Origin of the sequence: Streptomyces avidinii, from assembly GCF_045161815.1 — a bacterium.
Taxonomy (GTDB): Bacteria; Actinomycetota; Actinomycetes; order Streptomycetales; family Streptomycetaceae; genus Streptomyces; species Streptomyces avidinii.
This window is the reverse complement of the sequence record NZ_CP108863.1, coordinates 6,770,889-6,882,324: the sequence shown is the minus strand read 5'-3', so window position 1 is coordinate 6,882,324 and position 111,436 is coordinate 6,770,889. Positions and strand designations below refer to the sequence as shown.

The following is a 111,436-nucleotide window of genomic DNA, read 5'->3' as shown; positions in this document are numbered from 1 at the left end:
GGTGACGACGGCGAGGTACTCGTCGCGCTTGGGCGCGCGCTCGGCGACCAGGCGCACGATCTCGTCGTACATCTTCGGGTAGAGGATCGCGAAGGAGAGGTCCTCGAGCTCCCACTTGATCGTGTTCATGCCCAGCCGGTGAGCCAGCGGGGCATAGATCTCAAGGGTCTCGCGGGCCTTCTTCTCCTGCTTCTCCCGCTTGAGGTAGCGCATGGTGCGCATGTTGTGCAGCCGGTCGGCGAGCTTGATCACCAGGACGCGCGGGTCCTTGGCCATCGCCACGACCATCTTGCGGACCGTCTCGGCCTGGGCCGCCTCGCCGAACTTGACCCGGTCGAGCTTGGTGACGCCGTCGACGAGCAGGGTCACGGCGTCGCCGAAGTCGCGGCGCAGGTCCTCCAGGCCGTACTCGGTGTCCTCGACCGTGTCGTGGAGCAGACCGGCCATGAGAGTGGCCGGATCCATACCGAGCTCGGCGAGGATGGTCGTCACCGCGAGCGGGTGGGTGATGTACGGGTCGCCGCTCTTGCGCTTCTGGCCGCGGTGCCAGCGCTCGGCCACCTGGTAGGCCTGTTCCAGCTGGCGCAGCGTCGACGTCTCGATCTTCGGGTCGTTGCTGCGGACTATGCGGAGCAGGGGCTCCAGAACCGGGTTGTACGGGTTCGAGCGCTGCACGCCGAGCCGGGCGAGGCGGGCGCGCACCCGGTTGGAGGACCCGGCGGACTTCGCCGGCGCGGGCTTGACCGGCGGCACGGGCGGAGCCGGCGGGGGCGTGGCGGGAACCGCCGTGGCCGGCTCGGCCTTCGGGTCGGGCTGCGCGGCGGAGATTGGCTGGACCTCGTCTGGCAAGAGCGCTCCTCAGCGGATCCGGTGCCCGTGTCCGGTCCGGACAACCCATGGTAGCGAGGGTTCCGCGCCCCCGTTCCCCGAGCCTCCGCCACGAACGCCGGGGCAGCCGAGATACAGCCCCGCCGGCGTTTGAGGCGCGGGGGTTCGGGGGCGGCGCCCCCGGCAACGGCGCCGCAGCCGGAAACGACAGCGGCGGGCACCCGGAAGAACCGGATACCCGCCACTCGGCAAAGCAGAGGTCAGACCACGATCAGCGCGTCCAGCGGAGCCCCCGCAAGGGAAGGAGCCAGCTTGGCCCGGCCCGGGAGGAACGACAGCTCCATCAGGACCGCCACGCCGGCGACCTCGGCCCCGGCCCGCCGGATCAGCGAGAGCGAGGCCTCCGCCGTACCGCCGGTGGCCAGCACGTCGTCGATGACCATGACCCGGTCACCGGCCGCCAGGTCCTCGGCGTGGACCTCGATCTCCGCCGTGCCGTACTCCAGCTCGTACGACTGCGCGAGCGTCGCGCCCGGCAGCTTCCCGGCCTTGCGCACCGGCACGAAGCCGATGCCGGCCTGCACGGCGACCGGGGCCGCCAGGATGAACCCGCGCGCCTCCAGACCGACGATCTTCGTCGCGCCGTACTGCCCGGCCAGTTCCACCAGCGTGTCCGTCAGCGCGGCGAACGCCTTCGGGTCCGCCAGCAGCGGGGTGATGTCCTTGAACATCACGCCCGGCTTCGGGTAGTCCGGCACGTCCTTGATCCGGCTGAGCAGCAGCGCCCGGCCGTCCTCGGACAGCGGCCCGGTCAACGCCGCCGCCCCGGCCGGCCCTGCGCCACGACCTGCGGCTCGTCCTCGGTCTCGTAGCCCTCGTCCGGGGACTCGCCCTTGGCGGCCGCGGCCGCCCGCTTGGCGAGCACCCGCTTCTTGAGCGCCTTCATCGCCGGCTCGCGCTCCTTGAGGTCGACGACCAGCGGGGTCGCGATGAAGATCGAGGAGTACGCACCGGCCGCGAGGCCGACGAACAGCGACAGCGAGATGTCGTTGAGCATGCCCGCGCCCAGGAAACCGCCACCGATGAACAGCAGGGCACCGACCGGGAGCAGCGCCACGACCGTGGTGTTGATCGAGCGGACCAGGGTGCCGTTGATGCTGCGGTTGGCGACCTCGCTGTACGTGAAGCGGGTCTGCTTCGTGATGTCCTTAGAGCCCTCCTTGAGACCGTCGAAGACGACGACGGTGTCGTAGAGGGAGTAACCGAGGATCGTCAGCAGACCGATGACCGTACCCGGGGTGACCTCGAAGCCGACGAGCGCGTAGATGCCGACGGTGATCGTGAGGTCGTGGATCAGGGCGATCAGCGCCGCGACCGCCATCCGCCACTCGAAGGCGATGGCCAGGTAGATCACCACGAGGACCATGAAGATGCCGAGGCCGGTCCACGCCTTGTTGGCGATCTGCTCGCCCCAGCTGGGACCGACCAGGTCGGCGTTGATACCGGCCTGGTCGACCTTGAGGTCGGTGGCGAGCTGCTTCTTCACGTCGGTGGCGGCGTCGGTGTCCACACCCGAGATCTGGATGCGCAGGCCACCGGTGCCGAGCTCCTGGACGATCGCGTCGTGGCCGGAGGCCTTCTCCGCGAACTCACGGGCCTTGGGCTCCGAGACGGCCGTCTTCGGGGTGGTGAAGACCGCACCGCCCTTGAACTCGATGCCCATGTTGAGGCCCTGGACGGCCAGGGCGACGATCGCCGTGATGGTGATCAGGATGGAAACGCCGTACCAGAGAAAGCGCTTGCCGACGAAGTCGTAGCCGACCTCACCGCGGTACAGCTTGGCGCCGAGATCTCCAAGCTTCGACATCTCTCACGCCTCCTTTGCGTCGACGGGGGCGGGGGCGGAACCGGTACGGCGGGACCGGCGCAGCGGAGGCTTCGCGCCCAGCCGCTTCGGGTCCAGCCCGGACCACGGGTGACCGCTGGCGAAGAACTTCGTGCGCGCCAGCAGCGTCATGATCGGCTTGGTGAAGAGGAACACCACGACCACGTCGAGCAGGGTCGTCAGACCCAGTGTGAAGGCAAAGCCCTGGACCTTGCCGACGGTGACGATGAACAGCACCGCGGCGGCCAGGAACGACACGAAGTCGGAGACCAGGATCGTGCGGCGGGCGCGCGGCCAGGCACGCTCGACGGCCGGACGCAGGGTGCGGCCCTCGCGGATCTCGTCCCGGATGCGCTCGAAGTACACGATGAACGAGTCCGCCGTGATACCGATCGCCACGATCGCACCGCAGACGGCGGGCAGGTTCAGCGCGAAGCCGATGCCCTTTCCGAGCAGCGCCATGATCGTGTAGGTCAGGATCGCGGAGACCAGGAGGCTGATGATGGCGACGAACGCCAGGCCCCGGTAGTACACCAGCAGGTAGATGACCACGAGGAGCAGGCCGATGGCACCGGCGATCAGGCCGGCCTTCAGCTGCTCGCCGCCGAGCGCGGCGGTGACGGTCGTGACGCTGTCCTCCTGGAAGGACAGCGGCAGGGCGCCGTACGAGAGCATGTTGCCCAGGTCCTGCGCGGACTGCTGGGTGAAGCCGCCGGAGATCTCGGCATTGCCACCGGTCAGCGCCTGGCTCACGGACGGGTCGGAGATGACCTGCCCGTCGAGCACGATCGCGAACTGGTTCTGCGGCATCTGCTTGGTGGCCAGCTCACCGGTGATCTTGGCGAACTTGTCGGCGCCCTTGTCGGTGAACTGCATGGTGACGATCCACTGGCCGCGCTGGGGGTCGATCTGACCCTTGGCGTCCTTCACGTCCTGGCCGTTGACCTGGGCCGGGCCGAGGACCCACTTGCCCCAGGCGGTACCGCGCTGGCCGCAGGCGACCATCGGCTCCTCGGGCTTGGCGCCCGCGCCGGCGGCGGCGCGCTGCGCCTCGACGTTGCAGTCCAGCGCCGCGAACTTGGCCTGGAGGGCCGCGGCCGCGGCCTCGTCGCCGGTGGGCGGCGCGGAGGCGGAGGCGGAGGGCGACGGAGCCTTGTCGTCTGCCTTCTTCGACTCGCTCGCCGAGGGCGAGGGAGTGGGCGCGGCCGGGGCCTTGAGGGCCTCACTGAGCGCGCGGCCCTGGGAAGTGGCGCTGGACGACGGGGTGGCCGAGGGGCTGCTCTTGCCGTCCCCTGCCTTGGGAGCTCCGGAGCCGCTCGCGGAGGGGCTCGGGCTCGGAGTGCCCTCGGGAGCGGCCGGGGAGCCGTCCGCGAAGGCGATGACCGGGCGGAAGTACAGCTGGGCGGTGGTACCGACCTGCTCGCGCGCCTGCTGCTCGTTCGTCCCCTTGGGGATGTTCACGATGATGTGGTCGCGGCCCTGCGTCTGGACCTCGGCCTCCGACACGCCGAGCCCGTTCACACGGCGCTCGATGATGCCGACCGCCGTGTTCATGTTCGTCTCGTTGATCGCGTCCGGCTTCCCGGGCTCGCTCTTGGCCTTGAGCGTGATGCTCGTGCCGCCGGCGAGGTCGATGCCCAGCCTGGGAGTCGTCTGCTTCGTGAGGAACATCCCCGCGGTGAGCGCCACCATCGCGATCAGGATGATCGCCAGGGCACGCCCCGGCCTCCCCTGAGCCCCCGTGGGCCGCCGGCCCTTCTTCGGTGCTGCCACCTTGTCGTTTCTCCCTGTCCAACCGTCCCGCGCCGGGTCAGCGCGTGGACGGCCACGAAATGTGTGGTGGGGACCCCTGCCCCCCGCAGAAGTGTCACAGACGGGGACCGTGCCGGTCGCCGGTCAGGCGCCTCCACGGTCCCCGGCCGCGCGTTACTTCGCGCCGGCCTCGCCGTCGGACTTGCCGTCCTTGGGCTCGTCGTCGCCCTTGGGCGCGTCCTCGTCCTTCTTGCCCAGGTCGAGCTTGGGAGCCTCGTCCTCGTCCTTGGTGAGGTCCGTCTTCGGAGCCTCGGTCAGCGAGGAGGCGTCGTCCGGTACGACCGGCGCGTCGGCCGTCGCGTCGTCGCTGACACCGTGGACGATGCGGTTGTACTCCGCGTCCTCGAGGACGGCGCCGATGGAGTTCTTCGCGAAGATCGCGTGGACGCCGGGAGCCACCTCGAGGGTGACGGTGTCGTCACCGATGCCCTTCACCGTGGCGTACATGCCGCCGATGGTGCGGACCCCGGTGCCGGGCGTCATCTGGTCGCGCATCTGCGCGGCTGCCTGCTGCTTCTTCTTCGCGGAGCGGGTCATCAGGAACATCGCCCCGATGAGCACGATGAACGGGAGGAGTGTCACGAGATTCACGGGACGGAGATCCTTCGCACGACCGCACGCGGACGGCGGCCTTTTCTACGGGGGTGGGCACACCGACCCGAAGGGTCGGCATCGGCGGAGTCTAGGCGAGTCCGTACCGATGGAACAACGCCCAGCATGGCACCGCAGTTCCTGAGGGGTCGAACCTCCGCGCCGTCAGGCCCCGAACAAGCCCTGTTGTCCGCTTGATCCACTCCCGCCCTGCTGAGGCGGTACAAGCCCCAGGTGAGCCCATGCGGCGGGCGTCGCAACCCGTCCCCGGGGGGTGCGCGCGAGCAGCCCCTCGCGGACCAGGAAGGGCTCGGCGACCTCCTCCACGGTCTCCCGCTCCTCACCGACCGCCACGGCGAGGGTCGACAGACCCACCGGGCCGCCGCCGAACAGCTTGAGGAGGGCTTCGAGAACGGCCCGATCCAGTCGGTCGAGCCCGCGCCCGTCCACCTCGTACACCTGGAGGGCCGTACCGGCCACCTCGCGGTTGATCACACCGTCGGCCCGGACCTGGGCGTAATCGCGGACGCGGCGCAGCAGCCGGTTGGCGATGCGCGGGGTGCCGCGGGAGCGGCCGGCGATCTCGGCGGCGCCGGCGGTGTCGATCTCCACGTCGAGGAGGCGGGCGGAGCGGTGGATGACGCGTTCCAGCTCCTCGGGGGCGTAGAACTCCATGTGCCCGGTGAAGCCGAAGCGGTCCCGCAGCGGCGGGGGCAGCAGTCCGGCCCGGGTGGTGGCGCCGACCAGCGTGAAGGGCGGCAGCTCCAGCGGGATCGCGGTGGCTCCGGGGCCCTTGCCGACGATCACGTCGACGCGGAAGTCCTCCATGGCCATGTAGAGCATCTCCTCGGCGGGCCGGGACATGCGGTGGATCTCGTCGAGGAAGAGGACCTCGCCCTCCTGGAGGGAGGACAGGATCGCGGCGAGGTCGCCGGCGTGCTGGATGGCGGGGCCGGAGGTGATGCGGATCGGCGCGCCCATCTCGGCCGCGATGATCATGGAGAGGGTGGTCTTGCCGAGGCCGGGCGCGCCGGAGAGCAGGACGTGATCGGCGGTGGCTCCGCGCTGCCGGGCCGCCTTGAGGACGAGGTCCAGCTGCTGGCGGACCTTCTCCTGGCCGACGAACTCGCCGAGGTCCTTGGGGCGCAGGGCCGCCTCGACGGCGGTGTCCTCACCGTCGGCGGCGGCGGCCACGATCCGGTCGTCGCTCTCGTCTTCCCAGTTCACGCTGTCAGTCTGCCTTCTCGGTTCGTACGGTGGTCGGTCGCCTGCCGCGCCGCTCCGAATCCAGCCCCTCCGGCGTTCGAGGAGCGGGGTCCGGGGCGGAGCCCCGGTATTTAGGCCTCGCCGGGGTTCGAGGCGCGGGTCCGGGCAGAGCCCGGCGGGCAGCGGCGCGCGGCTAGCGGGCCCGGTTCAGGGACTGCAGGGCGGCTCGCAGCAGCTGCGGAACCGGGGCCGAACCGCCGGCGGCAATGGCGGCCTCGGCCTGCGGGGTGACCGCCGCGACCGCGTCCTCCGCATCGCGCGAGGCGTAGCCGAGGCCGATCAGCGCGGCGGAGAGCTGCTCTGTCCAGGGCGCGGGCCCGGAGGCCGCGGCGCGCTGGGCGCCCACGAGGCCGCTGCTGCCCAGCGGAGCCCCGAGCTTGCCCTTCAGTTCGAGGAGGAGCTTCTGGGCACCCTTCTTGCCGATGCCCGGTACCGCCACCAGCGCCTTCTCGTCCCCGGTGGAGACGGCCAGCCGCAGCGCGTCCGGGCTGTGCACGCCGAGCATGGCCTGTGCGAGCCGGGGCCCGACCCCACTGGCGGTCTGCAGGACCTCGAAGGCCTGGCGCTCGTCGTCGTCGGCGAAGCCGTACAGGGTCAGCGAGTCCTCCCGTACGACGAGGGAGGTGGACAACCGGGCCGCTTCCCCGATCCGCAGTCCGGCGATCGTGTTCGGCGTGCAGTGCACGGCCATGCCCACTCCCCCGACCTCGATCACGGCAAGGGTGGGGGCGAGTGCGGCGACGGGGCCGCTGACGAAGGCGATCATCGGGTACGGCCTTTCGAGGCGTGCAGGGCGACCGCCTGCTGGAGGCGGTTCTGGGCGGGGGCCCGCCAGATGTGACAGATGGCCAGGGCGAGGGCGTCGGCGGCGTCCGCCGGCTTGGGCGGCGCGTCCAGCCTGAGCAGCCGGGTGACCATCGCGCCGACCTGGGCCTTGTCGGCCCGGCCGCTGCCGGTGACGGCGGCCTTGACCTCGCTGGGGGTGTGCAGGGCGACCGGTATCCCGCGGCGGGCGGCGCACAGCATCGCGACGGCGCTCGCCTGGGCGGTGCCCATCACGGTGCTGACGTTGTGCTGGCTGAACACCCGCTCCACGGCGACGACTTCGGGCCGGTGCGTGTCGAGCCACTCCTCGATGCCCTGCTCGATGGCGACGAGCCGGTGGCCCAACTCCGCGTCCGCGGGCGTCCGTACGACGCCCACGCCGAGCATGGTCAGGGGCCGGCCCGCGACACCCTCGACGACGCCGACGCCGCACCGCGTCAGCCCCGGGTCCACACCGAGTACGCGCACCCCGCCCCCCCTTCTTCTCGCTGCTCGATCGATTGATCGATGGTTCAGGTCGCCAGACTAACCACTGCCTCTGACAGCACGACGGGCCGACAGGGTGTGTCCCTGTCGGCCCGTGGAAATCGTGCTCGGCTCAGGCGTCGACCTTGGCCATGACCTCGTCCGAGACGTCGAAGTTGGCGAAGACGTTCTGCACGTCGTCGCTGTCCTCCAGCGCGTCGATCAGCTTGAAGATCTTGCGCGCGCCCTCTTCGTCCAGCTCGACCTGCATGGTCGGCAGGAAGTTGGAGTCGGCCGAGTCGTAGTCGATGCCCGCCTGCTGGAGCGCGGTACGGACCGCGACCATGTCGGTGGCCTCGCTGATGATCTCGAAGCTGTCGCCGAGGTCGTTGACCTCTTCGGCACCCGCCTCGAGCACCGTCTCCAGGACGTCGTCCTCGGAGAGCTCGCCCTTGGGCAGCAGGACGACACCCTTGCGGTTGAACAGGTACGAGACCGAGCCCGGGTCGGCCATCGAACCGCCGTTGCGGGTCATGGCGACGCGCACGTCGGACGCGGCACGGTTGCGGTTGTCGGTGAGGCACTCGATGAGCACCGCGACACCGTTGGGACCGTAGCCCTCGTACATGATCGTCTCGTAGTCGGCGCCGCCGGCCTCAAGTCCACCGCCGCGCTTGACCGCGGAGTCGATGTTCTTGTTCGGGACCGAGCTCTTCTTGGCCTTCTGAATGGCGTCGAAGAGCGTCGGGTTGCCATCGATGTCGGCGCCGCCCATACGGGCCGCGACCTCGATGTTCTTGATCAGCTTCGCGAAGAGCTTGCCGCGCTTGGCGTCAACCACGGCCTTCTTGTGCTTCGTCGTAGCCCATTTAGAGTGGCCGGACATCTGCCTGTCTCCTTCGCGTCACCAACAATGTTCGCCTCAGATCCTACCGGGACGCCGTTACAGCCCGGCGCGCACCATGTCGACGAAGTAGGCGTGGACGCGGTCGTCTCCGGTCAGCTCGGGGTGGAACGAGGTCGCGAGGACGTTGCCCTGGCGCACGGCGACCGTGTGGCCGTCGTACGTGGCGAGCACCTCGGCGGCGGCGCCGACCGACTCGACCCAGGGCGCGCGGATGAAGACGCCCTCGACCGGGCCGCCCGCTATGCCCGCGAAATCGATCTTCGCTTCGAAGGACTCGTTCTGGCGGCCGAACGCGTTGCGGCGGACGATCATGTCGATGCCGCCCAGGGTCTCCTGGTCCTCACGGCCGTCCAGGAGCTTGTCCGCCAGCATGATCATGCCTGCGCAGGTGCCGTACACGGGCATGCTGGCGGCCACGCGCTCACGCAGCGGCTCCAGCATGCCGAACAGCACGGCGAGCTTCGACATGGTGGTGGACTCGCCGCCGGGGATCACCAGGGCGTCGACCTCGGCGAGCTCCTCGGGGCGCCGGATCGGCCTGGCCACGGCGTCCGCCGCGGCCAGGGCGATCAGGTGCTCCCGTACGTCGCCCTGGAGAGCCAGGACACCGATCACGGGGGTGTTCGTCATGACCGATTACCAGCCGCGGTTGGCGTAGCGCTCGGACTCGGGGAGGGTGTCGCAGTTGATGCCGACCATGGCCTCGCCCAGGTTGCGGGAGGCGTCCGCGATGATCTTCGGGTCGTCGTAGAAGGTGGTGGCCTTCACGATGGCGGCGGCGCGCTTGGCCGGGTCGCCCGACTTGAAGATGCCGGAGCCGACGAAGACGCCCTCGGCACCGAGCTGGCGCATCAGCGCGGCGTCGGCCGGGGTGGCGACGCCACCGGCGGAGAACAGCACGACCGGGAGCTTGCCGAGCTCGGCAACTTCCTTGACGAGCTCGTACGGCGCGCGCAGCTCCTTGGCGGCGGCGAACAGCTCGTTGTTGTCGTAGCCGCGCAGGCGGGCGATCTCGTTCTTGATCTGGCGCAGGTGGCGAACGGCCTCGACGACGTTGCCGGTGCCGGCCTCGCCCTTCGAGCGGATCATGGCCGCGCCCTCGGCGATGCGGCGCAGGGCCTCGCCCAGGTTGGTGGCGCCACAGACGAAGGGGGTGGTGAACGCCCACTTGTCGGAGTGGTTGACCTCGTCGGCCGGGGTCAGGACCTCGGACTCGTCGATGTAGTCGACGCCGAGGGACTGCAGGACCTGGGCCTCGACGAAGTGGCCGATGCGGGACTTGGCCATGACCGGGATCGAGACGGCCTCGATGATCTCTTCGATCATGTTGGGGTCCGACATGCGCGCGACGCCGCCGTCCTTGCGGATGTCGGCCGGGACCCGCTCCAGGGCCATGACGGCCACGGCGCCGGCGTCCTCGGCGATCTTCGCCTGCTCGGCGTTGACCACGTCCATGATCACGCCGCCCTTCAGCTGCTCGGCCATGCCGCGCTTGACGCGCGAGGTGCCGATCGCCGACTCGGCGGACTGGGGGGAGGTGGGAAGCGTGCTCACGGATTGACCTCACTCGAAAGGAAGACGGGGTACTGCTCGTACTACTCGGCTGAGGAAACCCCAGGGGATCAGTCCACTACAAGGGCCAATGTGGAGCCTGTGGCTCCTTGATTTGTCCCTCACGGCCCTTGGAAGCCCTAGATCGGCCGTTCTGCAAGATCCACCGGCGGCTCGTCGTCCATTTCGAAGGCGAGCGGGAAGGGCGCGTGTCCCGCCAGTCTGAACCAGCGGACCTTGCGATGCCTGCGCAGCGCGCGGGCGGCCCGTACCGAGTCGTTGAGGAAGCGCCGCGCCATCGGCACCCGGCGGACGGCCGCCGCCAGATCCTCCGTGGCCTCCGCCCCGCCGGGGGCCGCCTTGAGCACGTCGACCTGGTCGGAGTCGGCGAAGACCGCCCGCAGCGCCTGGCTGAGCTCGCTCTCGGCGACCTCGCGGTGGTCCTCCTCGGCCTGCCGGGCGGCGTGCGCGGCCTCGTACAGCACCAGGGAGGAGGCGGGGTCGAGCACCCCGGACGTGGCCACCTCCAGCACGACGGAGGCACGCCGCACGAGCTGCGCGTCGAGCGCGGCCCGCGCGGCGTCCATCCGCGAGTGCAGCCGGTCGAGCCGGCCGGCGGTCCAGCTGAGGTAGACCCCGATGACTCCGAGAGCCAGGGCGATCCAGACAAGGGTTTCGATCACGCTGCGCGACCCTACCCGTTTGGATGCGCCCGCTCCGAGTCGGACCCGCTCACGTGCGGGGCAGGCAGCGGCCCACCGCCGCCTCGATCTCACCGGGTGCAGTCACCGTCGGTGCGTCGGCTTTCCAGTGCGGTCGGGCGGCGGCGAGTTTGGCGGCCAGTTCCTGACACAGCCTGCGCCGCTCGTCCGCGTCGTCCGTCCCGGCGATGAGCCGGCCCCAGCGCACCGTGTCGACCACCGCGGATTTCATCGCCTCGTAGCCGAGGTAGAAGTCGAGGTCGTCCCGCCAGCCCTCGCAGCACTCGTCGGGCGCCGACCGTTGCCACGCCTCTGTCAGTGTCCGACGGTCGGCTGGTGTGCAGGACATCTTGTGGAGGTGGTCCGCGAGGTCGTACACGGGATCCCCCCACAGGGCGAGCTCCCAGTCGAGGAAGGCGACGTGACCGCTCTCGGCCAAAATCATGTTCTTGCGGTGGATGTCCGCGTGCAGCAGGCGGAAGGGGCGCCGGGCCAGTCGGTGCGCCCGCCCCATGAGCACGTGACACGGGTCGTCCGGGACCCCGAGCGCCTCGTAAAGGTCGCACACCGCCGAGTCACCCCGGTGGCGGATAGCGCGTACGAGCTCCAGGAGCAGACCGGCGAAGCCGGGTGTGTCGCCGTCCTGTGGCCAGCCGGCCGGCGTCGGGGGCAGCGCGGTGGCCGGGACCCGAAGGAGGGTCCCGAAGAACCCCTCTACGGCCTTCAGCACGGCGTCGGGCAGCGGCTTGCCGTCCGGGGCAAGCTCGTCGACGCGCCGTCCGGGAACATACTCGTGGATCTGAAAATCGGGGTTCCGGGCGGCGTGCAGGAGCCGCGGAGCAGCGGGTACGTAAGCGTCGATCGCTGCCAGGAGTTCGTCCTCGGACCAGCAGGTGAGGTCCATGGGCTCCGATTCGGCGGACCGGATCCGGACGAGCACCGGGCCCGCTTCGGTCTCCACCTTGACGTTCCGGTTGTAGAAGCCGGCGAGGGTCGTGCGCCGGGTGGCAGCCCGCTCGTACAGCTCGAACGCGTCCACAGCTACGCCTCCCGCCAGGGGGCGAGGATGTCAGCGACCCGCTCCACGGTCAGATCCGGGGGAGAGCCCCACAGCCGGCGGGCAGCGTTCACCTTCTTCGCGAGACGTCCGATGAGGAAGTCCCGCTGGGAGCGTGTGGCGGCGGCCAGCTGCTTCGAGTAGCGGACCGTGTCGACGATCGCCGATTTGATCCGCTCGTGTGCCACGTAGAGGTTCAGGTCGTCGACCGGACCGGCCGTGTACTGAGCCGGCAGCAGCTCGCGCCACCGCTCGAACACAGCGGCCCGTTGGTCCTCCGGGTAGTCCATCTTGTGGAAGTGGATCCCGATCTCGTACATCGGGTCGCCCCAGAGCGCCAGCTCCCAGTCGAGGAACCAGGTCGCGCCATCGGCCACGATCATGTTCTTGCGGTGGAGATCGGCGTGGAGCACGGCGAAGGGCCGGGAGGTCAGGGTGTCCCACCTGGACTCCACCACGGCCAGCGGGTCGGCCGGGATGCCGAGCTCCGCGAACGCCTCCCGGTACTCCTCCCCGTATGTCGAGTGGACGTCTCGGGTGAGACCCGCCAGCAGGCGTCCGAAGCCGCTGCTGTCGCCCGCTGTCGGCCAGTGGTCCGGCACCTCCGGGGCCTTCTCCTGCGGGATCCTCACCAGCTGGTCCATGAGCGTCACCACATCGGCCAGCACGTTGTCGGGTACGGAGGTACCGCGGGGCGAGAAGCTGTCGAGTACCCGGCCCTCGATGAAGTGGTGGACCTGGAATCGGGGCTCTTGGGATACGTGGCGCAGCTCGGGCACCCTGCCGACGTAGGGCCGGATGCGGGCGAGGACTTCCTCCTCGCGCCACAAGCGCACATCCATCACGTCGGCGGCCGCCAGCGGGATCCGTACATTGACCTTGCCGTCCCGCGTCGGCACGCCAACGTTCCGGTTGTAGTAGCCGGCAGCGGCTTCGTCCGCCGCGAGGGCCCGGTCGTACAGTTCCATCCACGTCACGAAGCCACCTCGATGAACATCGACAAGACGCTTTCCGTCCGCTGGTGGAGCGCGTCCGCCTCGCCCGGGAGCCGGAGTGAGGGACGGGCCCGTTCGGCCAGCGCAATGATCTCCTCATCGGCCAGGCCGGTCCGCTCCGCCGCTCGGTGTATGGCCAGGATCAGCGAAGGATAGACCTGGCAGATCTCGAATTCGCGGGCGGCGTGCAGCAGCAGGCACCGTGTCGCTTCCACGTCTCCCCGCCTCAGCAGCAGGAACGCCCGGAACATGTCGGCCCGTGCGCGGCCCGAGCGGTATCCGGCCCGGTCGAGGGCGGCGTTGGCGTTCTCGAAGGACTGTTCCGCCCGGTCCAGCTGGCCCAGCCGGATCTGCGCGATGCCCATGGCGGTGTAGACCTTGCCGATCTCGTGCTGTGCACCGAGCTCGCGCTGGACCACAAGTGCCTCCCCCGCCTCGGTGACGGCCGCCTCGGGATCGGTGAAAGCGAGCAGCTCGGCCCGGTTGGTGCGGATGTTGGCGAGGCCGATGACGCTGGCGGCCGTGCGGTACTCCTCCTCCGCCTGGACCATCAGCTCCTCGGCCCGGCCGAAGTCCATAAGGAACCGGTGGCCGAGGTGCATCAGCCGCTTGAGGTCGCCCCGGACCACACGCTCCTCGGGGGCACTCAGCCCGTGGACCTCCTCGGCCAGGGCGAAGGCTCCGGCGAAGTCGCCCTGCCACATCCTGATGTCGGCCACGCACAGGCCGGCGGAAGTCCGGGCTTCCCCCTGGTGCTCCTCCCACACCTTCTCGAAGATCCGGGCGGCCAGGCTGCTCTCCCCCGCGATCCTCCGGGCATTGGCCCCCGCCAGGGCCAGCCGGGCGGCGACCACAGACCGTACCGGCGCCTCACCCGCCGAGGTGAGCACCACGGCTCCGTTGGCATCACCCAACTCGAGCTTCGACTCGGCGTCGAGGCAGTCCGCCGCGTCCCGGATGCCGGAGAGGTCGGCAGCCTCCCGTTCCTCGGCCGCGGAGGATCCCAGATAGTCCCTGAGGTCCTTGACCATGCCGTCGACCGCCTGTCGGCTGCTCATGCCGATGGCCCGGTCAGCGTGCCTGAGGATCTGCTCGGGTGACAGGTTCCCCGCGTACAGACCGTGGTAGATCGCTTCGCGGAGCGGCGAGGAACGAGCCACACCCGCACTGTCCGTCCCGCCCTCCAACCGCTCCGCCAGACCCTCCCAGTGCCCGCGGAGCACGGAGTGGACGTGCTGCCGTACCGCCGACGGGAGGTGCGTCTGCAGCGCTGCGATCATCAGCTGGTGGAGCCGGAACCAGCCCTGGGGCAGGGGGTACGCGAACGAGTAGGCGGTCAGGGACTCCCAGGTCAGCAGGTTCGTCGGGAGGTCGAAGCTCCGGCCGACGGCCCGGAACACGTCAAGGTCGAATGTGCGGGCGATGCTGAGCAGCTCCAGGATCCGCACCTCGTCGGGCGCCACGTGCTGCAGGAACCGCTGGACGATCTCTTCGGACGTCCCGGGGTCCTCGGTCCGGGCCGGATTCTGCAAGTGGGTGTCCACCGCGAGGTGCAGGTAGAAAGGCACCCCCGCGCTCGCTTCGGCGATGGACCGCTGCCTCGGGATCTCTGTGATCCCTCCCTGCGCGAGCAGGTCGAGGCGGGCAGCCATCGGCAGGCCGCCTACCCGGGCCTTGCGGATCACAGCCCCCCAATCGCTGTCGTACGCCTCCCAGGGCAGTGCCTCCCGGCTGGCCAGCACGGTCAGTCCACCCTCCAGCTGGCCGAGCAGATCACGCAACCAGGCGTCGCTGGCGAAGCTCCGTCCACCCGGCAACGGCGTGGGGACCATGGCTTCGTAGGCGTCCACGTACACCGTGTAGGGCCGCTCCGCCGCAGACTGGCGCATCTCCTCGGCGAACAGGTACGTCACCGCGTGGCCGAGTTCGGCGTTCGAGAGGCCGTCGAGTTCCTGGAGCGTCGGGTCGGCCTCGATCTGCTGGCGGCGCTGCCTGTTCTTCATCGCCCGTCCGGTGAGCCGCACGAGACCAGCCGCAGTTCCGAAGACCGGTAGCCCCATGGCGTCGTCAAGGATCTTGGAGAGCACCTCGCTCTCCTCGGCGAACGGCGTGTTCCGGCGGTCCATCTGCAGCTGGGGGTGCACGCGCTGCCACAACACGGCGTACGCGATGTCGAAGCGGTCGAACTTCACGCCCTGCGCACCGAACTCCGTACGCAGAACGGCCAGCGCGTCCTCCTGCTGCCGGAGCGTCGGCAGCTGCAGGTCCAGCCGAGCCGTTCGGAAGGACTCGGGTGTCCGTTGCCGTAACTCCTGGAGGAGGCGCGACTTCCCGATCCCCCCGATGCCGATGACGTTGAGAATCCTGGGGCGAGTCGCGATCGCCTGCAGTTCTTCGTCATACACGGCGAGGAGCGCCTCGCGGTTGAAGAACTGTCGCTGCAATGCCGAGACGCGCCGATAGCGCGGCCTGATGGACATGCCGGATCCCCCCGATTGCTCTACGGCCCGAGGCGAGACTACCCCTTTCCCGCAGGCCCGCACCTGGCGGATTCCCTGCCGAACTGGCAAGTGGCGCAACCCAGTTCGACAAAGGGAACCGCACTCGTCCGGCAACGGACGGACCGGCCCGAGCCGACCCGTCAGGAGGGCGAGGTGTCCTTCGAGAAGCCGAGGCGGGTGCGGAGGGGGATGCGTTCGTCCGTGGCCACCGCCGCCGCGCCGTCCGTCACCGTTTCGTAGACGGCCAGGATGTCCGCCCCGACCGTGGACCAGTCGAAGCGGCGGACGTGTGCCGAGCCGCGGGCGCTGAGCTCGGCCCGGCGGTCCGGGTCGCGCAGCAGGGTGATCGCCGCCGTCGCCAGGGCGTCGGCGTTCTCGTTGGCGAAGAGGTCGCCCGCCCCGCCCTGGTCCAGGACCTGAGCGAAGGCGTCCAGGTCGGAGGCGAGCACGGCCGCGCCCGCCGAGAGGGCCTCGACCAGGATGATGCCGAAGCTCTCGCCGCCGGTGTTCGGGGCGACGTACACGTCCACGCTGCGCAGCAGCCGCGCCTTGTCCTCGTCCGAGACCATGCCGAGGAATTCGACCCGCGCGCGGAGCTCCGCGGGCAGCGAGGCCACCGCTTCCTCCTCGTCACCGCGGCCCGCGACGAGCAGCCGTACGTCCGGGCAGGCCTCCACGATCTTCGGGAAGGCCGCCATCAGCACCGGCAGGCCCTTGCGCGGCTCGTCGATCCGGCCGATGAAGCCCAGGGTCTGCCCGGCCCAGTCGGGGTTGGGCTCGGCCTTGGCGAAGAAGTCCACGTCGACGCCGTTGGGGATGACGACCGCGTCGCCGCCGAGGTGCTCGACGAGCGTGCGCCGCGCGTACTCGCTCACCGCGATCCGCGCGTTGATCTTCTCCAGGGCCGGCTGCAGGATCGGGTACGCCGCGATCATCGCGCGGGACCGCGGGTTCGAGGTGTGGAAGGTCGCCACGATCGGGCCCTGCGCCGCCCAGCACGACAGCAGCCCCAGCGAGGGCGAGGCCGGCTCGTGGATGTGGATCACGTCGAAGGTGCCGTCGTGGAGCCAGCGCCGCACCCGGGCCGCCGACAGGAAGCCGAAGTTCAGCCGGGCCACCGAACCGTTGTACGGAACCGGCACCGCCCGGCCCGCCGAGACCACGTACGGCGGCAGCGGGGTGTCGTCGTCCGCGGGAGCGAGCACCGACACCTCGTGGCCGAGGCGGATCAGGTGCTCCGCCAGGTCCCGGATGTGGAACTGGACGCCACCCGGCACGTCCCACGAGTACGGGCACACGATGCCGATCTTCACAGCGCGCGCTCCTCCAGATCGTCGAGCCACAGCCGCTGCAGCATGTGCCAGTCCTCCGGGTGCCGGGCGATGCCCCACGCGAAGGCGTCCGCCAGCGCCTGCGTCATGACGGTGGTCTTCTCGGTCCGGGTCCCGGTCTCGGGCACCTCCACCTCGGGGTGGATCCGGCCGTACATCGTCGGCGTGTCGCCGTAGTGCAGGGTGGCCGGGAGCAGCACCGCCCCGGTCTGCTGGGCCAGCAGCGCCGGCCCGGCCGGCATGCGCGCCGTGGAGCCGAAGAAGTCCACCTCGACCCCGGAGGCCGACAGGTCCCGGTCCGCGACCAGGCAGACCATGCCGCCGGAGCGCAGCCGGCGGGCGAGGGTGCCGAAGGCGGCGCCGCCGCTGTGCGGCAGGACCTCCATGCCCAGGCTCTCGCGGTAGGCCACGAAGCGGTCGTAGAGACTCTCGGGCTTCAGCCGCTCGGCGACCGTGGTGAAGGGCACCCCGATGTGGCCGATGGCCCAGGCCCCGGCGAGGTCCCAGTTGGCGAGGTGCGGCAGGGCCACGACGACCCCGCGCCCGGAGGCGATGGCCTCGCGCAACAGGTGCTCGTCCTGGAACCGGACCTCGGTACTGAAGCGCTTCGGATCCATCGTCGGCAGCCGGAAGGACTCCATCCAGTAACGCATGTACGAGCGCATGCCCGCCTGCGACAGCTCGCGCAGCTGCTCCGGACCGGCGTCGGGCACCACGCGGGCCAGATTCGACTCCAGCCGCAGCACGCTCTTGCCGCGCCGCTTCCAGGCGAAGTCGGCGATCCGCCGGCCCAGCGCCACGGCGGCCGGCTCGGGCAGCTTCTTGACCCCGGCCCAGCCGAGCCCGTACAGCCCGTCGATCAGTTTGTCCTGCAGGGCTCCCATCAGGCCGCGCCACCCTCGGCGGCGGCCGCGGCGGCATCGGCCTCGGCCGACTCGCGGCGCACGGTGACCACCCGCTGGATCAGGGTGACGAGCGAGCCCACCGCCACGATCCACAGCGCGATCGGCAGCAGCGCCCCGATCCAGGACGGCACCCCGAAGGTCTGCAGCCCGGACAGGCCGGCCGCGACCAGCGAGATCACCAGGCGCTCGGCCCGCTCGATGAGCCCGTTGACGGCCACCGGCAGTCCGATCGACTCGCCGCGCGCCTTGGTGTACGAGACCACCTGGCCGCTGGCGAGGCAGAAGATCGCCACCGCGCAGAGCGCGTTGTCGTTGCCGGTGCCCGCGTACCAGAGCGCGAGACCGCCGAAGATCGCCGCGTCGGCGACCCGGTCGAGGGTGGAGTCGAGGAAGGCTCCCCACCGGCTGGAGATTCCGGCCTGGCGGGCCATGTTCCCGTCCACCAGGTCGGAGAAGACGAAGAGGGTGATCGTGATGGTGCCCCAGAAGAACTCGCCGCGGGGGAAGAACCACAGCGCTCCGGCCACCACTCCGGCCGTGCCGATCAGGGTGACCGCGTCCGGGCTCACCCCCCGCCGGAGCAGAAATGCGGCGAATGGCGTGAGAACACGCGTGAAGAATGCACGCGCGTACTTGTTCAGCATGGCCTTCCCGGAGGGTCGCTGGGCCGCACGGCCACCACGGCCACCGGCTGGCCCATCGTAGCCAGCACGCCACCGCGCGGACGCCGCGCACCCACCGGTTCGTGCCACGTAAGACGTACTTCACGCCGCCGACCGCCTCCGGTGGGCCCCGGGTACGTCCCCGGTACGACGTATGGACGGGATGTGACACCAGTGCAAAGCTCGAAGAATCCCGCATTCCTCCTCCGGGGAAGGGCCGGGAACACCGATCCGGACATCGATCCACCCACACCCAACCCTCCTCACCGTCACCACCGGGAGGCATGAGCATCATGGGAGCCACATCACACCAAGCCGGAGCCGCCGGCAGGGCACTGACGGCCGACCGCCCCTCTTCCATCCGGAATGTCGTGCTGGTCGGCCACAGCGGATCCGGCAAGACCACTCTGGTCGAAGCCCTCGCCCTGACCGCGGGAGCGGTCAACCGGGCCGGCCGCGTCGAGGACGGTGCCACCGTCTCCGACTACGACGAGATCGAGCACCGCCGACAGCGTTCCGTCCAGCTGTCCCTCGTCCCCGTCGAATGGGGCGGAATCAAGATCAATATCCTGGACACCCCCGGATACGCCGACTTCGTCGGGGAACTCAGGGCCGGTCTGCGCGCCGCGGACGCGGCCCTTTTCGTCGTCTCCGCCTCGGACGGGATCGACGGCGCCACCCGCATGGTCTGGGACGAGTGCGAGGCCGTCGGCATGCCCCGCGCCATCGTCGTGACCCACCTGGAGGCCGCCCGCTCCGACTACACGCAGATGACCACCGTCTGCGGCGAGATCTTCGGCGCCGACGACCCCGACGCGGTCATCCCCCTCTACCTGCCCCTGCACGGCCCGGCCGGCCCCGACGGGCACGCCCCCGTCACCGGCCTGCTCGGCCTGCTCTCGCAGCGCGTCTACGAGTACTCCTCGGGCGAGCGCGTCGAGCGCGACCCGGACCCCGCCGAGCTGGCCCTCATCACCGACGCCCGCGCCCGGCTGATCGAGGGGATCATCGCCGAGAGCGAGGACGAGAGCCTCATGGACCGCTACCTCGGCGGCGAGGAGATCGACCTCAAGACCCTCGTCGACGACCTGGAGCGGGCGGTGGCCCGCGGCACCTTCCACCCGGTCCTGATGGCCGCCCCCGCCGCCGACGGCGCCCGCCAGGGTCTGGGGACCGTGGAGCTCCTCGAACTGGTCACCGGCGGCTTCCCCACCCCCCTGGAGCGCGCCGCCGTCCCCGTCACCCGCCCCGACGGCTCCGCCCGGCCCGCCGTCACCTGCGATCCCGACGGCTCCCTCGTCGCCGAGGTCGTCAAGACCTCCTCCGACCCCTACGTCGGCCGCGTCTCCCTCGTCCGCGTCTTCTCCGGCACCCTGAAGGCCGAGGAGACCGTCCACGTCAGCGGGCACGGCCTCGCCGACCGCGGACACGAGGACCACGACGTCGACGAGCGGGTCGGCTCCCTCTCCTCCCCCTTCGGCAAACAGCAGCGCGTCCTCACCCGGTGCATCGCCGGTGACCTCGCCTGCGTGGCCAAACTGACCCGTGCGGAGACCGGCGACACCCTCTCCGCCAAGGGCGACCCGCTCCTCATGGAGCCCTGGACCATGCCCGACCCCCTGCTGCCCCTCGCCATCGAGGCGCACAGCAAGGCCGACGAGGACAAGCTCTCCCAGGGCCTGGCCCGGCTCGTCGCCGAGGACCCCACGATGCGGCTGGAGCAGAACCCGCACACCCACCAGGTCGTCCTGTGGTGCCTGGGCGAGGCCCACCAGGACGTCGCCCTGGAGCGGCTGCGCACCCGCTACGGCGTCCAGGTCGATCCCGTCCCGCACAAGGTGAGCCTGCGCGAGACCTTCGGCGCCAAGGCGGCCGGGCGCGGCCGGCACGTGAAACAGTCCGGTGGGCACGGCCAGTTCGCGATCTGCGAGATCGAGGTGGAACCGCTCCCGCCCGGCAGCGGCATCGAGTTCGTCGACAAGGTGGTCGGCGGTTCCGTGCCCCGCCAGTTCATCCCGTCGGTGGAGAAGGGCGTACGCACGCAGGCCGCCCGCGGGGTCGCCGCCGGCTACCCGCTCGTCGACGTGCGCGTCACCCTCCTCGACGGCAAGGCGCACTCGGTGGACTCCTCCGACGCCGCCTTCCAGACCGCCGGGGCCCTCGCGCTGCGCGAGGCCGCCGCCGAGGCCCGGATCGAACTGCTCGAACCGGTCGCCGAGCTCGCCGTCCTCGTCCCCGACGAGTACGTCGGCCCGGTCATGAGCGACCTGGCGGGCCGCCGGGGCCGCGTCGTCGGCACCGACCAGGCCGGTCCCGGGCGCACCCGGGTCCGCGCCGAGATCCCCGAGATCGAGATCGGCCGCTACGCCGTCGAGCTGCGCTCCGTCTCGCACGGCACCGGCCGCTTCGCCCGGGCGTACGCACGCCACGAACCGATGCCGCCGCAGATCGCGGAAAAGGTGCGCGGACAGGCCGAGAAGGGAAGTTGACAGGAGTGACACCGGGTCGGCCGCCCACCCAACCCGCTTGCGGTGGGCGGCATTTCCCTGTCCCATGACCATGGGGCGAGATCCGCCGATAGGCTCGTCGGCGCACCAAAAGAGCACGAACGCACAGCGATGGGGGCAGCGGTGGCGGACGACGGTTTCGACTTCAGGCCCGGAGCGCAGGTCCCGCTGCAGGGTGGCGGTGGGCAGACGGCGGCGACCAACGCCCTCGCCTCGGCCGCGTACCGGGACGGCGGCAAGGACTCCAAACTCGCAGACATACTCGGCGCCAACAGCGAGAACCACCCGGCCACGGTCAAGCCCCCGAAGATCTCCCTCTTCGAGCCCAGCCTCGGCGAGGCCTTCTGCCGGGCCGTGGAGGCCCGCGCCCTCGGTCCGGGCCGCAAGCCGCTGATCCAGTCCTTCGGCGGCGATCCGCAGACGGTGGTGGAGCACTGCCTGGCCGCCTCGCACATCCGCAAGGAGCGCGACCGCAGGCTCCGGCTGATCATGCTGGTCTGCGGAGTGCTGTTCCTGCCCGGGCTGCTGCTGTGGCTGGGGCTGTTCCAGCTCCGCAAGTCCCTGGCCTCCCGGGAGGGCCGGGGCAGCTCCTGGATCGGCACCGTGCTCCTGGTCGGCGTCGGCGTCGTGGTGGCCGTGCTGATGTTCCGGCTGCCGCTGACCGGCTTCCTCGGCCTCTACGCCCGCGGCATGATCATCGCCCCGGCCCTGGGCTGGCTGCTCGCCCGCCGCACCTGCGAGGCCACCGCCAGGGACCTGCGCGCCCGCTGGGACGGGCTGCTGTCGGGCGGCGGGGTCGGCGCCAAGATCCCGGAGGCCGTACCCGGCAACCCCGACGAGAAGGCGCGCGAGGAACTGCGCCACCAGCTCGCCAAGCTGACCGCGGAAAACCGCAGCAACCAGGTCTTCTACGCGGGCCCCAAGGGCATTCTCGGCATGGGCACCCGCTGGGGCAGCTGGCAGATGGCCGAGGAGCTGGCCCCGAAGAGCGAGGGGATGGAGATCCACCCCTTCCGCAGCTGGGACGTCATACGCGGGATCGACGCCCAGCTCCGCAAGCTGGAGCGGGGCCCCCTGCACACCGGCGGCTTCCCGCCCGCCGCGATCCAGCACTGGATCGTCACCCCGATCGGCGAGGGCGCGGGCGAGGTCGCCCGCCCCACCGGCGAGAACGTCGACGCCTTCCTCATCAAGCCGCACGAGATCACCCGGATCTGCAACGAGCAGCAGTTCAGCGCCGGCAACCGGCACTACCTGGGCATCCAGTACCCGCTCTGGGACGGCCAGCTGGTCATCAACATGCTGGTCACCGTCACCGTGCTCTACAAGACGCTGCGCGTGGACGTCACCGCGCACGCCCTGGGCCCCGTACACGGCCTGTTCACCAGCAAGTCCAAGGCCCCGACCGTGGAAGTGCCCAAGAGCATCCGGTTCTGGGAGACCGTGGAGCGCCCGCTGCCGCTGGTGGACGTGCAGGAGGTGGTACGCCTCGCCGTGCGGGCCCCGCTGACCTGGTACCCGCCGATCCTGGAGTTCCTCGGCGGCAAGCTGGTCCTGCCCGAGCCCTTCGGCCTGCGCCACGTCTGGGCGAGCTCGATGTGGCGGCACCGGTTCATGGCGGACGACGCCCTGCGCACGGTGGCCCCGGTGCTGCGGTCGATCCACGCGGCGACCTTCAAGGTGCTGGAGGAGAACGGCGTCGACACCGACCGCTTCACCAACCGCTCCTCGATCATGAGCGGGCTCGTCCAGGAGCCCTCCCCGCGCAAGGCCGACGTCTACGACGCGTAGGGGCGCGTGGGTAGGCTGGAAGGGCGGCCGGAGGAGGGACCATGACCGAGCGCAAACCACCGGGTGTCAGCGTCGAGTCCTGGGTGGACCGGCAGATCCGGGAGGCGACCGAGCGGGGCGAGTTCGAGAACCTGCCGGGCTGGGGGAAGCCGCTGGCCTCGCTGGACGCGCCCTACGACGAGCTGTGGTGGATCCGGGGCAAGCTGCACCGCGAGGGCTTCGCGGTCCTGCCTCCGGCGCTCGCGCTGCGCAAGGAGGCCGAGGACGCCGTGGAGAAGGTCCGGGCGGCCCGCTCCGAGCGTCAGGTACGGGCCGTCCTCACGGAGATCAACGAGAAGATCGGCGCGGCCCTGCGGATGCCCCCGCCGGGTCCGCCCCTGGGGCTGACCGAGTTCGACGTCGAGGCCGAGGTGGACACCTGGCGCCGAACGCACCCGGACCGGACCGGCGGCACGGCCTAGTCGACGGGCCAGGCGTCGGCGAGCATCTGGCGGGTTTCCGCGAGGAGTTGCGGCAGGACCTTGGTGTGGCCCACGACCGGCATGAAGTTCGTGTCCCCGCCCCAGCGGGGCACGATGTGCTGGTGCAGGTGCGCGGCGATGCCGGCGCCGGCGGCCGCGCCCTGGTTCATGCCGATGTTGAACCCGTGCGCACCCGAGGCCTTGCGCAGCGCGACCATCGCCCGCTTGGTGAGGTCGGCGAGCTCGGCCGTCTCCGGCCCGTCCAGTTCCGTGTAGTCGGCGACGTGCCGGTACGGGACGACCATCAGGTGGCCGCCGTTGTACGGGTAGAGGTTCAGCACGGCGTACACGTGCCGGCCCCGGGCCACGACCAGGCCGTCCTGGTCCGACATCTCCGGAATCCCGCAGAAGGGACAGCCGTCCCCGGCCTCCGGGCCGGTCGGCTTGTTCTCCCCCTGGATGTAGGCCATCCGGTGGGGCGTCCACAGACGCTGGAACGCGTCCTGAGTGCCCACACCGATCTGCTGCTCCGGCTGAGTCGTCATGGCGGCAAGCATATGACCTTGGCTTCGCGTACGAGGAGGGCCCCCGGGAAGTGATCATTCCCGGGGGCCCTCCTGGACGGATCAGACCTGGACGCGGTCCGCGACGACCTTTGCCAGCTTGGCCAGCGCCTCGTCCTTGGCGATGCCGTTCTCCTGCGAACCGTCGCGGTAGCGGAAGGAGACGGTGCCGGCGGCCATGTCCTCGTCACCGACGATGATCATGAACGGCACCTTGAGCTTCTGGTGGTTGCGGATCTTCTTCTGCATGCGGTCGGAGGAGGCGTCCACCTCGACCCGCAGACCCTGCTTCTTCGCCGCGGCGGCGAACTCCTGCAGGTACTCGACGTGCCCGTCACCGATCGGGATGCCGACCGCCTGGACGGGGGCCAGCCACGGCGGCATGGCGCCCGCGTAGTGCTCCAGCAGCACGGCGAAGAACCGCTCGATCGAGCCGAACAGCGCGCGGTGGATCATGACCGGACGCTGGCGGGAGCCGTCGGGCGCGGTGTACTCCAGGTTGAAGCGCTCCGGCAGGTTGAAGTCGAGCTGCACGGTCGACATCTGCCAGGTGCGGCCGATGGCGTCCTTGCACTGCACCGAGATCTTCGGACCGTAGAAGGCGGCGCCGCCCGGGTCCGGGACCAGCGGGAGGCCCTGCTTCTCGGCGACCTGTGCGAGGACCGCGGTCGCCTCCTCCCAGGCCTCGTCCGAGCCGACGAACTTCTCCGGGTCCTTGGTGGACAGCTCCAGGTAGAAGTCGGTCAGGCCGTAGTCGCGCAGCAGGTTGAGCACGAAGGTGAGGGTCGTGTCGAGCTCCTCCGCCATCTGCTCGCGGGTGCAGTAGATGTGCGCGTCGTCCTGGGTGAAGCCGCGGGCGCGGGTCAGGCCGTGGACGACACCCGACTTCTCGTACCGGTACACGGTGCCGAACTCGAACAGGCGCAGCGGCAGTTCACGGTAGGAGCGGCCGCGCGCGTCGAAGATCAGGTTGTGCATCGGGCAGTTCATGGGCTTGAGGTAGTAGTCGGTACCACCGTCGAGCTGCATGGGGGGGTACATGCCCTCCGCGTACCAGTCCAGGTGACCGCTCTTCTCGAAGAGGGCGCCCTTGGTTGCGTGCGGGGAGTAGACGAACTCGTAGCCCTCCTCCTCGTGCCGCTTGCGCGAGTAGTCCTCCATCACCCGGCGGATGATGCCGCCGCGGGGGTGGAAGACGGCGAGGCCGGAGCCGATCTCGTCCGGGATGGAGAAGAGGTCGAGCTCGTTGCCGAGCTTGCGGTGGTCGCGCTTCTCGGCCTCGGCGAGGAAGTCGAGGTGGGCCTTCAGCTCCTCCTTCGACGGCCAGGCGGTGCCGTAGATGCGCTGGAGCATCGGGTTCTTCTCGCTGCCGCGCCAGTAGGCGGCCGCGTTGCGCATGAGCTTGAACGCCGGGATGTTCCGGGTGGTCGGCAGGTGGGGACCGCGGCAGAGGTCCTTCCAGCACAGGTCGCCGGTCTTCGCGTCCAGGTTGTCGTAGATGGTCAGCTCGCCGCCGCCCACCTCGACGTTCGCGCCGTCGTCGGTCGACGCGGAACCCTTGATGCCGATGAGCTCCAGCTTGTACGGCTCGTCGGCGAGCTCCTCGCGGGCCGCCTCGTCGGTGACCACGCGGCGGGAGAACCGCTGCCCGCGCTTCTGGATCTCCTGCATCTTCTTCTCGATGGCCTTCAGGTCCTCCGGGGTGAAGGGCCGGGCCACGTCGAAGTCGTAGTAGAAGCCGTTCTGGACCGGCGGGCCGATGCCGAGCTTGGCCTCGGGGAACAGCTCCTGCACGGCCTGCGCCATGACGTGCGCGGTCGAGTGGCGCAGGATGTTCAGGCCGTCCTCGGAGGAGATCTCCACCGGCTCGACGGTCTCGCCGTCCTTCACCTCGTACGCGAGGTCCTTGAGCTCGCCCGCGATGCGCGCGGCGACGATGGTGCGCTCGCCGGCGAAGAGCTCCGCCGCCGTAGTGCCCGTGGCCACCACGCGCTCGTCCCGCTCGGAATCGCGTTGGATGATCACACGGACGTCTGACACCGGTCTCTCCTGACTCAGGGGATGCGCGGGCGAACGCCGCGCGCCTGAATCGTACCGAGCGGAGTGGCTGCGCCGCTAAACGGTTACGGGTGGCCCGCCCGCCGGGCCCTCCCGCCCCCCGGCCCGAGCCCCGGCCGGGCGGCCTGCGCCGGCCAGGGCTGGGCCGGCCCGGCCCGGCCTGGGCTGGGCCGGGCCGGCCTGGGCTGGGCCGGGCCGGCCTGGGCTGGGCCGGGCCGGGCGGCGGGCCGTGGGGCGGGGACGCTCCGGGATGTCCCCGCAGGTCGAGCGAACCCACCGCCGGTCGGCAGGCCGGTCCGGCGCGGGGTTCGCGAGCCGAGGAGACATCCCGGAGCGTCCCCGCCCCACCGGGAGGCCTCGGCTCCGGCCCGGGCAGCCGCAGGCGGGCCCGCGGGGTGGGGTCCCCCCGGGCGTCTCCTCACCCGAAACTCCGGGGCTGTCGGCACGAGCCACGGGTAGCGTGGCCCGGATCGCCCGACTCCCCCGGAGGGACCCGCATGCCCGGCCCAGAAATACGTCCGCTGGACCTGACCGACGACGCCACCGCGGCCGGCGTGCACCGGATCGGACGGGCCGCGTACGCGGTGGAGGCGGAGCTCATCCGCTTCGACGGCATCCCGGCGCTGGGCGAGAGCCTCGCCGAGATGAGGGCCCGCCCGCTGAACTGGCTCGGAGCGTTTTCGGGGGACGGCTCCCTCGACGGCTTCCTCGCCTGGGAAGAGGAGGGCGAGGGGATCTGCATCGATCGGCTGTGTGTGGATCCGGGACGGTTCCGCCGCGGTGTCGGCTCCTTCCTGCTGCGTCACGCCCTGACGGAGGCGTTCGCGGGGCGGACCGTCGTGGTCACGACCGGCGCCGCGAACGCCCCCGCCGTGACGCTCTACGAGCGCCTCGGCTTCAGCCGCGGCCCGGACTTCTCGCCCGTACCGGGGCTGACCATGGCCTCCTTCGCCCGGGCCGCCGGAGACGCCCCGTGGGATGGTGGAAGGGGATCTTCCGACCTGGCATGAGGTGACACCCATGAGAGTTACCGGGAAGGCGGCTGCCCTGGGCGCCGCGACGGCCGTGCTGGCGGGCGGACTGCTCGTCGGCGCTCCCGCGGTGGCGGCGCCGGTCGCCGCGTGCACCGGGGAGCAGCTCTCGGCCACCGGCGCGGAGCGGACGGACTCCGACCGGGTGCGGTTCACGGTGGTCAACGACGGCCCGGCGTGCGTGCTGCGGGGCTTCCCGACGGTGGCTCTCTCGGGCCAGGGCTCCCCGGACCGGAACGCGCCGCTGCGCGTGGTCCCGCGGGGCCAGGCCCGGCCGGTGCTGCTGTCCGAGGGCGGGAGCGCCTCGACGGTCCTGACCTTCACCCCGGTCCTCGGCGAGGCGGACGGCTACTGCGCCTCCGGCGCCGATCCGACCGTCGCCCCCTCGCTGGTGGTGGGCGTCGCGGGCATGGGCTTCCAGGTCGCGCCGTCCGACGGCGGCCAGTTCGCCCTCTGCGGCAACACCGTCCGCGCCACCGCTTTCCGCTGAGTCCTGAGCCGTCTCTTTCGGATCCTGTCGGCCGAGTCCGCGGCGTCCGGTGCCGTGCCCGGCAGGATCCGGGAGAGACGGCCTAGTGCTGTGACCGGAAAGGTTTGCCGGGTCGCGGCGTCCGGTGCGGTGTATCGCAAGGCGGAGGGCCGCGGGCCGTACTGGACGTACTTCCGTGGTCCGACAACGCGGCGAGGTGCCGTGCCGGGCGTCGCGACCCGGTGGACCTTTCCGGTCACAGCACTAGTCGTCGGACGGCAGGACGTCCTCCGGGTCGAAGGCCGCGTCCAGGGACTTCATCAGGCGGTCCCGCTCGACCTCGTCCATCGGGACGGGCGTCACGTCCGCCGCGTCGGACAGTCGCCGGAAGCCGCCCCGTCGTTGCAGTCGGCCCGTGACCCGGACCGGGAGGCCCACCAGGTGGGCGTGGCCCGCGATGCGGTACGACTCCTCGTCGAGCGCCACACGGACGTACGGGACCTCCGCGCCGGCCAGCACCCGTAGCCGGACCGTGCCCCCTCCCCCGGCGGCCTTGCGCCGCATGCGTACGACGGCCCCCGCGAGGCGGACCGGTACGGCCGGTTCCGCGCGGGTGTAGCGGGCCGCCGCCTCACGCAGTACGGGCAGGTCGCCCGGGGAGAACTCCACCGGCTCGGGCCGGGCCGCGCAGCCTGCCGGGACGCCTGCCGCGGGGGCCCAGGCCAGCGCGATGCGGGCTCCCTCCGAGCCGCGGACCAGGGCGATGAGCGCCTCGGCGAGTTCCCGGCTGACTCCGGCGGCCACCGCCGCGTCGAAGGCCTCCATACCGCCCGTGGCCCGCTGGTAGTCCACGGCCTCGCGGGCCGCGTGCAGGGCGTGGTGCAGCCGGGTCACGGGCCCCCGGCCCCCGTCCACGGGGACGTACGCGCTCAGTCGGCGCCCTCCCGGGGACGGTCCCACCAGCACCCGGTCCAGGGTGTGTTCGGCCTGCGCCTGGTGCCGGGCCCCGTAGTAGCCGGCCCGGGCCCGGTCGGCGAGGGCCGCGGCGAGCAGGAGCCGGCGGGCGGCCGAGCGGAGCTGTTCCTGCACGGGCCAGGCGGCCTCGCCCCGGAAGCCGTGGGGCCCCTCCGGGATCTCGCGTTCCCAGTGGATCTCGTCGCTGGGCACGCTCAGCCCGAGGAGCACCTCGCGCGCCGAGGGCAGTCCGCCGTGCGCGAGGGAGGTGAGCGCCTCCTCCAGCAGGTCCGCGCAGTCGGGGAAGGTGCGGCTCTCGGGGACGAGAAGGCTGGTGCCCGAGCGCCCCGGCGGGGTCCAGCGCCCGTACCGGCCGGCCGCGCCGCCGCGCCGCAGCCAGCCGTGCCGCTGCAGCAGGGCCCCCAGTACCTGCGGGTCGACCTGTGCGGGATCGGGACCGCCGGGGGTGTACTGCGGGGACGGGAGCGGTTCGAGGTGCGGTGAGTGCAGGTTCATCAGGGTGTCCCTCCCGACCCGACCCGGGTCATGATCTCGCACAGCGCACGGTCGTCGAAGATCCGCGTGGTGGGGATCCGTACGGTGGTGCGGCGCCGGCCGGTCACGGGGTGTCCGGCGAGGTTGGTCCAGTAGCAGCAGTGCCTCAGGTCGAGCCGGTCGTGACCGGCGGCGAGCCACTGGTCGCGCTCCCTCGGTACGAGCATCACGACGAGGATCTTGTGGACGGCGACGGGCGTCCGGGCCAGTTTCACCAGGTGTTCGTTGTCGAGGGTGAAGCCGAAGCTGGCCCCGGCCGGCCGCGGCGGTATCTGGTAGGTCGCCTTGAGCTGCACCTTGATGGTGACCTCGTCGTCGACGACGTGTTCGGGCGCTCCGTGGGAGACGTGCCAGTCGATGCCGTTGTCGGGGAAGGGCTGGGAGAGCGAGCAGCCGGCGGCGGCCGCGACGGCGTGCAGGTATCCCACCTGGAGGGTCTCCATGCAGGCGGTGGTGGCGAGCGTGCCGCGCAGGGCTCCGGTCCGCGGACCTGTCCCCTCGTGCAGCACCCCGCTCTGTTCGGGCTGTGTGAGCGCCATGGCCGGCTCCCCATGCCTTGCGGGCTCTGCCGCGAGCGGTGCTGGGTGACGACCGGTCATGTGTGCGGTCCCCCAAGGATGTTGTCTCCGCACCCGACTGCCCGCAAACGGCGTACGGGGCAAACAGCCCGGGTATCACCGATGCGGCGGGGCTGGAGTGTTCAGGAAGCTCCATCCGCCGCTCGGGGACGAGGAGTTCGCCATGACACGCTGGTACGAGGGCCCGCTGGCCGCATTCGACACGGAGACCACCGGGGTGGACGTCGAGCAGGATCGGATCGTGTCCGCCGCGCTCATCGTCCAGGAGTGTGCGGGCGGCCGGGTCCGCACCACGCGCTGGTTGGTCAATCCCGGGGTTCCGGTGCCCGCGGGCGCCACGGAAGTGCACGGGCTGACCGACGAGCACCTGCAGCGTCACGGGCGCTGGCCGGCGCCGGTGGTGGAGGAGATAGCCCGGTCGCTCGGGGAGCAGCAGGTGGCGGGCCGCCCGGTGGTGGTGATGAACGCGCCGTTCGATCTGACGCTGCTGGACCGGGAGTTGCGCCGGCACCGGGCGTCCTCGTTGTCGCGCTATCTGGACAACCGGCCGCTGACGGTGCTGGATCCGCGGGTGCTGGACAAGCACCTGGACCGGTACCGCAAGGGCCGCCGGACGCTGACGGACCTGTGCGCGCACTACGGGATCGAGCTGGAGGGCGCGCACGACGCGGCGGCGGACGCGATGGCCTCGCTGGAGCTGGTGCGGGCGGTGGGGCGGCGGTTCGCGGCCCGGCTGGAGCGACTGACGCCGGCCGAGCTGCACACGCTGCAGGCCGTGTGGCACGCGGCGCAGGCGCGCGGCCTGCAGGCGTGGTTCGCCCGTCAGGGGACTCCGGAGGCGGTGGATCCGCACTGGCCGCTGCGGCCGGATCTGTCGACCGCCGCGTAGGACGCCAAGTGTCCGAAATATACGGAAGGCCGGTCCGTCTGTGACGGACCGGCCTGTCCCGGTGGGCGATACTGGGATCGAACCAGTGACCCCTTCGGTGTGAACGAAGTGCTCTCCCGCTGAGCTAATCGCCCGGGAACGCACTGAACAATACAGAAGGCTCGGGGCTGGTTCAAACCGCTTCCCCCGACCCGGCCCGGCGGACGCGCCTCACGTACCTACTCAGGGCACATCTGAGTACGCACACCCATGTCCTGACTGCGTGACCACCGCCACACTCCGGATATGAACACCGCCCTGCCGCCCGCCGAAGAGCTGGCGCTCATCGACCGCGAGCTGGCTCAACTCGATGCCCGTCGGCTGTATTTGCTGGCCCGCCGGGACTGGCTGCTGCGGCTCCTGCAGCAGCCCGGCGGTGCGCCCGCCCCGGTCCATCAGTGGCCTGCCGTGCCCACCGGGCCCGCGAAGGAGGCCTCGGCCCCGAGCGCGCAGAACGTGCTGTTGACCCTGGGCGCGGTGCTGCTGGCCGTCGCCGCGCTCGCGTTCACGCTGGTCAGCTGGGGGTCCATGGGGATCGCCGGCCGCTCGGCGGTGCTGGCCGCGGTGACGGCGGCGGCGCTGGGCACACCCGTACTGCTGCTGCGCCGCGGGTTGCGGTCGACGGCGGAGTCGGTCGCCGCGGTGGGGCTGCTGCTGACGGTGCTCGACGCGTACGCGCTGTACGCGGTCGGCATGCCGGACCTCGACGGCACGGGGTACGCGGCGGGAGCGGCCGCGGTGCTGGCGGCGGTGTGGGCCGGGTACGGCTCAGGCCTGCGGAAGCTGCGGATCCCGCTGCCTGCGGCGGTGCTGGCGGCGCAGTTCCCGCTGCCGCTGGCGGCGCTGGCCGTGCAGCCGGACCCGATGCCGCTCGGCTGGGCGCTGCTGGCGACGGCCGCGCTGGACGCGGCGCTCGCCCTGCGGGTCAGGGCGGCGGCGGTCCCGGCCGCCGTGACGGCTTCCGGGGCGCTGCTGATCGGGGTGGCCCAGTCGTGGTCGGCGGGGTCCGAGGCGGCCGCCGTGGCCCCGGCGGCGCTGCTTCTGGCGGGCGCAGGCCTCGGCGTGGCCGCCGCCTGGCGGGAGCCGCGCGCCTCGGTGGCGGCGCTGGTGGGCGCCCTGGCCGCGGTGGCGGGCCTGGGCGGGGTGGCCCGGCCGGGTCTGGACCCGGCCTGGGCGGTGCTGGTGCACCTGCTCCTGGCACTGCCGCTGCTGGCGGCGGTACGGGGCTCCGCGCTCCCGGAGGCGGTCCGCCACGGGCTGGCCCGGGCCGGCGCGGCGGTCGTGGCCCTGGTGGCGGTGCTGGCGGGTGCCGCGGTGGTTCCGACGCTGGTGGCGCGGTTGCGGGTGCTGGGCGAGGTGTGGGCGGCGACGACTCCGGGCCCGGACCCGTACGGGCCGGGGGCGGCAGTGCCGCTCGCCCTGCTGATCTCGGCGGGGGCGGCCTGGTGGCTGTCGCGGGCGCTGTCGCGGCCGGAGCCTGTGGTGGTGGCGGTGGTCCTGGGCTGGGCGGGGCTGTTCGCGGCCCCGGCACTGCCCGGCCTGCCGGTGGCGGCGGTGCTCGCCGCGCAGCTCGCGGTGACGGGCGCGGCGGGTGTGCTCGCCCTGCGCTCCCCGGCGCGCGGGATCCGGATCGCGGCCGCCGTGTGCGCGCTGGTCGGCGCCGCGAACGTGTCCCTGGGCGCGCTGGACGGCCGCACGGCGACCTTCGCGGTGTGGGGGCTGCTGGGCGCCGCTTGCGCGGCTGGAGCGGCGTACGGGCCCGCTCCGCGGCCGGTGCGGGCCGCGGCGGCCGTGGGTGCCGTCGGGTACGCCACGGGCGTCCTGGTGGCGGTGGGCGCCGTGGCGGAGCTGGCGGTGGTCTGGTGGGCGCTGCCGGTGCTGGCTGTCCCGGCGCTGGCGGCGGCGCTCGGGCCGCGGCTCGGCGAGGTCCGGCTGCCCGTCGAGATCGCGGCGGCCGTGGCGGGGGTCGTGGCGCTGGGCCTGTCGGCCGGGCGGGCCGGAACGCTGGCTCTGGTCCTGGCACTGGCCGGGGTGGTCTGCGCGGGCGCCGCGGTGCGGCCGGACCGGCGGATGCTGGGCTGGGCGGCGGGCGCGCTGTTCGCGGCGGCGACCTGGGTCCGGCTGGCCGAGGCGGGGGTGACCGCGCCGGAGGCCTACACGCTGCCGGTGACGGTGCCCGCCCTGGTGGTGGGCCTGCTGCGGCGGCGCCGGGACCCGCAGGCCTCGTCCTGGACGGCGTACGGCCCGGGCCTGGCGGCGACGCTGCTGCCGAGCCTGGTCGCGGCCTGGGGCGACCCGGGCTGGCTGCGCCCGCTGCTGCTGGGGGTGGCCGCGCTGGCGGTGACCCTGGCGGGCGCGCAGCGGCGGCTGCAGGCTCCGCTGCTGCTGGGCGGCGCGGTGCTGGCGGCGGTGGCGCTGCACGAGCTGGCCCCGTACGTGGTGCAGGTGGCGGGCGCCCTGCCGCGCTGGGTGCCGCCGGCCCTGGCGGGCCTGCTGCTGCTGGCGGTGGGGGCGACGTACGAGCGGCGCCTGCGCGACGCGCGCCGGCTGCGGGCCGCGATCGGCCGCCTGCGGTAGGTGACGGGCGGGAGGCCGAAGGGCCTGAAACGCCAGAGGCCCGGAGACGGTGAAGTCTCCGGGCCTCTGGTCCGGGTGGGCGATACTGGGTTCGAACCAGTGACCCCTTCGGTGTGAACGAAGTGCTCTCCCACTGAGCTAATCGCCCGGACGCACCGCAAACATTACCGCATGTCAGCGGTGCTCCCCGACCATCACTGGTCCTTGAGGTTCCAGGGCAGGACGAGCCCGTACTTCCACAGGTAGAAGCCGATCAGCGCGCCCGCGATGACGAGGCCCACGCTGGTCAGGATGATGTTGCGGCGGCGGACCTTCGGGTCGAGCGCCTTCTGTGCGGCTTCGGTGACTTTCCGCTTCGTCCAGCGCAGCACGAGGTGGGCCCAGGCGAACTCGGTGGCCCAGATCGCCAGGCCCGCGAAGATCGCGACCCAGCCGGGGCCGGGCAGCACGAGCATGGCGACACCGGCGGCGATCACGGCGAGGCCGACGATGAAAACGCCGACCTGCCAGCTCAGGTGCAGGCTCTTGTTGGACTTGATGAAGGCCGGGGCCTTCGATACGTGCGGCGTCTGCGCGGTGCCCTCCGCAGCGGCCTCCGCCGAAGCGGCCGTGGTGGATTCCGGCGTGGATTCGTCAGCGGCGGACCCTTGGGCGCCGCGGTCACTCCCCGTATTCATGAAGTCGAATCTACCCGAGCTCGATACACACGCGAATGCAGGTTTGGATCCGCCGTCCGAGGGACCCAGAGGTCCGCAAAACGGTCAGAGGGGTTTACAACGGCACCGTAGGTGGCATGTCGATTTCGCCGACGTGCGAATCCCCGAGCGCACACTGAGCGAAAGGCCCTGGCGCTTATGAACACCACGGTCAGCTGCGAGCTGCACCTGCGCCTCGTTGTGTCGAGCGAGTCCTCACTGCCTGTTCCCGCGGGCCTGCGGTATGACACGGCCGACCCCTACGCCGTGCACGCCACCTTCCACACCGGCGCCGAGGAGACGGTCGAATGGGTATTCGCCCGCGACCTCCTCGCGGAGGGCCTCCACCGGCCCACCGGTACCGGCGACGTCCGCGTCTGGCCGTCCCGCAGCCACGGTCAGGGCGTCGTCTGCATCGCCCTGAGCTCACCGGAGGGAGAAGCACTGCTCGAAGCACCAGCCCGAGCACTCGAGTCGTTCCTCAAGCGGACGGACGCCGCGGTCCCGCCCGGGACCGAGCACCGGCACTTCGACCTCGACAAGGAGCTCTCCCACATCCTGGCCGAAAGCTGAGCCAGGCCTACAGCCGCTCGACACCGTCCGACTCGGGGCGACGGTGCGGGTCGGCCGACAACCACATACGGCAGTGCCGGCGCTGTCCCCGCGGAAGCCACCCGCGAGGACGGCGCCGGTCTGCTTCGGCGGGACCCGCTATTGTCGGGCGGCAGCGGCGGCGCCTCCCGTCGCCGCAGGCCCGGCCCCTGAGGGAGACCCCGTGCAGATCCCCCACGACACCCGTCGCGCGCTCGACGTCGTCGTCGCGCTGGTGAACACCGCGGCCGAGACCGACCAGCCCGACGGGCTCTCGGACATCGGCGCGCTGCGCGGATTCGTCCAGGAATACTCGATCAGCGACGTCGGCGAGCTCAGCGCCCGCGATCTGGCCGGGGTCCGGACCGTGCGCCAGAAGTTCGCCCAGGTCTTCGCCTCCCCGAACCCGCGTGCGGCTTCCGTCCTGATCAACGAGCTCGTGGCCACGGCCGGCACCACCCCGCAGCTGACCGACCACGACGGCTACGACTGGCACGTGCACTACTTCGCGCCGGGCGCGTCGGTGGGTGACCACCTGGCGGCCGACGGCGGCATGGCCCTGGCCTTCATCGTGGTCTCCGGCGAACAGGAACGGCTGCGCCGCTGCGAGGCGCCGGACTGCCGACGGGCCTTCGTGGACCTGTCCCGCAACCGCTCCCGGCGCTACTGCGACAGCCGGACCTGCGGGAACCGGCTGCACGTGGCGGCGTACCGGGCCCGGCGCAAGGAGGCCGACGCGGAGGCGTCAGAGCACGAAGAGATCGTGCACGGCGGCGAGCAGCAGCAGGATGCCGATCACGGCTAGGAAGATCATCAGGGGCGGTTGGGAAAGCGCGAAGAGACAGCCTCGCGGCTCCTCCACAACGGGGGCGGGTACCGGCGGCTCACCGTGCGATGTCTCGAACATGTCGGGCCGATGATGGCGCAGGGCACCACGGTCCGCCCCTCAACACGCCAACATCCGCGCGGGAGTTCGCTCGATCTTGTGGACGAGAGGCGTTCTGCGGGTCTCGCCGGGCCGATCCCGGGTCGGATCGGGGGTCAGATCCCGTGCTTCTTGAGGATGGCCTCGATGTCGGAGAAGTCGTCGGCGGGAGCGGCGGACTGCGGCCGTGAACCGGTTCCGGCGGCGCCCAGGGACGGCGCGGAAGCGGCCGGGGCGACGGCCTCGGTGACCGGGCTCCCCGTGACCTTCTTCGGGGACTTCCCGGACTTCGCGGGCGTCCCGGAGCGCTCGGAGGCGGCCGGGCCGCGGCGCTCGACGGCCCGGGTGGTCATGAAGAGCAGCCAGGACAGCCCCAGCAGCCCGAAGCCGATCCAGACGGTCGGATCGAAGACCATCCCGGAGACCCACTCCACGAAGCCCGTCATCACCAGGGCGACCGGCACCAGGGCGTACGCGGCGATCCGCGTCGCGGCGAGGAAGCGCTTGCGGTAGGCGGTCACCGCGGCGAGGCCCAGGCCCGCCGCTGACACCGCGGAGCAAATGGTCTCGGCAAGCATGCGGTCCTCCGGACTCTCGGCGGGTCGGCGATCTGTCCCTATCCATCCTGCACCGACCGCCGCCGCAGCGGCCAGGTCCGCAGCCGCCCCCGGACGGATCTCCGGGACATCTCCGGGTCGCGCCTCCTCCCTGGGTCCCGGTCGGTGGGGCGGTCGGGGGCTGGGAGACTGTCCGTATGACCGATTCCGTGATCCTCGACGTCTGGTGCGAACTGCAGTGCCCGGACTGCCACCACGCCCTGGACGACGTACGCGCCCTGCGGGCCCGCTACGGCGACCGGCTGGACATCCGGCTGCGCCACTTCCCGCTGGAGAAGCACAAGCACGCCTTCGCCGCGGCCCAGGCCGCCGAGGAGGCCGTGGAGCAGGGCCGGGGCTGGCCCTACGCGGAGGCCGTACTGGCGCGCACCGCCGAGCTGGCCGAGCGCGGCGAGCCGGTCCTGCTGGACGTGGCGCGTGAACTGGGTCTCGACGTCGAGGAGTTCGACACCGCGCTGATCGACGGGCGGCACATCCTGATCGTCGACGCCGACCAGGCCGAGGGCAAGGCCATCGGTGTGACCGGCACCCCGACGTACGTGATCGACGGGCAGCGGCTCGACGGCGGCAAGAGCCAGGACGGTCTGCGCGCCCGCATCGAGGAGATCGCCGACCGCCTGCTCGCGGACACCCCGTAGCCCGACCTGGATCCCGACCTAGATCAGGTCCTTGGCGAAGTTGAAGTTCGTGGGGCGGTAGTCGAGGGACTGGTACAGCCGCAGGGCCGGGGTGTTGTCGGTGAAGACGTGGAGCGCCAGGCGGCGGTACCCCTCGGCGAGGGCCGCGCGCTCGGCGAGCAGCATCAGGTCGCGGCCGTGCCCGCGGCCCCGGTGCTCGGCCCGCACCTCGATGTCGTAGATGTACGAGCCCTCCCCGTGCGGCGCGAGCCACACATTGCCGACGGGCACGTCGGCCGCCTCCAGGACGACGAAGGTGACGTCCGGGGTCGCCAGGCCCCGGGGCAGTCGGCTCTCGTGGTCGGCCACCGACTTGGCGCGGGCGGCCTCGGCGGACATGCCGCGGCTGCGCCAGCTCTCGGCGTAGCCGTCGACGGCCGCCGCGTGCCAGACCTCGTACTCGGCGTCCGTCATGGGCCGGCCGAGGACCCCCTCGGTGAGCGCGGGCGGCTCGGCCGGCAGGTCCTTGGCCATGTGGCGGCTGTACTCGGTGTAGCCGAGGGCCTCGGCCATGCACAGGCCCCCCTCCGATTCCGCCGGCACCGACACGCGGACCCGGCGGCAGCCCCAGCCGCGCAGTACCTCCTCGGCGGCGAGCGCGGCCACGGTGGCCCTTCCCCGCCGCCGGTCCCCGTCCTCGACGGCCAGGTCGCGGATCTCCCCGACCGTGGGCCCGAAAGGGGTGTCGGACGCGATCAGCAGGGCGCCGACCCGCCTGCTGTTGACCCGGATCTCGTACGGGCGCGACCGCGCCCCGTCCGCCGTGTGCTGGAGCGGCCCGGACGGCCGCAGGGTGGTGGTCATCCCCTGAGTTCTACCCCTCCCGCGGCCGCCGCGACAGTCCTCCTGCCGGCCGGACGCCCGCTACGGGTCGATGTCCGCCGCCGCCTTGACCTCGAAGATCCGCATCACCTCGGCGGTCACCGGTCCGGGGGCGGTCCCCAGCTCACGGTCGTCGATCCGCAGCACCGCCTGGGCGTCGCGCAGCGAGGAGGTCACGAAGATCTCCTCGGCCCGCTCCAGCACCTCGAAGGGCAGGTCGGTCTCCTTGGCGCCGGCCCAGTCGATGATCAGGGCGCGGGTGATGCCGGCCAGGCAGCCGGAGACCAGCGGCGGGGTGTGCAGTTCGCCGTCGAGGACGACGAAGACGTTCGAGCCGGTGCCCTCGCAGAGTCGGCCGAGGGTGTTGGCGAGGAGCGCCTCGGAGGCCCCGGCCCGGTGGGCGGCGGCGAGGGCGACCACGTTCTCGGCGTACGAGGTGGTCTTCAGCCCGGCCACGGCCGAGCGCTCGTTGCGGACCCAGGGCACGGTGACGACGGCGGTGGTGTCGGGGCGGCGGGCGGACTCCGCGACGGCGGCGATCAGGGTGGTCCCGGCGTCCCCGCGGTCGGAGCCGAGCGGGGAGACCCCGCCGGTGTAGGTGAGGCGCAGCCGCCCGTGCTCGACCGGGTCGGCCTCCAGTACGGCGGCGCAGGCGCGGCGGACCTCGTCGAGGTCGGGGTCCGGCAGGCCCAGGCCCCGGGCCGAACGGGTGAGCCGTTCCAGGTGGCGGGTGAGCGCGAAGGCGCGGCCGCGCTCCGCCTTCAGCGTCTCGAAGACGCCGTCGCCCACGGTCAGGCCGTGGTCGAGGACGGACACCTTCGCGCGGTCCGCCTCGGTCAGCTCTCCGTCGAGCCAGATTCTCATGGTGCGGTCCTTCCGGTCGTGCCGTTCGCCCCCTGGGTACCGCTGACCTCGTGGCCGGTGGCCACCCGCAGCAGGCGGGCTGCTTTGAGCTCGGTCTCCGCCCACTCGCGGTCGGGATCGGAGCCCCAGGTGATGCCCGCGCCGGTGCCGAAGAGCAGACGGGGGCCACCGGGGGTCTCGCGGTCGATCCAGAAGGTCCGGATGCCGACGGCGAGCTCGGCGGTGCCCCGGTCGGCGTCGACCCAGCCGATGCCTCCGCAGTAGGGGCCGCGCGGCGCGGTCTCCAGTGCCTCGATGATCCGCAGGGCGGAGGACTTGGGCGCGCCGGTGACGGATCCGGGCGGGAAGGTGGCGGCGAGCAGCTCGGGCCAGCCGGCGCCGTCGGCGAGCTCGCCGCTGACGACGGAGACGAGGTGCACCAGCCCCGGGTGCTCCTCGACGGCGCACAGCTCGGGGACGGCGACGGAACCCGTCGCGCAGACCCGGCCGAGGTCGTTGCGCACGAGGTCCACGATCATCACGTTCTCGGCGTGGTCCTTGGGGAGCAGGTCCTCGACGGTGCGGCCGGTGCCCTTGATCGGGCCGGACTCGATGTGACGGCCGGACCGGCGCAGGTACAGCTCGGGGGAGGCGGTGGCGATCTCGACGCCGTACGCGGCCAGGCGAATCGTTCCTGCGAAGGGTGCGGGGTTACCGCGCGCGAGCAGTGCGGTGAGCGCGTCGACGTCGGCGCGGTCCGGGTGGGGCAGCGGTGCGGACATCACCCGGCAGAGGTTGGCCTGGTAGACCTCGCCGGCTGCGATGTGCTCGCGGACCCGTCGTACGCCGGCCACGTATGCGGCGCGGTCCAGCGAGGAGGTCCACCGGTCGGGGTCGGGTCCGCGCCAGGCCCCGGGGACGGGCGCGGGCACGGGCTCGCGGCGCACGTCGCCGAAGCGCGCGCAGACGAGCCGCCCTTCGAAGTCGGCGGACACCGCCCAGAAGCCGGTGGAGTCGAGAGCGGCGGGATCGCTGGTGACGTCGCGGAGATCGGTCGCGAGGAGGCCGCCGAAGCGGGCCATGGGGGGCAGGTCGTGCACGGCTGCGAGTCTATGACCGGTGAGGACGCGGCGCCGGTGCGGTGACGGGCGGGTGACCTGTGGTGATCGAGCGGCAGCACGCTGCGGAAACGCGTTTTTGAGCTGGCCCGGGAATCCGCTAGAGTTCAACACGTCGCCAGGGAGCGAAGGGGCAAAACCCCGGAGCGAACACGGTGACCTGCGGACGTAGCTCAGTTGGTAGAGCACCACCTTGCCAAGGTGGATGTCGCGAGTTCGAGTCTCGTCGTCCGCTCGAAGTGGGGGATCTTCCCGAGAACCCCTGCAGCTCCATGGTGGAGTGGCCGAGAGGCGAGGCAACGGCCTGCAAAGCCGTCTACACGGGTTCAAATCCCGTCTCCACCTCCAAGGACGATTAGCTCAGCGGGAGAGCGCTTCCCTGACACGGAAGAGGTCACTGGTTCAATCCCAGTATCGTCCACTGATCCGCAAGGATCCCCGCGCGATTAGCTCAGCGGGAGAGCGCTTCCCTGACACGGAAGAGGTCACTGGTTCAATCCCAGTATCGCGCACGCAGCACCTGTACGACCTGCGGCTTTCGAGCCGTGGACCCCGCGCGATTAGCTCAGCGGGAGAGCGCTTCCCTGACACGGAAGAGGTCACTGGTTCAATCCCAGTATCGCGCACCGCCCGAAAGCCCCGGCCGTTCTCACGGCCGGGGCTTTCGCGTTACCCCGCACGGGTGGGCGGGGCATGGAAGAGCGCATGAAAAAGGGTGCTGCCCGTCCGACTCCCCAGTCGTGCGGGCAGCACCCTTCACCTGCCGTCCGTCCGCCTCTCCCCCGTCCCCACGGGGTTCGACAGGCCGATGTCCCGGTCCGGGCCGCTCTCCCGGACCTGGGGCGCCGCTCAGCGCCCCAGCATCAGACCTACGGACGACGCCTGTGCCGCCAGCTGATCGAAGCCTCCGAAGAGGAAGAGCAGCAGGGCGGCCAGGGGGAGCACCATGGCCGCGGCCACCAGTGGGTGGCGGGTGCCGGACTCGTGGCCGTTGAACGCGAATGCCTTGCGTCCCTGCCGTGCGATGTCCGCCATGGTCCTCTCCCTGTCGTCCGGCAGCGGCGGGCTCGTGACCTCGGGGGACGAGTGCGCCACCCGCCGCTTGTCTTCAACACTAGGCGGGCGGGCGGCCCCTGGCCTCATGCCCTCGTACCCATTGCCGGGCCTCCAGGAGGATGACGGGGTCCGCCCCGTGTACTCCCCTGGGTGGAGACCGCTCCCCCGCTGTGAGGGTCTTCCCGGAGGGGATGACCGGAGGGTAGTGACTTCGCTCACTTCCGTCACTCCCTGTTGCCGCGTGTCCGGCCATCGGCCGCCGACAAGATCCACTCGGCTGTGGGCCCCGTACGAGCACGCCACCACGCGCCCGGACCGCCCCTGGGGCGCCAATCCCCTTGGGACAAAGGACGCTTGGGGGTACGGAGCATCCCGGACACGCCCCCGGGCGGCGGTGCCGACGCTCCCTCAAGTGTGCTGTGCCGCACTGACAATCGAATCCCCCGGCGAGGGCGCGGCCTCTGAGCACGCATGCCGGATGGTCCGTAAGCTGTGCCACGTCAACAGGATGACCGGTCAGCGGGGTGGACATGGCGATGATGCGGCTCCGGCGCGAGGACCCGCGTGTCGTCGGCTCGTTCAGACTGCACCGGCGGCTCGGCGCCGGCGGCATGGGCGTGGTCTACCTGGGATCGGACCGGCGCGGACAGCGCGTCGCCCTCAAGGTCATCCGGCCGGATCTGGCCGAGGACCAGGAGTTCCGCTCGCGGTTCGCCCGCGAGGTGTCCGCCGCCCGGCGGATCCGGGGCGGCTGCACCGCCCGCCTGGTGGCCGCGGACCTGGAGGCCGAGCGGCCCTGGTTCGCGACCCAGTACGTACCCGGTCCCTCGCTGCACGACAAGGTGGCCGAGGAAGGCCCCCTGACGGCCGCACAGATCGCCGCCGTGGGCGCCGCGCTCTCGGAGGGCCTGGTAGCCGTCCACGAGGCCGGGGTCGTCCACCGGGACCTCAAGCCCTCGAACATCCTCCTGTCGCCCAAGGGCCCACGGATCATCGACTTCGGCATCGCCTGGGCCACCGGGGCGAGCACCCTCACCCATGTGGGTACGGCCGTCGGCTCCCCCGGCTTCCTCGCGCCCGAGCAGGTACGCGGCGCCGCCGTCACCCCGGCCACCGACGTCTTCGCGCTCGGCGCCACCCTGGCCTACGCGGCCACCGCCGACTCGCCCTTCGGGCACGGCAGTTCCGAGGTCATGCTGTACCGCGTGGTGCACGAGGAGCCGCACCTTCAGGGCGTCCCGGACGCACTGGCGCCCCTGGTGCGGGCCTGCCTGGCCAAGGACCCCGAGGAGCGGCCCAGCACGCTCCAGCTGTCGATGCGGCTCAAGGAGATCGCGGCCCGCGAGGCGCAGGGGCTCTCCGACGGGCGCCCGCCCGCCCAGCGGGCCCGGGTCGAGCGGCCGACGGGACGGCTCCCCGAGGCCGAGCGGATCGGCGGGGCCGAGGACCACCCCGGGCGGCGTACGGAACGTCGTACGGGCGGCTCCACCACGCCCCGGCCCCAGGGCGGGTCCCCGAGCGGTCCGCACTCGCGGCCCTCGTCCTCCCGCAACCCGCAGCACCCCGGCGGCCCGACCTCACGGCCGACCTCGGGCCGCACGGGCGGCCGCCCGGCCCCCAGGACGACGGGGACGGGCCGGCGGCCCTCACGGCCGGACCCGAGGCTGATGCGGCAGCGGCTGATCGTGTTCGTCGTGGTGACGCTGATCGTCGCGCTGGGCATCGCGGCGGCCCAGAAGCTGTAGCGCTCCTACGACGCGGTGCGGCCCTGGGCCACCGCGTAGAAGGCGACCGCGGCCGCGGCACCCACGTTCAGCGAGTCCACCCCGTGCGCCATCGGGATCCGCACCCACTCGTCGGCGGCGACCAGCGCCTGCGTGGACAGGCCGTCGCCCTCGGCGCCGAGCATCAGCGCGACCCGTTCCAGGGACTGCGGCGCCGCCACGTCGATCGGGGTCGCCTTCTCGTGCGGGGTGAGGGCGAGCAGCTTGAAGCCCGCCTCGCGCACCGAGTCCAGGCTCTTGGGCCAGGCCTCCAGGCGGGCGTAGGGGACGGAGAACACCGCGCCCATGGAGACCTTCACCGAGCGGCGGTAGAGCGGGTCCGCGCAGTCCGGTGACAGCAGCACCGCGTCCATGCCGAGGGCAGCCGCGCTGCGGAAGATCGCCCCGATGTTGGTGTGGTCGTTGACCGCTTCCATGACCACCACCCGGCGGGTCGTGGAGAGCAGTTCCTCGGCCGTGGGGAGCGGCTTGCGCTGCATGGAGGCCAGGGCGCCGCGGTGCACGTGGTAGCCGGTGACGCGCTCGGCGAGCTCGGGGCTCACCGCGTAGACCGGTGCCGGGAGTTCGTCGATGACGTCGCGCATGACGTCGACCCACTTGGCGGAGAGCAGCATCGAGCGCATCTCGTACCCGGCGTCCTTGGCGCGTCTGATGACCTTCTCGCCCTCGGCGATGAAAAGGCCTTCCGCGGGCTCGCGCCTGCGCCGGAGTTCGACGTCGGTCAGGCCCGTGTAGTCGCGCAGGCGCGGGTCGTCGGGGTCGTTGATGGTGATGAGATCAGCCACAGGGTGATACTGCCTTGTCCTGGGTACGGTGCCAACGGCCTGTCAGGCGCTGGTGGTGGGAACGTCGGGGGTTCCGACGCGGACGACCTCACCGATGACGATGACGGCGGGCGGGCGGATCGCCTCGGCGCGCACGGTCTCCCCGACCGTGGCCAGGGTGGCGTCCACCCGGCGCTGGGTGGCGGTGGTGCCCTCCTGGATCACCGCGACGGGGGTCTGCCCGGGGCGGCCGTGGCGCACCAGCGCCTCGGCGATGAGGCCGATCTTGTCGACGCCCATGAGGATCACCAGGGTGCCGGTGAGCTTGGCGAGGGAGGCCCAGTCCACGAGCGAGCGCGGGTCGTCGGGGCCGACGTGCCCGCTGACCACGGTGAACTCGTGCGCCACACCGCGGTGGGTGACCGGGATGCCGGCGGCGCCGGGCACCGAGATGGAGCTGGAGATGCCGGGGACGACGGTGCAGGCGATGCCGGCCTCGGCGAGGGCCTGGAGCTCCTCCATACCGCGGCCGAAGACGTACGGGTCCCCGCCCTTGAGCCGGACCACGGCCTTGCCGGCCCTGGCGTGCTCGATCAGGGCGTTGTTGATGGCCTCCTGGGCCATGAACCGGCCGTACGGGATCTTCGCGGCGTCGATGACCTCGACGTGCGGGGGGAGCTCGTCGAGCAGGTCCCGGGGGCCGAGCCGGTCGGCGATGACCACGTCGGCCTCGGCGAGGAGCCGACGGCCGCGCACCGTGATCAGGTCCGGGTCGCCCGGGCCGCCTCCGACGAGGGCGACGCCGGGGGTGGCCTTGTGCCGGTGCGCGGGAGCGGTGAGGGTGCCGTCGCGAAGGCCCTCGATCACGGCGTCGCGGACGGCGGCGGAGCGGCGCGGGTCGTTGCCGGTCAGCACGGCGACGGTGACGCCCTCGATGCGGCCGGTCGCGGGGGTCCACGCGGTGGCGGCGGAGGCGTCGTCGGCGCGGACACACCAGACGCGCTCGCGCTCGGCCTCGGCGGAAGCCTGCTCGTTGACGTCGCGGTGCTGCGTGGCGATCAGGGCGTACCAGGCGTCGGCGAGGTCGCCGTCCTGGTAGCGGCGGCGCTCCCAGCGGATCTCGCCGGTCTCGGCCATGGCGTCCACGGAGGGGGTGGCGGAGGGCGAGACGAGCAGGACGTCGGCGCCGGCCGCGACGAGCGCGGGGAGGCGGCGCTGGGCGACCTGGCCACCGCCGATGACGACGACGCGGCGGCCGGCGAGGCGGAGACCTACGGGGTAGGCAGGGGTGTCGGCCATGGCGGTGCGGCTCCTGAGGGCGGCGGTGTCTTGCGTGCCGCTGCGACGCTGGAGCGGCGGTGTACTGACGTGCGGTTATGTAGTGCGGGTCCACCATACGACTCGGGTCGTCCCGAGGCGCGGACGGGGGCTGCGGCGCCCTGGGCGGGTGCGGGTCGGGGTTCGGGGCGCCGCCCCGAACCCCGCGCCTCAGACGCCGGCGGGGCTGGGGGTGGCTTCGCGGTGGGGCGGTGCACCTCCGGGATGTCTCCCCGGCTCGCGAACCCCGCGCCGGACCGGCCTGCCGACCGGCGGTGGGTTCGCTCGACCTGCGGGGACATCCCGGAGCGTCCCCGCCCCCACGGTCGGCGCCGGAGGCTACTTCTCCGTCACGCCCGCCGCGTCGAAGGTGGCGACCTCGTGCATCGCGCGGGCCGCGCTCTGGACCAGGGGGAGGGCCAGGAGGGCGCCCGTGCCCTCGCCGAGGCGGAGGTCCAGGTCGACCAGCGGGCGCAGGCCCAGCTTGTTCAGGGCCGCGACGTGCCCCGGCTCCGCGCTGCGGTGGCCCGCGATGCACGCCGACAGCGACTCGGGGGCGATGGCGCGGGCCACCAGGGCGGCCGCTCCGGCGCTGACGCCGTCCAGGATCACCGGGGTGCGCAGGGAGGCTCCGCCGAGGAGCAGGCCGACGATGGCCGCGTGCTCCAGGCCGCCGATGGCGGCCAGGACGCCGATCGGGTCGGCCGGGTCGGGCTGGTGGAGCTCCAGGGCGCGGCGGACGACCTCGACCTTGCGGGCGTGCGTCTCGTCGTTGATGCCCGTGCCGCGGCCGGTGACCTCCGCCGCGTCCACCCCGGTGAAGACCGAGATCAGGGCCGCGGAGACGGTGGTGTTGGCGATGCCCATCTCGCCGGTGAGGAGGGCCTTGTTGCCGGCCGCGACGAGGTCGCGGGCCGTCTCGATGCCGACCTCGATGGCCGCGACGGCTTCCTCGCGGGTCATTGCCGGGCCGGTGGAAAGGTCGGCCGTGCCGGGGCGGACCTTGCGGGGCAGGAGTCCGGGGGTGGCGGGGAGGTCCCCGGCGACGCCGACGTCGATCACGCAGACCTCGGCGCCCACCTGGTTGGCGAAGGCGTTGCAGACCGCCCCGCCGCCCAGGAAGTTGGCGACCATCTGGGTCGTGACCTCCTGCGGCCACGGGGTGACGCCCTGGGCGTGCACGCCGTGGTCACCGGCGAAGATCGCGACCGCGGCCGGCTCCGGGATCGGCGGCGGGCAGACCCGGGAGAGACCGGACAGCTGGGCGGAGATGATCTCCAGCATGCCCAGGGCGCCGGCGGGCTTGGTCATGCGCTTCTGCCGCTCCCAGGCCTCGCCGAGCGCCTTCGCGTCGAGCGGGCGGATGCTGGCGACGGTCTCGGAGAGCAGGTCGTGCGGCTCCTCGCCGGGCAGCGCGCGGCGGCCGTAGGTCTCCTCGTGGACCACCCAGGAGAGCGGGCGGCGCTGCGACCAGCCGGCCTGGGCCAGCTCGGGCTCCTCGGGGAACTCGTCGACGTAGCCGACGCAGAGGTAGGCGACGACTTCGAGGTGTTCGGGAAGGCCGAGCTCGCGGACCATCTCGCGCTCGTCGAAGAAGCTGACCCAGCCGACGCCGAGGCCTTCGGCGCGCGCGGCGAGCCAGAGGTTCTCGACGGCGAGGGCCGAGGAGTACGGGGCCATCTGCGGCTGGGTGTGCCGGCCGAGGGTGTGGCGCCCGCCCCGGGTGGGGTCGGCGGTGACGACGATGTTCACCGGGGTGTCGAGGATGGCCTCGATCTTGAGTTCCTTGAACTGCTTCGCCCGGCCCTTGGGCAGCGACTTGGCGTAGGCCTCGCGCTGGCGCTGGGCGAGCTCGTGCATCGTCCGGCGGGTCTCGGCGGAACGGATGACGACGAAGTCCCAGGGCTGCGAGTGGCCGACGCTGGGCGCGGTGTGGGCCGCCTCCAGGACGCGGAGCAGCACCTCGTGCGGGATCGGGTCGGTTCGGAAGCCCTTGCGGATGTCACGGCGCTCGCGCATGACGCGCAGGACGGCCTCGCGCTCGGCGTCGGCGTAACCGGGAGCCGCCTCGCCCACGGGTTCCGCGACGGCGGGCTCGGAGGCGGCCGGCTCCGCCGGGACGGCCTCCGCCGGGGCGGCTTCCTCGGGCTGGGGCGCTACGGCCACCGGCTCGGCCTGGGCCACCGGCTCGGCCTGGGCCACCGGCTCGGGCTGCGGCTCCACGGCCACCGCCTCGACCACGACGGGCTCGGGCGCGGGCTCCGGCTCGGCCGCGGGCTGTGACTCGACGACGGGCAGCGGCTCCGGCTCCGGGACGGGCTCCGGGAGGACCGGCTCGGCAGCCACGGCCACGACCGGCTCCGCGGGGACGACCGGCTCGGGCCGGGGCTCCACGGCCACCGGCTCGACGGGGAGGACCGGCTCGGGCTGCGGCTCGGGCTCGACCGCGACGGGCTCCACGGCCACCGGCTCGGGCTGGACCGGCTCGGCCACGGCGGCCGCCACCGGCTCCGCTGGGGCCATCGGCTCCGGCTCGGCCTCGACGGCCACCGGCTCGACGGCCACCGGCTCGACCGCGGCGGGCTCCACCGCGACCGGCTCCGGCTGCGGCTGCGGCTCGACCGCGACGGGCTCGGGCCGGACGGGCTCGGGGTGGACGGGCTCGGGGTGGACGGGCTCGGGGTGAACGGGCTCGGCCGCCACCGGCTCGGGCTGGACCACCGCTTCTGCGGGGGCCGGCTCCGGCTCCGCAGGGGCCTGGGCGGGCTCTGCCACCGGCTCCGGCGTCCACGGGGCCCCGGCCTGCGGCGGGATCTCGCCCGGGGCGGCCTCCGCGCGCGGGATGTCCAGGTACTCGGGCCCGGTGGTCGGGGGCCCCGCCTGGCGCAGCGGGACGGGCGCCACCGGGGTGCTCACGGCGGCCGTCGGAGCGGCCTGGGCGGGCGCCGCGGCCGGGCCGCGGTCCGCGAGGGACCGTACGACTCCGCCGGTGGCCTCGGGCATGGGCGGGCCCATGTGCAGCGGGCGCCGGACGGGGGCCGCGGGAGCCACCGGGGCGGCGGGGGCCGCCGGCGGCGGGACGACGAGCCCGCCGAGGTCGAGCGCGCCGGAGTCACGGCCGCCCGTCTCGTGCGCGCCCGCACTGTAGCCGCCGTCGGGGAACACCGGCGGGGGGAACTCGGTGTACGGGGCAGGTGCCGGGGCCTCGGGGTAGGAGGGCTCGGCGCCGTAGGACAGGTCCGTGTACATCGGCGGGCCGTCGAGCGGGGACGGCGCGGGGAAGACGGGGGCCGGCGGGACGACCTGCGGGTCGCTCCACGCACCCTGGCCGCTCGGCATCAGCAGCAGTTCCTCGTCCTCCGGCTCGGCCGGGTTGTCCATGAGGTCCTGGAAGGCGTAGCCAGCGGGGATCGGTGCCGGGATCTGGACCGGAGCGGGGACGCCCTGCTGATCCACCATGCCCGCGTTGTCCGGGTGACCCTCGCCCGGGACCTGGCCGGTGTCAGTCATGCTTACCCCTCGCCCATCGGTGTTGCCTCTTCGATCGCCCGGTCGCCCACGGGGCCGCCGTGCGGTTTGCCTGCGGGGTTGCGGTGCGACGAGCTCGTCTCGCATACGCCTGCACGACAACCAGTAAGCATTGTCGCGCCCGTCGGCGATCGTGGCGGCCATAACCGTCACGGTCCTCTGTGGACTGCGCCACGTCGCGCGTCCAGGCAGTGTCGCGATGCCCGAATCGTCCGGGGTGTACGACGATCGGCCAGCCTACCCCGGCCCTCGTCTCAGCGCGTGGCGGGTCGTTCCGCTGCCAGGAGGAACACCACGGAACGGTCCTGTTCGGCCCAGGTGCGGGGGTCCAGGGCGACGGACTGGAGCAGCGCGCACTCGACGGCGTAACCGTGTTCGGTGAGTGCCCTGCCGATCGCCTCCGCCTCGTCGCGGGTGGAGGCGTGGCTGACGATCCGTTCGGGGCGGCGTTCGGCGACGGCCGCGACGACGGGCGCGCCGCCACCGCCGACGCGGACGACGTCGGGCTCGGGCAGGTTCTCCAGTACGTGCGGTGCGCGCCCGGCGACGACCTGGACCTGCACTCCTCGCTTGCGGGCGGCGGCAGTTACGCGGTCGCAGGCGGCCGGGTCGGCGTCCACCGCGATGACGGCGGCGCCGAGGGCGGCCGCGTCCACGGCCACGCCGCCGGATCCGGCGCCGATGTCCCAGACGAGGTCGCCGGTGCGCGGGCCGAGGCGGGCCAGTTGGGCCGCGCGCAGCTGTGTGGACTCGCCCTCGCCCGCGTCCGGGCGGGGCCTCGCCCAGCCGCGGTCGGTCGACCGGGCGGCGCTCTGGCCGAACAGCCAGCCGGCGTCGGCGGGTGCCGGTCCCCCGCCGCCGATGACGATGACGACGTTCGGGTCGCGCCAGCTGTGGTCGGCGGCCTTGTCGGAGGTGAGGACGCTCACCTGTTCGCGGTCGGTGCCGAGTTCCTCGCAGACGACGAAGGTGCGGTGAACTCCTTCGAGGAGCAGGGCCAGTTCCGCGGGTCCGGCGCCGGGTGAGGTGAGCACGGCGACCTTGGCGTGGGCGCGGCACACGTTGACGGCGCGGCGCAGGGTGCGGGGGTGGGCCACGACGACCTGGGCGTCGTCCCAGGGCATCCCGGCGCGGGCGAAGGCGGCGGCCACGGAGGAGACGGCCGGGACGACCTCGACCTCCAGGCCGTGCTCCGGGGCGCGCAGGGTGCGTACGACGCCGAAGAAGCCGGGGTCGCCGTCGGCGAGGACCACCGCCGTGCCGCGGTGGCCGGCGATGCGGCGCGCGGCGAGGCCGAGGCTGCCCAGGCGGATGCGTTCGGCGGTGGGCGGCACTTCGGGGAGGGCGAGGTGGTGGGCGGCGCCGGCCACGAGGGTGGCGGCGGAGAGCGCGGACCGGGCGCCCGCGGTCAGGGGCGAACCGTCCCAGCCGATCACCGTGACCCGGTCGGCCATCGTCGTCAGTCTCCTGGTCTGGGGTGGGGTGAAGCTTCGTCCGGAGGGCACGGGCGGGGGCGCGGGCACGGTGAGACTACCCGGTCATCGGTTCACTTCCAGTCGGCGCCGACGCGGTAGCCGCTCGCGTCGGCGCGCTGCGGGAAGGCGGAGCTGCGGGCGTATCCGTCGTAGCTGTCGAAGCTGTCGTACCCGTCGTAGCCGTCGCTCTCGTCGAGGTCCTCGGGGACCAGGCTCCAGACGATGAGGTCGGTACGCGTGTCGGCCCAGCCGCCGTCGGCCGTCTGCGTACGCACTATCCACGCGTTGCGCAGGACGCCCTCGCTGATGCAGCCGATCTTCTGCGCCACCTGCTGCGAGGCGGTGTTGTCGGCGGCGGTGCGCAGTTCGAGCCGCTCGAATCCCTGGTCGCGGAAGAGCCATTGGGCGACGGCGAGGACGGATTCGCTGGCGTAGCCCTCGCCGCGGGCCCAGGGAGCGGTGACGTAGCCGACCTCGGTGGCGCGGGTGCGCCAGTTGGTGCTCTGGAGGTGGACGATGCCGACGAGGCGCTGGGTGAGGAACTCGGTGACGGCGAAGACGATGCCGCGGCCCTCGGTGCGTTCGGTGTGGGAGTGCCGGGTGGCCCAGGCGTGCGCTTCGGCGGGGGTGTAGGGGTGGGGCGCGCTGGTCCAGGCGATCACGTGCTCGTCGTTCATCATCTCGGTGAGCGCGGTGACGTCCTCTTCCTCGAAGGGGCGCAGCACCAGCCGGTCCGTGCTGATGGTGACGTCCGGGAAGGTGGTAGTCATGCGCAGCTCCATGCCTGAGACCGTGGTGCGACCGTGTTGCGATGCGACCGCGGTGCGGGACCGTTCGTGCGGGACCGGGAATGCGGGTCGTAGGCCACAGCATGCAGCATCGACCCGGTGATGTGCAGGGCCGGGTTGCCCGGAAGCGGGCAGAGCTCGGCCCCGCACTCCGTCAGGGGCGTGCGGGGCCGAGATTCATGACCGGTCGAGCCGGAACCGGCTCAGGAGGGCCTGGTTCAGGAGGCGGGGGTGCCGAAGGCCGGGATGACCGAGCCCTGGTACTTCTCCTCGATGAACTTCTTGACCTCGTCGGAGTTCAGGAGCTTGGCCAGCTTCTGGACCCGCGGGTCGTTCTGGCTGCCGTCCTTGACCGCGAGGAAGTTGGCGTAGGGGTTGCCCTCGGCCTTCTCCAGGATCAGCGCGTCCTTGGCGGGCGACAGCTTGGCCTCCAGGGCGTAGTTGCCGTTGATGATCGCGGCGTCCACGTCGTTCAGGGCGCGCGGGACCGTGGCGGCCTCCAGCTCCTTGAACTCCAGGCCCTTCTTGTCGGTGATGTCGGACAGCTTGGCGCTGGTGCCGACACCCTCCTTGAGGGTGATCAGGTTGTTGGCGGCGAGCAGCTGGAGCGCGCGGCCCTCGTTGGTGGTGTCGTTGGGGACGGCGATGGTCTGGCCGGCCTTGATGTCACCGATGGCCTTGATCTTCTTGGAGTAGAGGCCGAGGGGCTCCAGGTGCACGTTCACGACGGGCACGACGTGCGTGTTGTTCTTCTTGTTGAAGTCGTCGAGGTACGGCTTGTGCTGGAAGTAGTTGCCGGCGACCTGGCCCTGCTCGGTGGCGGTGTTCGGCAGGACGTAGTCCGTGAACTCCTTGACCTCCAGCGTGAGGCCTTCCTTGGCCGCGAGCTTGTCCTTGACGAAGTTCAGGATGTCGGCGTGCGGGCTCGGGGAGGCCGCTATGACGAGGGGCTTGCTCTCGTCGGTCTTTCCGCCGTCCGTCTTGGCCGAGGACGGGTCCGAGGAGCTGCCGCAGGCGGTGAGGCCGAGGGCGAGCGCGGTGGCCGAGGCGGCGAGGGCGGTGAGCTTGATGTTCTTACGCACGAAGAGTGCCTTTCTTGCTGAACAAGTACCGATGACTTGCTGGTGGTGGCCCAAGCACGACAAGTGCGGGCTCATTGAGGGGGGAAAGTCTTTTCAGGCGGTCCGGCCGCGGCGGGCGAGGAGTCGCACCACGCCGTCGCCGAGCAGCTGGATCACCGTGACGAGAACGATCAGGACCACGACGGTGGCGACCATGAAGCCGGTCTCGAAGCGCTGGAAGCCGTAGGTGATGGCCTTGGAACCGAGCCCTTCGCCGCCGACGGCGCCGGCCATGGCCGAGTAGCCGACGAGGGTGATGACGGTGGTGGTGACACCGGCGACCAGCGAGGGCAGGGCCTGCGGGAGGAGCACCTTGCCGACCAGGGTCGGGATGCCGCCGCCCATGGACTCGACGGCCTCGATCAGGCCGTGGTCCACCTCGCGCACGGCCGTCTCGACGAGCCGCGCGAAGAAGGGGACGGCGCCGATGGCCAGCGGGACGATCATGGCGGTGGGGCCGATGAACGTGCCGACGACCGCGGTGGTGACCGGGATCAGGAAGATCAGCAGGATGATGAACGGCAGCGAGCGGCCTATGTTCACGATCACGCCGAGGACCTTGTTGAGCGGCTGGTTCTGCAGCAGGCCGCCCTTGTCGGTGAGGACCAGCAGGATGCCGATGGGCAGGCCGCCGAGTACGGTCACCAGGGTGGACCACAGCACCATGTAGAGGGTGTCGTAGGTGCCCTGGGTGAGCAGGGGCTGCATTTCGGACCAGGTCACTTGGCACCATCCTTGACCAGCGCGGCGAATTCGGTGTCGGCGTCTGCGGCGCTCTCGACGATGTCGACCTGGAGGCCCTGCTCGCGCAGGAAGCCGACGGGCACCACGTTGTCCTCGTAGCCACCGGGCAGTTCGATGCGCATGCGGCCGATCTGCCGGCCCGCGACGGTGTCCATCGCGGCGCCGAGGATCGAGATGTCGATGTTGTACGTGCGCGAGAGCTGCGAGATGACCGGCCGGACGGCCGCTTCGCCGTGGAAGGTGACGTCGACGACCGTGTGGTCGGGGCCGGTGGCGGTGCCGGTGACCGGGAAGAGTTCACCGGCGAGCTCGGAGCCGGGGGTGGCGAGCAGCTCGGCGACGGTGCCGGACTCGATGACCCGGCCGTTCTTCATCAGGGCGGCCGAGTCGCAGACCGACTTGACCACGTCCATCTCGTGCGTGATGAGCAGCACGGTGAGGCCGAGCTGCCGGTTGAGGTCGCGCAGCAGTTGGAGGATGGAGCGGGTGGTCTCGGGGTCCAGGGCGCTGGTGGCCTCGTCGGAGAGCAGCACCTTGGGGTCGCCGGCCAGGGCGCGGGCGATGCCGACGCGCTGCTTCTGGCCGCCGGAGAGCTGGGTCGGGTAGGCCTTGGCCTTGTCGGCGAGGCCTACCAGGTCGAGGAGTTCGAGGGCCTTGCGGGAGCGCTCGCGGCCGGAGACGCCGAGGATCTCCAGGGGCAGCTCGACGTTGGCCTGGACGGTCCGCGAGGACAGCAGGTTGAAGTGCTGGAAGACCATGCCGATGCGGCTGCGGGCCTCGCGGAGTTCCTTGCCCGCGCGGCGGCCGCGGCCGGCGAGGGCGGTGAGGTCGACGCCGTCGACGGTCACCGTGCCGGTGGTGGGGCGCTCCAGCAGGTTGACGCAGCGGATCAGGGAGGACTTGCCCGCGCCGCTCTGGCCGATGACGCCGTAGACCTCGCCCTCGCGGACGTGGAGATCGACGCCGTCCAGGGCGGTGACCTCACGGCCACGGGACTGGTAGACCTTCGTGAGGCCCGATGTGGTGATCACAGGATTTCCGTCGCTGTCGAGTGCGCGGCGCAGCGGGGTGCCGGCACGGGGCAAACAATCTGGGACGCGATACGGGACGAACCGTCAGAAAACGATGGCGTCGACGCGTGCGCGGGGCAGGAACGAGCCGTGCTGTTCATCAGGTGACGAGGCACTGGCGCGACTGGTCTCGCTTCGGGGCGCGAGGCTCAGGAAGGGGCCCTCAGAAGGCGCACATTCGACACATACAACGAGCACCGGGCGTCATCGTCGCCTCGGTCGCAAGGGTGCGGCTGCTCGTCGTGGTCATGGGCCCCAGTAAACCAGACGCATCCCCTGACCGATCAACGATGTCCGGATACCGGACGGAATTCGACCGCATGCCGGACAGAACGGCCACGGCCGGCCTTCCGTGAGGCGGCCGCTCCGCCACCGCTGACCTGCACCGACAGCGGCTCCGGGGCCCGTACCGCCACCTCCGTCCGGGGTGCGGCGACCGGGTCCGCTGTGGTCAAGACCACGGTCGGACACAGGGGTGCGCGCTTCGGGTCTTTCGGCCCGTAATACCCTCGCTGCATGCTCGACGCCCTGACGGTCGCCATCGGTGTGGCCGCACTCGCCCTCGCCGCCTGGTGCGGCCACGCCGCATGGCGGGATCAGCCGACCAAGGACTGGCACTTCATCGGTATGGCCGTCGTGACCGTGCTGGTCCTGGCGCAGCTGGTGATCGGCCTGGTGAAGCTGGCCCAGGGCGAGAAGCCCGACGAGGGCACGGTGATCTTCGTGGCCTACCTGGTGGGCGCGTTCGCCGCGGTACCGGCCGCCGGCATGCTCTCGCTGACCGAGCGGACCAAATGGGGATCGGTGACGGTGGCCGCCGGCGCCGTCGTGCTCGCCGTCCTCGAAGTACGGCTCTACGACATCTGGGGAACCACCGGTGCCTGACGCTGACACGACGACCGACCGGGCGGGTGCCGCGCCCGCCGACCGCAAGCGGCTCGTCTCCGGGCCCGGTCTGCTGCTGGTGTGGCTGTACGGGGTGATGGTGGTGGGCGCGGTCTCCCGGTCCGCCTACCAGATCTCCACCGAGTTCGACCGGGCGCCGCTGGCGTACTCCCTGTCCGCCGTGGCCGCGCTGGCCTACGCGTTCATCACGTACTCACTGGTCCGCGGCGGGGAGACGGCCCGCAGGGCGGCGCTGGTCTGCTGCGCCGCCGAGCTCGCCGGCGTGCTGGCCGTGGGGACCTGGACGGTGCTGCGGCCCGAGTCCTTCCCCGACACGACCGTGTGGTCCCGGTTCGGGATGGGCTACCTGTTCATCCCGGTGATCCTGCCGATCACCGGGATGCTCTGGCTGCGCAAGCGCCGGACGCCGACCGCCTAGCACTGGGCGGCGGGCGGCGGGCGCTACGCGCTGACCGTGAAGTCGGAGGGGTCCTTGGCGTCCTTCTCCAGGATCACCAGCCGGACGCCGTCGGAGGCCGTGCGGCCGCCGACCTGGACGTAGCCGGCCTTGCGGTAGAGGCGCAGGTTGGACTCGCTCTTGTGCCCGGTGTGCAGGCGGAAGCGGTTGGTGGTGCCGGGGCCCGCCAGGGCCTCCTCGACCGCGCGCAGCAGCCGCGCTCCGAGACCGTGACCCTGCAGGCGCGGGTGCACGCAGAGCTTGGCGATTTTGGCGATGCCGTCCTCGTCGACGTTGCCGCGCACGGTCCCGACGATCTCGTCGCCGAGCCGGGCCACCAGGACGGTGTCCGTCGCCAGTTCTCCCTTGAGGGAGTCCAGGGACTGGGTGAGGGGCTGGATGAGGTAGTTGCCGTACAGCTCGGCCTCACGCTGGAAGGCCAGGTACTGCAATTTGAAGATCTGCTCCGCGTCCTCGGCGGCCGCCGCCGAAATGGTCACGCTCATGCCCATGTGCGCATGCCTCCAGCTCACCTGGTAGCCCGTTGGTCTACCGCTCCTTTCCCCGCAGGCCAGGAGCCGCAACCTCTGCAGCCAGCATTCTGCGCAGACATCCCAGGCAACGGGAACGGACGGGCCCCAAACTTCCTTGTGAGATACCCAACTCTCCTGCGATTTCACGGTAAGTGAGGTCTCTGGGCGAAAGAAGTGCCTTCATCAGCTCCGGACAGCGTCCGGGCAACCGGGCGACCGCCGATCGGAGTGCGCGGTTCTCCTCGCCGTGCAGGAGGGCGTCCTCCGGTGCCGCCCCGGCAGCCGTCCCGGCCGGCGGACCGCCGTCCACGACATGCCTGCGGTGGCCGTCCACGGAGTGACGACGGTGGTCGTACGGAACCTCCCGCCTGGCCCGGCGCCGGGCGAGGCGTGCCTCCGCCCGCACCGCCCTGCGCAGCCAGCGCGCCGGCTCCGCGGGCTCGGCCGGATCCGGGGCGCGGCGGCCGCTCTCCAGCAGCCTGACCCAGACGGCTTGTTCCAGGTCGGCGGCGTCCACTCCGGCGCCCGGGGCCTCCGCGGCGGCCTCGGCGGAGAGCAGCGGGCCGAGCTTGTCGAGGAATTCAGCCTTCAACAGGTCCATGCCGGGCGGGACGAGTGGGCCGGGCCCGGCGGTTTCCCCGCCGGGCCCGGCCCACTCGTACGGGAAGCGGCGCTCAGCGGTTGACGGGGCGTCGGCCCGGCCGGAAGGCCTCCGCCGCGAGCAGTCCCGTGTCCGGGTTGTCGGTGAAGATCCCGTCGATGCCCTGTTCGAAGTAGGTCCGGAAGGCGGCGAGGGCGTCCCCGTACGCGGTGGGGTCGGTCCCCTTGCGGTACTCGGCGGGCAGGAAGCTGTTCTCGTTGCGCGCGGTGTAGGGGTGCAGCAGCAGCCCGCGTGCGTGGGCGTCCTCGACCAGGGTGGTCGGGGCGCCGAGCCCGCCGGACGCGTTGCGCGGGAGGATCAGGTCCATGGTCGGTCCGATGCCCTGCGCGAAGCCGGCGATCCACTTCAGCCCCTCGGGCTTCACCAGGTCCGCGACCGTGCGCGGGTCCCCGGCCACCTCGAAGTCCCAGGGGCGGGTGCCCGCCGCGGAGAGCAGGACCACGCGGGGCGTCGAGACCAGCCGGGAGAGCCGCTGGATGCTGGAGGGCTCGAAGGACTGGAGGAAGACCGCGGCGTTCCGGCCGTCGCGTCCGTAGCGGCGCAGCAGCTTGGCGAGGGGCTCCTCGAGGCCGAGGCCCAGACCCCGGAAGTAGCTGGGGTGCTTGGTCTCGACGTGCAGCCACACCCGCCTGCCGCGGCGCCTGCCCTCGCGGTCCGCCCAGCGGAGCACCTCTTCGAAGGTGGGCACGGCCCACTGGCCGTCGTAGAGCGTGTTGCGCTGGCGGACGGCGGGGATACGTTCCTTCGCGCGCAGGGTCCGCAGCTCGGCCAGGGTGAAGTCCTCGGTGAACCAGCCGGTGACCGAGACCCCGTCGACGGACTTGGTGGTGCGCCGGGAGGCGAACCCGGGGTGATCGGCGACGTCGGTGGTCCCGCCGATCTCGTTCTCGTGGCGGCAGACCAGGTGGCCGTCCCTGGTCGGGACCAGGTCCTGCTCGACGACGTCGGCGCCCAGGTCGAGGGCGAGCCGGTACGAGCCGAGGGTGTGCTCCGGCCGGTACCCGCTGGCTCCGCGATGGCCGATGACCGTCGGGTACGGAAGGTCCCGGTAGCCGTCGTCACCGTGCCCGTCGCCGTACCCGTCGCCCGCCGCGGAGGCGGATCCCGCCGCGAGTCCGGTGATGCCGGTCCCCGCCGCCAGGACGGCTGCCCCCAGGACCGTGCGCCGCGCTGCTCCACCCTGTGTCATGAGTGCCACTCCTCGTCGTGAACGCCGTGTCGCGGCCCGCGATCGGCGTGCCGATGGTAGGCAAAGGGGAGTGGCCGAGGGGGGTGCGGCGACGGCACATCCGGGGAACTTGGCGCAAACACGCGTCAACAATGCGTATCCGACACGTGAACCCGATGTGCGCCGGAAGCTGACCCGCGAGTATCGTCCTCACCTGCGCTACCGCCGCCGGGTGGGTGCGCGAACCGCTTTTCGATGCCGGAGGGCCCCACGTTGTTCCGTACGAAGCTCATCAAAGCCACTGTCGGACCGGTCATGCGCATGATGTTCCGCACCCGCGTGGAGGGCATCGAGAACATCCCCGGCTCCGGACCGGTGATTCTGGCGGGCAACCACCTCACCTTCATCGACTCCATGATCCTGCCGCTGGTGTGCGACCGTACGGTCCACTTCATCGGCAAGGACGAGTACGTGACCGGCAAGGGGATCAAGGGCCGCGCCATGGCCTGGTTCTTCACCGGCTCCGGCATGATCCCCGTCGACCGTGACGGTGCGAACGGCGGCGTCGCGGCACTGATGACCGGTCGCCGCATCCTCGAAGAGGGCAAGATCTTCGGTATCTACCCCGAGGGCACCCGCTCCCCCGACGGCCGGCTCTACCGCGGCCGCACCGGCATCGCCCGCCTGACCCTGATGACCGGTGCCCCCGTGGTGCCGTTCGCGATGATCGGCACCGACAAGCTCCAGCCCGGCGGTGCCGGCATGCCGCGCCCGGGCCGGGTCACCGTCCGCTTCGGCGAGCCGATGGAGTTCTCCCGCTACGAGGGCATGGACCGCGACCGCTACGTGCTGCGCGCCGTCACCGACTCGGTGATGGCCGAGGTCATGCGCCTCTCGGGCCAGGAGTACGTCGACATGTACGCGACCAAGGCGAAGGCCGCCTGACCCGGCCCGCTCCTACTGACGCTGGAGTGACCGGCTGACGCCCGCCGCCGTGGTGGTGGCGAGGATCCAGCCGGTCACGATCAGCAGGTACGACAACCACTGGTGCCATCCGCCCGGTGCGAAGGCCGCCTCCTGGCCGAAACTGACGATCGGCACCATCAGGTCGATCGTGTAGAACAACGCGTTGAAGTCCGGCGCCTCCCCCGCCTTCAGGGCGCGCGGCGGGTCGATCCCGTACGCGAGCGTCCCGGTCATCAGCAGCGCCAGCAGCCACCCCGCCGCGCGCAGCGGCCGGAACCCGTAGCCGACGGTGGCGTCCTGGAGCAGCCCCCACACCCGGGCGAGCCGGGGCAGCGTGTGGCGGTGCCGGCGCAGCTTCGCGAGCTGGACGGTCCGGGCCGCGGTCTCGTCGCCCGCCGTCCGGTAGGCCGCCGTGAGCTGTTCGTAGGCGTACGTGAGGTATCCGGATTCCTCCCGCTCCAGCGCGGGCAGTCGCTGCTCGGCCGGCAGGTGGGGTGCGAGGGTGCGGTAGGTGAGGCCGTCGATGGCGATCCGCGCGGGCCAGGCCTGCGGATCGATGTGGAGCAGGTCGAGGGTGGAGCGGCGCAGGTTCACGTCGCCCCGGATCTGATCGCACCGGCGCAGCCACAGCTCGCCGATCGCACAGCTGGAGGCGCGCAGGGCGGTCCCGTCCGGGTTGGCGAGGTCGGCGCGGGTGAGGTAGGCCTGGCCCGGTATGCGGGAGCCGGTGAGGTTGACCATGCCCCGGGCTTTCAGCCGGTGCGCGCGCAGGTCGGTGCCGACGGTCAGGTTCTCGGCGTGCAGGGCGATGGCGCCCGGCGCGAGCAGCTGGGCGCGGTCGAGCTGGATCTGGCCGCCGACCGTGGCTCCGTTGAGGCGGAGCTGGCCGTGCACGGTCAGGTCGTTCGCGATGATGTCGGTGTCGACCTCGACGTGGTTGAGCTGGAGCGGCGGCTCGTCCGCCTCCTCGCCGCTCGTGGGGCCGATCACGGCCCCCTGGAGGAAGAGCCCCCCGGATATTTTGGAGCCCTGCAGCCGTACGGGTCCGGCGATCCGGCAGCAGGAGAGCCGCAGGACCACGTCGACGCGCAGCGTGGAGGCGGTCAGGCCGGGCAGTGTGGAGTCGGCGAGGACCAGGGCGCGCAATTGGGCCCCGTACATCAGGGGCTTGCGCTCGAACCAGCAGTCGCGCAGCCGCATGGGGTGGTCGATGACGGCGTAGCGCAGGTCGAGCTTGCCCACGATCTTCGCGCCCTTGACCTTGAGCCCGGGGACCCGGCCCTCCACGGTGGGACAGGCGCCCAGCAGGACGGCCCGCAGCACCTCGGCGCGCAGGGTGCGCTCGGCGCCCCAGTCGGCGCCGTCGACGGAGCTCTCCTCGGGCGTGACATGGAAGTCGACCCCGTCGCCGCGCGGGAAGGCCTCCCAGACGCGACGTTCGGCCGGGGTCAGTTCGTTGATCTCCATCGCCGGGATGGTGTCCCGCGGCCGGACGGGCTGTCAACTCGGCCGGGGCCGTCATCGATTGGCGCTGCGTCAGTGCTCGACGCCCTCCTGGAGCCGCTGGCCCTTCAGCAGGAACCAGGCGGCCACGGCGGTGGCCAGCAGTACGGCCGCGCCGACGCCGGAGGCGAGTCGCAGCCCGTCCACGAAGGCGTCCTGGGCGGCGCCGACCATCACCTGGGCGGTGTGCGGATCCAGCGCCTTGGCCGCCTCGACGGCCCCGCCGAGGGATTCGTGCGCGGCGTCGGCGACCGGGCCCGCGACGGAGGCCGGGGCGGTGAAGCTCTGGTAGACGCCGGTGACGACGGAACCGAGCAGGGCGATGCCGAGGGCGGCGCCGAGTTCGTAGGCCGTCTCGGAGACGGCGGAGGCCGAACCGGCCTGCTCCTTGGGCACGCTGGACAGGATGACGTCGGCGGTGACGGTGAAGGAGAAACCGGCGCCGAGGCCGACGACGAGCAGAGCCGCGCCGAGCAGCGGGTAGCCGCTCTCCTTGTGGATCACGGTCAGCACGCCGAGGGCCAGGCCGATGGCGCCGAGGCCGCCCGCCACGACGGTCCGTACCGAGAACCGGCGGGCGTACCGGCCCGCGATCAGGCCGGTGACCACCGCGCCGATGGCGGCGGGCAGTTCGGCGAGGCCGGCCTCAAGCGGGTCGCGGCCCTGGACGAGCTGAAGGAACTGGGAGAGGAAGAAGACCAGTCCGGAGAGGCCGAAGACGGTGAGCAGGTCGGCGAGGACCGCGCCGGAGAAGCCGCGGTGCTTGAAGAGCCTCATGTCGAGCAGCGGCGACGGCAGGTTGAACTGGCGGCGTACGAAGGCGTACAGGGCGCCGGCGCCGACTGCCGCGGTGACCGCGACCTCCCAGGTGATGCCGTGGGTGGCGACTTCCTTGACGGCGTAGACCACGCCGATCACGCCGACGAGGGAGAGGCAGACGCTGACGAGGTCCCAGGGACCGGCGACCGGGTTCTTGGATTCGGGAAGGAGCTTGATTCCGACGACGACCAGGGCGATCATCACAGGAAGGTTGATCAGGAAGACCGAGCCCCACCAGAAGTGCTGGAGCAGCGCTCCGCCGACGACCGGGCCGACGGCTGCGCCGGCCGAGGCGGTGGCGCCCCAGATGCCGATCGCGAGGCTGCGCTCCTTGGGGTCGTGGAAGATGTTGCGGATCAGCGCGAGGGTGGACGGCATCAGGGTCGCGCCGGCCACGCCCAGCAGGGCCCGGGCGACGATCATCATCTCGGGGCTGGTCGCGTAGGCGTTGAGCACGGACACGGCACCGAATGCGGCGGCGCCTGTGAGCAGCAGCTTCTTGCGGCCTATTCGGTCGCCGAGGCTGCCCATGGAGACCAGGAGTCCGGCGATGACGAAGGAGTAGATGTCGCCGATCCACAGCAGCTGGGTGCCGGACGGCTTGAGGTCCTCGGAGAGCGCGGGGGTGGCGAGGCCGAGTACGGTCGCGTCGACGGCGACCAGCAGCACGGCGAGCACCAGCACGCTCAGGGCGAGCCAGCGGCCGCGGCTCTTGGTCTCCGTCCCGATCGGGCCGGTCAGCTGCTGGGTCGTGCTCATTTCTCCACACTCCGTCTGGCGCCACCGAGCAACAGCTCGATGATCATGTACTGGAAGTCCTTGGCGGCCACCCGGCCGTCCATCACGGCCCAGGCGCAGGTGCCGACGAGGCCGTAGAGGGCCTCGGTGAGCCATGCCGGGCTCAGGTCGATCCGGATGTCGCCCTCTTCCTGGCCGCGCCGGAAGAGCGCGCCGACACGGGCGTCGAGGCGGGCCCATCCCTCGTTGACCTCGTCGCCCTCGAACAGCTGGTTCTCGGTGACGAGGAAGGCCAGCAACTGGGCGTTGGGCTCGGTCTCGGCGACGAGTCGCCTGAGTGCCTCCACCGCCGTGCCCTCGTCGAGGCGGGCGTTGTCGAAGGCGACCTCGAACTCCCGGATGCCGAGGTCTTCGAGGGCCCGTACGAGGGCGTCGCGCCCGGCGAAGTGCCGGTGGAGGGTCGCGCGCCCGATTCCGGCGGCGCGGGCGACCTCGTCCATGGTGGCGGTCGACTTGCGGGAAAGCAGGGCGGCCGCATCGCGGAGCACCTGGTCACGATCCATGGCCATGAGACAAGCATACCCCGAATGAGACGCCCATGTCTCATTCCTGGTCGAAAATGAGCTGCCCGAGGGCGGCCGGAACGGAATCCTGCCCCGATGAAGCCACTGCTGTTGATCGACGTCGACGGACCGCTGAACCCCTACGCGGCCAAGGCGCAGCGCCGCCCCGAGGGGTACCGCACCCACCGGATGCGCCCGACGGGCTGGACGGAGGCCGAGCAGGCCAAGCCACTGCGCGTCTGGCTGAATCACGACCACGGGGCGGAGCTGCTCGCCCTCGCGGACGCCTACGAGCCGGTCTGGGCCACCACCTGGAAGGACGAGGCCAACGACTGGATAGGCCCGCACCTGGGACTGCCCCGGCTGCCGTTCATCGACTGGCCGGTGATGCACGGCCGGGCGCCGCGCGGCACGTTCTGGAAGACCCAGTACATCCTCGAATACGCGGGGGCGCGGCCCTTCGCGTGGATCGACGACGACATCACGGCCATGGACCGCGAGTACGTCGACCAGCGCCACCCGGCCCAGGCCCTGCTGATGCGCATCGACGAGCGGATCGGGCTGGTCCGTGAGGATTTCGACGCCCTGGCCGCGTGGGCCGCACCACAGCCGTCCGACTACACCGGGTGATTCGATCATCACTACCCGTGTTCAACGGGCTGATGCGGACTGTGATCATTTGGAGTGACTGTGCCCCCGGAGCCTTCCCCCGCCGGCCCCGGACCCGGGAGTCTGCTCTCCAGTGAGCCCTTACCCGGGGCGGGTTCACCTGCACTGATTCCGTCTTCAGCAGGGAGAGAACCATGAACGCAGCACGGAAGCTTGCCCTCGGCGCCACCGTTCTGGCACTGACGGTCGGCGGCGTCGTCGCCGTGTCCTCCGCGTCGGCCGAGCCGAGTCGGGCCCGGCAGGCCGCGGCCGTCACCACGGCCTGGGCGAAGGTGGCCGCGAACGGACAGGTCCTGGGCGGGCAGGGCATCACCGGCATCAACAGGTTCGGCATCGGCCGCTACAACATCACCACGTCGTCCGGCCTCAACGGGTGCGCCCTCCTGGGCACCGTCAACACCAACGGCGGCAACGACCCCGGTCCCGGCAGCTCGTCCATCCTGGTCGGCCAGGTGAACGGGAACACCCTCTTCATCCGCACCGCGACGCCGTCCCAGCCCGGCAGTGCCGCCGTGGACAGCGACCGGCCGTTCTCGATCAACGTCGTCTGCTGATCCCCGCACACGCCGCAGGGGCGGTGGGAGCCGGCGCCGGCTCCCACCGCCCCTGCGGGCACGGCGGCGGGCTACTGCTTGTGGGCCGCCCACGCGTGCTGGATGACCAGGTCGGCCTTCAGCTCGGTGAGCTGGATCGCGACCGCCGACGGGGCGGTGCCGCCGCGGCCGCTCCGCGAGGCCAGGGCGCCCTTGACGTTGAGGACCGTCCGGACCTCGGGGGTCAGGTGCTCGGAGATCTTCACGAACTGCTCGTCCGTCAGCTGGTCGAGCTCGATGCCCTCGCCCTCGCAGACCTTGACGCACTCACCGGCCACCTCGTGGGCCACCCGGAACGGCACACCCTGCTTGACCAGCCACTCGGCGATGTCGGTGGCGAGCGAGAAGCCCGCCGGAGCCAGCTCCTCCATCCGCTCCCGGTTGACCGTGAGGGTCGCCATCATGCCGGTGAAGGCCGGCAGCAGGACCTCGAGGGTGTCGCAGGAGTCGAAGACCGGCTCCTTGTCCTCCTGGAGGTCCCTGTTGTACGCCAGGGGCAGCGCCTTCAGGGTCGCGAGGAGGCCCGTCAGGTTGCCGATGAGCCGGCCCGACTTGCCGCGCGCCAGCTCGGCGATGTCCGGGTTCTTCTTCTGCGGCATGATCGACGACCCGGTCGAGAAGGCGTCGTGCAGGGTCACGAAGGAGAACTCCTTCGTGTTCCAGATGATGATCTCCTCCGCGATCCGGGACAGGTTGATCCCGATCATCGCGGTGATGAAGGCGAACTCGGCCACGAAGTCGCGCGAGGCCGTGCCGTCGATCGAGTTGCCGACCGAGCCCCGCTCGAAGCCCAGGTCGGCCGCGACCTGCTCCGGGTCCAGGCCCAGCGAGGACCCGGCCAGGGCGCCCGAGCCGTACGGGGAGACCGCGGTCCGGGTGTCCCACTGGCGCAGCCGCTCCGCGTCCCGCGAAAGGGACTGCACGTGGGCCAGTACGTGGTGGGCGAAGAGCACCGGCTGCGCGTGCTGGAGGTGGGTCCGGCCCGGCATCGCCACGTCGTGGTGGGTCTCGGCGAGGCCGACCAGCGCGTCCTGGAGGTCCGCGATCAGGCCGCCGATGATCCGGCCGTGGTCGCGCAGGTACATCCGGAAGAGCGTGGCCACCTGGTCGTTGCGGGACCGGCCGGCGCGCAGCTTGCCGCCGAGTTCGGCGCCGAGCCGCTCCAGCAGGCCGCGCTCCAGGGCGGTGTGCACGTCCTCGTCGGCGACGGTGCCGGTGAAGGAGCCGTCGGCCACGTCGGCCTCCAGCCGGTCCAGTCCGGCGATCATGCGGTCGAGCTCTTCGGCCGTGAGCAGGCCGGCCTTGTGGAGCACGCGGGCGTGGGCGCGGGAGCCGGCGATGTCGTACGGCGCGAGGCGCCAGTCGAAGTGGACCGACGCCGACAGCAGGGCCAGCGCCTCCGAAGGACCGTCGGCGAACCGGCCGCCCCAGAGCCGGACGTCACCCTTGTTGCTGCTCACAGCTACTGCTCCTCAAGACTGCATGGCTTTGACTGCGTGTAAGGCTCCGACGCCCCGGCGGGCTTCGGATGTGCAACCGCCTCCCCGCCGCGGAGGTAACGGGGAGGCGGCCTTGACTGCGGGTCGATCAGGCGAGGTCGCGGCGGGCCGCGATCTTCGAGGAGAGGCCGAAGATCTCGATGAAGCCCTGGGCCTTGGACTGGTCGAAGGTGTCGCCCGAGTCGTAGGTCGCGAGGTTGAAGTCGTACAGCGACTCGTCCGACTTCCGGCCGGTGACGACGGCGCGGCCACCGTGCAGGGTCATCCGGATGTCACCGGTGACGTGCTGGTTGGCCTCGTTGATGAAGCCGTCCAGCGCCCGCTTGAGCGGGGAGAACCACAGGCCGTCGTAGACCATCTCGCCCCAGCGCTGCTCGACCTGCCGCTTGTAGCGGGCCAGCTCGCGCTCGACGGTGACGTTCTCCAGCTCCTGGTGGGCCGTGATGAGCGCGATCGCGCCCGGGGCCTCGTACACCTCACGGGACTTGATGCCCACGAGGCGGTCCTCGACGATGTCGATCCGGCCGATGCCCTGCGCTCCGGCACGGTCGTTGAGCTGCTGGATGGCCTGGAGCACGGTGACGGGCTTGCCGTCGATGGCGACCGGGACGCCCTCCTTGAAGGAGATGACGACCTCGTCGGGCTCACGCGGCAGGGCCGGGTTCGAGGTGTACTCGTAGATGTCCTCGATCGGGGCGTTCCAGATGTCCTCCAGGAAGCCCGTCTCGACGGCGCGTCCGAAGACGTTCTGGTCGATGGAGTACGGGGACTTCTTGGTGGTCGCGATCGGAAGCTGCTTCTCCTCGCAGAAGGCGATCGCCTTGTCCCGGGTCATCGCGTAGTCGCGGACCGGGGCGATGCACTTGAGGTCCGGGGCGAGGGCGACGATGCCCGCCTCGAAGCGGACCTGGTCGTTGCCCTTGCCGGTGCAGCCGTGGGCGACGGTCGTGGCGCCGTGCTTCTTGGCGGCGGCGACCAGGTGCTTGACGATGGCCGGCCGGGAGAGCGCCGAGACCAGCGGGTACCGGTCCATGTAGAGGGCGTTGGCCTTGATCGCCGGGAGGCAGTACTCGTTGGCGAACTCGTCCGAGGCGTCGGCGACCTCGGCCTCGACCGCACCGCAGTCGAGCGCGCGCTTGCGGATGACGTCCAGGTCCTCGCCGCCCTGGCCGACGTCCACGGCAACGGCGATGACCTCGGCGCCCGTCTCCTCGGCGATCCAGCCGATGGCGACGGAGGTGTCCAGGCCGCCCGAGTAGGCGAGTACGACGCGCTCGGTCACGGGTTTCTCCTTACGGTGCATTCAACGACAGGCATAACTATGCACTACTCCGTATGTTTCGTCAATCGACTCCGTGCGCGAGCCCCGCGCAGCGCCCGGCCGCGCGGCTTGACCTGCGGATATATGGGAGGCGAAGCGGAAGCCCGATTGCCTACGCTCAGGGTCGGACGTCACGGGGAGGACGCATGGACACGGACACGACGACGGATATCCCGCCGCCCGGGAGCCCGGCGACCGCATGGATCGCCTTCGACCACGCCGTCCGCGACATCCACTACTGGTCGTACGCGAGCCCCCTCGGCGCGCCGCCGGCCGTGCGGCTGTGCCACACCGACGGCCGGATCCGCGAGGCGGCCCTCCGGGCGCCGCAGCCGCTGCCCGAGCTCGTCGCGATCCGCTGCGCGGACTGGGTACCGGCCGTACGGAAGCAGGCCCGGCGGGTACTGGCCGCGGCCCTCGCCGAGGACCCCGCGGGCACCCTGCGCCGGTTGACCCCGCTCGTCCTGCGGCTCGGCCGCCGCGAGCAGGGCGCGTGGGCGCTGGAGCGCTTCGAGGCCTCACTGAGCGACGCCCCGGCCCTTCTCGGCGAGCTGCGCACGAGCGAGGACCGGCCGACCCGGCGGTTCGCCGCGCGGCTGACCGTCGGTGCCGGGCTGCTGGACGTCCGGGAGCTGGCCGACCTGGCCGCCGGGGAGCCGGACCCGCCGACGAGCGGGCTGTGGACGGACGCGGCGCTGGCCGCCCTTGCCGCCGACGGCCCGGACGACGCGGCGATCGACGCCCTGCTCGGCGCGCACGGCGCGATGGTGCGCTCCGCCGGGGTCACCGCCCTGCGCGGGGCCGGCCGGACCGCCGAGGCCGCAGGGCACCTCGCCGACCGCTCCGGGCTGGTCCGGGCCTGCGCCCGCTGGCTGGTCCGCCAGGACGGGGGCGACCCGTACCCGCTGAGCCGCGCGGCGCTGACCGACCCCGCCCGCGTGAGCCCCTACGCGGTGACCGGTTTCGCCGAGTGCGCGCGCCGCGAGGACGCGCCGGTGCTGCGCGCCCTGCTGGAGCACCCCGCCGGCCAGGTGCGGGCCGCGGCCGTGGGCGGACTGCGCCTGCTGGACACCACCGACATCGAGCTGCTGCGGACGCTGCTGGACGACCCGTCTGCGGCGGTGGCCCGCGAGGCCGCCCGGAGCCTGAGCGGCTCCGCCGCGCGGCTGCCCGTCGACTGGCTGATGGCCCGCATCGTGCCCGAGCGGCCTTCGCACACCCGCCGGGCCGCCCACCGGCTGCTGTTCGCCCGGGGCGGGGTCGCCGGACTGCGCGCCTCCGTGGAGTTGCTGACGGACCGTGACACGGCCCTGCGGACCATCGCCGCGCAGCGGATCCGGAGCATGTGGTCCCCGTACCGGACGCCGGACCTGCCGCCGGGAGACCCGGAGGTCGGCGCCCTCCTGGACCGGTGCACACACCTGTTCAGCGATTACGTCATGCGGCGGATGCGCGCCTCGCTCGGACTGCCGCCTGCGCCCCGTACCGTCTGACAGGTGCTGCGTACCGCTCTCGTCACCGGCGTAACTCTCGTCGCGGCCCTGCTCCCGCAGGGACCCGCGCCCCTGCCCGACCGGCTCGCCGACACCGGCGGGGGAAGCCAGCTCATCACCGCTGTCGCGCCCACGCCCGGATCCACCACCGGCCGGGTGATCTGGTGGGAGCGGTGGGCGGGGCGCTGGCACGAGGCGGGGAGCGCGCCCGCCCGCTTCGGTTCGAACGGCCTCACCGACGGGGCGACCCGGACCCAGGGCACCAACACCACGCCGACGGGCCTGTACGAACTTCCCTACGCCTTCGGGATCCGGCGGGCGCCGGCCGGCACGGGCCACGCGTACCGGCGGGTGAGTGCCGACTCCTGGTGGTGCCAGGACAACGCGTCCGCCCAGTACAACCGCTGGGTCGAACCGCTGCCGGCGGACTGCGCGCCCGGCGAGGCCGAGCACCTGGTGACCTACGAGAAGCAGTACGCGCACGCGCTGGTCATCGGCTTCAACTACGACCGGCCCGTGCGCGGCCGGGGCGCCGGGATCTTCCTGCACGTCAACGGCAAGGGCGCGACGGCCGGTTGCGTGTCCGTGCCCGAGCGGGCCATGCGGGCGATCCTGCGCTGGGCGGACCCGGGCCGGCGCCCGCACATCGCGATCGGCACGGAGTCCGGGGACCTGGCCGTGACCCGGTACTGAGCCGGGCCCGGCCGGGCGCGGGAGGGCCCTCAGCTCTCCTTCTGCGCCAGACGCAGCAGGTGGTCGGCGAGGGCCTGGCCGCCCGCCGGGTCCCGGCTGATCAGCATCAGGGTGTCGTCGCCCGCGATCGTGCCGAGGATGGCACGGAGCTCGGCCTGGTCGATCGCCGAGGCGAGGAACTGCGCGGCACCCGGCGGGGTGCGCAGGACCACGAGGTTGGCGGAGGCCTCCGCCGAGATCAGCAGCTCCCCGGAGAGGCGCCGCATGCGCTCCTCCTTCGCGGACTCGCCGAGGGGAGCCTGCGGGGTGCGGAAGCCGCCCTCGCTCGGTACCGCGTAGATCAGCTCGCCGCCGGTGTTGCGGATCTTCACCGCGCCCAGCTCGTCGAGGTCGCGCGAGAGCGTCGCCTGGGTGACGCTCAGCCCGTCGTCGGCGAGCAGCTTGGCCAGCTGGCTCTGGGAGCGGACCGGCTGCCGGTTGAGGATGTCCACGATCCGGCGGTGACGCGCGGTGCGGGTCTGCGGGACGGCCTGGCCGCCTTGCTCGTTGTCCTGCGCCTGACTCATCGTCGTCTCATTCTCCGGATCCGTCCCCGCCTGCTGCGTCAAGGATGCCGGGCAGGGCCCGGACGAACGCGTCCGCCTCGGCCTCGGTGAGTACGTACGGGGGCATGAGCCGTACGACGTCGGGGGCGGGCGCGTTGACCAGGAAGCCGGCTTCCTGAGCCGCCTGCTGCACCTGGGCGGCGAGCGGCTCGGTCAGCACGATACCCAGCAGCAGTCCCGCGCCCCGGACGTGGGAGACCAGGGCGTGGCCCGTGGCCTCGATCCCGGAGCGCAGCCGCTCGCCGCGGGCCTTGACCTGGTCGAGCAGCCCGCCCGTGGCGATCGTGTCGATCACCGCGAGGCCTGCGGCGCAGGCGACCGGGTTCCCGCCGAAGGTGGTGCCGTGCTGGCCCGGCCGGAGCAGGTCGGCCACGGGGCCGAAGGCGGCCACCGCGCCGATGGGCAGGCCGCCGCCCAGCCCCTTGGCGAGGGTGACGATGTCGGGCTCGACGTCCTCGTGGGCCTGGTGCTCGAACCACTGGCCGCACCGGCCGATGCCGGTCTGGACCTCGTCCAGGACGAGGAGGGTGCCGGTGGCGCGGGTGATCTCGCGCGCGGCCGTCAGGTACCCGGCGGGGGGCACGACTACACCGTTCTCGCCCTGGATGGGCTCGATGACGACGAGCGCGGTCTCCTCGGTGACGGCGGCCCGCAGGGCCTCCACGTCACCGAACGGGACGTGCGTGACATCGCCCGGCAGCGGCCGGAAGGGCTCCTGCTTCTTCGGCTGGCCGGTGAGCGCGAGGGCGCCCATGGTCCGGCCGTGGAAGCCGCCGTCGGTCGCGACCATGTGGGTCCGCCCGGTCAGTCGGCCGATCTTGAAGGCGGCTTCGATGGACTCGGCGCCGGAGTTGCAGAAGAAGACCTTGCCGGGGCGGCCGAAGAGCTGGAGCAGCCGCTCGCCGAGCGCGACGACCGGCTCGGAGATGAAGAGGTTCGAGACGTGGCCGAGCGTGGAGATCTGCTCGGTCACGGCCGCCACGATCGCCGGGTGGGCGTGGCCGAGGGCGTTGACCGCGATGCCGCCGACGAAGTCGGTGTACTGCTTGCCGTCGGCGTCCCAGACCTGGGCGCCCTCGCCGCGTACGAGCGCGATCGCGGGGGTGCCGTAGTTGTCGGTCAGCGCTTCCCGCCAGCGAGCGCCGTACTCCTGATTGCCGGTGCCCTTCGTCATTCCGTTCCCCCTGACTGGTGGTCGGGCACGACCATCGTGCCGATGCCGGAGTCCGTGAAGATCTCCAGCAGGATCGAGTGCTGGACCCGTCCGTCGAGCACGCGGGCGGTGTTCACGCCGTTGCGTACGGCGTGCAGGCAGCCCTCCATCTTGGGCACCATGCCGCTGGACAGCTCGGGCAGCAGCTTCTCCAGCTCGCTGACGGTGAGCTTGCTGATGACCTCGTCGCTGTGCGGCCAGTCGGCGTACAGCCCCTCGACGTCGGTCAGGACCATCAGCGTCTCGGCGCCGAGCGCGGCCGCCAGCGCGGCGGCCGCCGTGTCGGCGTTGACGTTGTAGACGTGGTGGTCGTCGGCGCTGCCCGCGATGGAGGAGATGACCGGGATCCGGCCGTCCGCCAGGAGGGCCTCGATCGCGCCGGTGTCGATGGAGGTGATCTCCCCGACCCGGCCGATGTCGATGACCTCGCCGCCGATCTCCGGGCTGTGCTTGGTCGCGATGATGGTCCGGGCGTCCTCGCCGGTCATGCCGACGGCGAGCGGCCCGTGCTGGTTGAGCAGTCCGACCAGCTCGCGCTGGACGTGGCCCGCCAGGACCATCCTTACGACGTCCATGGCCTCCGGGGTCGTCACGCGCAGACCGGCCTTGAACTCGCTGACCAGGCCCTGCTTGTCGAGCTGGGCGTTGATCTGGGGGCCGCCGCCGTGCACGACGACCGGCTTCAGGCCGGCCTGCCGCAGGAAGACCACGTCCTGGGCGAAGGCCGCCTTGAGGTCCTCGTCGATCATGGCGTTGCCGCCGAACTTGATGACGACGATCTTGCCGTTGTGGCGGGTGAGCCACGGCAGGGCCTCGATGAGGATCTGTGCCTTGGGCAGGGCGGTGTGCTTGCGGGCGGTGCCGCCGGAGGTGCCGGGCTGGCCGGCCTTCTCGTCGCTCATGAGGAGTACGCGCTGTTCTCGTGGACGTAGTCGGCGGTCAGGTCGTTGGCCCAGATGACGGCGGATTCGCTGCCGTTGGCGAGGTCGGCGGTGATGCGGACCTCGCGGTCCTTCATCGAGACCAGGTCGCGGTCCTCGCCGACCGATCCGTTCCGGCAGACCCAGATGCCGTTGATGGCGACGTTCAGCCGGTCCGGGTCGAAGCCGGCCTTGGTGGTGCCGATCGCGGAGAGCACCCGGCCCCAGTTCGGGTCCTCGCCGTGGATGGCGCACTTGAGCAGGTTGTTGCGGGCGATGGAGCGGCCGACCTCGACCGCGTCGTCCTCGCTGACCGCACCGATGACCTCGATGCGGATGTCCTTGCTGGCGCCCTCGGCGTCGCCGATGAGCTGGCGGGCCAGGTCGTCGCAGACCGCGCGCACGGCCTCGGCGAATTCCTCGTACGCCGGCACCTGGCCGGAGGCACCGGAGGCGAGCAGCAGCACCGTGTCGTTGGTCGACATGCAGCCGTCGGAGTCGACCCGGTCGAAGGTGGTGCGGGTGGCTGCGCGCAGCGCCTTGTCGAGGGTGGCGCTGTCCAGGTCGGCGTCGGTGGTGATGACGACGAGCATGGTGGCGAGGCCCGGGGCGAGCATGCCCGCGCCCTTGGCCATGCCGCCGACGGTCCAGCCGGCCCGGGAGACGGTGGCCGTCTTGTGGACGGTGTCGGTGGTCTTGATGGCGATGGCGGCGGCCTCGCCGCCGTCCGCGGACAGGGCGGCGGCCGCGGTCTCGACGCCGGGGAGCATCTTGTCCATGGGGAGCAGGACGCCGATGAGGCCGGTGGAGGCGACCGCGATCTCCCCTGCGTTGAAGTCGCCGCCGAGGACCTGTGCGACCTTCTCCGCGGTGGCGTGGGTGTCCTGGAAGCCCTTGGGGCCGGTGCAGGCGTTGGCGCCACCGGAGTTGAGGACGACCGCGCTGACCGTCCCGCCCCGCAGGACCTGCTCGGACCAGTGCACGGGGGCGGCCTTGACGCGGTTGGAGGTGAACACGCCCGCGGCGGCCAGACGCGGCCCGTTGTTGACCACCAGGGCCAGGTCGGGGTTGCCGTTGGCCTTGATTCCGGCGGCGATGCCGGCTGCCGTGAATCCCTGTGCTGCCGTGACACTCACGGTGCGACTCCGATCGTCGAAAGACCCAGGCTCTCGTGAAGCCCCAGGGCGATGTTCATGCTCTGCACCGCGCCGCCGGCGGTGCCCTTGGTCAGGTTGTCGATGGCGCTGACGGCGATGATCCGCCGGGCGGACTCGTCGTAGGCGACCTGGACGTGGACGGCGTTGGAACCGTGGACGGATTTGGTGGACGGCATCCGGCCCTCGGGCAGCAGCTGCACGAAGGGTTCGTCTGCGTACGCCTTCTCGTAGGCGGCGCGCAGCGATTCCGCGGTGGTGCCGGGGAGCGCCTTGGCCGAGCAGGTGGCGAGGATGCCGCGGGCCATGGGCACGAGGGTCGGCGTGAACGAGACGCTGACGCGCTCTCCCGCGAGCGGGCTCAGGTTCTGCACCATCTCGGGCGTGTGGCGGTGTCCGCCGCCGACGCCGTAGGGGGTCACCGAGCCCATCACCTCGGCGCCGAGCAGGTGCGGCTTGAGGGCCTTGCCCGCGCCGGATGTCCCGGTGGCGGCGACGATCACGGCCTCGGGCTCGGCGAGGCCGCCCTGGTAGGCGGGGAAGAGCGCGAGGGTGACGGCGGTGGGGAAGCAGCCGGGGACGGCGATGCGCCTGGTCCCCGTCAGTGCCTCGCGGGCGCCGGGCAGCTCGGGGAGTCCGTAGGGCCAGGTACCGGCGTGCGGGGCGCCGTAGAAGGCGTCCCAGTCGGCCGAGTCCTTGAGCCGGTGGTCGGCGCCCATGTCGACGACGAGGACGTCGTCGCCGAGCTGGGCTGCGACGGCGGCGGACTGGCCGTGCGGGAGGGCGAGGAAGACGACGTCGTGGCCGGCGAGGACCTCGGGGGTGGTCGCCTCCAGGGTGCGTCCCGCGAGCGGCACGAGGTGGGGTTGCAGGGAACCGAGGAGCTGTCCGGCGTTGGAGTTGCCCGTCAGGGCGCCGATCTCGACCTCGGGGTGCGAGAGCAGGAGGCGCAGCGCTTCTCCGCCCGCGTACCCGCTCGCTCCGGCCACCGCTACACGTACCACCATCGGACCCTCCTCATCGATGGCATGACTATACGTACTTACGCACGTTTATGCAATGCGCTTGATCGCGGCGGGAGGGGCTCGCCGAAGGGCGGGCGCTCGCGGCACCCGCAGGAAAATATGTAGCAGGAAAGAGGGCGATCCGGCGTCGATTCCGCCGCTCGGACCGATCCTGGTCCCGTCGACGAGACGAATGCGGACCGTGGTGTGGACCGGGCGGGCAGCGGACGGCCTAGGCCGGGGCCTGCAGGGAGAGGTGCCAGTGGCCGGACCAGCCGGTGAGGGTCATCGTGGACAGCGGCCGGACGTCCACGTTCCAGTAGGTCAGCGGGGGCGCCTTCAGCGCGTACACCAGGGCCGCCCGGACCACCGAGGGCTCCGCCACCGCCACGATCGCGCCGCCGTCGTCGGCGGGCCGGGTGTCGAGCCAGCCGCCGATCCGGGAGATGAAGGCGAGCAGGGACTCGCCCCCGTGCGGGGCGGACCGCGGATCGCTCAGCCACTGATCCACCGCCCCGGGCTCGCGGGCGGTGACCTCGGCCAGGGTCAGTCCCCGCCAGCGGCCCATGTCGCACTCGCGCAGCGCGGGCTGTGCGAGGGGCGCGTACCCGAGGGCCTCGCCCGTGGCGCGGCTGCGCGGGGTCGGCGAGCAGTAGCGCAGCTCGGCCGAGCCCAGGGGTACGAGGCCCCGGGCGGCGGACTCCACCGACCGCCAGCCGGTTCCGTCCAGCGGGCGGTCGTCGTCGAAGCGCTCGGCGAGCAGCGAGGAACTACGGGCTGCGGCGACGAGCGAAACCCGAACATGCATGCGGTGATGGTGAGCCGCGTACCGCGTGCGGTCAAGCGTCCGGACCGAGGCCTTCGGCCAGGCCGGTGCGCAGCCGCCGGACCGCCTCGACCAGTTCGCCGGGGCCGGCGACCCCGGCGAAGCTCAGCCGGACGTACGGCCCCGGCGGTTCGGCGCAGAAGTACGGGCGGCCCGGAGCCACCGCCACCCCGGCGCGCAGGGCCGCCGCCGCGAAGGCCGTGTCGTCGCCGCCCCCGGCCGGCCGGACCCACAACTGGTATCCGCCCGACGGCAGATGCGGCAGCTCCAGGGCGGGCAGCTCCCGCCGCAGGGCCCCCGCGAGCACCTCGCGCCGGTGGCGCAGTTCGGCGGCCACCGTCCGCAGGTGGCGCGGCCAGGCAGGTGCGCCGACCAGTTCCAGAGCGGCTTCCTGGAGCGGCCGGGGCACGAAGAAGCTGTCCACGATCTGGATGGCGCGCAGTCGGTCGACCACCGGACCCCGGGCGGCCAGGGCGCCGACCCGCAGGCTGGGCGAGGTGGACTTGGTCAGCGACCGGACGTGCACCACCACCCCGTCCGCGTCCTCGGCGGCCAGCGTCGCCGGCAGCGGGCCGGCGTCCTCGTGGGCGAGGGCCCGGGCGTAGTCGTCCTCGACCACGAAGGCCCCGGCGGCCCTCGCGATGCGCAGCACCTCGGCCCGGCGGCCCGGAGCCAGTACCGCGCCGGTCGGGTTCTGGAACAGCGGCTGGCATACGAAGACCCGCGCCCCGGTCGCCTCGAAGGCGGCGGCGAGCAGCTCCGGCCGGACCCCCTCGGCATCCACCGGTACCGGCACGGGCCTGCACCCGGAGGCCCGGGCGATGGCGAGCAGCCCGGGGTAGGTCGGGGACTCGACCAGGATCGGCGCCCCGGGCGGGGCGAGCGCCCGCAGGGCGGTGGCCAGCGCGCTCTGCCCGCCCGCGGTGATCAGCACGTCGGCGGCGACGAGCGCGCCGCCGATCTCCCGGGCGAACCAGTCGCGCAGTTCGGGCAGCCCCTCCAGGGGCGGCCGCCCCCAGGCCCCGGGCCGCCGCCCGGCCCGGGCCAGCGCCGCCGCCATGGCCCGCTCGGGCTGGAGGGAGGGGTGCAGGTAGCCGCCGTTGAGCTCGATCACCCCGGACGGCGGCGCGGCCAGCGAGCCCAGTACGCCGGTGGCGTCGACGGACCGGGGGACGATCTCCCCGGCTCCCTCGGCGCTCAGGGCGACCTCCTGCCAGGAGGTGTCACCGGTCGCGGGGGCCGCCGTGCGCGGTGCGGCGCGGAAGACCCCCGCGCCGGGCCGGGTGACGACGAGGCCCTCGGCGGCGAGCTGGGCGAGGGCCCGGGAGACGGTGACGGGGCTGACCCGGTAGCGCTCCACCAGGGCCCGGCTCGACGGCAGCTTTCCACCTGTCGAGTAGCGGTTGAGCTCCGACCGCAGGGATTCAGCCAGCTCCGCCACACTGCTACGCTCATACATGACAGCACAGAATAGCGCTACTCTCCCGGCCACGATAGCGGTCAAGAACCCGGTTCGCCGGGGTACCGCCCTCGCCCTGCTCGGCGTCGTCGCCTTCTCGCTGACCTTCCCGGCCACCGCCTGGGGGCTGGAGAGCTTCGGTCCGTGGTCCCTGGTCGCGCTGCGCAGTGTCCTCGCCGCCGCCGTCGCCGGCGTTTTCCTGCTGGCCCGGCGGGTGCCGCTGCCCGCCCGCGAGCACTGGGCGGGCCTGGCTGTGGTCGCCGCCGGGGTGGTCGTCGGGTTCCCGATGCTGACCACCCTCGCGCTGACGACCTCCACCACCTCGCACGCCGCCGTGGTGGTCGGCCTCCTCCCGCTGACCACCGCGGCGCTGTCGGCGCTGCGCACCGGAGCCCGCCCCTCGCGCGCCTTCTGGGCCGCGGCCCTCGCCGGGGCCGCGGTGGTCCTGGGCTTCACCCTCGCGCAGAGCGGTGGCGCCCTCTCCGCGGGCGACGCCTACCTGTTCGCCGCCCTGCTGGTGTGCGCCGCCGGGTACACCGAGGGCGGCCGCCTCGCCCGGATGCTGCCCGGCTGGCAGGTGATCGGCTGGGCGCTGGTCCTGTGCCTGCCGCTCAGCCTGGCGGGCTCCGTGCTCGGGCTCGCGCACGAGCCCGTGCACCTCGGCGTCCACGGGCTCGCCGGGCTGATCTGGGCGGCAGCCGGCTCCACCTTCCTCGGCCTGTACGTCTGGTACCGGGGCATGGCCGAGATCGGGGCGCCGCGGGCCAGCCAGCTGCAACTCGCCCAGCCACTGCTGACCCTGATCTGGTCGGTGGCCCTGCTGGGCGAGCACCTCTCCCCGGCCGCACCGGCCGCCGCGTGCGCCGTACTCGTCTGCATCGCGGTGACCCAACGGGTCAAATAGCCCCACTACGCCCTAAACTGCTAGCACCGGATCGGACCGCCACCGAGGAGGTCAGTTATGCGCGCGACCGAGGGCGACCAGCTGGTGCAGCACGGCAGGATCGTCGGACAGCACGACAAGGTGGGCGAGATCACCCAGGTTCTGGGCGAGAACGGAACCCCTCCGTACCGGGTCCGTTTCGAGGACGGGCACGAGGCACTGATGGCTCCCGGGCCCGACTGCACGGTCCGCCACCCAGCAGAACCCGCCCACTGAATCAGCGCCGGGGCGCCACCGACCGGTAGTGATCGGCGACCACCCGGGCCATCGCACCGTTGGGGTCCGCGGCCACCTGCTTCGCGGAGAAGTAGACGTGGCCGCGGACCTCCGGGTAGCCGCGGGCGAAGGTCACGTGCTTCGACAGCTCCCCGGGATCGCGCCAGGCCTCGGTGGGGCTGTCCGCGTCGCAGCGGTACAGCGCCTCCCCCACGTACAGGTCCACGTCCGTACCCGCGACGGTACGCGCCCACCAGGGCACGATGTCGGCGTAGTCGGCGGTCGGGTGCCCGATGTGCCAGTACGCCTGCGGCACGATGTAGTCGATCCAGCCCTCCCTGACCCACTTGCGGGTGTCCGCGTACAGGTCGTCGTACGTCCCGAGGCCCGCGCGGGTCGGCGAACCGGCCGGGTCCCGGTCGGAGTTGCGCCAGACGGCGAACGGGCTGATCCCGAAGCGGGGCCCCGGCCCCAGCGCCCGCAGCCGTGCGGACATCTCGCGGACCAGGGTGTCGATGTTGTCGCGGCGCCAGGCGGCGCGCGAGCCGAAGCCCGACCCGTACTCCTCGAAGGCCTCGTCGTCGTCGAAGTACTCCCCCGCCACCGGGTACGGGTAGAAGTAGTCGTCCCAGTGCACCGCGTCCAGCGGGTAGCGGGAGACGGCGTCGAACATGGCGTCCTGGACGAAGCGCCGCACCTCGGGCAGGCCCGGGTTGTAGTAGAGCTTGCCGCCGTACTCCACCGTCCAGCCGGGATTGCGCCGCGCCGGGTGCGTGGACACCAGCCGGTCGAGGTCGGTGTGGTTGGCCACCCGGAACGGGTTGAACCAGGCGTGCAGCTCCAGCCCGCGGGCGTGCGCCTCCTTGACGGCCGTACCCAGCGGGTCCCAGCCCGGATCCACCCCCTGCTTCCCGGTCAGCCACTGCGACCAGGGCTCCAGCTTCGAGGGCCAGAGGGCATCCGCCGCCGGCCGGACCTGGAGGACCACCGCACCGAGGCTCCGTCCGACCGCGGCGTCGAGGAGGCCGAGCAGCTCCGTGCGCTGCCGTGCGGCGGACAGGCCGCTCTCGGAGGGCCAGTCCACATTCGACACCGAGGCGATCCACATGCCGCGGAAGTCGGCGGCGCCGGCCCGGGCGCCCTTCCCGGTGCGCCGCCGCGCCGCCGCCGCCGCCGCGGGCGGGCCGGTCGTGGCGGCGGCGATCACCCCCATGGCTCCGGCCAGCAGCGTCCGTCGACCGACATACCCCATGTGACAACTCCGTTTCACTGAGTGACATTGCAGGATGTCCGCCCAGCATGCCCGCCCCGGCCCGCCGCCCCGCGCAAGGTCGGGAGTAACGTCGGGGGGCGTGGCGGGCGCCGGAATCGTACGGGGGACCCGCCGACGGATGAGCTGCGAAAGGCACGAAGTGACTGACCTCCCTTCCGACATCACACGGGTCGGCGTAGTGGGCTGTGGCCAGATGGGCGCGGGTATCGCCGAGGTGTGCGCCCGTAGTGGCCTTGAGGTCAAGGTCGCCGAGACCACCGGCGAAGCCCTGGAGATCGGCCGTACCCGGCTTCACAACTCCCTGACCAAGGCCGCCGAACGCGGCAAGATCAGCGAGGAGGAGCGGGACGCCACCCTGGCCCGCCTCACCTTCACCACCGACCTCGGCGAGTTCGCCGACCGTGACCTCGTCATCGAGGCGGTCGTCGAGAACGAGCAGGTCAAGACGGAGATCTTCCAGGTCCTCGACCAGGTGATCACCCGCCCGGACGCGATCCTGGCGTCCAACACCTCCTCGATCCCGCTGGTCAAGCTGGCCGTCGCGACCTCGCGGCCGGACCAGGTCATCGGCATCCACTTCTTCAACCCGGCCCCCGTGCAGAAGCTCGTCGAGCTGATCCCGGCGCTGACCACGGGCGAGGAGACGATCAAGCGCGCAGAGGCCCTGGTGCGGGACGTGCTCGGCAAGCACGCGGTCCGCGCCCAGGACCGTTCCGGCTTCGTCGTCAACGCGCTCCTCGTCCCCTACCTGCTGTCCGCGATCCGGATGTTCGAGTCGGGCATCGCCAGCCGCGAGGACATCGACAACGGCATGGAGCTGGGCTGTGCCCACCCGATGGGCCCGCTGAAGCTGTCCGACCTCATCGGCCTGGACACGATCGCCTCGATCGCCGACTCGATGTACGCCGAGTACAAGGAGCCGCTGTACGCCGCTCCCCCGCTGCTCCAGCGCATGGTCGACGCCGGCCGCCTGGGCCGCAAGACGGGCGCGGGCTTCTACCCGTACGGCTGATCCCTACGGCTGACCGAGCCGGAGGTGGTGCAGCAGGAGCAGCCCGGCCGCCATGTTGGCGGCCGGGATCTCCCCGCGCGCGATCATGTCCGGCACGAGTTTGAGCGGGACCCATTCCCGGCGCGAGGACTCGAAAGCGTCCTCGGGATGCCCGATGTGGGTGGCCCCGTCCGCCCAGTAGAGGTGGTGGCGGGCGTCGGTCAGTCCGTTGGACGGTTCCACGGTCATCAGGTGGTGGAGCGGGCCGGGCCGCCAGCCCGACTCCTCCTCCATCTCGCGGGCCGCCGCGACCGCGATGTCCTCGCCGTCCTCGACCACCCCGGCGGGCAGTTCCCAGCCCCAGCTGTCGGTGATGAACCGGTGCCGCCAGAGCAGCAGCACCTCGTTGGCCTCGTTGACGGCCGTGGCGACGGCGACCGGACGCAGCCGGATCACGAAGTGGTCCAGGTGCCGGCCGTCGGGGAGTTCCACATCGGCGAGATTCACATCGAACCAACGGTTCTTGTACACAGTGTGCTCACTCAGGTTCATCCACTGCACGGCAGTGCCACCTTCCTTCCGAGTAGGTGGCAAACATGGCAGCAGCTGACCGGTCACAGCGGAACGCGCAGCGCCCCGTCGATGAGCCGCGCGGTCTCTTCCGCGCCCGTACAACCGCTGGTCAGAAGCTGTTCGCGGACCGTCCTCAGCCGGTCGCGCAGCCGCAGTGACTCCATGCCCCTGGCCCGCTCGGCCATCTCGGCCGCGGACGCCGCGGCCCGGTCCGCCTCCCCCTGACGCAGCTGGATCTCGCACAGCATCGCCAGCCGGTGCACCCGCCCGCGGTCGTGCGCGGGGGTGCCGACGGCCGCAGTCGCGTGGACCCGCGCGGCTTCCAGATCGCCCAGACTGAGCAGCGCCTCGGCGACCTGGACGTTGACCAGCCCCGGTTGTACGTAGCCGGTCTCGTCCGGCTCGCTGCCCGGGCGGATCCGCTCGGCGGCCGCCTCCGCCTCGCGGATGCAGGCCAAAGCGGCCCGGGTGTCGCCGAGCTGTGCGTACGCCTTGGCCTGCATGGCGTGCAGGTCCGCGGCCAGCGCCGGGGTGGTGTGCCGCCCGGCGGCGCGCAGCGCGGCCTCGGCGAAGGCGACGGCCTGGCGGTACTCGCGAAGGTGCAGCGACTGGTTGACGATCAGCGCGATGACATAGGCCCCGAGCCCGCGGTCCCCGCTCGCCTTGGCCAGGCGCAGCGCCTGGTGGAAGTAGCGCTGGGCCAGCCCGTGGGCGTCCGAGTCGTACGCGCAGATCCCCGCCACCGCCACGAGGGACCCCGTGGCCCGGTGCAGCCGGCGCCCCAGGTCGTCCGAGTAGCTGCCGCGCAGCATGGGCGCGGTCTCGCTGCCGAGGAAGCGGACGATCCGGTCCCGCGTGGCCAGACCGCCGGCCCGGCGGTACATCAGCTCGTAGTGGGCACGGGCGGACTTCAGGATCTCGATGTGCTCGGGACCTATCGGGTTCGGGCCCTCGCGGGACACATCGGCGTCCTCGGGCGGGTTCTCCCACTCCCACACCGGGATCACGGCGGGCGTCCCGGTGACCGCCTCGGCGGCGAGCAGCTGGGGCCGTGCCTGACCGTCGGAACGCCACAGGGCGGCGGCCCGGTCCACGAACCCGCTGAGCGGCGAGGCGTGCAGCGGAATCGGCTGGTCCGCCGCGCCGAGCCCGATGTCGTCCAGCCCGAGGGTCCGTCGCAGCCGCCCGCCGAGCACCTCGCAGATCAGGTCGGGGACCTGGCCCCGGGGCCGCTGACCCTTCAACCACCGCGTCACGGCGGTGTGTTCGTAGCGCAGGGCGAGTCCGCGGGTGCGGCCTGCCTGGTTCACGTACGCGGCGAGTCCGGCGTGGGACATACCCGCCTCGGCGAGGAGGGCGTCGAGCAGGACATTGGGCTGCATGGGCCGCTCCAAGGGCTCGTCGGTCTCAGGCTAGTGGGTGCGCGGTTCACACGGGGTGTGAACCGAGTACGCGCATAAATGCGATGCGCACTCTGCCGCACGGACCCCCTGAGGCGCTTCACTGAAGAGCCTCGCCAAGAGGTAGCTCGGGTCGTCGGCTCCCCCTCGTACAGTGCGACGACCCGTCACCGCGCCGCCCGTTCTGCTGTCTGCCCGACACTCCACGGCAGGCGGGCGGCGCGATCCGGCTCCGCCGGCGCCCGGTTGGTCGCCGCGCCCCGGCAGGAGCCGGACCGGACGCGTGCCGGGCTCATCCACCGGGCCCGGCGCGCGTGGTCCGGCCGATCGTCGCAGAGCACCGAGCCGCTGCGCGGGAGCTTCCCCCACCCCCGCCCCTTCGCGAAACCGGGCGCTGCCCGGACCCGGCCCTCAAACGCCGGACGGGCCGGGAAATCGACCGGCCGACCCCCGAAGCGGGCCACCGGGCTTCCCACCCGAACGAGTGAGGGCCCCTCCGGTGGTCCGGAGGGGCCCTCACTGGTGTACGAAGCGGTTACGCGCCCCGGAGCACCGCCCCGGTCCGCTCGCCCGCCAGGGCCACCGCCGCGTCACGCGCGGCCGTGGACTCCTCGGCGGTCAGCGTCCGGTCGGCCGCGCGGAAGCGCAGCGCGTAGGCCAGGGACTTCTTGCCCTCGCCGACCTGCTCACCGGTGAACACGTCGAACAGCCGCAGCGATTCGAGGAGTTCGCCCGCGCCCTTGCGCAGGGCGGCCTCGACCGCCGACGCCGGGACCGAGGCGTCGACGATCAGCGCCACGTCCTGGGTCGCCACCGGGAAGGAGGAGATCCGGGGCGCCTGGAGGGCCTCGCCGCCGGCCGCCGCGAGGCGGTCCAGGTCGAGCTCCATCGCGCTGGTGCGGGCCGGCAGGCCCATCGCCTTGACCACCCGCGGGTGCAGCTCACCGGCGTGGCCGATGACCTGCTCGACCCCGTCGACGGTGACGACCAGCTCGGCGCAGCGGCCCGGGTGCCAGGGGCCGTACTGGCCCTGGCGGACCACCAGTTCGGCGCCCGCCTCGACGGCGAGCGCGCGGGCGGCCTGGACGGCGTCCGCCCAGTCGGCCGGGCGGCCCTTGCCCCACCAGCCGGCCTGCTCGCGCGCACCGGCCAGCACGACCGCGGCGTACCGCGGCTGCGCGGGCAGGGCCGCGTTCAGGGTGGCGATCTCCTCGTCCGTGGGACGCCGGTCGACGGGCAGCCGTACGGCGACACCCGGCCGGTCGGCGGCGCGGAAGACCGAGCCGGTCTCGAAGAGCGCGAGGTCGTGGCTGCCCCGGCTGTCGTTGCGGCGCAGCGCGCCGAGCAGACCCGGCAGCAGCGTGGTGCGCAGCGCCGGCTCCTCGTCGGAGATCGGGTTGACCAGCTTGACGACCTGGCGGGCGACGTCGTGCGCCGGGAGCTGGAGCTGATCGAAGACGCCCTCACCGATGAACGGGTAGCTGAGCGCCTCGACGTAGCCCGAGCCGGCCAGCGCGCGGCCGACCCGGCGGTGCAGCTGCTGGCGGGCGGTCAGACCGCGGCCGGAGGGCACCTGCGGGAGGGTCGACGGGAGGTTCCCGTAGCCCTCCAGCCGGATGACCTCTTCGGCGAGGTCGTTGGGCTCGGCGAGGTCGGGCCGCCACGACGGGACCGTGACGACGAGCTCGTCCTGGCCGTAGACGTCGCAGCCGATCTCCTGGAGGCGGCGGACGACGGTCTCGCGGCCGTACTCCATGCCCGCGACCCGGTCCGGGTGGTCCGCGCTCATCGCGATGGTGCGCGGGGCGCCCGGGGCGATGACCTGGGTGACGCCCGCCTCGGCGGTGCCGCCCGCGAGGAGCACGAGCAGGTCGACGGTCCGCTGCGCGGCCGCGGCGGCGGCCTGCGGGTCGACGCCCCGCTCGAAGCGCTTGGAAGCCTCCGAGGACAGCTTCAGACGGCGGGCGGTGCGCGAGATCGACACGGAGTCGAAGTGCGCGGCCTCGATGACGACGTCCGTGGTACCCGTGACCTGTCCGGTCCCGGGGTCGGTGACGGAGTCGGCGATCTCGGTGTTGGCGCCGCCCATGACACCGGCGAGACCGATCGGCCCGCTGTTGTCGGTGATCACCAGGTCCTCGGCGTCCAGCGTGCGCTTGACGCCGTCGAGGGTGGTGAACTTCTCGCCCTGCTCGGCACGGCGGACACCGATGGTGCCGTCGATGCTGGAGCGGTCGTAGGCGTGCAGCGGCTGGCCGAGCTCCAGCATCACGTAGTTGGTGATGTCCACGGCGAGCGAGATCGGGCGCATGCCCGCCTTCTGCAGGCGGCGGGTCAGCCAGATCGGGGAGCGCGCGTCGGGGTCGAGGCCGGTCACCGTGCGGGCGGTGAACCGGTCGCAGCCGGCCGGGTCGTCGATCTTGACCGGGTAGCCGTACGAGTTCGGCGCGGGCACGTCGAGCAGCGCCGGGTCGCGCAGCGGCAGGCCGTAGGCGGTGGCCGCCTCGCGGGCGACGCCGCGCATGGACATGCAGTAGCCGCGGTCCGGGGTGATGTCGATGTCGAGGACCTCGTCGACGAGCTGGAGCAGCTCGATCGCGTCGGTGCCGACCTCGTGCTCGGGCGGCAGCACGATGATGCCGTGCGTGCCGTCGTCGCCCATGCCCAGCTCGTCGCCGGAGCAGATCATGCCGTGGGAGGTGCGGCCGTAGGTCTTGCGCGCGGCGATCGCGAAGTCGCCGGGCAGGACCGCACCCGGCAGGACCACGACGACCTTGTCGCCGACGGCGAAGTTGCGGGCGCCGCAGACGATCTCCTGCGGCTCGCCGGTGCCGTTGGCCGTACCGACGTCGACCGTGCAGAAGCGGATCGGCTTGCGGAAGCCCTCCAGCTCCTCGATGGTCAGCACCCGGCCGACGACGAGCGGACCCTTGAGGCCGCCGCCGAGCTGCTCGACGGTCTCGACCTCGAGGCCGGCGTCGACCAGCTTGGCGGCCACGTCGCGGCCGGTTTCACCCGCGGGGAGGTCGACGTACTCCCGCAGCCAGGAAAGCGGGACGCGCATCAGATCTCACTCCCGAACGGCCGGGTGAAGCGAACGTCACCCTCGACCATGTCTCGCATGTCTTCGACGTTGTGGCGGAACATCAGCATCCGTTCGATGCCGAACCCGAAGGCGAACCCGCTGTACTTCTCGGGGTCCACACCGCAGGCGGTGAGCACCTTGGGGTTGACCATGCCGCAGCCGCCGAGCTCGATCCAGCCCTCGCTGGAGCAGGTACGGCACGGGCGGTCGGGGTTGCCCACCGACTCGCCGCGGCACACGTAGCACTGCATGTCCATCTCGGCGGACGGCTCGGTGAAGGGGAAGAAGTGCGGGCGCAGCCGCGTGGTGGTGCCCTCGCCGAAGAGCTCCTGGACCATGTGGTCCATGGTGCCCTTGAGGTCCGCCATGGTCAGGCCCTCGTCCACGGCCAGCAGCTCGACCTGGTGGAAGACCGGGGTGTGCGTCGCGTCGAGCTCGTCGGTGCGGTACACCCGGCCGGGGCAGACGATGTAGACGGGCGGCTTGCGCTCCAGCAGCGAGCGCGCCTGCACCGGGGAGGTGTGGGTGCGCAGCACGACGCCGGACTCGTCGCCCTGGGTGCCCTCGGGCCCCTGGACGAAGAAGGTGTCCTGCATCTGGCGCGCCGGGTGGTCGGGCGTGAAGTTGAGGGCGTCGAAGTTGAACCACTCGGCCTCCACCTCCGGCCCCTCGGCGACCTCGTACCCCATGCCCACGAAGATGTCCGCGATGCGGTCCATCAGCGTGGTCAGGGGGTGCCGGGCGCCGGCGGGGACGCGGTCGTAGGGCAGCGTGACGTCCACGGCCTCCTCGACCAGCACCCGCTCGTCGCGCTCCGCCTCGAGCGCGACCGTGCGGGCCCCGAAGGCCTTGTTCACGGCGCCGCGGGCCTGGCCCACGAGCTTGCCCGCGGTGGCCTTGGCCTGCGGGGGCAGCGCGCCGATCTCGCGGTTGGCGAGCGCCAGGGGCGAGCGGTCGCCCATGTGCGCGGTCTTCGCCTCACGCAGCGCGTCGAGGTCGCCGGCGGACGCGAAGGCGGCGAGCGCCTCGTCCCGCATGCGCTCGATCTCTTCCGGTTTCAGTGCCTCGACCTCGACAGGGTCGTACGACTTGTTCGGTGCCGACATCTCTTCCCGTACTTCCGATGGCTGGCTGGTGGGTCCCCGTACGACAGGATCGGACCGATCGACGCAGAGACACAAAGGTGCCAAAGGACGAGTCTAAAGGTCGCTGGGGGTGAAGGAGCCCGTGGGCCGCCTGCCGGGACTCTCCGCAGGGCTACTGCGTGAGGTACGCGGGGGCGCTCACGGGCAGGATAAATCGGAATTCGGCGCCGCCGCCGGGGCCGCGGCCGACCGTGATGGTCCCGCCGTGGGCCTCCACGATGCCCTTGACGATATACAGGCCCAGGCCGGTGCCGCCGCGCTTGCTCCCCCGCCAGAAGCGGGTGAAGACGCGGCCCATCGACTCCTCGGGGATCCCGGGGCCTTCGTCGGACACGGTGACGGCGGTTCCTTTCTCATGCGGCGATACCCCGATGGTGACCGTTCCCTCGCCGTGGCGCACCGCATTTTCGAGGAGGTTGCCGAGGATCTGGTCGATCTTGTCCGGATCGGCCCACAGATCGGGGAGCGGGCGGCTGACGCTCACGAGGAACCGCTCGGGGGCCTGCCCGTTCGCGGTGAACGCCTGCACGTGGCGGCCGACGGCGGTGGCAATGTCCACCGGCTGCCGGCGCACCTCCAGGCGGCCGGAGTCGATGCGGGAGATGTCGAGCAGTTCGGCGATGAGGCGGGTGACCCGGTTGGCGTCGGCGTCGACGGTCTCCAGCATCAGCCGCTTCTGGTCGTCCGTGAACCGCTCCCACTTGGCGAGCAGCGTGGCCGTGAACCCCTTGACCGAGGTCAGCGGGGAGCGCAGCTCGTGGGCGACGGTGGCGATCAGCTCGGCGTGGCTGCGCTCGGTGCGGCGGCGGGCCTCGGTACCGCGCAGGGTGACCACGAGGCGGCGCAGCGGGCCGGTGGGGTGCGTACGGATGTAGCTGGCGGAGACCAGTACCTCGCGCCCGCCGGGGAGCAGCAGGTTCCGTTCGGGCTGTCCGCGGCGGGTGGCGAGGCCCCCGTACGGGTCGGTCAGCGCCCACCAGCGGCGGCCTTCGAGGTCCTCCAGTGGGAGTGCCCGGTCGATGCGCCTGCCGAGTGCCTGTGCGGGGTCGGTCGCGGTCATCCGGGCGGCGGCCCGGTTGAAGCAGATGACCCGTCCGGTGGCATCGGCGACGACCAGCCCGTCGGGCAGGCTGTCGGGGTCGATCCCGAAGCCGAGCCCTTCACCGGGGGCGTCCTCGTCCGGAACCGTCCCGGCCGTCCCGCGGGCCGCGGGCGCCGGGGAGCCGGCCTGCGGCGGTACGGAGCACCGGGTGCCCGCGGCGCGCCCCGGGGGTACGGCACCGGCCCGGGTGGCCGGGACGGCGTCCACGGGCCCGCCCGCGCGGGTACCGGCCGGAGCCTGCGGCGGGACGCCGGCCAGGGCGTCGGCCCGCGGCGGGACCCGGTCGGCGCCGGGTGCGGCCGGCACCGGTGCACCGGCCGTCGTACCGGCCCCCGGTGAGCTGTTCGTACCGACGGTCATGTCCCCGTACCCCACATCTCCGAGTAGCGCAGTGGGCCCCCGGGCCGCCACATTACTAGCTGGGGGTCACAGAGCGGCACCCTCCGGGCGCCCGCTGTGCACGCGCGGACGCGTAGAGGCACACGGCGGCGGCCGTCGCGAGGTTCAGGCTCTCGGCTTTTCCGTGGATCGGGACCCGTACGACGGCGTCCGCCAGGGCCCTGGTCTCCTCCGGCAGACCCCAGGCCTCGTTGCCGAAGACCCAGGCGGAGGGCCCGCCCATGGTGCCCGCGTCCAGCTCGGCGTCGAGGTCGTCCTCGCCCGCGCCGTCGGCCGCCAGGATCCGTACGCCTGCGGCCCGGAGCCCCTCGACGGCCTGCTCCACCGGAACGCCGACGGCGACCGGGAGGTGGAAGAGGGAACCCACCGAAGCCCGTACGGACTTGGGGTTGTAGAGGTCCACGGAGGCATCGGTCAGCACCACTGCGTCGGCGCCGGCGGCGTCGGCGCAGCGCAGTACCGTTCCGGCGTTGCCGGGGTCGCGGACGTGGGCGAGGACGGCGACGAGCTTGGGCTCGGCCTTCAGGATGTCCTCGAACGGGGAGTCCAGGAAGTGGCAGACCCCGACCAGGCCCTGCGGGGTGACGGTCTGCGAGACCTCGGCGAGCACCTCGTCGGAGGCGTAGTGCACGCGGGCGCCCGCGTCCAGGGCCGCCTCGATGATCCCCGTGTAGCGCTCGGCGGCCTCGACGGTGGCGAACAGCTCGATCAGGGTCGACGCGCCCGTGGGACCGCGGTGCTCGACGGCCTCGCGGACGGCCTGCGGGCCCTCGGCGATGAAGCGGCGCTCCTTGGTGCGGAAGTTGCGCCGCGCCAGTCGCCTGGCGGCGGCCACCCGCGGGGATCGGGGGGAGATCAGCTCGTCGGGGTGACCCAGGTCAGCCATGGTCTCTGCGGTTCTCTCTCGGGGGTGCGGGGCGCGCGGGCGCGGGCGGTACGGAGCGCGGGGAGCGCGGGCGGTACCGGCGGTGCGCCCCTGCGGTGCGGGGAAAGCACTCGGACCCGCAGGCGAATCGCCTGCGGGTCCGAGGGTGCCGACTGCTTACGCGGCCGGCCAGGCCTTACGCAGCGGCCTTGGGGGCGTTGACGTCGGCCGGGAGCGCCTTCTGCGCAACCTCGACCAGCGCGGCGAACGCGTTGGCGTCGTTGACGGCCAGCTCCGCGAGGATCTTGCGGTCCACCTCGATGTTGGCGGCCTTCAGACCCTGGATGAGGCGGTTGTACGTCATGCCGTTCTGGCGGGCAGCGGCGTTGATGCGCTGGATCCACAGCTGACGGAAGTCGCCCTTGCGCTTCTTGCGGTCGTTGAAGTTGTAGACCAGCGAGTGGGTGACCTGCTCCTTGGCCTTGCGGTACAGGCGCGAACGCTGACCGCGGTAGCCGGAGGCCGCCTCGAGGATCGCCCGGCGCTTCTTGTGGGCGTTTACTGCCCGCTTGACGCGTGCCACTTTTTAACTCCTTGTAGCGGGGCCGTGGGTGTCTTCACACGGCCCGAATTCGATGGGGTCCCGGTCTTGACGTCCCGCTCCCGCACTGGGGAGCGGAGGACGTCACTTGCCGAGAAGCTTCTTGATCTTCGCGGCGTCGCCGGGGGCCATCTCCGCGGTGCCGGTCAGGCGGCGGGTGACACGGGACGACTTGTGCTCGAGCAGGTGGCGCTTGCCGGCGCGCTCACGGAGCACCTTGCCGGAGCCGGTGATCTTGAAGCGCTTCTTGGAACCGCTGTGCGTCTTGTTCTTCGGCATAGCGCCGTTATCTCCTCGTCGGTGGCGCTCCCGCCGGTCCTGTGGGGACCGGCTGACGGGAGCGTCATGTTGTGTCGGTGATCCGAGACGGGCTGCCTCGGAATCAGGCCTCGGCGTTCGCCTCGTCGGCCGGAGCCTCATCGGCAGCGGCCTCGGTGGCCTCGGCAGAGGCGACCTCGGTGGTGTCATCGACCTCGACGGCGGCGTCCTCGGAAGGAGCCTCGTCTTCGGTGTGGGCGACACCCTGGCGCTCCGCCTTGCGGGCGGCCTGCGCCTCGCGGGCTTCGGCCATCGCCTCGGTCTTCTTCTTGTGCGGACCGAGGACCATGATCATGTTTCGGCCGTCCTGCTTCGGGTTCGACTCGATGAACCCGAGGTCCTCGACGTCCGAAGCGAGACGCTGCAGCAGTCGGTAGCCGAGTTCCGGCCGGGACTGCTCGCGACCACGGAACATGATCGTGATCTTGACCTTGTCGCCCTGCTTGAGGAACCGAACGACGTGACCCTTCTTGGTGTCATAGTCGTGCGGGTCGATCTTCGGCCGGAGCTTCATTTCCTTGATGACCGTGTGCGCCTGGTTCTTGCGCGCCTCACGGGCCTTCATGGCCGACTCGTACTTGAACTTGCCGTAGTCCATGAGCTTGCAGACCGGCGGGCGTGCGGACGCCGCGACCTCGACCAGGTCGAGGTCGTACTCCTGCGCGAGCTCAAGCGCCTTGGCAAGCGGCACGATGCCGACCTGCTCGCCGCTGGGACCGACAAGCCGTACCTCGGGAACGCGAATCCGGTCGTTGATGCGGGGCTCGGTGCTGATGGATCCTCCTCGGTAGCACCACACGGCTGCCTGGCAGACAGCCGCTGACGTGTATTTCCGTCAGACCGACCGCAGCGGGAGAATGAAAAAAGCCCCGCCGGGCACAGGCAGGGGCTCCAAAACAACCGGAACACCGCCGCGTGCGAACCGCGGGGCGTAAAATCGGGCAGCTTTCCATCGTCCGTACGGAACGATGGATGCCGCCTGACCGGTGACCCGCCACCCCGGAGGGCAGTCAGGTGGGAGAACGGAGCCTCCACTTGTGGGCCGGGCACAGAAGTGTCCGGCCGGTCGAAGTACATACTAGCACCCGTGCCGCAAGCCCGCCGCACGGCATATCGTGGGGCGCATGACTGACGCGACACCCCCCACCGACCCCGCTGCCGACGGCGCCCCCGACTACGACACCATGACCCGCGACATCGCGGACGTGCCCGCCGTCGAGGTGATCACCACGGTGGCCGTGCACCTGCTGAGCGCCGCGGCGGTCAACCTGGGCCTGGACAAGCCGGACTCCGAGCACAAGGACCTCGACGAGGCCCGCAAGCTGATCACGGCCCTGGCCGGCCTGGTCACCGCGAGCGCCACCGAGATCAGCTCCTTCCACGCGGCCCCGCTGCGGGACGGCCTGAAGTCGCTCCAGCTGGCCTTCCGCGAGGCCTCGATCGTGCCGGACGAGCCGGGCCAGGGGCCGGGCGAGAAGTTCACGGGTCCCGTCTTCGGCTGATCCGTCCCGCCACGGCGAACACGACCCACGACCACGGCCGGTGCACCCCGCGAGGGGCACACCGGCCGTCGTCATGTCCGGGGTCCGCCGACCGGCTCATGGTCCGGGTCCGGGCTCGGGTCCCGTCCGGGTCCCCGGTCCGCGTCCGGGTCAGCGAAGGTCAGCGGGCGAACAGGGGATCGCCGGGCGGGGCCGGAGCGTCCGACGGCAGCAGCGCCAGGTCCAGCCCGCGGACCAGCCGGGCCCGCAAGGTGGTGTCCGCCGCCAGTGCCTCGGCGACGCGACGGGCCGCCGCGGCGGCCTGCGCACCCTCGGCCAGCACGATCGCCAGGGTGCCGTCGGAGTCCGCGCCGCCCGGGCCGAGGTGGGCGCGCAGCACGGCCGGCTCCGCGGACACGGCGGCCCGTACGGCCTCCCGTACGGCGGGATCGGCGAGCGGGCCCGCGTCCGTGCGGCCCTCGGCGAGCGCGAGCAGCGCGGAGCCGGTGAGCTGGTAGGTGACGGGGCCGGCCAGGTCGAGGACCACGGTGTCGGCCTTCTCGTGCGCGGCCGCGGCGAGCGCCTGGTGCAGCGGGACGGCCACCGGCCGGGCCGCGGGGTCCCAGAGCGCGAGCGAGGCGATCGAGGTGAAGGCGGGCAGGGCACGCCGGTCGCCCGCCCGCAGGGTCGGGACGGCCATGTCGCTGGTCTTCTCGCGCTTCAGGCCCGTCTCCGGGTCGGTCTCCACCTCGCCGAGCACCGCGACCACGGGGACCAGCAGGCGGGCGCCCCTGAGCGCCGCCAGCACCTCCGGCTCCTTCGCCCGGTCCTCGGACCAGGCGGCCAGGGCCGCCGTCAGCCGGGGATCGGCGGAGCCGTCGTCGTCGGAGAAGCCCGGGTCGGGAATGTTCTTGTTCGCCATGTTCGCCACAGTTACCCGACCCTACTGTGCCGGGTACGGCGGTTCCGCGAGGGGCCGGTCCCGGCCGCGGCCGCCCCGTCGCGGGCGCCGCGCCAGTACGACGGCCAGGACGAGCAGCACCGCCCCCGCGACGGCTGCCGCCGGGGCCCCCAGCCGGGCTCCGCGCTCGGGCGGGCGGACCCGTTCGGGTCCGGGGCCGAAGTACGTGCTGCCGGCCGCCGCGGGCGCGGGCACCGCGGCCTCGGGGCGCATCGCGTCGGCGGCCTGGAGGGCGGCGACGGGATCGACCAGTCCGTGACCGCGGGCGTCGTCGCGGCCGCCGGCCGGGGAGTTGCCGGCGGTCGCCTCCAGCAGCTTCTTCACCTGGGCCGGGGACAGGTCCGGGTGCGCGGCCCGGACGAGGGCGACGGCGCCGGAGACGAAGGCCGCCGCGGCGCTGGTGCCCCAGCCCTCGTAGTACGAGCGGTCGGGGTCGGCGATCACGACGTCCACCCCGGGGGCGCTGACCGTCGCGTACCAGTTGCGGGTGGAGAACTTGGCCTTCTTGCCGCGCCGGTCGACGGCGGTGACGGCGATGACCCCCGGATAGGCGGCCGGGTAGGAGACGCGGTCGCCCGCCTCGCCGCCGTTGCCCGCGGAGGCGACGACGACCACGCCCTTGGCGAGGGCGTACTGGACGGCCTCGTCCTCGCCCGCCTCGTGGTGGGCGGAGTCGCTGTCGTCGCCGAGGGACAGGTTGATCACGTCGGCGCCGTGGTCCGCGGCCCACCGGATGCCCTCGGCGAGGGCGCCGCCCTTGCTGTCGCGGGCCTTGGCGCGGCCCGGGTCGCCCTCTTCGAGGATCACCCGGACCGGCAGGATCCGTGCCTGCGGGGCGATGCCGAGGACGCCTTGGCCGCGGCTGGGGCCGTGCCCGTGACCGGCGATGATGCTGGCCATGGCGGTGCCGTGGCGGGCCCAGGCGCGGTCGCCGGGGCCCGCGCCCATGCCGATGAGGTCGGTGCCCGCGAGGACCTGCCCCGTGAGGTCGGGGTGGGACTCGTCGACGCCGGTGTCGAGGACGGCGACGGTCACACCGTCGCCCCGGGTGGTGCCCCAGGCCTCCTCGGCGCGCAGTGCGAGCAGGCCCCACTGGCGGTCGCGGATGTTGTCGGCGGCGGCGGGGGTCGCGGTGGCGGACACGAGGAGGGTCGCTGCGGCGAGCAGGGCGGCGGCGGCCCGCCCGAACGCCCGCCCGGGCGACCGCCCTTGCGCCTGCCCGGGCGACCGCCCTGACGCCTGCCCGGGCGACCTCCGGAACGGCGTGCGGATCATCGGGTGGGCTCCGGGGTGGGTGTCGCGGGTGCGGTGGGTGGGGCGGCGAGGAAGGCCAGGCCGTCACCGATGCGGTCGGCGACCGCCCGCGCCTCGTGGCCGAGGCCGGCCTGGGCGGCGGCTCCCGTGGCCTCCTTCTTCATCAGGTCCTCGGCGGGGCGGGGCCCGTCCCCGGGGCGACCGTCGGCGAAGGCGGAGACGGAGTAGACGACGACGGGGGCCTCGGCGGGTACGGACACGGCCCAGGCGGCGCGTTGGGCGTCGGTGAACCCGTACGCGGGCGGGGCGGGGATCCGGCCCTTGAGGGAGGTCATCGTGCGGGCGTCGGCGGGGGTGAAGACCATGCCGACGGTGATCAGGGAGCTGCGGGTGGCGTCGGTGTAGGTGGCGCGGAGCACACGGGTGCAGCCGGTGGTGGCCAGCAGGTTCTGCCAGTCGGCGGCGAGGGCGGCCGGGCACTCGGCGTCGGGGGCGAGGGCGATCCGGGTCCAGGTGCGGTTGGCTCCGCCGGGGCCGGCGGAGGGGCCGGTCAGGACGGGCGGGAGGAGGCTGTCGACGGGGGCGGCGCGCCAGAGCGACGCGGCCTTGCGGTAGGCGGCGTCGGCGGGGAGCGGGCGGCTCGCGGCGCGGTGCTCGGCCCAGGTGGTGAGGGCGGCCCCGCCGACGAGGCCGCCGCCGAGGAGAACGCAGAGCGCGGCGGCGACGACCCGGGCGGGGTGGCGGCGCGGGGGTGTGTGGGCGGGGTGGGGCGGTTCGGGCTCGCCCAGGATCGCGGTCCGCGGTGTCGTCGTGGTCATCCGGCGGCTCCGCCCCCCGTTCCGTACGGCTGCCTGCCCGTACTCTACGGCGTCGACGGCGCGGGGTGGGTGCCGGTGCCGGGGGGAGGTGCAGTCCGGGACTGCATGATTTATGGCGCCCTGGCCGTGTCGGCCCGTACGGCCCGCTACCGCGCCAACACATCACGTTCTACGTCCCGGCCAACACCTCCCCCCCGTCCCCGTCACCCGTGCGTCCGTCTCCCCCCTCCGCCTCGTCCCATCGCGTTTCAACCACCCCAATTCGGCCCCGGCCGCCGCACAACATCCAGCCCCGCCCTCGTTTGAGGCGCAGGGCTCGTGGCAGAGCCCCGGTCCTTGAGACGCACCCGACCCGTCGGCCGTACCCACTTCCAGCTCCGCCGGCGCTTCAGGCACAGGGTGCGGGGCACAGCCCCGGATCTTGAGCCGCACCCGACCCGGCCGCCGCACAACATCCAGCCCCGCCGGCGTTTGCGGCGCGGGGTGCGGGGCGGAGTCCCGGTGGTTGGGGCGCGGTCGCGGCGGCGTTTGAGGCGCGGCACTACCCACCGGTAGAGAGCTCTGGCAAGCTGCCGCCCATGAACTCCGCCGCCACCGACCGCGCCCGGTACGACCGGGCGACCGCGCACCTGGACGCGCCGCTGGCCATCGTGGATCTCGACGCCTTCGACGCCAACGCCGACGATCTCGTCCGCCGCGCCGCCGGCAAGCCGGTCCGGGTCGCGAGCAAGTCGGTCCGGTGCCGTGCACTGCTGGAACGGGTGCTCGCCCGGCCCGGGTTCGCCGGGATCATGTCGTACACGCTCGCCGAGTCGCTCTGGCTGGCCCGGTCCGGGTTCGAGGACGTGCTCCTCGCCTATCCCTCCGCCGACCGCGCCGGCTTCGGCGAGTTGGCTCAGGACGCCAAGCTGGCCGGCGCCGTCACGGTGATGGTGGACGACCTCGCGCAGCTGGAGCTGATCGACGCGGCCCGGGACGGCGGCGCCGAGGAGATCCGGGTGTGTCTGGAGCTGGACACGGCGCTGCAACTGCTCGGCGGCCGGGTGCGGATCGGGGCCCGCCGGTCCCCGCTGCGCGAGCCCGCGGAGCTCGCCGGGCTGGCCCGCGCGGTGGCCGCGCGGCCCGGGTTCCGGGTCGTGGGGCTGATGGCGTACGAGGGTCATGTTGCCGGGGTCGGGGACGCGCTGGCCGGTCGGCCGCTGCGGTCTCGGGCGATCCGGCTGATGCAGGGCGCGGCCCGCAGGGAGCTGGCGGCCCGGCGGGCGGAGGTGGTGCGGGCCGTGCGGGCCGTCGTACCGGATCTGGAGTTCGTCAACGGCGGCGGGACCGGCAGTGTGCAGCAGACGGCCGCCGAGGACGCGGTGACCGAGATCGCCGCGGGTTCGGGCCTGTACGTGCCCCGGCTCTTCGACAACTACACGTCGTTCAGCGGGCGTCCGGCGGCCCTGTTCGCCCAGCCGGTGGTGCGCAGGCCCGGGGTGGGGGTGGTGACCGTGCTCGGGGGCGGCTATCCGGCCTCCGGTGCGGCCGGGGCGGACCGGCTGCCGGTTCCGTACCTGCCCCAGGGGCTGCGCTACGACCCCCAGGAGGGCGCGGGCGAGGTGCAGACCCCGCTGCTGGGGAGCCCGGCCGACGATCTGCTGATCGGCGACCGGGTCTGGTTCCGCCATGCGAAGGCGGGCGAACTGTGCGAGCGGTTCGACACCCTGCACCTGATCGAGGGCGATCGGGTCACCGACAGCGTGCCGACCTACCGGGGCGAGGGGCGCACCTTCCTCTAGTACACGGAGTCCGTCTGGTCGGGGACGACGCTCCGGTCGCCCCGCAGGACCGGTCCCTCGGTGCCGTCGTGGTCGACGTAGCCGGACGTCGCACACGGGTAGGGGTCGGTCTTCTGCTTCTTCGGCTCGATGAACATGGGGTTGACGATCCAGCGGCCGTCGCTGTTGTCGTAGGCCCGGCACATCAGCTCGTTCTTGTTGCGGTTGACGACGAGGCGCAGGGCGGTGGCGTCGCGCAGGAACGAGATGTCGGTGTCGGAGTCGCCGGCGGCGAAGACCTGGCGGCGGGCGGCGGGCTGGACCTTCTCGGCGGCCGCGCCCCGGACGCCGAAGATCTCCTTGTTGATCCAGCAGCGCTTGCCGTCGATGTAGGTGATCATCGTGTCGGCGCCGTCCCGGACGGATCCGCAGCCCTGGAGGTGGGGGGTGAACTTCCCGTCGTGGGTGGTGGTGTTGCGGATGCCGATGACGTGGTCGGCCTTGATGCCGATGCCCTGGGCCCAGACCTCGACGACCGGCTGCGGGGAGGCGGAGCTGATCCACACGTCGAAGCCGGCCTTCTGGAGGCCCTTGACCAGGTCCTTCTGCTGGTCGTAGTAGCGGACCCAGCCGGTGGCGGTGCCGCTGCCGACCCGCTGCGTGGCGCCGACGGGCGCGGCAAGGTTCTCGGTGCGGGCGGCGGCGGCGAAGCCGCGGACCTCGCGGGCGGTCCAGCCCTGCATCAGCTGGGGCAGCCAGGCGTACGAGGGTTCCGTGGTGCGGCGGTCCCAGCCGGCGAAGGCGGCGGCGCCGGTGCGGGTCGCGGCGGTGCCGTAGACGGCGTTGATCTCGTCGGCGCAGGCGGCTCCGGCGGGGGTGCCGGTGGGCAGCGGGGTGCCGGGGCGGGCGAGGGTGCCGCAGGCTCCGGCGAGGGCTTCGGTGGCGGCGGGGGTGAGGAAGCGGCTGGTGGTGGACCAGTCCCCGGCGGCGGGCTGGCGGATGCGGCCGCTCCGCAGCAGCCAGAACATGGTGGCGTCGCCGACGTCGTTCTTGACGACGGTGTTGTCCCAGTCGAAGACGGCGACGGGCTTGGTGCGGCCGGGCCGGTGGGGGTTGCAGTTGCCGTGGCGGTCGATGAGCTGCTGGAGGCGGGCCTGGTTGTCCCCGTACCAGCCGGAGCCGATGGTGACCCGGGCACAGGGTGTGTGCGCGGCCTGGGCCGGTGGGGTCAGAACGAGGCCGGATCCGGTGACCGCGAGGAGGGCGAGGGGGGCCGCCCACTTTCTCTGCATGCTGCTCCTTCGGGGAGGCATCGGGGGCTTCGGGCAAGGGAGCGGCCGGGCACCTTGCGGCGCCCGGCCGGCCGGGGTGCGGTTGCGGGGTGGGGCCTACAGCGGGGTCACGTACGCGCCGGAGATCCCGCCGTCGACGAGGAAGTCGGTGGCGTTGATGAAGGAGGAGTCGTCGCTGGCGAGGAAGGCGACGGCGGCGGCGATCTCGGTGGGCTCGGCGAAGCGGCCCAGCGGGATGTGGACGAGGCGGCGGGCGGCGCGCTCGGGGTCCTTGGCGAACAGCTCCTGCAGCAGCGGGGTGTTGACGGGCCCCGGGCACAGGGCGTTGACGCGGATGCCCTCGCGGGCGAACTGCACGCCGAGCTCGCGGGACATGGCGAGGACGCCGCCCTTGGAGGCCGTGTAGGAGATCTGGGAGGTGGCGGCGCCCATGATGGCGACGAAGGAGGCGGTGTTGATGATGGAGCCGCGGCCCTGGCGCTGCATGTAGGGCAGGGCGGCCTTGCAGCACAGGTAGACGGAGGTGAGGTTGACGTCCTGGACGCGCTTCCAGGCCTCCAGGCCCGTGGTCAGGATGGAGTCGTCGTCCGGGGGCGAGATGCCCGCGTTGTTGAAGGCGATGTCCACGGAGCCGTAGGTGTCGAAGGCGGTCTTGAAGAGCGCCTCGACCTCCTCGGGGCTGGTGACGTCGACCTTGACGAAGGTGCCGCCGACCTCCTCGGCCGCGGCCTTGCCGGCGGTCTCGTCGATGTCGCCGCAGACGATGTTGGCGCCCTCGGAGGCGAGGCGGCGGGCGGTGGCGAGGCCGATGCCGCTGCCGGCTCCGGTGATGACGGCGGTACGGCCGACCAGGCGGCGGCAGATGATCTCTTCGTTGGACATGGGGTTCAGGCCTCCGTGCTGATGAAGACGTTCTTGGTCTCGGTGAAAGCGGTGAGGGCGTCGGGTCCGAGCTCGCGGCCGAGTCCGGACTGCTTGTAGCCGCCGAAGGGGGTCCAGTAGCGGACGCTGCTGTGCGAGTTGACGGACAGGTTGCCGGCGGCGACGGCGCGCGAGACGCGCAGCGCGCGGCCGATGTCGCGGGTCCAGAGGGAGCCGGAGAGGCCGTACTCGGTCGCGTTGGCCAGGCGTACGGCGTCCTCCTCGTCCTCGAAGGGCAGGACGACGGCGACCGGTCCGAAGACCTCCTCGGCGGCCACGGGCGCGGTGGGGTCGACGTCCGTGACGAGGGTGGGCGGGTACCAGAAGCCGGGGCCCTCGGGGGCGGTGCCGCGGATCGCGGTGAGGTCGTCGGTGACGAAGGACCGTACGCGGTCCAGCTGGGCCCGTGAGATCAGCGGGCCCATCTGCGTCTTCTCGTCGAGCGGGTCGCCGACGGTGACGGCGGCGATGCCGGGGGCGACGAGCTCCAGGAAGCGGTCGTAGACGGAGCGCTGTACGAGGATCCGGGTGCGGGCGCAGCAGTCCTGGCCGGTGTTGTCGAGGAAGGCCATGGGGGCCGCTGCGGCGGCGGCTTCGAGGTCGGCGTCGGCGAAGACGATGTTGGGGCTCTTGCCGCCGAGTTCGAGGGTGACGCGCTTCACCCGGTCGGCGCACTTGGCCATGATCTGCTTGCCGACGCGGGTGGAACCGGTGAAGACGATCTTTGCGACACCGGGGTGTTCGACGAGTGCGTCGCCCGCGACGTCCCCGCGGCCGGGGAGCACCTGGAAGAGGTGCTCGGGGATCCCGGCTTCGAGGGCGAGTTCGGCGAGGCGCAGCGCGGTGAGCGGGGTGGTCTCGGCGGGCTTGAGGATGACGGCGTTGCCGGCGGCGAGGGCCGGGGCCAGGCCCCAGGCGGCGATCGGCATGGGGAAGTTCCAGGGGGCGATCACGCCGATGACGCCGAGGGGTTCGAGGAAGGTGACGTCGATGCCGCCGGCGACGGGGATCTGGCGGCCGGCGAGCCGTTCCACTCCCCCGGCGGCGAAGTCGAGGAGGTCGCGTACGTTGCCGGCTTCCCAGCGGGCGTTGCCGATGGTGTGGCCGGCCTCGCGGACCTCCAGTTGGGCCAGTTCCTCGATGTGGCCGTCGACGACCGCGGCGAAGCGGCGCAGCAGCCGGGCCCGGTCGGCGGGGGCGGCCGCCGCCCAGGCGCGCTGGGCGGCGGCGGCGCGGGCGACTGCGGCGTCGACGTCGTCCCGTGTGGCGGCCGGGACGACGGCGACGGTTTCCTCGGTGGCCGGATTCAACACGCTCAGATTGAAGGGGGCCAGCGCATCGGACACGTGATGCCTCTCAGATTCGTTCGGTGGCGCGCGAGTGCGTGTGGTGGCTACAGCCGTTCGAAGGAGCGGCGCAGCTCCCAGTCGGTGACCGCGGAGTCGTACGCGTCGAGTTCCACGCGGGCCATGTTCCGGTAGTGCGCGACCACTTCGGGGCCGAAGGCGGCCTTGGCGATCTCGCTGTTCTCCCAGAGCTCGGCGGCCTCGCGCAGGGTGGCGGGGACGTGGGCGTAGTCGGAGGTGTACGCGTTGCCGCCGCAGGCCTCGGGGAGCTCGAGGCGGTGCTCGATGCCGTAGAGCCCGGCGGCGACCAGGCCGGCGACGGCGAGATACGGGTTGACGTCGCCGCCGGGGAGGCGGTTCTCGAAGCGCATGGAGCGGCCGTGGCCGACGACCCGCAGCGCGCAGGTCCGGTTGTCCACGCCCCAGGCGACGGCGGTCGGTGCGAAGGATCCCGGCCGGAAACGCTTGTACGAGTTGATGTTGGGGGCGTAGAGAAGGGAGAAGTCGCGCAGCGCGGCCAGCTGGCCGGCCAGGAAGTGTCGCATCACCGGTGACATTCCGCCCGGCCCGTCACCGGCCATCGCGTTGCGTCCGTCAGCGTCGGCCAGCGAGAGGTGAATGTGACAGGAGTTGCCCTCGCGCTCGTCGAACTTGGCCATGAAGGTGAGCGAGACACCTTCCTGGGAGGCGATCTCCTTGGCTCCGGTCTTGTAGACGGAGTGCTGGTCGCAGGTGGTGAGCGCCTCGTCGTAGCGGAAGGCGATCTCGTGCTGGCCGAGGTTGCACTCCCCCTTGGCCGACTCGACGATCAGGCCCGCGGCCTGCATCTCGTTGCGGATCCGGCGCAGCAGAGGTTCGATGCGGCCGGTCCCGAGGACGGAGTAGTCGATGTTGTACTGGTTCGCGGGGGTCAGGTCGCGGTAGCCCGAGTTCCAGGCCTGCTCGTAGGTGTCCTGGAAGACCATGAACTCCAGCTCGGTGCCGACCATCGCGGTGTACCCGGCCTCGGCGAGGCGCTCCAGCTGCCGGCGCAGGATCTGCCGGGGCGCGGCGACGACGGGCGAGCCGTCGCTCCAGGCGAGGTCGGCGAGAAGGAAGGCGCTGCCGGGGTTCCAGGGGATGCGGCGCAGGGTGGCGAGGTCGGGGTGCATGGCGAAGTCGCCGTAGCCCCGGTCCCAGGAGGACATCTCGTAGCCGTCGACGGTGTTCATGTCGGTATCGACGGCGAGGAGGTAGTTGCAGCCCTCGGTACCGTGCTCGAGGACCTCGTCGAGGAAGAACTGTGCGGCGAACCGCTTGCCCTGGAGCCGCCCCTGCATGTCGGGGAAGGCCAGGACGACTGTGTCGATCTCACCACTGGCGACGAGGGAGCGGAGCTCCTCGGGCGCGAGCGGCGGCTTGCGGTCTACCACTGGAATCTCTCCTTCGGTGAGCCGAGGAGGCCTAAGGTATTGAATAGAACCATTGCTTGGGAAGGGGAGGAGCCAAGATGACCGACACGGCGAGTGAAGGCGACGCGATCGCGCGTCTGAATCCCGTGCTGCGCCAGGTGCGCGCGGGCAACGGTTTCGAGGAGGCGCTGGAGCAGATCCTCCAGGTGGTCCGGCTGGGTCTGGTGCCGGGCGGCGAACGCCTGCCGCCGGAGCGCGAGCTGGCGGAGCGGATGGGGATCAGCCGGGTCACCCTGCGCGAGGTGCTGAAGGTGCTCCAGGACCAGGGCCTGGTGGAGGCCCGCCGCGGGCGGTACGGCGGAACGTTCGTGCTGCCCCGCCCCGACACCCCGGCCGGCGGCGCCGAGGAGGAGCTGCGCCGGCGCGTCGCGGGCGTGGACATCGAGGACGCCCTGCGGTTCCGCGAGGTCCTGGAGGTGGGGGCGGCCGGACTGTGCGCTTCCCAGGGGCTGACGGCGGAGGGCTCCGAGCGGCTGCTCGGCGCCCTGGCCGCCACCCACGACGCCCCGCTCGCCGACTACCGCCGCCAGGACACGCTCTTCCACCTCACCCTGTGCGAGCTGGCCGGGTCCGCCACCCTGACGGCCCAGTACGCGGCCGTCAGGGCCACCGTGAACGACCTGCTGGACTGCATCCCGCTGCTCGTGCGGAACCTGGAGCACTCACAGCAGCAGCACAGCACCCTGGTGGCGGCGGTGCTGGAGGGCGACGCGGCCGGGGCGCGCGAGACCATGCGCGAGCACTGCTGCGGCACGGCGGCACTGCTCCGCGGCTTCCTGGCCTGAGCGGCTCCGGGGGCGGCCGGGAGGGTTTCGTAACCTCTGTTTAACGCAGAGGTCTTGCGCACTCCACTCCACTAAGGCAAAGGTACGCCCCACAACCATTGCCCTAGGCAGGAGCGCACGATGGCCGACGACATCGAGGCACGGCTCGCAGCCGTACCCGCACCCACCACGTCCCCCGACGGCGGGGACGGCACCGACGAGTACCTGGCGCGCCGGACGCTGCGCCGCGGCAGCGCCGGCTGGCTGCTCCTCACCGGACTCGGCGTGGCCTACGTCGTCTCCGGCGACTTCTCCGGCTGGAACGTCGGCCTCGACAAGGGCGGCTTCGGCGGTCTCGCCATCGCCACCGTCCTCATGGGCGCCATGTACGCCTGCCTGGTCTTCTCGCTCGCCGAACTGTCCACCATCCTGCCGACGGCGGGCGGCGGCTACGGCTTCGCGCGCCGCGCCCTGGGCCCCTGGGGCGGCTTCCTCACCGGCACCGCCATCCTCATCGAGTACATCCTGGCCCCGGCCGCGATCGTCATCTTCATCGGCGACTACGTCGAGTCCCTCGGGCTCTTCGGCCTCACCTCCAGCTGGCCGGTCTACCTCGGCTGCTTCGTCATCTTCATCGGCGTCCACCTCTGGGGCGTCGGCGAGGCGCTGCGCTTCAGCCTCGTCGTGACCGCGATCGCCGTCGCCGCGCTGCTGATCTTCGCGGTGGGGGCCCTCACCGAGTTCGACGCCTCCGGCCTCAACAACATCCCGGTCGACGCCGACGCCTTCGGCTCGAACTCCTGGCTGCCGCTGGGCCTGCTGGGCATCTGGGCCGCGTTCCCCTTCGGCATGTGGTTCTTCCTCGGCGTCGAGGGCGTACCGCTGGCGGCCGAGGAGGCCAAGGACCCGGTCCGCTCGATGCCGAAGGCCCTCTCCATCTCCATGGGCATCCTCGCCCTGCTCGCCCTGATCACCTTCTTCGCCGCGACCGGGGCCCAGGGCGCCGACGCCGTCAAGGCCGCCGGCAACCCGCTGGTCGTGGCCCTGGAGGGGGACGGCGGCCCGACCGCGCTGAGCCGCTTCGTGAACTACGCGGGCCTGGCCGGCCTGGTCGCCTCCTTCTTCTCCCTCATCTATGCGGGATCGCGCCAGCTGTTCGCCCTCTCCCGGGCCGGCTACCTGCCCCGCTTCCTCTCGCTCACCTCGAAGCGCAAGGCGCCGTACCTGGGTCTGATCATCCCCGGCGCGATCGGCTTCGCCCTGGCCGCGGCCACCGGTGACGGAGCCCGCATGCTCAACATCGCGGTGTTCGGCGCCACCATCTCCTACGCCCTGATGGCGCTGTCGCACATCGTGCTGCGCCGCCGGGAGCCGGACCTGGAGCGTCCGTACCGCACCCCGGGCGGGATCCTGACCTCCTCGGTGGCCTTCACGCTCGCCCTGTCGGCCCTGGTCGCCACCTTCCTGGTGGACAAGGACGCCGCGTTCATCGCGCTCGCCGTGTACGCCGTCGCCCTGGCCTACTTCGCGATCTACAGTCGGCACCACCTGGTGGCCTCGGCCCCGGAGGAGGAGTTCGCGGCTCTGGCGGAAGCCGAGGCGGAACTGAGCCGTGACTGAAACCCTGTTCCTGCCCTGCCCTACCCCCTGCTGGAGGTAACGAACGTGCCCAGGCCGCTCATCGGCATCACCACCTACGTCGAGGATTCCACCCGCTACGGGGTGTGGGACCTCCCGACATCCCTCGTACCGACCGGGTACTACGAACTCGTCCAGGCGGCGGGCGGCGCGGCCGTGCTGCTCCCGCCGGACGAACCCGGGTCGGCGGCGGAGGTGCTGAGCCGGGTGGACGGCCTGGTCGTCGCGGGCGGCCCGGACCTGGACCCGGTGCACTACGGAGCCGCGCGCGACTCCCGTACGGGCGCTCCCGCCACGGTCCGCGACCACTGGGAGCTGGCCCTGATCACGGCAGCACTGGAGGCGGACCTGCCCGTCCTCGGCATCTGCCGGGGCATGCAGGCCCTCAACGTGGCCCTCGGGGGCACGCTCATCCAGCACATCGACGGCCACTTCGAGACCCCGGGCGCCACCTCCTGGCACCCGGTCCGCCCGGTCCCCGGCACCCGGTACGCGGACCTGGTGCCGCAGGAGGCGCAGGTCCCGACCTACCACCACCAGGCCGTCGACCGGCTCGGCCGCGGCCTGGTCGTCTCGGCCCACGCCGTCGACGGCACGGTGGAGGCGATCGAACTGCCCGACCCGGAGCGGTGGGTGCTGGGTGTCCAGTGGCACCCGGAGCGGGACACGGACACCCGGGTGATGTCCGCCCTGATCGAGGCGGCCTCCGTCCGCACCGCGGTACCGGTGGGCTGACCCCGGCCCCGCGGCCCGGCCCCGGCCCCGCGGCCCGGCCGCGACCCGGCGGCGGCCCCGCGCACGATTGGCCGGGCTCCCGCCGGGCGCGCAGGCTGGAAGGATGCGGACCGGGCCGAAGGGCACGGCAGCCCGCCCGGCGGCCGGGTTCCTGGAGAACCCGATCGTCGGAATGGCGCCGTGGATCATCTTCTCGCTGCTGGTCGGCCCGGGACGGTTCGAGCTCGCGGTCGTGCTGGCACTGCTCGCGGCCGTCGCGCTGATCGCGGTGAGCCGCCTGGTCAACCGGGGCACGTCCTGGAAGCTGCTGGAACTCGCCGACGTGGTGTTCTTCGCCTCCATGGCCGTCGTCGGGCTCCTGGCGAGCGAGGGCACACGGCGCTGGCTGGAGACGTACGCCGGCGAGGTCTCCAACATCGCGCTGGCCGTGATCGCCTTCGGCTCGATGGCGGTGCGGATGCCCTTCACCCTGCAGTACGCCCGCGAGCAGGTCGATCCGTCGCTCTGGCACACCCGGGGCTTCCTGCGCACCAACTACATGATCACGGGCGCGTGGGGCGTCGCGTTCCTGGTGGCGGCCGCCGCGGGCGCCTACGGGGACCTCGTCCTGCACAACCCGAACAACATCTGGACCGGCTGGATCATCCAGGTCCTGGCGATCGTCGCCGCCCTGAAGTTCACCGTCTGGTATCCGGACGTCGTCCGCGCCCGCGCCGCCCGCGCGGCCGCCGGGAAGGAACCCGAACCGACGAACTGGGCCGGTCTGCTGCTGCCCCTGGCGGGCCTGCTGATCCCGATCGGGATCGCCGTGCTCGTCTTCGACAACATGTGGTGGCTGGGAGTCGCCCTGATCGTCGCGGGCTCGCTCCTGACGAAGGCCCTCGGGTCGCGGAGCGGCCAGGAATCCACCTGACGCCCTCCGCGACCGGTCCCTCGGCGCGACGCCGGTCAGTGGCTGTCAGCGGTCACCGGTGGCTGCCAGTTGCATCAGTGGCTGAAGACGACCGACCGGAGCTCCAGCCGCTCCGAACCGCGGCCCGTGAACGGCCGCAGGGTGAAGTAGTCGCCCTCGCAGTCGGGCCCGGTGAACACCGTGGCCGTCGCGTCGGTCCGGTTGCGCGGCGAGTGGGCGGGCGCGCCGGCCCCCGGGTCCTGCACCTCCGGCAGGGTGAAGCACTCCCGGCCCACCGGGTTCTCGATGACCCCGACCTGCGGGCTGCCGTCGAGGCCGATGTACGTGTACCGGAACTCGCCCGTCGCGGCCGAGGCCGACGTCGGTACGGTCAGCAGGAGGGTGAAGGCGCCGAAGGCGGCGACGGCGGCGTTGCGAAGTCGCATCAGGTGTTCTCCTCGGGAGAGCCGAAACGTGCAGGCACCACCTTTCCCGCAGTGCCCCGGCCGACCACCGCCGAATCGATCCCTCCTCGCCCGATCGGCCCAGCCGGGCCCAGGCCGTCTCTTTCGGATCTTGCGGGCCCGGCAAGATCCGAAAGAGACGGCCTAGAGGCGCCGGTGCGTCAGGGACAGCAGGTCACGTGCCGGGCCCGCGGGGCGGGAGCCCGTCGGCCAGACCGCCCGCAGGGCCCGGTCGAGGGCCGCGCCCACCACCGGGACCTCCACCAGCCGCCGCCCGCGCAGTTCGTCCCCGACCGCCAGCTCCGACAGTACGCACGGCCCCGCACCGCTCAGCGCCGCCGCCTTCACCGCGGTGGTCGACGCCAGTTCCAGCAGCGGTACGGCCACCCCGCCGGCCGGGGCCAGCGCCGCGTCCAGGACCTGGCGCGTCCCGGAGCCCCGCTCACGCAGGATCAGCGGGGTCGAGGCCAGTTCCGCCGCCTCCACCCCCCGGGCCCGGCGCGCCCACGGGTGGCCCGGAGCCACCGCCACCACCAGGCGGTCCTGCGCGATCACCGCCGAGTCCAGGCCCTCGGGCACGGTCAGCCCCTCCACGAAGCCGAGGTCCGCCTCGTGCGCGACGACCCGTTCGGCGACCACCGCCGAGTTCCCGGCGTGCAGGGACACCGCCGTGTCCGGCCGCTGCCCGCGCAGGGCGATCAGCCAGCCCGGCAGCAGGTACTCCGCGATGGTCATGCTGGCGGCCACCCGCAGCCGCGAGTCCCGCCGCCCCCGCAGCGCCTGCGCCCCCGCGTCGAAGGCCTCCGCCGCCTCCACCACCCGCCGGGCCCAGTCGGTGACGAGCGCGCCCTCCGCCGTCAGCGTCGAGCCGCGCGGGGAGCGGTCCACCAGGGCCACCCCGAGCCGGGTCTCCATGGCCCGGATCCGGCTGCTCGCGGCGGGCTGGGTGATGCCCAGCCGCCGGGCCGCGCCGCTCAGGCTGCCGACCCGCGCGACCGCGAGCAGCAGTTCCAGCGCGCCCAGGTCCGGTACCCGGTGCGCCAGCGGAACCCACTCCTCATTACCCATAACATCAGTTTATGGCCTCATAGGGAGATGGCCTCTGCCGCCCCGTCCTCCCCGGCGCGAGGCTGGGTCCATGGCCACCACCCTCGTGCGATCCCGCACCCCCCTCACCCCCGCAGTCCGGGCCCACAAGGCCCCCGCGCTGCGGCACCTCGGCCCCAACTGGTACGCCTGCGTCATGGGCACGGCGATCGTCGCCAACGCCGGCGCGACCCTCCCGTACCAGCTCCCCGGCCAGCGCGTGGCCTGCCAGCTCGTCTGGGCGCTGTCCGCCGCCGTTCTCGCCGTGCTGCTCACCGCCCGCGCCGGGCACTGGCTCCACCACCGCGACCAGGCCCGCGCGCACCTCCTGGACCCGGCCGTCGCCCCGTTCTACGGGTGCCTCTCGATGGCGCTGCTGGCCGTCGGCGGCGGCACCCTCATCGTCGGCAAGGACCTCATCGGGACCGGCGCCGCCGTCGCCGTGGACGCCGTGCTCTTCACCGCCGGTACCGCCATCGGCCTGGTCATGGCCGTGGCCGTGCCCTACCTGATGGTCGTACGGCACAAGGTGGAGCCCGGGCAGGCCACTCCCGTCTGGCTGCTCCCCCTGGTCGCTCCCATGGTCTCCGCCGCCGTGGGCCCGCTGCTGATACCCCACCTGCCGGCCGGTCAGCCCCGCGAGGCCCTGCTGCTCGCCTGCTACGCCATGTTCGGCATCAGCCTGCTCGCGACCCTGTTGATGCTCCCCCTGATCTTCGGGCGCCTGCTGGTGGGCGGTCCGCTGCCGCTGATCCTGACCCCCACCCTGTTCCTGGTCCTCGGCCCCCTCGGCCAGTCCACCACCGCCGTCAACCAGCTCGCCGATGTCGCCCCCCAGTCGATCGACGGCACCTACGCGGGCGCACTGGGCGCCTTCGCCGTGATCTACGGGGTCCCCGTGATGGGTTTCGCGCTGCTGTGGCTGGCCCTGGCCGTGGCCATGCTGGTCCGGGCGGCCCGGGGCGGCATGGGGTTCGCGATGACCTGGTGGGCCCTGACCTTCCCCGTCGGCACCTGCGTCACCGGCGCCACCGGCCTGGCCCACCACACCGGCCTGACCGCCTTCGCCTGGCTCGCCACCGCCCTCTTCCTCGCCCTGCTGACCGCCTGGCTCCTGGCGGCGGCCCACACCCTGCGCGGCCTCTTCAGCGGTCGGCTGCTCGCCGGCTAGGCCGTCTCTTCCGGATCTTGCCGGGCCCGCGACGCCCGGCACCGCACCCGGCCGCGTTGTCGGTGCGCCCGAGTACGTCCAGTACAAGGGCGCCCCTCCGCCTTGCCGGGCACGGCACCGGACGCCGCGGACTCGGCCGACAAGATCCGAAAGAGACGGCCTAGCCGACCTGGAGGTCGTAGGTGACCGAGACGGAGAAGGATCCCGCCGAGCCCTCGACGGTCAGGGGGCCCGAGTCCCAGACGGGCCCCAGCCGCACCCACAACCCGCAGCCGTACGTGGTCACCGTCCCCGCCTTCCGGGTCAGCGGGTTGCCCTCGACACCCTTGATCCGGATGGTGGTGGGCTCGATGCGCTCCACCGCCACGTCGGTCCGGCCCCACACGACGGTGCCCTGCGCCTCGGCCAGCCGCGCCGCGCACTCGGCCTTCGTACCGATGAAGTTGAGCACCGGAAGGACCACCGGCCGCCCCTTGGGGATCGAGCACCTGCGCTCGGCCCGGCCTCCGAAGGTGCCCGCGAGGTACCAGGTGTCGGCGGGCTGGTTCTCGGCACAGAAGCTGCCGTCCGGGTCGGCCACCGGATTGGAGCCGGCCGGACTGGAGGCGGCCCAGCTCCACCACCGGCTCTGGAGCTCGCCGGTGCTGAGCTCGCCGATGCCGGGCGGCGGCCGGCGGGGGTCGGCCTCGGGGGCCGCGCAGGCTCCGGCCAGCAGGGCCGTCGCCGCAAGCAGAATTAATGATCTTCCTCTACGCATCCCCGGAGGGTACGTCGCTCAGCGGGCCGCGCGCAGGGCCTTCGCCAGCAGCTGCGGGGCCTCGGCCAGGGAGGGTCCGTACCAGGTGAGGTGGCGGCCGCCGACCAGGGCGGCGGGCAGGTCCGGGAAGGCCTCCGGACCGTCCTCGGCCGTGAAGCGGTACGGCTCGTCCGGGAGCACCACCAGATCGCAGCCGGCCGCCGCGAGCTCCTCCAACGGCACCCGGGGGTACCGCTCCGGGTGTCCGGCGTAGACGTTACGGATCCCGAGCCGCGCCAGCAGGTCCCCCGCGAAGGTGTCCCGGCCCAGCACCATCCACGGCCGCCGCCAGATCGGTACGAAGGCGGTGCGCACGTCGGCCGGCTCCACCGCGGCCCATGCGCGCTCCGCGTCGGCCAGCCATCCCGGCCGCGCCAGACCCAGTACCCCCACGAGCACCCGGTCCAGCTCCCGCAGCGCCTGCGGCAGGTCCCGGACCTCGGTGACCAGCACCTCCACCCCGGCCGCGCGCAGCGCCGCCAGGTCGGGGGCCCGGTTCTCCTCCTCGTTGGCGATCACCAGGTCGGGCCGGAGCTCCGCGATGCGCCGCACGTCGGGATTCTTCGTCCCGCCGATCCGCACCGCCTCCCCGAGGTCCTCCGGGTGCGTGCACCAGTCGGTGACCCCGACCAGTGCTCCCGGCGCGCTCACCGCCACCGCCTCGGTCAGCGAGGGCACCAGCGAGACGATCCGCCGCACGCCGCTCAATGTCCCGGCGACGGGGGCTCGGAGGTCGCGTGGATGTGCTCGCCGACCGCGACGACCAGGATCCGGGTGTCCTCGGTGACCGCCCGCCAGCGGTGGCGCACTCCTCCCGACAGGAACAGCGCGTCCCCGCTCTCCAGCCGGTACGCCCGGCCCTCCGCCTCGACCTGGCAGGCGCCCTCGACGACGTACATCAGTTCGTCGTTGCGGTGCTGGTACTCGCGTCCGGCGTCCTGGTCCCCGGTGAACTCCATGGCGTGCAGCTGGTGGTGCCCGCGCACGAGGGGCCGTACGCCCGGGATAGGGGTGAGACCGGAGGCGTCACCGGCCCGGACGAGGTTCACCGTGCGCGCGGTGTCGGAGGCGGCCAGCAGTTCGACGGCCGTGGTCTCCAGCGCGTCCGCGACCCGCTCCAGGGACCGCATGCTGGGCCGGGCCCGCTCGTTCTCTATCTGGCTCAGGAAGGGCACCGACAGGCCGCTGCGCGCCGACACGGCGGCGAGCGTGAGGTGCAGCGCGCGGCGCCGCTTGCGCACGGCAACGCCCACCCGCAGCGGCTCCTTGCCGTCCTTGTCCCTGCTCTTGTCGTCCCTGTCGTTCGGCTTGCCGTTCAGGCCGTCCGCGCCGGTCGTGCCGTCCGTGCCATCGGTGCCGTCGGTGCCGTCCCTGTCGTTCATGTCGGGGCTGCCCTCCCCATGTCTGTCGCACATCGGTGTGCTGTAAGCACCTTACGCAGCAACCGCCTCCGGTTTCGCCCGCACGGGTCTTCCCGTACCGGTGCGCTCACTGTCCGTCGCGGGGCGGGGTGTCCCGGCGGCCGAGACATCCGCCGCGGTGCGTTGCGGCATCATCGACTCCGTGACGACACGACGCCTGATGCTCCTGGACACCGCCTCCCTCTACTACCGCGCCTACTTCGGTGTGCCGGACTCGGTGAAGGCACCCGACGGCACCCCGGTCAACGCCGTGCGCGGCCTGCTCGACTTCATCGGCCGACTCGTCCAGGACCACCGGCCGGACGATCTGGTGGCCTGCATGGACGCCGACTGGCGGCCGCACTGGCGGGTGGAACTGATCCCTTCGTACAAGGCCCACCGGGTCGCCGAGGAGACCGAGAGCGGACCCGACGTCGAGGAGACCCCCGACACCCTCGCCCCGCAGGTCCCGATCATCGAGGCGGCGCTGGACGCCTTCGGCATCGCCCGGGTGGGCGTCGCCGGATACGAGGCGGACGACGTGATCGGTACGCTAACCGCCCGCGCTGGAGGACCGGTGGACATCGTCACCGGTGACCGCGACCTCTACCAGTTGGTGGACGACGCCCGCCGGCGCCGCGTCCTGTACCCGCTCAAGGGCGTGGGCACCCTCCAGGTGACGGACGAGGCGTGGCTCCGCGAGAAGTACGGGGTGGACGGTCCCGGTTACGCGGACCTGGCGCTGCTGCGCGGTGACCCGAGCGACGGCCTGCCGGGCGTCCCCGGCATCGGCGAGAAGACGGCCGCCAAACTCCTCGACGCCTACGGCGACCTGGCCGGGATCATCGCGGCGATCGACGACCCGAAGTCGAAGCTGACCCCCACCCAGCGCAAGCGGCTCGACGAGTCCCGGCCGTATCTGGCGGTGGCTCCGAAGGTGGTCCAGGTGGCCTCGGACGTCCCGCTGCCGGCATTCGATCCGGCCCTTCCGAGCGCCCCGGCGCAGCCCGAACTGGTGGATGCGCTAGCCCATCGGTGGGGTCTGGGAGGCGCTGTCGCTCGCCTGAGCAGCGTGCTGCGCCCGTGAGGTGATAACTTAGGTAAGGCTAAGTTTCATGGAGGCAGGGGAGTCACCGTGGCAGAAGGACGCGCCCGCACCGTCGGCACCGCCGTCGTCGTACGCACCGAGCGGCTTTCGCCGCACATGGTGCGGCTCGTGCTGGGCGGTGAGGGCCTCCGGGAGTTCGGCGTGGGCGAGTACACCGACCATTACGTCAAGCTGCTGTTCGCGCCGGCGGGCGTGACCTACCCCGCCCCGTGGGACCTTGAACGGATCCGCGCCGACTTTCCCCGGGCGCAGTGGCCGCGCCAGCGCGCGTACACGGTACGGAGCTGGGACCCCACGCACCTGGAGCTGACCCTCGACTTCGTCGTTCACGGCGACGAGGGCCTCGCCGGCCCCTGGGCGGCGCGGGTCCAGCCGGGCGAGCTCGTACGCTTCCTCGGCCCGGGCGGCGCCTACGCCCCGGACCCGGTGGCCGACTGGCACCTCCTGGTGGGCGACGAGAGCGCGCTGCCGGCGATCGCCGCCGCGATGGAACGGATGCCGGCGGGCGCGCGGGTCCACGCCATCGTGGAGATCGACGGCCCGGACGACGAGCTGAAGATCGCCACCCCGGACGGCCTCGTGCCGATCTGGCTGCACCGTGGTGACCGCCCGGTCGGCGAGGCGCTCGTGGAGGCGGTCACCTCCCTGGAGTTCCCCTCCGCGGACGTCCACGCCTTCGTCCACGGCGAGGCCGGCTTCGTCAAGGACCTCCGCCGTCACCTCCGCATGGAGCGCGGCATCCCGCGCGAACGGCTGTCGATCTCGGGCTACTGGCGCCTGGGCGAGACGGACGAGGGCTGGCGCGCGATCAAGCGCGACTGGAACGCCTCGGTGGAGGCCGAACAGGAGCACCGCGCAGCCGCGTAAAGGTTTCGCCCCGCCCGCCGCAACCACCCCCGCCCCTCCCACCCGGCCGCACCGGCGCCCCCTCGGCCCGCCGGCGTTCGAGGCGCGGGGGCCCGGGGGCGGGGCAGCGCCCCCGGCAACGGCGCCGCGCGCTCCACGCCCCCCGGCAGGACAATGGCTCCATGCGTACGCTCCCGTCGCTCGGGGCAGCAGGGGCCGCGGTGCTCCTCACCGCGGCGGCCGGCTTCACGGCCACGGCCGCGCCCACCCCGCCCCCCGCCCCGAAACCCCAGATCACGGACGCCGCCGTCGACAAGGCCGTCGCCCGCCTCGACCGCACCGTCGAGGACATGATGCGCCGCACCGGCGTCCCCGGCGTCTCCGTGGCCGTCGTCCACGACGACAAGGTCGTCCACATCAAGGGCTACGGGCTGCGCAGGACCGGCGAGAGCGCCAAGGTCGGCCCGGACACCGTCTTCCAGATCGCCTCGCTGTCCAAGCCCGTGTCCTCCACGGTCGTGGCCGGCACCCTCACCGACCCCGCCGAGTGGGACAGCCGCACCGAGCTGCCCGGGTTCTCCCTCAAGGACCCCTGGGTCACCGACCACGTCACGACCGCCGATCTGTTCTCCCACCGCAGCGGCCTTCCCGACCACGCCGGCGACCTGCTCGAAGACCTCGGCTACGACCAGGCGTACATCCTCGACCACCTGCGCCTGGAACCTCTGAGTCCGTTCCGCGCGAGCTACGCCTACACCAACTTCGGCCTCACCGCGGCTGCCGAGGCCGTCGCCCGCGCCCAGGGCACCAGCTGGCAGAAGCTCAGCGCGGACACCCTCTTCAAGCCCGCCGGCATGACCCGTACCAGCACCGAGTTCTCCGCGTTCGTGGACGCCCCCGACCGCGCCGCCACCCACGTCAAGAGCCCCGACGGCACCTGGAGCCCCCGCTTCGTCCGCGACCCGGACGCCCAGGCCCCGGCCGGCGGCGTCAGCTCCACCGCCACCGACATGGCCCGCTGGCTGCGCCTGCAACTGGCCGGCGGCACCCTCGACGGAAAGCGGATCATCCCCGCCGACACCCTCGCCCGCACCCACCTGCCCGAAATCGTGTCGCAGCCGACCAACGCCATCGGCACCACCAGCTTCTACGGTCTGGGCTGGAACGTCGGCTACGACAGCGCCGGCCGCCTGCGCCTGAGCCACTCCGGCGCCTTCGAGCTCGGCGCCAACACCAATGTCACCATGCTCCCCCTGGAGCAGCTCGGCATCGTCGTACTGACCAACGGCGCCCCCGTCGGCCTGCCCGACGCCGTGGCCCTGGACTTCTTCGACTACGCCGAGCACGGCAAGGTGTCCACCGACTGGCTCGCACTGGCCGGCTCCGCCTACGCCAAGGCCCTCGAACCCCCGGGCGGTTCGACCACCGACTACGCCCACCCGCCCGCCGGCGCGAAGCCGGCCCGCGACAGCGCCGCGTACACCGGCAGCTACGACAACCCCTACTACGGCAAGGCCACCGTGACCGCCGACGACAAGGGCGCGCTCACCCTCGCCCTCGGCCCGAAGCCCCTGCGCTTCCCGCTCACCCACTACGACGGGGACACCTTCAGCTTCGTGACTGCGGGCGAGAACGCGGTCGGCCGCACCGGGGCGATCTTCGCCGACGGCACCCTGCGCATCGAGTACCTCGACGCCGAGCACCTGGGCACCTTCACCCGGCCCTAGGCCGTGCCGCATAGCCTGTCCTGCAATGAGACGCAAAGCCCCGCCACCCCCCTCGCCCCTCCCCCAGCGCGCCGGCATCGACCCGGTCCGGCTGCGGCTGCCGCCCGACCCGGAGGGGGCGTGGCCGGATCTCGGCGACTACCTCGCCGCGCGCTACGCCGGCACCCGCGGCGCCGACTCCGT

The 111,436-nt window shown here is 72.2% G+C and carries 105 protein-coding genes and 7 tRNA genes (2 of these 112 only partly in view); 37 read left to right on the top strand and 75 right to left on the bottom strand.

The window, feature by feature from the left end:
• From OG373_RS31100 to pgsA, 18 genes are all read right to left on the bottom strand, one after another.
• On the bottom strand, positions 1 to 849 hold the 5' end (the start) of the coding sequence (locus tag OG373_RS31100) for a RelA/SpoT family protein (protein ID WP_397733281.1). 1,581 nt of this gene lie to the left of the window's left edge; 849 of the gene's 2,430 nt are visible here — the first part of the coding sequence; its start codon is at positions 847 to 849; its stop codon lies off the left edge, out of view.
• 239 nt (positions 850 to 1,088) lie between these two features.
• On the bottom strand, positions 1,089 to 1,643 hold the full coding sequence (locus OG373_RS31095) for an adenine phosphoribosyltransferase (RefSeq protein ID WP_405441651.1): 555 nt from the start codon (positions 1,641 to 1,643) through the stop codon (positions 1,089 to 1,091).
• Positions 1,640 to 2,695, bottom strand: a complete 1,056-nt coding sequence (gene secF / locus OG373_RS31090; protein ID WP_405441649.1) for a protein translocase subunit SecF — start codon at positions 2,693 to 2,695, stop codon at positions 1,640 to 1,642. Before secF ends, OG373_RS31095 begins: the two co-directional genes overlap by 4 nt.
• Before the next feature lie 3 nt (positions 2,696 to 2,698).
• Positions 2,699 to 4,486: a protein translocase subunit SecD gene (gene secD / locus OG373_RS31085; protein ID WP_405441648.1), complete on the bottom strand. Its 1,788-nt coding sequence runs from the start codon at positions 4,484 to 4,486 to the stop codon at positions 2,699 to 2,701.
• Positions 4,487 to 4,639: 153 nt separating this feature from the next.
• Positions 4,640 to 5,116, bottom strand: coding sequence for a preprotein translocase subunit YajC (gene yajC, locus OG373_RS31080; RefSeq protein ID WP_405441646.1), 477 nt, complete (start codon positions 5,114 to 5,116; stop codon positions 4,640 to 4,642).
• A 165-nt stretch (positions 5,117 to 5,281) separates the two neighbouring features.
• Positions 5,282 to 6,343, bottom strand: a complete 1,062-nt coding sequence (ruvB, locus tag OG373_RS31075) for a Holliday junction branch migration DNA helicase RuvB (protein ID WP_397733271.1) — start codon at positions 6,341 to 6,343, stop codon at positions 5,282 to 5,284.
• Positions 6,344 to 6,515: 172 nt separating this feature from the next.
• Positions 6,516 to 7,148 carry a Holliday junction branch migration protein RuvA gene (ruvA, locus tag OG373_RS31070; protein ID WP_397733269.1) on the bottom strand — a complete coding sequence of 211 codons (633 nt, stop codon included), beginning with the start codon at positions 7,146 to 7,148 and terminating at the stop codon, positions 6,516 to 6,518.
• Positions 7,145 to 7,675: a crossover junction endodeoxyribonuclease RuvC gene (ruvC, locus tag OG373_RS31065; protein ID WP_405441644.1), complete on the bottom strand. Its 531-nt coding sequence runs from the start codon at positions 7,673 to 7,675 to the stop codon at positions 7,145 to 7,147. Before ruvC ends, ruvA begins: the two co-directional genes overlap by 4 nt.
• A gap of 130 nt (positions 7,676 to 7,805) precedes the next feature.
• Positions 7,806 to 8,558: a YebC/PmpR family DNA-binding transcriptional regulator gene (locus tag OG373_RS31060; protein ID WP_397733265.1), complete on the bottom strand. Its 753-nt coding sequence runs from the start codon at positions 8,556 to 8,558 to the stop codon at positions 7,806 to 7,808.
• 57 nt (positions 8,559 to 8,615) lie between these two features.
• Positions 8,616 to 9,209, bottom strand: coding sequence for a pyridoxal 5'-phosphate synthase glutaminase subunit PdxT (pdxT, locus tag OG373_RS31055; RefSeq protein ID WP_405441642.1), 594 nt, complete (start codon positions 9,207 to 9,209; stop codon positions 8,616 to 8,618).
• A 6-nt stretch (positions 9,210 to 9,215) separates the two neighbouring features.
• A complete protein-coding gene (gene pdxS / locus OG373_RS31050; protein WP_030010552.1) occupies positions 9,216 to 10,133 on the bottom strand; it encodes a pyridoxal 5'-phosphate synthase lyase subunit PdxS in 918 nt (305 codons plus the stop codon).
• Between the two features lie 137 nt (positions 10,134 to 10,270).
• Positions 10,271 to 10,813 (bottom strand): hypothetical protein, encoded by a 543-nt coding sequence (locus tag OG373_RS31045; protein WP_405441640.1) that lies wholly within the window; start codon positions 10,811 to 10,813, stop codon positions 10,271 to 10,273.
• A 49-nt stretch (positions 10,814 to 10,862) separates the two neighbouring features.
• Positions 10,863 to 11,870 carry an aminoglycoside phosphotransferase family protein gene (locus tag OG373_RS31040; RefSeq protein ID WP_405441638.1) on the bottom strand — a complete coding sequence of 336 codons (1,008 nt, stop codon included), beginning with the start codon at positions 11,868 to 11,870 and terminating at the stop codon, positions 10,863 to 10,865.
• 2 nt (positions 11,871 to 11,872) lie between these two features.
• Complete coding sequence (locus OG373_RS31035; protein WP_405444269.1) at positions 11,873 to 12,856, bottom strand: phosphotransferase family protein; 984 nt, start codon at positions 12,854 to 12,856, stop codon at positions 11,873 to 11,875.
• Between the two features lie 5 nt (positions 12,857 to 12,861).
• Entirely contained in the window at positions 12,862 to 15,363 is a 2,502-nt protein-coding gene (locus tag OG373_RS31030) for a hypothetical protein (protein ID WP_405441636.1), read from the bottom strand.
• 161 nt (positions 15,364 to 15,524) lie between these two features.
• Positions 15,525 to 16,697 (bottom strand): glycosyltransferase family 4 protein, encoded by a 1,173-nt coding sequence (locus OG373_RS31025; protein WP_405441634.1) that lies wholly within the window; start codon positions 16,695 to 16,697, stop codon positions 15,525 to 15,527.
• Positions 16,694 to 17,599, bottom strand: coding sequence for a phosphatidylinositol mannoside acyltransferase (locus OG373_RS31020; RefSeq protein ID WP_405441633.1), 906 nt, complete (start codon positions 17,597 to 17,599; stop codon positions 16,694 to 16,696). Before OG373_RS31020 ends, OG373_RS31025 begins: the two co-directional genes overlap by 4 nt.
• Positions 17,599 to 18,264: a phosphatidylinositol phosphate synthase gene (gene pgsA / locus OG373_RS31015; RefSeq protein ID WP_405441631.1), complete on the bottom strand. Its 666-nt coding sequence runs from the start codon at positions 18,262 to 18,264 to the stop codon at positions 17,599 to 17,601. The genes OG373_RS31020 and pgsA overlap by 1 nt, the downstream gene beginning before the upstream one ends.
• Positions 18,265 to 18,575: 311 nt before the next feature.
• Between pgsA and OG373_RS31010 the strand changes: the two genes are divergently transcribed.
• From OG373_RS31010 to OG373_RS31000, 3 genes are all read left to right on the top strand, one after another.
• A complete protein-coding gene (locus OG373_RS31010) occupies positions 18,576 to 20,771 on the top strand; it encodes an elongation factor G-like protein EF-G2 (RefSeq protein WP_405444268.1) in 2,196 nt (731 codons plus the stop codon).
• 141 nt (positions 20,772 to 20,912) lie between these two features.
• On the top strand, positions 20,913 to 22,580 hold the full coding sequence (locus OG373_RS31005) for a hypothetical protein (protein ID WP_405441629.1): 1,668 nt from the start codon (positions 20,913 to 20,915) through the stop codon (positions 22,578 to 22,580).
• A gap of 41 nt (positions 22,581 to 22,621) precedes the next feature.
• Positions 22,622 to 23,041: a DUF1992 domain-containing protein gene (locus OG373_RS31000; protein ID WP_405441627.1), complete on the top strand. Its 420-nt coding sequence runs from the start codon at positions 22,622 to 22,624 to the stop codon at positions 23,039 to 23,041.
• Here OG373_RS31000 and OG373_RS30995 read toward each other — a convergent pair.
• Positions 23,038 to 23,598 carry an HIT family protein gene (locus OG373_RS30995; RefSeq protein ID WP_397733253.1) on the bottom strand — a complete coding sequence of 187 codons (561 nt, stop codon included), beginning with the start codon at positions 23,596 to 23,598 and terminating at the stop codon, positions 23,038 to 23,040. The two genes, OG373_RS31000 and OG373_RS30995, sit on opposite strands and share 4 nt — an antisense overlap.
• Before the next feature lie 69 nt (positions 23,599 to 23,667).
• Positions 23,668 to 25,644 (bottom strand): threonine--tRNA ligase, encoded by a 1,977-nt coding sequence (gene thrS, locus OG373_RS30990; protein ID WP_030387175.1) that lies wholly within the window; start codon positions 25,642 to 25,644, stop codon positions 23,668 to 23,670.
• A 515-nt stretch (positions 25,645 to 26,159) separates the two neighbouring features.
• Between thrS and OG373_RS30985 the strand changes: the two genes are divergently transcribed.
• On the top strand, positions 26,160 to 26,672 hold the full coding sequence (locus OG373_RS30985) for a GNAT family N-acetyltransferase (protein WP_405441624.1): 513 nt from the start codon (positions 26,160 to 26,162) through the stop codon (positions 26,670 to 26,672).
• Positions 26,673 to 26,682: 10 nt separating this feature from the next.
• Entirely contained in the window at positions 26,683 to 27,183 is a 501-nt protein-coding gene (locus OG373_RS30980; protein WP_405441623.1) for a DUF4232 domain-containing protein, read from the top strand.
• 243 nt (positions 27,184 to 27,426) lie between these two features.
• On the opposite strand, the gene OG373_RS30975 is transcribed toward OG373_RS30980, so the two are convergent.
• Both OG373_RS30975 and OG373_RS30970 read right to left on the bottom strand, forming a co-directional pair.
• Positions 27,427 to 28,632 carry a hypothetical protein gene (locus OG373_RS30975; RefSeq protein ID WP_405441621.1) on the bottom strand — a complete coding sequence of 402 codons (1,206 nt, stop codon included), beginning with the start codon at positions 28,630 to 28,632 and terminating at the stop codon, positions 27,427 to 27,429.
• Entirely contained in the window at positions 28,632 to 29,210 is a 579-nt protein-coding gene (locus OG373_RS30970; RefSeq protein WP_397739709.1) for a DUF4365 domain-containing protein, read from the bottom strand. Before OG373_RS30970 ends, OG373_RS30975 begins: the two co-directional genes overlap by 1 nt.
• Positions 29,211 to 29,412: 202 nt before the next feature.
• Between OG373_RS30970 and OG373_RS30965 the strand changes: the two genes are divergently transcribed.
• The gene (locus tag OG373_RS30965) at positions 29,413 to 30,138 is read left to right on the top strand and encodes a 3'-5' exonuclease (RefSeq protein WP_405441619.1); all 726 of its coding nucleotides are present in this window, start codon (positions 29,413 to 29,415) and stop codon (positions 30,136 to 30,138) included.
• Positions 30,139 to 30,200: 62 nt separating this feature from the next.
• Here OG373_RS30965 and OG373_RS30960 read toward each other — a convergent pair.
• A tRNA-Val gene (locus tag OG373_RS30960) sits at positions 30,201 to 30,272 on the bottom strand.
• A gap of 151 nt (positions 30,273 to 30,423) precedes the next feature.
• Here OG373_RS30960 and OG373_RS30955 point away from each other — a divergent pair.
• On the top strand, positions 30,424 to 32,754 hold the full coding sequence (locus OG373_RS30955) for an SCO7613 C-terminal domain-containing membrane protein (RefSeq protein ID WP_405441617.1): 2,331 nt from the start codon (positions 30,424 to 30,426) through the stop codon (positions 32,752 to 32,754).
• A 76-nt stretch (positions 32,755 to 32,830) separates the two neighbouring features.
• Here OG373_RS30955 and OG373_RS30950 read toward each other — a convergent pair.
• Positions 32,831 to 32,902 (bottom strand) — tRNA-Val (locus OG373_RS30950).
• 46 nt (positions 32,903 to 32,948) lie between these two features.
• Complete coding sequence (locus OG373_RS30945; RefSeq protein WP_405441616.1) at positions 32,949 to 33,431, bottom strand: TIGR02611 family protein; 483 nt, start codon at positions 33,429 to 33,431, stop codon at positions 32,949 to 32,951.
• A 177-nt stretch (positions 33,432 to 33,608) separates the two neighbouring features.
• Between OG373_RS30945 and OG373_RS30940 the strand changes: the two genes are divergently transcribed.
• Positions 33,609 to 34,022 carry an SsgA family sporulation/cell division regulator gene (locus OG373_RS30940; RefSeq protein WP_030011909.1) on the top strand — a complete coding sequence of 138 codons (414 nt, stop codon included), beginning with the start codon at positions 33,609 to 33,611 and terminating at the stop codon, positions 34,020 to 34,022.
• Positions 34,023 to 34,224: 202 nt separating this feature from the next.
• A complete protein-coding gene (locus OG373_RS30935; RefSeq protein WP_405441614.1) occupies positions 34,225 to 34,845 on the top strand; it encodes a CGNR zinc finger domain-containing protein in 621 nt (206 codons plus the stop codon).
• A 236-nt stretch (positions 34,846 to 35,081) separates the two neighbouring features.
• Here OG373_RS30935 and OG373_RS30930 read toward each other — a convergent pair whose 3' ends face one another.
• Positions 35,082 to 35,543, bottom strand: a complete 462-nt coding sequence (locus tag OG373_RS30930; protein ID WP_405441613.1) for a hypothetical protein — start codon at positions 35,541 to 35,543, stop codon at positions 35,082 to 35,084.
• A 176-nt stretch (positions 35,544 to 35,719) separates the two neighbouring features.
• Here OG373_RS30930 and OG373_RS30925 point away from each other — a divergent pair, with 176 nt between their 5' ends.
• On the top strand, positions 35,720 to 36,220 hold the full coding sequence (locus tag OG373_RS30925) for a DsbA family protein (RefSeq protein WP_405441611.1): 501 nt from the start codon (positions 35,720 to 35,722) through the stop codon (positions 36,218 to 36,220).
• Positions 36,221 to 36,238: 18 nt separating this feature from the next.
• Here OG373_RS30925 and OG373_RS30920 read toward each other — a convergent pair whose 3' ends face one another.
• From OG373_RS30920 to OG373_RS30910, 3 genes are read right to left on the bottom strand one after another with little or no spacing between them, the layout of a single operon-like run.
• The gene (locus OG373_RS30920; RefSeq protein WP_405441609.1) at positions 36,239 to 37,063 is read right to left on the bottom strand and encodes a GNAT family N-acetyltransferase; all 825 of its coding nucleotides are present in this window, start codon (positions 37,061 to 37,063) and stop codon (positions 36,239 to 36,241) included.
• Positions 37,064 to 37,123: 60 nt separating this feature from the next.
• Entirely contained in the window at positions 37,124 to 37,945 is an 822-nt protein-coding gene (locus OG373_RS30915; RefSeq protein ID WP_405441607.1) for an aminotransferase class IV, read from the bottom strand.
• Positions 37,942 to 39,024, bottom strand: coding sequence for a chorismate-binding protein (locus tag OG373_RS30910; protein ID WP_405441606.1), 1,083 nt, complete (start codon positions 39,022 to 39,024; stop codon positions 37,942 to 37,944). Before OG373_RS30910 ends, OG373_RS30915 begins: the two co-directional genes overlap by 4 nt.
• 180 nt (positions 39,025 to 39,204) lie before the next feature.
• Between OG373_RS30910 and OG373_RS30905 the strand changes: the two genes are divergently transcribed.
• The 5 genes from OG373_RS30905 (at position 39,205) to OG373_RS30885 (ending at position 39,668) form a co-directional block, all read left to right on the top strand.
• Positions 39,205 to 39,277: transfer RNA gene (locus OG373_RS30905), tRNA-Gly, on the top strand.
• A 39-nt stretch (positions 39,278 to 39,316) separates the two neighbouring features.
• A tRNA-Cys gene (locus OG373_RS30900) sits at positions 39,317 to 39,390 on the top strand.
• Position 39,391: 1 nt separating this feature from the next.
• A tRNA-Val gene (locus OG373_RS30895) sits at positions 39,392 to 39,463 on the top strand.
• Positions 39,464 to 39,482: 19 nt separating this feature from the next.
• A tRNA-Val gene (locus OG373_RS30890) sits at positions 39,483 to 39,554 on the top strand.
• Between the two features lie 42 nt (positions 39,555 to 39,596).
• Positions 39,597 to 39,668 (top strand) — tRNA-Val (locus OG373_RS30885).
• A gap of 223 nt (positions 39,669 to 39,891) precedes the next feature.
• Here the strand turns inward: OG373_RS30885 and OG373_RS30880 are convergent.
• Positions 39,892 to 40,101, bottom strand: coding sequence for a hypothetical protein (locus OG373_RS30880; protein WP_372453106.1), 210 nt, complete (start codon positions 40,099 to 40,101; stop codon positions 39,892 to 39,894).
• Between the two features lie 527 nt (positions 40,102 to 40,628).
• Between OG373_RS30880 and OG373_RS30875 the strand changes: the two genes are divergently transcribed.
• Entirely contained in the window at positions 40,629 to 41,843 is a 1,215-nt protein-coding gene (locus OG373_RS30875) for a serine/threonine-protein kinase (protein ID WP_397739691.1), read from the top strand.
• A 5-nt stretch (positions 41,844 to 41,848) separates the two neighbouring features.
• On the opposite strand, the gene OG373_RS30870 is transcribed toward OG373_RS30875, so the two are convergent.
• The 8 genes from OG373_RS30870 to OG373_RS30835 form a co-directional block, all read right to left on the bottom strand.
• Entirely contained in the window at positions 41,849 to 42,667 is an 819-nt protein-coding gene (locus OG373_RS30870) for a TrmH family RNA methyltransferase (protein ID WP_405441604.1), read from the bottom strand.
• Positions 42,668 to 42,709: 42 nt separating this feature from the next.
• On the bottom strand, positions 42,710 to 43,945 hold the full coding sequence (cobA, locus tag OG373_RS30865) for a uroporphyrinogen-III C-methyltransferase (protein WP_405441603.1): 1,236 nt from the start codon (positions 43,943 to 43,945) through the stop codon (positions 42,710 to 42,712).
• A gap of 357 nt (positions 43,946 to 44,302) precedes the next feature.
• Entirely contained in the window at positions 44,303 to 47,473 is a 3,171-nt protein-coding gene (gene cobT, locus OG373_RS30860) for a nicotinate-nucleotide--dimethylbenzimidazole phosphoribosyltransferase (RefSeq protein ID WP_405441602.1), read from the bottom strand.
• Between the two features lie 272 nt (positions 47,474 to 47,745).
• The gene (cbiE, locus tag OG373_RS30855) at positions 47,746 to 48,945 is read right to left on the bottom strand and encodes a precorrin-6y C5,15-methyltransferase (decarboxylating) subunit CbiE (RefSeq protein WP_405441601.1); all 1,200 of its coding nucleotides are present in this window, start codon (positions 48,943 to 48,945) and stop codon (positions 47,746 to 47,748) included.
• A 92-nt stretch (positions 48,946 to 49,037) separates the two neighbouring features.
• Positions 49,038 to 49,736 (bottom strand): GNAT family N-acetyltransferase, encoded by a 699-nt coding sequence (locus OG373_RS30850; RefSeq protein ID WP_405441600.1) that lies wholly within the window; start codon positions 49,734 to 49,736, stop codon positions 49,038 to 49,040.
• 236 nt (positions 49,737 to 49,972) lie between these two features.
• Positions 49,973 to 50,836 (bottom strand): MetQ/NlpA family ABC transporter substrate-binding protein, encoded by an 864-nt coding sequence (locus OG373_RS30845; protein WP_405441598.1) that lies wholly within the window; start codon positions 50,834 to 50,836, stop codon positions 49,973 to 49,975.
• Between the two features lie 93 nt (positions 50,837 to 50,929).
• Entirely contained in the window at positions 50,930 to 51,598 is a 669-nt protein-coding gene (locus OG373_RS30840; protein ID WP_397738028.1) for a methionine ABC transporter permease, read from the bottom strand.
• A complete protein-coding gene (locus OG373_RS30835; protein WP_398673483.1) occupies positions 51,595 to 52,650 on the bottom strand; it encodes a methionine ABC transporter ATP-binding protein in 1,056 nt (351 codons plus the stop codon). Before OG373_RS30835 ends, OG373_RS30840 begins: the two co-directional genes overlap by 4 nt.
• Positions 52,651 to 53,205: 555 nt before the next feature.
• On the opposite strand from OG373_RS30835, the gene OG373_RS30830 reads away from it, so the two are divergent.
• Positions 53,206 to 53,574: a hypothetical protein gene (locus OG373_RS30830; protein ID WP_189972692.1), complete on the top strand. Its 369-nt coding sequence runs from the start codon at positions 53,206 to 53,208 to the stop codon at positions 53,572 to 53,574.
• On the top strand, positions 53,567 to 54,013 hold the full coding sequence (locus tag OG373_RS30825) for a hypothetical protein (RefSeq protein ID WP_405441595.1): 447 nt from the start codon (positions 53,567 to 53,569) through the stop codon (positions 54,011 to 54,013). The genes OG373_RS30830 and OG373_RS30825 overlap by 8 nt, the downstream gene beginning before the upstream one ends.
• Before the next feature lie 23 nt (positions 54,014 to 54,036).
• On the opposite strand, the gene OG373_RS30820 is transcribed toward OG373_RS30825, so the two are convergent.
• The 3 genes from OG373_RS30820 to OG373_RS30810 all read right to left on the bottom strand — a co-directional run bounded on the left by OG373_RS30820 (position 54,037) and on the right by OG373_RS30810 (position 56,414).
• Positions 54,037 to 54,543 (bottom strand): GNAT family N-acetyltransferase, encoded by a 507-nt coding sequence (locus OG373_RS30820; RefSeq protein WP_405441593.1) that lies wholly within the window; start codon positions 54,541 to 54,543, stop codon positions 54,037 to 54,039.
• Between the two features lie 37 nt (positions 54,544 to 54,580).
• Positions 54,581 to 55,165, bottom strand: coding sequence for an RNA polymerase sigma factor (locus OG373_RS30815; RefSeq protein ID WP_405441592.1), 585 nt, complete (start codon positions 55,163 to 55,165; stop codon positions 54,581 to 54,583).
• A gap of 73 nt (positions 55,166 to 55,238) precedes the next feature.
• A complete protein-coding gene (locus OG373_RS30810) occupies positions 55,239 to 56,414 on the bottom strand; it encodes a glycerophosphodiester phosphodiesterase (protein WP_405441591.1) in 1,176 nt (391 codons plus the stop codon).
• Between the two features lie 234 nt (positions 56,415 to 56,648).
• On the opposite strand from OG373_RS30810, the gene OG373_RS30805 reads away from it, so the two are divergent.
• Positions 56,649 to 57,338, top strand: coding sequence for a 1-acyl-sn-glycerol-3-phosphate acyltransferase (locus OG373_RS30805; RefSeq protein ID WP_189972696.1), 690 nt, complete (start codon positions 56,649 to 56,651; stop codon positions 57,336 to 57,338).
• A gap of 12 nt (positions 57,339 to 57,350) precedes the next feature.
• On the opposite strand, the gene OG373_RS30800 is transcribed toward OG373_RS30805, so the two are convergent.
• The 3 genes from OG373_RS30800 to OG373_RS30790 form a co-directional block, all read right to left on the bottom strand.
• Positions 57,351 to 58,826, bottom strand: a complete 1,476-nt coding sequence (locus OG373_RS30800; protein ID WP_405441589.1) for a membrane-associated oxidoreductase — start codon at positions 58,824 to 58,826, stop codon at positions 57,351 to 57,353.
• Between the two features lie 69 nt (positions 58,827 to 58,895).
• Complete coding sequence (locus OG373_RS30795) at positions 58,896 to 60,440, bottom strand: MFS transporter (RefSeq protein WP_405441588.1); 1,545 nt, start codon at positions 60,438 to 60,440, stop codon at positions 58,896 to 58,898.
• A complete protein-coding gene (locus OG373_RS30790; protein ID WP_405441586.1) occupies positions 60,437 to 60,988 on the bottom strand; it encodes a TetR/AcrR family transcriptional regulator in 552 nt (183 codons plus the stop codon). The genes OG373_RS30795 and OG373_RS30790 overlap by 4 nt, the downstream gene beginning before the upstream one ends.
• Before the next feature lie 90 nt (positions 60,989 to 61,078).
• On the opposite strand from OG373_RS30790, the gene OG373_RS30785 reads away from it, so the two are divergent.
• Both OG373_RS30785 and OG373_RS30780 read left to right on the top strand, forming a co-directional pair.
• Positions 61,079 to 61,612 (top strand): HAD domain-containing protein, encoded by a 534-nt coding sequence (locus tag OG373_RS30785; RefSeq protein ID WP_405441585.1) that lies wholly within the window; start codon positions 61,079 to 61,081, stop codon positions 61,610 to 61,612.
• 173 nt (positions 61,613 to 61,785) lie between these two features.
• Positions 61,786 to 62,205 (top strand): hypothetical protein, encoded by a 420-nt coding sequence (locus tag OG373_RS30780; protein ID WP_405441583.1) that lies wholly within the window; start codon positions 61,786 to 61,788, stop codon positions 62,203 to 62,205.
• A 71-nt stretch (positions 62,206 to 62,276) separates the two neighbouring features.
• On the opposite strand, the gene argH is transcribed toward OG373_RS30780, so the two are convergent.
• Together argH and OG373_RS30770 are read right to left on the bottom strand one after the other, a co-directional pair.
• Positions 62,277 to 63,704, bottom strand: coding sequence for an argininosuccinate lyase (argH, locus tag OG373_RS30775; protein WP_189972701.1), 1,428 nt, complete (start codon positions 63,702 to 63,704; stop codon positions 62,277 to 62,279).
• A gap of 127 nt (positions 63,705 to 63,831) precedes the next feature.
• The gene (locus tag OG373_RS30770) at positions 63,832 to 65,025 is read right to left on the bottom strand and encodes an argininosuccinate synthase (RefSeq protein WP_351824100.1); all 1,194 of its coding nucleotides are present in this window, start codon (positions 65,023 to 65,025) and stop codon (positions 63,832 to 63,834) included.
• A gap of 185 nt (positions 65,026 to 65,210) precedes the next feature.
• Between OG373_RS30770 and OG373_RS30765 the strand changes: the two genes are divergently transcribed.
• Together OG373_RS30765 and OG373_RS30760 are read left to right on the top strand one after the other, a co-directional pair.
• Positions 65,211 to 66,557, top strand: a complete 1,347-nt coding sequence (locus OG373_RS30765; protein ID WP_405441581.1) for a HEAT repeat domain-containing protein — start codon at positions 65,211 to 65,213, stop codon at positions 66,555 to 66,557.
• A gap of 6 nt (positions 66,558 to 66,563) precedes the next feature.
• Complete coding sequence (locus OG373_RS30760; protein ID WP_405444267.1) at positions 66,564 to 67,250, top strand: L,D-transpeptidase; 687 nt, start codon at positions 66,564 to 66,566, stop codon at positions 67,248 to 67,250.
• A gap of 29 nt (positions 67,251 to 67,279) precedes the next feature.
• Here the strand turns inward: OG373_RS30760 and OG373_RS30755 are convergent, their stop codons facing one another.
• From OG373_RS30755 to OG373_RS30725, 7 genes are all read right to left on the bottom strand, one after another.
• A complete protein-coding gene (locus OG373_RS30755) occupies positions 67,280 to 67,816 on the bottom strand; it encodes an arginine repressor (RefSeq protein WP_030010023.1) in 537 nt (178 codons plus the stop codon).
• 7 nt (positions 67,817 to 67,823) lie between these two features.
• Positions 67,824 to 69,029, bottom strand: a complete 1,206-nt coding sequence (locus tag OG373_RS30750) for an acetylornithine transaminase (RefSeq protein WP_405441580.1) — start codon at positions 69,027 to 69,029, stop codon at positions 67,824 to 67,826.
• Positions 69,026 to 69,970 (bottom strand): acetylglutamate kinase, encoded by a 945-nt coding sequence (gene argB / locus OG373_RS30745; RefSeq protein ID WP_398673522.1) that lies wholly within the window; start codon positions 69,968 to 69,970, stop codon positions 69,026 to 69,028. The genes OG373_RS30750 and argB overlap by 4 nt, the downstream gene beginning before the upstream one ends.
• Entirely contained in the window at positions 69,967 to 71,124 is a 1,158-nt protein-coding gene (argJ, locus tag OG373_RS30740; RefSeq protein WP_405441579.1) for a bifunctional glutamate N-acetyltransferase/amino-acid acetyltransferase ArgJ, read from the bottom strand. Before argJ ends, argB begins: the two co-directional genes overlap by 4 nt.
• Positions 71,121 to 72,149 carry an N-acetyl-gamma-glutamyl-phosphate reductase gene (gene argC, locus OG373_RS30735; RefSeq protein ID WP_405441578.1) on the bottom strand — a complete coding sequence of 343 codons (1,029 nt, stop codon included), beginning with the start codon at positions 72,147 to 72,149 and terminating at the stop codon, positions 71,121 to 71,123. The genes argJ and argC overlap by 4 nt, the downstream gene beginning before the upstream one ends.
• A gap of 229 nt (positions 72,150 to 72,378) precedes the next feature.
• A complete protein-coding gene (locus OG373_RS30730) occupies positions 72,379 to 72,954 on the bottom strand; it encodes a histidine phosphatase family protein (RefSeq protein WP_405441576.1) in 576 nt (191 codons plus the stop codon).
• A gap of 31 nt (positions 72,955 to 72,985) precedes the next feature.
• Entirely contained in the window at positions 72,986 to 74,431 is a 1,446-nt protein-coding gene (locus tag OG373_RS30725) for a PLP-dependent aminotransferase family protein (protein WP_405441574.1), read from the bottom strand.
• Here OG373_RS30725 and OG373_RS30720 point away from each other — a divergent pair.
• Both OG373_RS30720 and OG373_RS30715 read left to right on the top strand, forming a co-directional pair.
• On the top strand, positions 74,430 to 75,335 hold the full coding sequence (locus OG373_RS30720) for a DMT family transporter (RefSeq protein ID WP_397737989.1): 906 nt from the start codon (positions 74,430 to 74,432) through the stop codon (positions 75,333 to 75,335). The two genes, OG373_RS30725 and OG373_RS30720, sit on opposite strands and share 2 nt — an antisense overlap.
• A gap of 57 nt (positions 75,336 to 75,392) precedes the next feature.
• On the top strand, positions 75,393 to 75,590 hold the full coding sequence (locus tag OG373_RS30715; RefSeq protein ID WP_189972711.1) for a DUF1918 domain-containing protein: 198 nt from the start codon (positions 75,393 to 75,395) through the stop codon (positions 75,588 to 75,590).
• 1 nt (position 75,591) lies between these two features.
• Here the strand turns inward: OG373_RS30715 and OG373_RS30710 are convergent, their stop codons facing one another.
• A complete protein-coding gene (locus OG373_RS30710; RefSeq protein WP_405441572.1) occupies positions 75,592 to 76,842 on the bottom strand; it encodes a glycoside hydrolase family 10 protein in 1,251 nt (416 codons plus the stop codon).
• Positions 76,843 to 76,981: 139 nt separating this feature from the next.
• Between OG373_RS30710 and OG373_RS30705 the strand changes: the two genes are divergently transcribed.
• Positions 76,982 to 77,875, top strand: a complete 894-nt coding sequence (locus OG373_RS30705) for a 3-hydroxybutyryl-CoA dehydrogenase (RefSeq protein ID WP_397737985.1) — start codon at positions 76,982 to 76,984, stop codon at positions 77,873 to 77,875.
• A 3-nt stretch (positions 77,876 to 77,878) separates the two neighbouring features.
• Here OG373_RS30705 and OG373_RS30700 read toward each other — a convergent pair whose 3' ends face one another.
• The 9 genes from OG373_RS30700 to infC all read right to left on the bottom strand — a co-directional run bounded on the left by OG373_RS30700 (position 77,879) and on the right by infC (position 88,141).
• Complete coding sequence (locus tag OG373_RS30700) at positions 77,879 to 78,406, bottom strand: NUDIX hydrolase (RefSeq protein ID WP_397738045.1); 528 nt, start codon at positions 78,404 to 78,406, stop codon at positions 77,879 to 77,881.
• A 62-nt stretch (positions 78,407 to 78,468) separates the two neighbouring features.
• A complete protein-coding gene (locus OG373_RS30695; protein ID WP_405441571.1) occupies positions 78,469 to 79,809 on the bottom strand; it encodes a transcriptional regulator in 1,341 nt (446 codons plus the stop codon).
• Between the two features lie 553 nt (positions 79,810 to 80,362).
• Entirely contained in the window at positions 80,363 to 82,891 is a 2,529-nt protein-coding gene (gene pheT / locus OG373_RS30690) for a phenylalanine--tRNA ligase subunit beta (RefSeq protein WP_405441570.1), read from the bottom strand.
• Positions 82,891 to 84,018 carry a phenylalanine--tRNA ligase subunit alpha gene (gene pheS, locus OG373_RS30685; RefSeq protein ID WP_397737980.1) on the bottom strand — a complete coding sequence of 376 codons (1,128 nt, stop codon included), beginning with the start codon at positions 84,016 to 84,018 and terminating at the stop codon, positions 82,891 to 82,893. The genes pheT and pheS overlap by 1 nt, the downstream gene beginning before the upstream one ends.
• Before the next feature lie 151 nt (positions 84,019 to 84,169).
• On the bottom strand, positions 84,170 to 85,519 hold the full coding sequence (locus OG373_RS30680; RefSeq protein ID WP_405441569.1) for an ATP-binding protein: 1,350 nt from the start codon (positions 85,517 to 85,519) through the stop codon (positions 84,170 to 84,172).
• Between the two features lie 55 nt (positions 85,520 to 85,574).
• Positions 85,575 to 86,435: a TrmH family RNA methyltransferase gene (locus tag OG373_RS30675; RefSeq protein WP_405444266.1), complete on the bottom strand. Its 861-nt coding sequence runs from the start codon at positions 86,433 to 86,435 to the stop codon at positions 85,575 to 85,577.
• A 184-nt stretch (positions 86,436 to 86,619) separates the two neighbouring features.
• Positions 86,620 to 87,006 (bottom strand): 50S ribosomal protein L20, encoded by a 387-nt coding sequence (rplT, locus tag OG373_RS30670; RefSeq protein WP_007263143.1) that lies wholly within the window; start codon positions 87,004 to 87,006, stop codon positions 86,620 to 86,622.
• 102 nt (positions 87,007 to 87,108) lie between these two features.
• Positions 87,109 to 87,303 carry a 50S ribosomal protein L35 gene (rpmI, locus tag OG373_RS30665; RefSeq protein ID WP_030387121.1) on the bottom strand — a complete coding sequence of 65 codons (195 nt, stop codon included), beginning with the start codon at positions 87,301 to 87,303 and terminating at the stop codon, positions 87,109 to 87,111.
• 103 nt (positions 87,304 to 87,406) lie between these two features.
• Positions 87,407 to 88,141: a translation initiation factor IF-3 gene (infC, locus tag OG373_RS30660; protein WP_033222476.1), complete on the bottom strand. Its 735-nt coding sequence runs from the start codon at positions 88,139 to 88,141 to the stop codon at positions 87,407 to 87,409.
• 325 nt (positions 88,142 to 88,466) lie between these two features.
• Between infC and OG373_RS30655 the strand changes: the two genes are divergently transcribed.
• Positions 88,467 to 88,844 (top strand): DUF1844 domain-containing protein, encoded by a 378-nt coding sequence (locus OG373_RS30655; RefSeq protein WP_030387119.1) that lies wholly within the window; start codon positions 88,467 to 88,469, stop codon positions 88,842 to 88,844.
• A gap of 160 nt (positions 88,845 to 89,004) precedes the next feature.
• Here OG373_RS30655 and OG373_RS30650 read toward each other — a convergent pair whose 3' ends face one another.
• From OG373_RS30650 to OG373_RS30640, 3 genes are read right to left on the bottom strand one after another with little or no spacing between them, the layout of a single operon-like run.
• Positions 89,005 to 89,745: an SseB family protein gene (locus OG373_RS30650; protein WP_405441568.1), complete on the bottom strand. Its 741-nt coding sequence runs from the start codon at positions 89,743 to 89,745 to the stop codon at positions 89,005 to 89,007.
• Between the two features lie 21 nt (positions 89,746 to 89,766).
• On the bottom strand, positions 89,767 to 91,059 hold the full coding sequence (mycP, locus tag OG373_RS30645) for a type VII secretion-associated serine protease mycosin (RefSeq protein WP_405441567.1): 1,293 nt from the start codon (positions 91,057 to 91,059) through the stop codon (positions 89,767 to 89,769).
• Entirely contained in the window at positions 91,056 to 91,856 is an 801-nt protein-coding gene (locus OG373_RS30640) for a hypothetical protein (protein ID WP_405441566.1), read from the bottom strand. The genes mycP and OG373_RS30640 overlap by 4 nt, the downstream gene beginning before the upstream one ends.
• Before the next feature lie 578 nt (positions 91,857 to 92,434).
• Between OG373_RS30640 and OG373_RS30635 the strand changes: the two genes are divergently transcribed.
• The gene (locus OG373_RS30635) at positions 92,435 to 93,637 is read left to right on the top strand and encodes an amino acid deaminase/aldolase (RefSeq protein ID WP_405441564.1); all 1,203 of its coding nucleotides are present in this window, start codon (positions 92,435 to 92,437) and stop codon (positions 93,635 to 93,637) included.
• On the opposite strand, the gene OG373_RS30630 is transcribed toward OG373_RS30635, so the two are convergent.
• The 4 genes from OG373_RS30630 to OG373_RS30615 form a co-directional block, all read right to left on the bottom strand.
• Positions 93,634 to 94,908, bottom strand: a complete 1,275-nt coding sequence (locus OG373_RS30630; protein ID WP_405441562.1) for a haloacid dehalogenase-like hydrolase — start codon at positions 94,906 to 94,908, stop codon at positions 93,634 to 93,636. The genes OG373_RS30635 and OG373_RS30630 overlap by 4 nt on opposite strands.
• A gap of 96 nt (positions 94,909 to 95,004) precedes the next feature.
• On the bottom strand, positions 95,005 to 95,790 hold the full coding sequence (locus OG373_RS30625; RefSeq protein ID WP_052877158.1) for a 3-oxoacyl-ACP reductase: 786 nt from the start codon (positions 95,788 to 95,790) through the stop codon (positions 95,005 to 95,007).
• 5 nt (positions 95,791 to 95,795) lie between these two features.
• Positions 95,796 to 97,175, bottom strand: coding sequence for an aldehyde dehydrogenase family protein (locus OG373_RS30620; protein ID WP_405441560.1), 1,380 nt, complete (start codon positions 97,173 to 97,175; stop codon positions 95,796 to 95,798).
• 47 nt (positions 97,176 to 97,222) lie between these two features.
• Complete coding sequence (locus OG373_RS30615; RefSeq protein WP_405441559.1) at positions 97,223 to 98,587, bottom strand: glutamine synthetase family protein; 1,365 nt, start codon at positions 98,585 to 98,587, stop codon at positions 97,223 to 97,225.
• Positions 98,588 to 98,664: 77 nt separating this feature from the next.
• Here OG373_RS30615 and OG373_RS30610 point away from each other — a divergent pair, with 77 nt between their 5' ends.
• The 4 genes from OG373_RS30610 (at position 98,665) to OG373_RS30595 (ending at position 102,676) form a co-directional block, all read left to right on the top strand.
• A complete protein-coding gene (locus tag OG373_RS30610) occupies positions 98,665 to 99,411 on the top strand; it encodes a FadR/GntR family transcriptional regulator (RefSeq protein WP_397737962.1) in 747 nt (248 codons plus the stop codon).
• Positions 99,412 to 99,531: 120 nt separating this feature from the next.
• Positions 99,532 to 101,010, top strand: a complete 1,479-nt coding sequence (eat, locus tag OG373_RS30605) for an ethanolamine permease (RefSeq protein WP_405441557.1) — start codon at positions 99,532 to 99,534, stop codon at positions 101,008 to 101,010.
• Between the two features lie 45 nt (positions 101,011 to 101,055).
• Positions 101,056 to 101,763, top strand: a complete 708-nt coding sequence (locus tag OG373_RS30600; protein ID WP_397737958.1) for a gamma-glutamyl-gamma-aminobutyrate hydrolase family protein — start codon at positions 101,056 to 101,058, stop codon at positions 101,761 to 101,763.
• Between the two features lie 103 nt (positions 101,764 to 101,866).
• Entirely contained in the window at positions 101,867 to 102,676 is an 810-nt protein-coding gene (locus tag OG373_RS30595; RefSeq protein ID WP_405441556.1) for a hypothetical protein, read from the top strand.
• A 74-nt stretch (positions 102,677 to 102,750) separates the two neighbouring features.
• On the opposite strand, the gene OG373_RS30590 is transcribed toward OG373_RS30595, so the two are convergent.
• Both OG373_RS30590 and OG373_RS30585 read right to left on the bottom strand, forming a co-directional pair.
• The gene (locus tag OG373_RS30590) at positions 102,751 to 103,101 is read right to left on the bottom strand and encodes a hypothetical protein (RefSeq protein ID WP_405441555.1); all 351 of its coding nucleotides are present in this window, start codon (positions 103,099 to 103,101) and stop codon (positions 102,751 to 102,753) included.
• A gap of 162 nt (positions 103,102 to 103,263) precedes the next feature.
• The gene (locus tag OG373_RS30585) at positions 103,264 to 104,187 is read right to left on the bottom strand and encodes a LysR family transcriptional regulator (RefSeq protein ID WP_397737952.1); all 924 of its coding nucleotides are present in this window, start codon (positions 104,185 to 104,187) and stop codon (positions 103,264 to 103,266) included.
• A 70-nt stretch (positions 104,188 to 104,257) separates the two neighbouring features.
• Here OG373_RS30585 and OG373_RS30580 point away from each other — a divergent pair, with 70 nt between their 5' ends.
• Positions 104,258 to 105,376 (top strand): TDT family transporter, encoded by a 1,119-nt coding sequence (locus OG373_RS30580; protein WP_405441552.1) that lies wholly within the window; start codon positions 104,258 to 104,260, stop codon positions 105,374 to 105,376.
• Between the two features lie 160 nt (positions 105,377 to 105,536).
• Here the strand turns inward: OG373_RS30580 and OG373_RS30575 are convergent, their stop codons facing one another.
• From OG373_RS30575 to OG373_RS30565, 3 genes are read right to left on the bottom strand one after another with little or no spacing between them, the layout of a single operon-like run.
• The gene (locus tag OG373_RS30575; protein ID WP_405441551.1) at positions 105,537 to 106,133 is read right to left on the bottom strand and encodes a signal protein; all 597 of its coding nucleotides are present in this window, start codon (positions 106,131 to 106,133) and stop codon (positions 105,537 to 105,539) included.
• Positions 106,134 to 106,151: 18 nt separating this feature from the next.
• A complete protein-coding gene (locus tag OG373_RS30570) occupies positions 106,152 to 106,871 on the bottom strand; it encodes a helical backbone metal receptor (RefSeq protein ID WP_405441550.1) in 720 nt (239 codons plus the stop codon).
• 5 nt (positions 106,872 to 106,876) lie between these two features.
• Positions 106,877 to 107,425 carry a helix-turn-helix domain-containing protein gene (locus tag OG373_RS30565; protein ID WP_397738041.1) on the bottom strand — a complete coding sequence of 183 codons (549 nt, stop codon included), beginning with the start codon at positions 107,423 to 107,425 and terminating at the stop codon, positions 106,877 to 106,879.
• A 328-nt stretch (positions 107,426 to 107,753) separates the two neighbouring features.
• Between OG373_RS30565 and OG373_RS30560 the strand changes: the two genes are divergently transcribed.
• The 4 genes from OG373_RS30560 to OG373_RS30545 all read left to right on the top strand — a co-directional run.
• Positions 107,754 to 108,659: a 5'-3' exonuclease H3TH domain-containing protein gene (locus OG373_RS30560; protein WP_397738039.1), complete on the top strand. Its 906-nt coding sequence runs from the start codon at positions 107,754 to 107,756 to the stop codon at positions 108,657 to 108,659.
• A gap of 48 nt (positions 108,660 to 108,707) precedes the next feature.
• Complete coding sequence (locus OG373_RS30555; protein ID WP_405441548.1) at positions 108,708 to 109,547, top strand: siderophore-interacting protein; 840 nt, start codon at positions 108,708 to 108,710, stop codon at positions 109,545 to 109,547.
• Positions 109,548 to 109,708: 161 nt separating this feature from the next.
• Positions 109,709 to 111,253 carry a serine hydrolase gene (locus OG373_RS30550; protein WP_405441547.1) on the top strand — a complete coding sequence of 515 codons (1,545 nt, stop codon included), beginning with the start codon at positions 109,709 to 109,711 and terminating at the stop codon, positions 111,251 to 111,253.
• Positions 111,254 to 111,278: 25 nt separating this feature from the next.
• Positions 111,279 to 111,436: the start of a pseudouridine synthase gene (locus OG373_RS30545; RefSeq protein WP_405441545.1), read on the top strand. The gene runs 814 nt beyond the window's last position; only the first 158 of its 972 coding nucleotides appear in the window; its start codon is at positions 111,279 to 111,281; its stop codon lies beyond the right edge, outside the window.

What these genes read in the sequence shown, in the direction of transcription:
- OG373_RS30940 (WP_030011909.1), top strand. Translation starts at nt 33,609, where the DNA reads ATGAACACCACGGTCAGCTGCGAGCTGCACCTGCGCCTCGTTGTGTCG.
- OG373_RS30925 (WP_405441611.1), top strand. Translation starts at nt 35,720, where the DNA reads ATGACCGATTCCGTGATCCTCGACGTCTGGTGCGAACTGCAGTGCCCG.
- OG373_RS30625 (WP_052877158.1), bottom strand. Translation starts at nt 95,790, where the DNA reads ATGTCCAACGAAGAGATCATCTGCCGCCGCCTGGTCGGCCGTACCGCC.
- OG373_RS30970 (WP_397739709.1), bottom strand. Translation starts at nt 29,210, where the DNA reads ATGGCGCTCACACAGCCCGAACAGAGCGGGGTGCTGCACGAGGGGACA.
- OG373_RS30810 (WP_405441591.1), bottom strand. Translation starts at nt 56,414, where the DNA reads ATGACACAGGGTGGAGCAGCGCGGCGCACGGTCCTGGGGGCAGCCGTC.
- OG373_RS30795 (WP_405441588.1), bottom strand. Translation starts at nt 60,440, where the DNA reads ATGAGCACGACCCAGCAGCTGACCGGCCCGATCGGGACGGAGACCAAG.
- OG373_RS30650 (WP_405441568.1), bottom strand. Translation starts at nt 89,745, where the DNA reads ATGGCGAACAAGAACATTCCCGACCCGGGCTTCTCCGACGACGACGGC.
- OG373_RS30815 (WP_405441592.1), bottom strand. Translation starts at nt 55,165, where the DNA reads ATGGACCTGTTGAAGGCTGAATTCCTCGACAAGCTCGGCCCGCTGCTC.
- OG373_RS30680 (WP_405441569.1), bottom strand. Translation starts at nt 85,519, where the DNA reads ATGACCGTCGGTACGAACAGCTCACCGGGGGCCGGTACGACGGCCGGT.
- OG373_RS30945 (WP_405441616.1), bottom strand. Translation starts at nt 33,431, where the DNA reads ATGAATACGGGGAGTGACCGCGGCGCCCAAGGGTCCGCCGCTGACGAA.
- eat (WP_405441557.1), top strand. Translation starts at nt 99,532, where the DNA reads ATGGCCGACGACATCGAGGCACGGCTCGCAGCCGTACCCGCACCCACC.
- OG373_RS30715 (WP_189972711.1), top strand. Translation starts at nt 75,393, where the DNA reads ATGCGCGCGACCGAGGGCGACCAGCTGGTGCAGCACGGCAGGATCGTC.
- OG373_RS30655 (WP_030387119.1), top strand. Translation starts at nt 88,467, where the DNA reads ATGACTGACGCGACACCCCCCACCGACCCCGCTGCCGACGGCGCCCCC.
- OG373_RS30975 (WP_405441621.1), bottom strand. Translation starts at nt 28,632, where the DNA reads ATGAACCTGCACTCACCGCACCTCGAACCGCTCCCGTCCCCGCAGTAC.
- OG373_RS30930 (WP_405441613.1), bottom strand. Translation starts at nt 35,543, where the DNA reads ATGCTTGCCGAGACCATTTGCTCCGCGGTGTCAGCGGCGGGCCTGGGC.
- OG373_RS30575 (WP_405441551.1), bottom strand. Translation starts at nt 106,133, where the DNA reads ATGCGTAGAGGAAGATCATTAATTCTGCTTGCGGCGACGGCCCTGCTG.
- cobA (WP_405441603.1), bottom strand. Translation starts at nt 43,945, where the DNA reads ATGGCCGACACCCCTGCCTACCCCGTAGGTCTCCGCCTCGCCGGCCGC.
- OG373_RS30725 (WP_405441574.1), bottom strand. Translation starts at nt 74,431, where the DNA reads ATGTATGAGCGTAGCAGTGTGGCGGAGCTGGCTGAATCCCTGCGGTCG.
- OG373_RS30785 (WP_405441585.1), top strand. Translation starts at nt 61,079, where the DNA reads ATGAAGCCACTGCTGTTGATCGACGTCGACGGACCGCTGAACCCCTAC.
- OG373_RS30850 (WP_405441600.1), bottom strand. Translation starts at nt 49,736, where the DNA reads ATGACTACCACCTTCCCGGACGTCACCATCAGCACGGACCGGCTGGTG.
- OG373_RS30580 (WP_405441552.1), top strand. Translation starts at nt 104,258, where the DNA reads ATGGCCACCACCCTCGTGCGATCCCGCACCCCCCTCACCCCCGCAGTC.
- OG373_RS30830 (WP_189972692.1), top strand. Translation starts at nt 53,206, where the DNA reads ATGCTCGACGCCCTGACGGTCGCCATCGGTGTGGCCGCACTCGCCCTC.
- OG373_RS30805 (WP_189972696.1), top strand. Translation starts at nt 56,649, where the DNA reads ATGCCGGAGGGCCCCACGTTGTTCCGTACGAAGCTCATCAAAGCCACT.
- OG373_RS30920 (WP_405441609.1), bottom strand. Translation starts at nt 37,063, where the DNA reads ATGACCACCACCCTGCGGCCGTCCGGGCCGCTCCAGCACACGGCGGAC.
- OG373_RS30765 (WP_405441581.1), top strand. Translation starts at nt 65,211, where the DNA reads ATGGACACGGACACGACGACGGATATCCCGCCGCCCGGGAGCCCGGCG.
- OG373_RS30610 (WP_397737962.1), top strand. Translation starts at nt 98,665, where the DNA reads ATGACCGACACGGCGAGTGAAGGCGACGCGATCGCGCGTCTGAATCCC.
- OG373_RS30585 (WP_397737952.1), bottom strand. Translation starts at nt 104,187, where the DNA reads ATGGGTAATGAGGAGTGGGTTCCGCTGGCGCACCGGGTACCGGACCTG.
- OG373_RS30995 (WP_397733253.1), bottom strand. Translation starts at nt 23,598, where the DNA reads ATGCTTGCCGCCATGACGACTCAGCCGGAGCAGCAGATCGGTGTGGGC.
- OG373_RS30800 (WP_405441589.1), bottom strand. Translation starts at nt 58,826, where the DNA reads ATGGAGATCAACGAACTGACCCCGGCCGAACGTCGCGTCTGGGAGGCC.
- OG373_RS30635 (WP_405441564.1), top strand. Translation starts at nt 92,435, where the DNA reads ATGAACTCCGCCGCCACCGACCGCGCCCGGTACGACCGGGCGACCGCG.
- cbiE (WP_405441601.1), bottom strand. Translation starts at nt 48,945, where the DNA reads ATGGCCGACCGGGTCACGGTGATCGGCTGGGACGGTTCGCCCCTGACC.
- ruvA (WP_397733269.1), bottom strand. Translation starts at nt 7,148, where the DNA reads ATGATCGCCTTCGTCAGCGGCCCCGTCGCCGCACTCGCCCCCACCCTT.
- OG373_RS31030 (WP_405441636.1), bottom strand. Translation starts at nt 15,363, where the DNA reads ATGTCCATCAGGCCGCGCTATCGGCGCGTCTCGGCATTGCAGCGACAG.
- OG373_RS31010 (WP_405444268.1), top strand. Translation starts at nt 18,576, where the DNA reads ATGGGAGCCACATCACACCAAGCCGGAGCCGCCGGCAGGGCACTGACG.
- OG373_RS30550 (WP_405441547.1), top strand. Translation starts at nt 109,709, where the DNA reads ATGCGTACGCTCCCGTCGCTCGGGGCAGCAGGGGCCGCGGTGCTCCTC.
- OG373_RS30630 (WP_405441562.1), bottom strand. Translation starts at nt 94,908, where the DNA reads ATGCAGAGAAAGTGGGCGGCCCCCCTCGCCCTCCTCGCGGTCACCGGA.
- OG373_RS30595 (WP_405441556.1), top strand. Translation starts at nt 101,867, where the DNA reads ATGCGGACCGGGCCGAAGGGCACGGCAGCCCGCCCGGCGGCCGGGTTC.
- OG373_RS30710 (WP_405441572.1), bottom strand. Translation starts at nt 76,842, where the DNA reads ATGGGGTATGTCGGTCGACGGACGCTGCTGGCCGGAGCCATGGGGGTG.
- OG373_RS30695 (WP_405441571.1), bottom strand. Translation starts at nt 79,809, where the DNA reads ATGCAGCCCAATGTCCTGCTCGACGCCCTCCTCGCCGAGGCGGGTATG.
- OG373_RS30980 (WP_405441623.1), top strand. Translation starts at nt 26,683, where the DNA reads ATGAGAGTTACCGGGAAGGCGGCTGCCCTGGGCGCCGCGACGGCCGTG.
- OG373_RS30755 (WP_030010023.1), bottom strand. Translation starts at nt 67,816, where the DNA reads ATGAGTCAGGCGCAGGACAACGAGCAAGGCGGCCAGGCCGTCCCGCAG.
- secF (WP_405441649.1), bottom strand. Translation starts at nt 2,695, where the DNA reads ATGTCGAAGCTTGGAGATCTCGGCGCCAAGCTGTACCGCGGTGAGGTC.
- OG373_RS30875 (WP_397739691.1), top strand. Translation starts at nt 40,629, where the DNA reads ATGGCGATGATGCGGCTCCGGCGCGAGGACCCGCGTGTCGTCGGCTCG.
- argC (WP_405441578.1), bottom strand. Translation starts at nt 72,149, where the DNA reads ATGGTGGTACGTGTAGCGGTGGCCGGAGCGAGCGGGTACGCGGGCGGA.
- OG373_RS31000 (WP_405441627.1), top strand. Translation starts at nt 22,622, where the DNA reads ATGACCGAGCGCAAACCACCGGGTGTCAGCGTCGAGTCCTGGGTGGAC.
- OG373_RS31035 (WP_405444269.1), bottom strand. Translation starts at nt 12,856, where the DNA reads ATGGAACTGTACGACCGGGCCCTCGCGGCGGACGAAGCCGCTGCCGGC.
- argB (WP_398673522.1), bottom strand. Translation starts at nt 69,970, where the DNA reads ATGAGCGACGAGAAGGCCGGCCAGCCCGGCACCTCCGGCGGCACCGCC.
- OG373_RS30780 (WP_405441583.1), top strand. Translation starts at nt 61,786, where the DNA reads ATGAACGCAGCACGGAAGCTTGCCCTCGGCGCCACCGTTCTGGCACTG.
- OG373_RS30750 (WP_405441580.1), bottom strand. Translation starts at nt 69,029, where the DNA reads ATGACGAAGGGCACCGGCAATCAGGAGTACGGCGCTCGCTGGCGGGAA.
- OG373_RS30640 (WP_405441566.1), bottom strand. Translation starts at nt 91,856, where the DNA reads ATGACCACGACGACACCGCGGACCGCGATCCTGGGCGAGCCCGAACCG.
- OG373_RS30700 (WP_397738045.1), bottom strand. Translation starts at nt 78,406, where the DNA reads ATGAACCTGAGTGAGCACACTGTGTACAAGAACCGTTGGTTCGATGTG.
- OG373_RS30730 (WP_405441576.1), bottom strand. Translation starts at nt 72,954, where the DNA reads ATGCATGTTCGGGTTTCGCTCGTCGCCGCAGCCCGTAGTTCCTCGCTG.
- pheT (WP_405441570.1), bottom strand. Translation starts at nt 82,891, where the DNA reads ATGCGCGTCCCGCTTTCCTGGCTGCGGGAGTACGTCGACCTCCCCGCG.
- OG373_RS30560 (WP_397738039.1), top strand. Translation starts at nt 107,754, where the DNA reads ATGCTCCTGGACACCGCCTCCCTCTACTACCGCGCCTACTTCGGTGTG.
- OG373_RS30590 (WP_405441555.1), bottom strand. Translation starts at nt 103,101, where the DNA reads ATGCGACTTCGCAACGCCGCCGTCGCCGCCTTCGGCGCCTTCACCCTC.
- OG373_RS30720 (WP_397737989.1), top strand. Translation starts at nt 74,430, where the DNA reads ATGACAGCACAGAATAGCGCTACTCTCCCGGCCACGATAGCGGTCAAG.
- pdxT (WP_405441642.1), bottom strand. Translation starts at nt 9,209, where the DNA reads ATGACGAACACCCCCGTGATCGGTGTCCTGGCTCTCCAGGGCGACGTA.
- OG373_RS30790 (WP_405441586.1), bottom strand. Translation starts at nt 60,988, where the DNA reads ATGGCCATGGATCGTGACCAGGTGCTCCGCGATGCGGCCGCCCTGCTT.
- OG373_RS30965 (WP_405441619.1), top strand. Translation starts at nt 29,413, where the DNA reads ATGACACGCTGGTACGAGGGCCCGCTGGCCGCATTCGACACGGAGACC.
- rpmI (WP_030387121.1), bottom strand. Translation starts at nt 87,303, where the DNA reads ATGCCGAAGAACAAGACGCACAGCGGTTCCAAGAAGCGCTTCAAGATC.
- OG373_RS30955 (WP_405441617.1), top strand. Translation starts at nt 30,424, where the DNA reads ATGAACACCGCCCTGCCGCCCGCCGAAGAGCTGGCGCTCATCGACCGC.
- pgsA (WP_405441631.1), bottom strand. Translation starts at nt 18,264, where the DNA reads ATGCTGAACAAGTACGCGCGTGCATTCTTCACGCGTGTTCTCACGCCA.
- OG373_RS30820 (WP_405441593.1), bottom strand. Translation starts at nt 54,543, where the DNA reads ATGGGCATGAGCGTGACCATTTCGGCGGCGGCCGCCGAGGACGCGGAG.
- cobT (WP_405441602.1), bottom strand. Translation starts at nt 47,473, where the DNA reads ATGACTGACACCGGCCAGGTCCCGGGCGAGGGTCACCCGGACAACGCG.
- OG373_RS30705 (WP_397737985.1), top strand. Translation starts at nt 76,982, where the DNA reads ATGAGCTGCGAAAGGCACGAAGTGACTGACCTCCCTTCCGACATCACA.
- mycP (WP_405441567.1), bottom strand. Translation starts at nt 91,059, where the DNA reads ATGATCCGCACGCCGTTCCGGAGGTCGCCCGGGCAGGCGTCAGGGCGG.
- OG373_RS30915 (WP_405441607.1), bottom strand. Translation starts at nt 37,945, where the DNA reads ATGAGAATCTGGCTCGACGGAGAGCTGACCGAGGCGGACCGCGCGAAG.
- OG373_RS31060 (WP_397733265.1), bottom strand. Translation starts at nt 8,558, where the DNA reads ATGTCCGGCCACTCTAAATGGGCTACGACGAAGCACAAGAAGGCCGTG.
- OG373_RS31020 (WP_405441633.1), bottom strand. Translation starts at nt 17,599, where the DNA reads ATGGGAGCCCTGCAGGACAAACTGATCGACGGGCTGTACGGGCTCGGC.
- OG373_RS30985 (WP_405441624.1), top strand. Translation starts at nt 26,160, where the DNA reads ATGCCCGGCCCAGAAATACGTCCGCTGGACCTGACCGACGACGCCACC.
- pheS (WP_397737980.1), bottom strand. Translation starts at nt 84,018, where the DNA reads ATGTCGGCACCGAACAAGTCGTACGACCCTGTCGAGGTCGAGGCACTG.